The organism is Promicromonospora panici (genome assembly GCF_900608595.1).
Lineage (GTDB): Bacteria > Actinomycetota > Actinomycetes > Actinomycetales > Cellulomonadaceae > Promicromonospora > Promicromonospora panici.
In genome coordinates, this window is sequence record NZ_UWYY01000014.1 from 57,021 (window position 1) to 172,363 (window position 115,343).

At 70.8% G+C, this 115,343-nt stretch carries 94 protein-coding genes, 2 tRNA genes, 2 pseudogenes and 1 riboswitch (2 of these 99 cut by a window edge); of the genes and pseudogenes, 41 read left to right on the plus strand and 57 right to left on the minus strand.

Annotation, left to right across the window (positions count from 1 at the left end; all coding sequences use genetic code 11):
* The 5 genes from EW117_RS30530 to EW117_RS17290 form a co-directional block, all read left to right on the plus strand.
* Positions 1-611 carry the end of an AAA family ATPase gene (locus EW117_RS30530; RefSeq protein ID WP_207211911.1) on the plus strand. 997 nt of this gene lie to the left of the window's left edge, so the window shows 611 of its 1,608 coding nt (coding positions 998-1,608); the start codon falls outside the window, past its left edge; the stop codon is at positions 609-611.
* Positions 527-1,780: a helix-turn-helix transcriptional regulator gene (locus EW117_RS29800; protein ID WP_207211912.1), complete on the plus strand. Its 1,254-nt coding sequence runs from the start codon at positions 527-529 to the stop codon at positions 1,778-1,780. The genes EW117_RS30530 and EW117_RS29800 overlap by 85 nt, the downstream gene beginning before the upstream one ends.
* Positions 1,781-1,864: 84 nt before the next feature.
* The gene (locus EW117_RS17280; protein WP_129787953.1) at positions 1,865-2,779 is read left to right on the plus strand and encodes a metal ABC transporter substrate-binding protein; all 915 of its coding nucleotides are present in this window, start codon (positions 1,865-1,867) and stop codon (positions 2,777-2,779) included.
* Between the two features lie 53 nt (positions 2,780-2,832).
* Entirely contained in the window at positions 2,833-3,123 is a 291-nt protein-coding gene (locus EW117_RS17285) for a Type 1 glutamine amidotransferase-like domain-containing protein (RefSeq protein WP_129787954.1), read from the plus strand.
* Between the two features lie 167 nt (positions 3,124-3,290).
* Positions 3,291-4,307, plus strand: a complete 1,017-nt coding sequence (locus EW117_RS17290; RefSeq protein ID WP_129787955.1) for a sodium:calcium antiporter — start codon at positions 3,291-3,293, stop codon at positions 4,305-4,307.
* Between the two features lie 66 nt (positions 4,308-4,373).
* Here the strand turns inward: EW117_RS17290 and EW117_RS17295 are convergent, their stop codons facing one another.
* The gene (locus EW117_RS17295) at positions 4,374-5,090 is read right to left on the minus strand and encodes a haloacid dehalogenase type II (RefSeq protein WP_129787956.1); all 717 of its coding nucleotides are present in this window, start codon (positions 5,088-5,090) and stop codon (positions 4,374-4,376) included.
* A gap of 101 nt (positions 5,091-5,191) precedes the next feature.
* Positions 5,192-6,211: an NmrA/HSCARG family protein gene (locus EW117_RS17300; RefSeq protein WP_129787957.1), complete on the minus strand. Its 1,020-nt coding sequence runs from the start codon at positions 6,209-6,211 to the stop codon at positions 5,192-5,194.
* A gap of 49 nt (positions 6,212-6,260) precedes the next feature.
* On the opposite strand from EW117_RS17300, the gene EW117_RS17305 reads away from it, so the two are divergent.
* Complete coding sequence (locus tag EW117_RS17305; RefSeq protein ID WP_242504351.1) at positions 6,261-6,884, plus strand: TetR/AcrR family transcriptional regulator; 624 nt, start codon at positions 6,261-6,263, stop codon at positions 6,882-6,884.
* 43 nt (positions 6,885-6,927) lie between these two features.
* Here EW117_RS17305 and EW117_RS17310 read toward each other — a convergent pair whose 3' ends face one another.
* Entirely contained in the window at positions 6,928-7,842 is a 915-nt protein-coding gene (locus EW117_RS17310; protein WP_129787959.1) for an alpha/beta hydrolase, read from the minus strand.
* Between the two features lie 108 nt (positions 7,843-7,950).
* Between EW117_RS17310 and EW117_RS17315 the strand changes: the two genes are divergently transcribed.
* Positions 7,951-8,379, plus strand: a complete 429-nt coding sequence (locus EW117_RS17315; RefSeq protein ID WP_129787960.1) for a MarR family winged helix-turn-helix transcriptional regulator — start codon at positions 7,951-7,953, stop codon at positions 8,377-8,379.
* A 108-nt stretch (positions 8,380-8,487) separates the two neighbouring features.
* Positions 8,488-8,621: pseudogene (locus EW117_RS30235) on the plus strand (MmyB family transcriptional regulator); the annotation flags it as partial.
* Here EW117_RS30235 and EW117_RS17325 read toward each other — a convergent pair.
* On the minus strand, positions 8,612-9,478 hold the full coding sequence (locus EW117_RS17325) for a hypothetical protein (protein WP_129787961.1): 867 nt from the start codon (positions 9,476-9,478) through the stop codon (positions 8,612-8,614). The pseudogene EW117_RS30235 and the gene EW117_RS17325 overlap by 10 nt on opposite strands.
* Positions 9,475-11,148 (minus strand): bifunctional lysylphosphatidylglycerol flippase/synthetase MprF, encoded by a 1,674-nt coding sequence (locus tag EW117_RS17330; RefSeq protein ID WP_129787962.1) that lies wholly within the window; start codon positions 11,146-11,148, stop codon positions 9,475-9,477. The genes EW117_RS17325 and EW117_RS17330 overlap by 4 nt, the downstream gene beginning before the upstream one ends.
* Positions 11,149-11,295: 147 nt before the next feature.
* On the opposite strand from EW117_RS17330, the gene EW117_RS17335 reads away from it, so the two are divergent.
* Positions 11,296-11,808: a DUF2127 domain-containing protein gene (locus EW117_RS17335; protein WP_129787963.1), complete on the plus strand. Its 513-nt coding sequence runs from the start codon at positions 11,296-11,298 to the stop codon at positions 11,806-11,808.
* A gap of 378 nt (positions 11,809-12,186) precedes the next feature.
* Here the strand turns inward: EW117_RS17335 and EW117_RS17340 are convergent, their stop codons facing one another.
* From EW117_RS17340 to EW117_RS17350, 3 genes are all read right to left on the minus strand, one after another.
* A complete protein-coding gene (locus EW117_RS17340) occupies positions 12,187-12,408 on the minus strand; it encodes a hypothetical protein (RefSeq protein ID WP_129787964.1) in 222 nt (73 codons plus the stop codon).
* Positions 12,409-12,909: 501 nt separating this feature from the next.
* The gene (locus tag EW117_RS17345) at positions 12,910-13,557 is read right to left on the minus strand and encodes a response regulator (protein WP_129787965.1); all 648 of its coding nucleotides are present in this window, start codon (positions 13,555-13,557) and stop codon (positions 12,910-12,912) included.
* Positions 13,548-14,801, minus strand: coding sequence for a sensor histidine kinase (locus EW117_RS17350; protein WP_129787966.1), 1,254 nt, complete (start codon positions 14,799-14,801; stop codon positions 13,548-13,550). The genes EW117_RS17345 and EW117_RS17350 overlap by 10 nt, the downstream gene beginning before the upstream one ends.
* Before the next feature lie 286 nt (positions 14,802-15,087).
* Here EW117_RS17350 and EW117_RS17355 point away from each other — a divergent pair, with 286 nt between their 5' ends.
* Both EW117_RS17355 and EW117_RS17360 read left to right on the plus strand, forming a co-directional pair.
* A complete protein-coding gene (locus EW117_RS17355; protein WP_129787967.1) occupies positions 15,088-16,047 on the plus strand; it encodes an ATP-binding cassette domain-containing protein in 960 nt (319 codons plus the stop codon).
* Complete coding sequence (locus EW117_RS17360; RefSeq protein WP_129787968.1) at positions 16,040-16,825, plus strand: hypothetical protein; 786 nt, start codon at positions 16,040-16,042, stop codon at positions 16,823-16,825. Before EW117_RS17355 ends, EW117_RS17360 begins: the two co-directional genes overlap by 8 nt.
* Before the next feature lie 384 nt (positions 16,826-17,209).
* Here EW117_RS17360 and EW117_RS17365 read toward each other — a convergent pair.
* From EW117_RS17365 to EW117_RS17375, 3 genes are all read right to left on the minus strand, one after another.
* Positions 17,210-17,282 (minus strand) — tRNA-Ala (locus EW117_RS17365).
* 134 nt (positions 17,283-17,416) lie between these two features.
* Complete coding sequence (locus tag EW117_RS17370; RefSeq protein WP_129787969.1) at positions 17,417-18,523, minus strand: hypothetical protein; 1,107 nt, start codon at positions 18,521-18,523, stop codon at positions 17,417-17,419.
* A gap of 60 nt (positions 18,524-18,583) precedes the next feature.
* Positions 18,584-19,195 carry a GNAT family N-acetyltransferase gene (locus EW117_RS17375; RefSeq protein ID WP_129787970.1) on the minus strand — a complete coding sequence of 204 codons (612 nt, stop codon included), beginning with the start codon at positions 19,193-19,195 and terminating at the stop codon, positions 18,584-18,586.
* Positions 19,196-19,419: 224 nt separating this feature from the next.
* Between EW117_RS17375 and EW117_RS17380 the strand changes: the two genes are divergently transcribed.
* The gene (locus tag EW117_RS17380) at positions 19,420-20,064 is read left to right on the plus strand and encodes a 5-formyltetrahydrofolate cyclo-ligase (RefSeq protein ID WP_242504352.1); all 645 of its coding nucleotides are present in this window, start codon (positions 19,420-19,422) and stop codon (positions 20,062-20,064) included.
* Positions 20,065-20,072: 8 nt separating this feature from the next.
* Here the strand turns inward: EW117_RS17380 and EW117_RS17385 are convergent, their stop codons facing one another.
* A complete protein-coding gene (locus EW117_RS17385; RefSeq protein ID WP_165362736.1) occupies positions 20,073-22,661 on the minus strand; it encodes a penicillin acylase family protein in 2,589 nt (862 codons plus the stop codon).
* Positions 22,662-22,942: 281 nt separating this feature from the next.
* Between EW117_RS17385 and EW117_RS30650 the strand changes: the two are divergent.
* A pseudogene (locus EW117_RS30650) lies at positions 22,943-23,083 on the plus strand (FmdB family zinc ribbon protein); the annotation flags it as partial.
* A gap of 14 nt (positions 23,084-23,097) precedes the next feature.
* On the opposite strand, the gene EW117_RS30655 reads toward EW117_RS30650, so the two are convergent.
* Positions 23,098-23,301: a hypothetical protein gene (locus tag EW117_RS30655; RefSeq protein ID WP_340641097.1), complete on the minus strand. Its 204-nt coding sequence runs from the start codon at positions 23,299-23,301 to the stop codon at positions 23,098-23,100.
* A gap of 392 nt (positions 23,302-23,693) precedes the next feature.
* Between EW117_RS30655 and cpaB the strand changes: the two genes are divergently transcribed.
* A complete protein-coding gene (gene cpaB / locus EW117_RS17395) occupies positions 23,694-24,497 on the plus strand; it encodes a Flp pilus assembly protein CpaB (RefSeq protein ID WP_129787972.1) in 804 nt (267 codons plus the stop codon).
* Between the two features lie 161 nt (positions 24,498-24,658).
* Positions 24,659-25,084 (plus strand): large conductance mechanosensitive channel protein MscL, encoded by a 426-nt coding sequence (gene mscL, locus EW117_RS17400; RefSeq protein ID WP_129787973.1) that lies wholly within the window; start codon positions 24,659-24,661, stop codon positions 25,082-25,084.
* A 122-nt stretch (positions 25,085-25,206) separates the two neighbouring features.
* Here the strand turns inward: mscL and EW117_RS17405 are convergent, their stop codons facing one another.
* The gene (locus EW117_RS17405) at positions 25,207-25,443 is read right to left on the minus strand and encodes a hypothetical protein (RefSeq protein ID WP_129787974.1); all 237 of its coding nucleotides are present in this window, start codon (positions 25,441-25,443) and stop codon (positions 25,207-25,209) included.
* A gap of 147 nt (positions 25,444-25,590) precedes the next feature.
* Positions 25,591-29,628 carry a hypothetical protein gene (locus EW117_RS17410; protein WP_129787975.1) on the minus strand — a complete coding sequence of 1,346 codons (4,038 nt, stop codon included), beginning with the start codon at positions 29,626-29,628 and terminating at the stop codon, positions 25,591-25,593.
* 498 nt (positions 29,629-30,126) lie between these two features.
* On the opposite strand from EW117_RS17410, the gene EW117_RS17415 reads away from it, so the two are divergent.
* Positions 30,127-31,368 (plus strand): MFS transporter, encoded by a 1,242-nt coding sequence (locus EW117_RS17415; protein WP_129787976.1) that lies wholly within the window; start codon positions 30,127-30,129, stop codon positions 31,366-31,368.
* Between the two features lie 14 nt (positions 31,369-31,382).
* Here EW117_RS17415 and EW117_RS17420 read toward each other — a convergent pair whose 3' ends face one another.
* Entirely contained in the window at positions 31,383-32,753 is a 1,371-nt protein-coding gene (locus EW117_RS17420) for an Lrp/AsnC family transcriptional regulator (protein WP_129787977.1), read from the minus strand.
* 219 nt (positions 32,754-32,972) lie between these two features.
* Here EW117_RS17420 and EW117_RS17425 point away from each other — a divergent pair, with 219 nt between their 5' ends.
* Entirely contained in the window at positions 32,973-33,917 is a 945-nt protein-coding gene (locus tag EW117_RS17425; RefSeq protein WP_165362737.1) for a L,D-transpeptidase, read from the plus strand.
* 77 nt (positions 33,918-33,994) lie between these two features.
* Here EW117_RS17425 and EW117_RS17430 read toward each other — a convergent pair whose 3' ends face one another.
* From EW117_RS17430 to EW117_RS17450, 5 genes are read right to left on the minus strand one after another with little or no spacing between them, the layout of a single operon-like run.
* The gene (locus EW117_RS17430) at positions 33,995-34,999 is read right to left on the minus strand and encodes an ABC transporter ATP-binding protein (protein WP_129787979.1); all 1,005 of its coding nucleotides are present in this window, start codon (positions 34,997-34,999) and stop codon (positions 33,995-33,997) included.
* Positions 34,999-35,949, minus strand: coding sequence for an ABC transporter ATP-binding protein (locus EW117_RS17435; RefSeq protein WP_129787980.1), 951 nt, complete (start codon positions 35,947-35,949; stop codon positions 34,999-35,001). Before EW117_RS17435 ends, EW117_RS17430 begins: the two co-directional genes overlap by 1 nt.
* Entirely contained in the window at positions 35,949-36,887 is a 939-nt protein-coding gene (locus EW117_RS17440) for an ABC transporter permease (RefSeq protein WP_129787981.1), read from the minus strand. Before EW117_RS17440 ends, EW117_RS17435 begins: the two co-directional genes overlap by 1 nt.
* 10 nt (positions 36,888-36,897) lie before the next feature.
* Positions 36,898-37,893 carry an ABC transporter permease gene (locus tag EW117_RS17445; RefSeq protein ID WP_129787982.1) on the minus strand — a complete coding sequence of 332 codons (996 nt, stop codon included), beginning with the start codon at positions 37,891-37,893 and terminating at the stop codon, positions 36,898-36,900.
* Positions 37,894-37,896: 3 nt separating this feature from the next.
* On the minus strand, positions 37,897-39,669 hold the full coding sequence (locus tag EW117_RS17450) for an ABC transporter substrate-binding protein (RefSeq protein WP_129787983.1): 1,773 nt from the start codon (positions 39,667-39,669) through the stop codon (positions 37,897-37,899).
* A 268-nt stretch (positions 39,670-39,937) separates the two neighbouring features.
* On the opposite strand from EW117_RS17450, the gene EW117_RS17455 reads away from it, so the two are divergent.
* Positions 39,938-40,010 (plus strand) — tRNA-Arg (locus EW117_RS17455).
* Between the two features lie 196 nt (positions 40,011-40,206).
* On the opposite strand, the gene EW117_RS17460 is transcribed toward EW117_RS17455, so the two are convergent.
* Genes EW117_RS17460 through EW117_RS17475 form a run of 4 tightly spaced genes read right to left on the minus strand, consistent with a single transcriptional unit; the run spans position 40,207 to position 43,343 of the window.
* Entirely contained in the window at positions 40,207-40,986 is a 780-nt protein-coding gene (locus tag EW117_RS17460; protein WP_129787984.1) for an amino acid ABC transporter ATP-binding protein, read from the minus strand.
* The gene (ehuD, locus tag EW117_RS17465) at positions 40,979-41,623 is read right to left on the minus strand and encodes an ectoine/hydroxyectoine ABC transporter permease subunit EhuD (protein WP_129787985.1); all 645 of its coding nucleotides are present in this window, start codon (positions 41,621-41,623) and stop codon (positions 40,979-40,981) included. Before ehuD ends, EW117_RS17460 begins: the two co-directional genes overlap by 8 nt.
* The gene (gene ehuC / locus EW117_RS17470) at positions 41,620-42,393 is read right to left on the minus strand and encodes an ectoine/hydroxyectoine ABC transporter permease subunit EhuC (protein ID WP_129787986.1); all 774 of its coding nucleotides are present in this window, start codon (positions 42,391-42,393) and stop codon (positions 41,620-41,622) included. The genes ehuD and ehuC overlap by 4 nt, the downstream gene beginning before the upstream one ends.
* 8 nt (positions 42,394-42,401) lie before the next feature.
* Positions 42,402-43,343 (minus strand): transporter substrate-binding domain-containing protein, encoded by a 942-nt coding sequence (locus tag EW117_RS17475; protein WP_129787987.1) that lies wholly within the window; start codon positions 43,341-43,343, stop codon positions 42,402-42,404.
* Between the two features lie 237 nt (positions 43,344-43,580).
* Here EW117_RS17475 and EW117_RS17480 point away from each other — a divergent pair, with 237 nt between their 5' ends.
* Positions 43,581-44,348, plus strand: a complete 768-nt coding sequence (locus EW117_RS17480) for a GntR family transcriptional regulator (protein ID WP_129787988.1) — start codon at positions 43,581-43,583, stop codon at positions 44,346-44,348.
* A gap of 468 nt (positions 44,349-44,816) precedes the next feature.
* Here the strand turns inward: EW117_RS17480 and EW117_RS17485 are convergent, their stop codons facing one another.
* On the minus strand, positions 44,817-46,019 hold the full coding sequence (locus EW117_RS17485; protein ID WP_129787989.1) for an ROK family transcriptional regulator: 1,203 nt from the start codon (positions 46,017-46,019) through the stop codon (positions 44,817-44,819).
* A 90-nt stretch (positions 46,020-46,109) separates the two neighbouring features.
* On the opposite strand from EW117_RS17485, the gene xylA reads away from it, so the two are divergent.
* The 3 genes from xylA to EW117_RS17500 all read left to right on the plus strand — a co-directional run bounded on the left by xylA (position 46,110) and on the right by EW117_RS17500 (position 50,350).
* Complete coding sequence (xylA, locus tag EW117_RS17490; protein ID WP_129787990.1) at positions 46,110-47,264, plus strand: xylose isomerase; 1,155 nt, start codon at positions 46,110-46,112, stop codon at positions 47,262-47,264.
* Positions 47,265-47,376: 112 nt separating this feature from the next.
* The gene (gene xylB, locus EW117_RS17495) at positions 47,377-48,864 is read left to right on the plus strand and encodes a xylulokinase (protein ID WP_129787991.1); all 1,488 of its coding nucleotides are present in this window, start codon (positions 47,377-47,379) and stop codon (positions 48,862-48,864) included.
* Positions 48,865-48,922: 58 nt separating this feature from the next.
* The gene (locus EW117_RS17500; RefSeq protein WP_165362738.1) at positions 48,923-50,350 is read left to right on the plus strand and encodes a serine hydrolase domain-containing protein; all 1,428 of its coding nucleotides are present in this window, start codon (positions 48,923-48,925) and stop codon (positions 50,348-50,350) included.
* A gap of 162 nt (positions 50,351-50,512) precedes the next feature.
* Here the strand turns inward: EW117_RS17500 and EW117_RS17505 are convergent, their stop codons facing one another.
* The 6 genes from EW117_RS17505 to EW117_RS17530 form a co-directional block, all read right to left on the minus strand.
* A complete protein-coding gene (locus EW117_RS17505; protein ID WP_129787993.1) occupies positions 50,513-51,445 on the minus strand; it encodes a carbohydrate ABC transporter permease in 933 nt (310 codons plus the stop codon).
* Complete coding sequence (locus EW117_RS17510) at positions 51,442-51,939, minus strand: hypothetical protein (protein ID WP_129787994.1); 498 nt, start codon at positions 51,937-51,939, stop codon at positions 51,442-51,444. Before EW117_RS17510 ends, EW117_RS17505 begins: the two co-directional genes overlap by 4 nt.
* Positions 51,920-53,290, minus strand: a complete 1,371-nt coding sequence (locus EW117_RS17515) for a glycoside hydrolase family 28 protein (RefSeq protein ID WP_129787995.1) — start codon at positions 53,288-53,290, stop codon at positions 51,920-51,922. The genes EW117_RS17510 and EW117_RS17515 overlap by 20 nt, the downstream gene beginning before the upstream one ends.
* Positions 53,290-54,804, minus strand: a complete 1,515-nt coding sequence (locus EW117_RS17520) for an extracellular solute-binding protein (RefSeq protein WP_129787996.1) — start codon at positions 54,802-54,804, stop codon at positions 53,290-53,292. Before EW117_RS17520 ends, EW117_RS17515 begins: the two co-directional genes overlap by 1 nt.
* A 65-nt stretch (positions 54,805-54,869) precedes the next feature.
* The gene (locus tag EW117_RS17525; protein ID WP_129787997.1) at positions 54,870-55,517 is read right to left on the minus strand and encodes a YesL family protein; all 648 of its coding nucleotides are present in this window, start codon (positions 55,515-55,517) and stop codon (positions 54,870-54,872) included.
* Between the two features lie 43 nt (positions 55,518-55,560).
* Positions 55,561-56,538 carry an ABC transporter permease gene (locus EW117_RS17530; RefSeq protein WP_129787998.1) on the minus strand — a complete coding sequence of 326 codons (978 nt, stop codon included), beginning with the start codon at positions 56,536-56,538 and terminating at the stop codon, positions 55,561-55,563.
* A 278-nt stretch (positions 56,539-56,816) separates the two neighbouring features.
* On the opposite strand from EW117_RS17530, the gene EW117_RS17535 reads away from it, so the two are divergent.
* From EW117_RS17535 to EW117_RS17545, 3 genes are all read left to right on the plus strand, one after another.
* Positions 56,817-58,343 carry a glycoside hydrolase family 43 protein gene (locus tag EW117_RS17535; RefSeq protein ID WP_129787999.1) on the plus strand — a complete coding sequence of 509 codons (1,527 nt, stop codon included), beginning with the start codon at positions 56,817-56,819 and terminating at the stop codon, positions 58,341-58,343.
* Positions 58,343-60,334: a DUF6807 family protein gene (locus EW117_RS17540; protein ID WP_129788000.1), complete on the plus strand. Its 1,992-nt coding sequence runs from the start codon at positions 58,343-58,345 to the stop codon at positions 60,332-60,334. Before EW117_RS17535 ends, EW117_RS17540 begins: the two co-directional genes overlap by 1 nt.
* A gap of 176 nt (positions 60,335-60,510) precedes the next feature.
* Positions 60,511-63,852 (plus strand): pectinesterase family protein, encoded by a 3,342-nt coding sequence (locus tag EW117_RS17545; RefSeq protein ID WP_129788001.1) that lies wholly within the window; start codon positions 60,511-60,513, stop codon positions 63,850-63,852.
* Positions 63,853-63,940: 88 nt separating this feature from the next.
* Here the strand turns inward: EW117_RS17545 and EW117_RS17550 are convergent, their stop codons facing one another.
* Genes EW117_RS17550 through EW117_RS17560 form a run of 3 tightly spaced genes read right to left on the minus strand, consistent with a single transcriptional unit; the run spans position 63,941 to position 65,919 of the window.
* On the minus strand, positions 63,941-64,453 hold the full coding sequence (locus EW117_RS17550; protein WP_129788002.1) for a dihydrofolate reductase: 513 nt from the start codon (positions 64,451-64,453) through the stop codon (positions 63,941-63,943).
* Positions 64,453-65,256, minus strand: coding sequence for a thymidylate synthase (locus tag EW117_RS17555; RefSeq protein WP_129788003.1), 804 nt, complete (start codon positions 65,254-65,256; stop codon positions 64,453-64,455). The genes EW117_RS17550 and EW117_RS17555 overlap by 1 nt, the downstream gene beginning before the upstream one ends.
* Positions 65,257-65,298: 42 nt before the next feature.
* Positions 65,299-65,919: a DUF6480 family protein gene (locus EW117_RS17560; protein WP_129788004.1), complete on the minus strand. Its 621-nt coding sequence runs from the start codon at positions 65,917-65,919 to the stop codon at positions 65,299-65,301.
* Between the two features lie 147 nt (positions 65,920-66,066).
* Between EW117_RS17560 and EW117_RS17565 the strand changes: the two genes are divergently transcribed.
* From EW117_RS17565 to EW117_RS17580, 4 genes are read left to right on the plus strand one after another with little or no spacing between them, the layout of a single operon-like run.
* A complete protein-coding gene (locus EW117_RS17565) occupies positions 66,067-66,549 on the plus strand; it encodes an OsmC family protein (protein WP_129788005.1) in 483 nt (160 codons plus the stop codon).
* A 1-nt stretch (position 66,550) separates the two neighbouring features.
* The gene (locus tag EW117_RS17570) at positions 66,551-67,330 is read left to right on the plus strand and encodes a hypothetical protein (RefSeq protein ID WP_129788006.1); all 780 of its coding nucleotides are present in this window, start codon (positions 66,551-66,553) and stop codon (positions 67,328-67,330) included.
* Between the two features lie 55 nt (positions 67,331-67,385).
* On the plus strand, positions 67,386-68,897 hold the full coding sequence (gene rocD, locus EW117_RS17575) for an ornithine--oxo-acid transaminase (RefSeq protein WP_340641096.1): 1,512 nt from the start codon (positions 67,386-67,388) through the stop codon (positions 68,895-68,897).
* 49 nt (positions 68,898-68,946) lie between these two features.
* Positions 68,947-70,188 carry an aspartate aminotransferase type Ic gene (locus EW117_RS17580; RefSeq protein WP_129788073.1) on the plus strand — a complete coding sequence of 414 codons (1,242 nt, stop codon included), beginning with the start codon at positions 68,947-68,949 and terminating at the stop codon, positions 70,186-70,188.
* A gap of 71 nt (positions 70,189-70,259) precedes the next feature.
* On the opposite strand, the gene EW117_RS17585 is transcribed toward EW117_RS17580, so the two are convergent.
* The 3 genes from EW117_RS17585 to EW117_RS17595 all read right to left on the minus strand — a co-directional run bounded on the left by EW117_RS17585 (position 70,260) and on the right by EW117_RS17595 (position 73,282).
* Positions 70,260-71,240 carry a universal stress protein gene (locus EW117_RS17585; RefSeq protein WP_129788008.1) on the minus strand — a complete coding sequence of 327 codons (981 nt, stop codon included), beginning with the start codon at positions 71,238-71,240 and terminating at the stop codon, positions 70,260-70,262.
* 194 nt (positions 71,241-71,434) lie between these two features.
* Positions 71,435-72,220: a C40 family peptidase gene (locus tag EW117_RS17590; RefSeq protein WP_242504353.1), complete on the minus strand. Its 786-nt coding sequence runs from the start codon at positions 72,218-72,220 to the stop codon at positions 71,435-71,437.
* A gap of 2 nt (positions 72,221-72,222) precedes the next feature.
* Positions 72,223-72,378, minus strand: a riboswitch (cyclic di-AMP (ydaO/yuaA leader).
* 187 nt (positions 72,379-72,565) lie between these two features.
* Complete coding sequence (locus EW117_RS17595; RefSeq protein ID WP_129788009.1) at positions 72,566-73,282, minus strand: iron-dependent transcriptional repressor DtxR; 717 nt, start codon at positions 73,280-73,282, stop codon at positions 72,566-72,568.
* A gap of 89 nt (positions 73,283-73,371) precedes the next feature.
* On the opposite strand from EW117_RS17595, the gene serC reads away from it, so the two are divergent.
* The 5 genes from serC to EW117_RS17620 all read left to right on the plus strand — a co-directional run bounded on the left by serC (position 73,372) and on the right by EW117_RS17620 (position 78,731).
* Positions 73,372-74,475, plus strand: coding sequence for a phosphoserine transaminase (gene serC, locus EW117_RS17600; protein ID WP_422891127.1), 1,104 nt, complete (start codon positions 73,372-73,374; stop codon positions 74,473-74,475).
* Between the two features lie 119 nt (positions 74,476-74,594).
* A complete protein-coding gene (locus EW117_RS17605) occupies positions 74,595-75,446 on the plus strand; it encodes an MHYT domain-containing protein (protein ID WP_242504354.1) in 852 nt (283 codons plus the stop codon).
* Positions 75,447-75,596: 150 nt separating this feature from the next.
* Entirely contained in the window at positions 75,597-76,040 is a 444-nt protein-coding gene (locus tag EW117_RS17610; RefSeq protein ID WP_129788011.1) for a MarR family winged helix-turn-helix transcriptional regulator, read from the plus strand.
* On the plus strand, positions 76,037-77,341 hold the full coding sequence (locus EW117_RS17615; protein WP_129788012.1) for an MFS transporter: 1,305 nt from the start codon (positions 76,037-76,039) through the stop codon (positions 77,339-77,341). Before EW117_RS17610 ends, EW117_RS17615 begins: the two co-directional genes overlap by 4 nt.
* A gap of 796 nt (positions 77,342-78,137) precedes the next feature.
* The gene (locus EW117_RS17620) at positions 78,138-78,731 is read left to right on the plus strand and encodes a hypothetical protein (RefSeq protein ID WP_129788013.1); all 594 of its coding nucleotides are present in this window, start codon (positions 78,138-78,140) and stop codon (positions 78,729-78,731) included.
* Between the two features lie 170 nt (positions 78,732-78,901).
* Here EW117_RS17620 and EW117_RS17625 read toward each other — a convergent pair whose 3' ends face one another.
* The 4 genes from EW117_RS17625 to EW117_RS17640 all read right to left on the minus strand — a co-directional run bounded on the left by EW117_RS17625 (position 78,902) and on the right by EW117_RS17640 (position 83,929).
* Entirely contained in the window at positions 78,902-80,365 is a 1,464-nt protein-coding gene (locus EW117_RS17625; protein WP_129788014.1) for an NCS2 family permease, read from the minus strand.
* Between the two features lie 19 nt (positions 80,366-80,384).
* Positions 80,385-82,466, minus strand: a complete 2,082-nt coding sequence (locus tag EW117_RS17630) for an acyltransferase family protein (RefSeq protein ID WP_129788015.1) — start codon at positions 82,464-82,466, stop codon at positions 80,385-80,387.
* Between the two features lie 97 nt (positions 82,467-82,563).
* A complete protein-coding gene (locus EW117_RS17635) occupies positions 82,564-83,103 on the minus strand; it encodes a CAP domain-containing protein (protein WP_165362739.1) in 540 nt (179 codons plus the stop codon).
* Between the two features lie 46 nt (positions 83,104-83,149).
* Positions 83,150-83,929, minus strand: a complete 780-nt coding sequence (locus EW117_RS17640) for a CAP domain-containing protein (RefSeq protein ID WP_165362740.1) — start codon at positions 83,927-83,929, stop codon at positions 83,150-83,152.
* On the opposite strand from EW117_RS17640, the gene EW117_RS17645 reads away from it, so the two are divergent.
* Positions 83,907-86,597, plus strand: a complete 2,691-nt coding sequence (locus tag EW117_RS17645) for a polysaccharide lyase 8 family protein (protein WP_165362741.1) — start codon at positions 83,907-83,909, stop codon at positions 86,595-86,597. The two genes, EW117_RS17640 and EW117_RS17645, sit on opposite strands and share 23 nt — an antisense overlap.
* A gap of 102 nt (positions 86,598-86,699) precedes the next feature.
* Here EW117_RS17645 and EW117_RS17650 read toward each other — a convergent pair whose 3' ends face one another.
* Entirely contained in the window at positions 86,700-88,793 is a 2,094-nt protein-coding gene (locus EW117_RS17650; protein WP_165362742.1) for an acyltransferase family protein, read from the minus strand.
* 181 nt (positions 88,794-88,974) lie between these two features.
* Between EW117_RS17650 and EW117_RS17655 the strand changes: the two genes are divergently transcribed.
* Positions 88,975-89,931, plus strand: a complete 957-nt coding sequence (locus EW117_RS17655) for a sulfotransferase family protein (protein ID WP_129788020.1) — start codon at positions 88,975-88,977, stop codon at positions 89,929-89,931.
* The gene (locus EW117_RS17660; protein ID WP_129788021.1) at positions 89,928-90,887 is read left to right on the plus strand and encodes a sulfotransferase family protein; all 960 of its coding nucleotides are present in this window, start codon (positions 89,928-89,930) and stop codon (positions 90,885-90,887) included. Before EW117_RS17655 ends, EW117_RS17660 begins: the two co-directional genes overlap by 4 nt.
* Before the next feature lie 21 nt (positions 90,888-90,908).
* Here EW117_RS17660 and EW117_RS17665 read toward each other — a convergent pair whose 3' ends face one another.
* The 6 genes from EW117_RS17665 to EW117_RS17690 form a co-directional block, all read right to left on the minus strand.
* Positions 90,909-93,998 (minus strand): AfsR/SARP family transcriptional regulator, encoded by a 3,090-nt coding sequence (locus EW117_RS17665; protein WP_129788022.1) that lies wholly within the window; start codon positions 93,996-93,998, stop codon positions 90,909-90,911.
* Positions 93,999-94,213: 215 nt separating this feature from the next.
* Positions 94,214-94,681 (minus strand): hypothetical protein, encoded by a 468-nt coding sequence (locus EW117_RS17670; RefSeq protein WP_129788023.1) that lies wholly within the window; start codon positions 94,679-94,681, stop codon positions 94,214-94,216.
* 41 nt (positions 94,682-94,722) lie between these two features.
* On the minus strand, positions 94,723-95,652 hold the full coding sequence (locus tag EW117_RS17675; protein WP_129788024.1) for a hypothetical protein: 930 nt from the start codon (positions 95,650-95,652) through the stop codon (positions 94,723-94,725).
* A gap of 183 nt (positions 95,653-95,835) precedes the next feature.
* Positions 95,836-96,687, minus strand: a complete 852-nt coding sequence (locus tag EW117_RS17680) for a glycosyltransferase family 2 protein (protein ID WP_129788025.1) — start codon at positions 96,685-96,687, stop codon at positions 95,836-95,838.
* Positions 96,684-97,847, minus strand: coding sequence for a hypothetical protein (locus EW117_RS17685; protein ID WP_129788026.1), 1,164 nt, complete (start codon positions 97,845-97,847; stop codon positions 96,684-96,686). Before EW117_RS17685 ends, EW117_RS17680 begins: the two co-directional genes overlap by 4 nt.
* The gene (locus EW117_RS17690) at positions 97,844-98,884 is read right to left on the minus strand and encodes a glycosyltransferase (RefSeq protein WP_165362743.1); all 1,041 of its coding nucleotides are present in this window, start codon (positions 98,882-98,884) and stop codon (positions 97,844-97,846) included. Before EW117_RS17690 ends, EW117_RS17685 begins: the two co-directional genes overlap by 4 nt.
* 90 nt (positions 98,885-98,974) lie before the next feature.
* Here EW117_RS17690 and EW117_RS17695 point away from each other — a divergent pair, with 90 nt between their 5' ends.
* Positions 98,975-100,864 (plus strand): tyrosine-protein kinase domain-containing protein, encoded by a 1,890-nt coding sequence (locus EW117_RS17695; protein WP_277986475.1) that lies wholly within the window; start codon positions 98,975-98,977, stop codon positions 100,862-100,864.
* A gap of 34 nt (positions 100,865-100,898) precedes the next feature.
* Here EW117_RS17695 and EW117_RS30535 read toward each other — a convergent pair whose 3' ends face one another.
* The 8 genes from EW117_RS30535 to rfbA form a co-directional block, all read right to left on the minus strand.
* Positions 100,899-101,465, minus strand: a complete 567-nt coding sequence (locus EW117_RS30535; RefSeq protein ID WP_277986476.1) for a serine O-acetyltransferase — start codon at positions 101,463-101,465, stop codon at positions 100,899-100,901.
* Positions 101,462-102,652, minus strand: coding sequence for a glycosyltransferase family 4 protein (locus EW117_RS17705; RefSeq protein WP_165362745.1), 1,191 nt, complete (start codon positions 102,650-102,652; stop codon positions 101,462-101,464). Before EW117_RS17705 ends, EW117_RS30535 begins: the two co-directional genes overlap by 4 nt.
* Before the next feature lie 32 nt (positions 102,653-102,684).
* Entirely contained in the window at positions 102,685-104,175 is a 1,491-nt protein-coding gene (locus EW117_RS17710; protein ID WP_129788030.1) for a lipopolysaccharide biosynthesis protein, read from the minus strand.
* Positions 104,172-105,248, minus strand: a complete 1,077-nt coding sequence (locus EW117_RS17715) for a glycosyltransferase family protein (RefSeq protein WP_129788031.1) — start codon at positions 105,246-105,248, stop codon at positions 104,172-104,174. The genes EW117_RS17710 and EW117_RS17715 overlap by 4 nt, the downstream gene beginning before the upstream one ends.
* A gap of 131 nt (positions 105,249-105,379) precedes the next feature.
* Complete coding sequence (locus EW117_RS17720; RefSeq protein ID WP_129788032.1) at positions 105,380-106,912, minus strand: sugar transferase; 1,533 nt, start codon at positions 106,910-106,912, stop codon at positions 105,380-105,382.
* Between the two features lie 136 nt (positions 106,913-107,048).
* Positions 107,049-107,642, minus strand: a complete 594-nt coding sequence (locus EW117_RS17725; RefSeq protein ID WP_129788033.1) for an LPXTG cell wall anchor domain-containing protein — start codon at positions 107,640-107,642, stop codon at positions 107,049-107,051.
* 126 nt (positions 107,643-107,768) lie between these two features.
* Positions 107,769-109,475, minus strand: a complete 1,707-nt coding sequence (locus EW117_RS17730) for a DUF4012 domain-containing protein (RefSeq protein WP_129788034.1) — start codon at positions 109,473-109,475, stop codon at positions 107,769-107,771.
* 517 nt (positions 109,476-109,992) lie between these two features.
* A complete protein-coding gene (rfbA, locus tag EW117_RS17735) occupies positions 109,993-110,856 on the minus strand; it encodes a glucose-1-phosphate thymidylyltransferase RfbA (RefSeq protein WP_129788035.1) in 864 nt (287 codons plus the stop codon).
* A 420-nt stretch (positions 110,857-111,276) separates the two neighbouring features.
* On the opposite strand from rfbA, the gene EW117_RS17740 reads away from it, so the two are divergent.
* The 3 genes in view from EW117_RS17740 to EW117_RS17750 are tightly spaced (at most 7 nt apart) and all read left to right on the plus strand, a layout consistent with a single transcriptional unit that may run on beyond the window.
* On the plus strand, positions 111,277-113,040 hold the full coding sequence (locus tag EW117_RS17740) for a glycosyltransferase family protein (RefSeq protein WP_129788036.1): 1,764 nt from the start codon (positions 111,277-111,279) through the stop codon (positions 113,038-113,040).
* 7 nt (positions 113,041-113,047) lie between these two features.
* Complete coding sequence (gene wecC / locus EW117_RS17745) at positions 113,048-114,298, plus strand: UDP-N-acetyl-D-mannosamine dehydrogenase (RefSeq protein ID WP_129788037.1); 1,251 nt, start codon at positions 113,048-113,050, stop codon at positions 114,296-114,298.
* On the plus strand, positions 114,295-115,343 hold the 5' portion of the coding sequence (locus EW117_RS17750) for a glycosyltransferase (RefSeq protein WP_129788038.1). 2,662 nt of this gene lie beyond the right edge of the window; the window shows 1,049 of its 3,711 coding nt (coding positions 1-1,049); it begins with the start codon at positions 114,295-114,297; the stop codon falls past the right edge of the window. Before wecC ends, EW117_RS17750 begins: the two co-directional genes overlap by 4 nt.

A 115,343-nucleotide genomic window follows, 5' to 3' on the forward strand; every position in this document is an offset into this window, starting at 1 on the left:
CGAGCCCGGAGCAGCGGCGAGCGGCGCATGCGGCGCTCGCGGACGCCGTCGACGCCGCCGACCCGGAACGCCGCGCCTGGCACAGGGCGCACGCTGCCGCCGGCCCCGACGAGGAGGTCGCGGCAGAGCTGGAACGGTGCGCGTCCCGTGCCGAGGGCCGGGGCGGCGCGGCGGCCGGGGCCGCCTTCCGGGAGAAGGCGGCCGAGCTCACCCCCGACGCCGCCCTCCGCGTCGCTCGGGCGCTGCACGCTGCCCAGGTCAAGCTCCACGCGCGTGCCCCGCGGGGGCACTGCGACTGCTGGCCGTGGCGGACGCCGGCCCGGGCGACGAGCTCACGCGGGCCACCGCACAGCTCCTGCGGGCGCAGGTCGCCGTCGCCGTGCACGAGGGGCAGGACGGGCCGTTGCTGCCGGCCGCCCGCCGCCTGGAGCCGCTCGACCCGCGGCTGGCCTGGGAGACGTACCGGGACGCGCTCGAGGCGGCACGCACCACGTCCGACCTGGCGCGCTCCGGCAGCCTGCGGGACGTGGCCGCCGCGGTGCTGCGCGCGCCGGCTCCCCCGGAGCCCGGCCCCGGCCACGTCGACCTGCTCACGGGCCTGGCCCTCGTGACGACGTCCGGCTACCCGGCCGGCGCGCCGCCGCTGCGGCGGGCCGTGGAGGCCTTCGTGTCCGACGACGGCGCGGACGTGCGCTGGCTGCCCCTGGCGGCGCGGGCGGCGGTCGACGTGTGGGACGACGACGCGTGGGCGGTCCTGGCGCGCCGGGCGACCGCCCTGGCCCGGCGGCGGGGCGAGCTGCGGATCCTGCCCGACGCGCTGCTCGCGCAGCTGGCTCTGCGCCTGCTGTCCGGCGACCTGGAAGGCACGGCGGCCGCCGGCGGTGAGGTCGCGATGATCGCGGAGACGGTGGGCGACACCGGAATGCTCCCGTACGGCCCCGCGACGGTCGCCGCGTGGCGGGGGCGCCGCGAGGACTTCGAGGAGCTCCTGGCTGATGCCGACGCCGAGGCGGCCGCACGCGGCGAGGGCCGGTGGTTCGCGGTGACGGGGTGGCTGGGTGCGGTGCTGGCCAACGGCGTCGGCCGATACGAGGATGCGCTGGTGGCCGCGGAGGCGGGCATCCGGGACCCGGATCTCCTCGGCACGTCGGGCTGGTCGCTGGTGGAGCTCGTCGAGGCGGCGGCGCGAGCCGGGCGACCGGAGCGGGCCACGGCAGCGGCGCGGCGGTTGGCGGAGATCGCGGACGCGTGCGGCACCGACTGGGCGGGCGGCGTCGCGGCCCGCTCCAGGGCCCTGCTGTCCGACGGCGACCGCGCCGAGGCCGCCTACGAGGAGGCGACCGCGCGGTTGAGCCGCACCCGGCTGACCGTGCTGACGGCACGCACCCGACTGGTCCACGGCGAGTGGCTACGGCGCGCGGGACGCCGGGCGGACGCCCGCGAGCAGCTCCGCGCCGCCCACGAGATGCTGGCGGAGGCCGGGGTGGCCGCATTCGCCGACCGCGCCCGCCGTGAGCTGGAGGCCACCGGCGAGACCGCCCGGCGTCGCGACCAGGACGCGGAGACGGCGCTGACCAGGCAGGAGCTGCAGATCGCGCGGCTCGCCGTCGACGGCGGTACCAACGCCGGAATCGCCGGGCAGCTCTTCCTGAGCCCGCGGACGGTGGAATGGCACCTGCGGAAGATCTTCACCAAGCTCGGCATCGCGCGCCGTACCGAGCTACGGGATGCGCTCGGCCGGATCCCGGGAGCGCACGCCGTGGTGACCAGAGCTTACTGAGAATCATTCTCAGTTCTGGTAGCGTCGGCACCGCGGCCAAAGCCGCCCCGTGCGCCCTGCCGCTCGACACCGCCGAGGAGTCCCATGGCCCCTGCCCGTTCCCGATCGCTGTCCGCGACTGCCGCACTGCTGGTTCTCTGCACTACCACCGCGTGCTCCCCCGGCGCCCAGGACGACGGCGTCGACGTCCTCGTATCGTTCTACCCGCTGCAGTACGTCGCCGAGCAGGTCGGCGGCGAGCACGTGAACGTCACGAACCTCACGCCCGCCGCGGCCGACCCGCACAGCATCGAGCTCTCACCGGTCCGGGTGCGCGAGATGGGTGAGGCCGATCTCGTCGTATACCTCTCCGGTATGCAGCCCGCCACGGACGAGGCCGTGGCGGCGAGCCGGCCCGAGCGCCTGCTCGACACCGCCGAAGCAGCGGGACTTGAGGCCGGGCCCAACGGGGCCGGTGCGGAGACGTCGGACGCCCACGGTGCGCTCGACCCCCATTTCTGGCAGGACCCCGTTCGGCTCTCGGACGTCGCGCGGGACGTCGCGGCCGAGCTCTCCGACGCCGATCCTGATCATGCCGCCGACTACGCCGCCAACGCCGAGGCACTCGTGACCGAGCTCCGTGCACTGGACGAGGACTATCGCGAGGCTCTCGCGCAGTGTGCGGGGGCAACCCTCGTCGTGTCGCACGAGGCCTTCGGGTACCTGGCCGAGCGGTACGACCTCGTCCAGGTCGGCATCTCCGGCATCGACCCCGAGGCAGAGCCCTCACCCGCCCGGCTGCGGGCCGTGCGCTCCGTGGCCCGGGCCGACGACGTGCAGACCGTCTTCTTCGAGGTGATCACCAGCCCGAAGGTCACGAAGATCCTCGCCGAGGACCTCGGCATCGACTCCGCCAAGCTGGACCCGATCGAGGGCCAGTCCGATCCGGACTCCGACTACCTGGACATGATGCGGGAGAACCTGGCGGCACTCGAGGACGGGCTCGTGTGCGAAGGCTGACCTGACCGCCCCGGCCCGACCGCCAGAAGCCCGACAGCCAACAGGTAGGCACGATGCGACTGCTGCTCCTGTCCAACTCCACCAACCACGCAGGCGGCTACCTCGAGCACGCTCTGGACACCGTGCTCGGTTTCCTCGACGGCGCGGCCGTCACGTTCGTCCCCTACGCACTGGCCGACCACGACGCCTACACCGCGAAGATCGCCGGAGTGCTCGTGCCCCTGGGCATCCGGGTGGCCGGGCTGCACGCCACGGCGCCGCGCACATCGGCGGAACCGCCGTGGGCCGGACGGCGCCGGGACCGGCCGTCGTGTTCGTCCGGGGTGCCGCTCCCTACGAGGTGAGCGGTGAGGTCAGCGACCTGCTGAGGGAGCCGGAATGAGCGACGACGACGCCGGTCTGGCGACCGATTGGCCCATGTGTTGCCATGGGAGTGTGGACGGCGGTCCCTGACCTGACCGACCTGCCCGCCGCACACCCGGCCCACTACGTCGAGCACTGAGCAGACCGGATGACCCCACTGCTGGCCGCGATCCTCGTCTTCGCCGGAGCCTCCGCCGTCACCGTGCTGGGCAGCGTCCGCCTCGCAGGGCTCGGCGACGCCCTCGCCGATCGCACCGGATGGGGCGAGGCGATCTTCGGCGCCGTGTTCTTCGGCGTCTTCACCTCGCTCAGCGGGATCGTGATGACCGCCGTCGCCGCTGCGGACAACAGCGCCGAGCTCGCCTACTCGAACGCCATCGGGGGTGTGGCCGCGCAGACGTTCGCCATCGCGGTCGCCGATCTCTTCTACCGCCGTTCCAATCTCGAGCACGCCGCCGCTTCCCTCGCGAACATGCTGTTCGGTTGCCTGCTCATCGCCCTGCTCGCCATCACCCTCATGGGCAGCTTTCTGCCCGCGGTCCTCCTCGGGCCGGTGCATCCGACCACCCTCGTGATAGTTGCCGTCTACGGCCTCGGTCTCGTCCTCATCCGCCGTTCGGCTGCGCGGCCGATGTGGCGTGCGGTCAGGACCGAACAGACACGCGTGGACACACCGGACGAGAACAGCGCACCCCGAAGGCGCCTACGTGGCCTGTGGGCCGAGTTCGCCGCGATCGGCCTCGTCGTCGGCGCCGGTGGTGCCGCCGTCACCCGGGCCGCCGAGCAGATAGTCGCCGAGACCACCCTGAGCGAAGGCTTTGTCGGCGCCGTCCTCATGGGCCTCGTCAACGCCCTGCCCGAGACCGTCATCGCTATCGCCGCCGTCCGCCGTAAGGCCCTGACGCTGGCCATCGCCGCGATCCTGGGCGGCAACACGCTCGACGTGCTCAACGTCGCCGTCGGCGACCTCTTCTACGCGGGCGGCTCGATCTACCACGCGGCGACACCGGATTCACTCTTCCTCACCGTCGCGAGCATCCTGATGACGGTCATCGTCGTAGCGGGGCTCCTCGTACGCCAGAACCGCGGCCCCGCCAGGGTCGGGTTCGAAGGCGTCGGCCTGGGCATCGCCTACGGCGCGACCGTGCTGGTGCTCGCCCTCTGATCAACGGCGTCGTCAGACAGCCGTCGTCAGACAGCCAGGAGGCGCCCGGCCCACCACGTTCGGCGGCTACCGGAGCTGTTCCGCCAGGTGGAGCAGTGAAGTAGCCGTCAGGTCCGGCGTCCGGAAGTACTCCGGGTAGGGTCCGCCGGCCCGGTTGATCCAGGCGGCGGCCAGGCCGGCCCGGTGCGCCCCGTCGGTGTCCCATGGATGCGCGGCCACCAGCATCGCGTCCAGGGCGTCCACCCCGCAGGACTCCAGCGCGAAGGCATAGGCGCCGGGCGCCGGTTTCCAGACGCCGGCCTGCTCCACGGACAGGAAGGCCTCGAAGGCGTCGTCCAGTCCCGCATCGGACAACAGCCGCTGCGCGATCGACGCCGATCCGTTGCTCAGCGTGACCAGTCGGATGCCCAGCTCCGCCAGCGCCCGCACACCACCGGGCACGTCCGGGTGGACCGCCAGCCCCGCGAACCCGGCCATGATGTGGTCCACCGCCTCCTCGACCGGGCGGTTCAACGGCGTCCCCGGCAGGACCGACCGGAGCCCCTCAGCGCCCAACCGCGCGAAGGACGGGTTCTCCCGGGCCACTGCGAGCGCGAACCCGTCACGCAGCAGGCCCGCGAACCATGCCTTGGCCAGGTGCGCCGGGGCGCCGACCGCCTCGAACCTCCCGGCGATCGGCGCCATGTCCGACAGGGTCTCGTTGACGTCGAAGATCAGGACCCGCGGCCTGCGCGGACCATCGGGGCTCACCGGGTGGTCAGAGCTGGGGATCGCGACGTTCATACGGCTCCTCCTACCCGCCCGTCCTGGGCGCCTCAGTGTGCGTGTGAAAGCGCACCTCCGAAGGTACGCCGGTATTCGAGGGCGCTGAACGTCGCGCTGCTCTACCTCACGTTCGTGGGGTAGGCCGGGTTACTGATCGAGGACGTCGCCGTTCGGAGAGCGCCCGCGAGGAGCGCCTCGCCGGGGCCTTGCAGCCATCGGTCGAACCGCAGGAGGGAGGGGAACATCGCACGCAGCGCGATGAGGTCGGCTTGGCCCGCGAGCCTGCCGTCGTCGACCAGTGCTGCCGACCTGGCGAGAACCTCGTCCTGCTCCAGCACCGCCTGCGGCAAACGGCGGTATCCGATCGGCCGCCCGGCGGCCTGTGTCAGCTGTTCGGCGATGGCGTTGCCGGTCACGGCGTCACCGGCGATCTCGATGGTGCGGTCGGTGAACCGCTCGGGCGCGCCGAAGACCGCGGCCACGACCCGGCCGATATCGCGCACCGCGATGAACTGCATCGCCTGGTCCGGGCGCATCAGGAACGCCAGCTCTCCCCGGTCGAGTCCCATCCCCGGCGTCAGCAGGAGTTCCATGAAGGTCGCCGGCCGGATGATGGTGCTGACGATGTCCAGGCTCCGGACACGGTCCTCGATACGGCTCTTGACGTCGAAGTGGCTGACGCCCGTCGGCGTCGGCCCGGCAGCGATCATCGAGCTGTAGACGAGGTGAGACACACCGCTGTGCTGGGCCGCCTCGGCCACGGCCGTGCCGTAGCGGAACTCGGCCTGGTGGCTCAGCCCGGTCCCCGCCTGACCCGAGCTCGGCTGAACGCTGAAGACACCGTGAACGCCGGCGAACGCCGCGCGCAAGGACTCCGGGTCGGCGAGGTCTCCACGCACGATCTCGACGCCCGCGGCGGCGAGCGACCGGGCACGATCGGCGGGCGGATCCCGCACGACAGCACGAACGGTCCAGTCGGCGGCGAGCAACGCCGCAACGACGGAACCTCCTTGCTGCCCGGTGGCCCCCAGTACGGCGATGGTCCGCCCGGTGCCGACGTGCTCCGTCGCGGTGGCGCCTGCCGCGCTGTCGTCGCACTGCACAGGAACCGCCCTGTGGTGGATCGAGGTGTCGCTCATGCCCCGGACCGTAACGGAGCGCCCCGTCCGCTTGACTAATGTGAGAGCAGTGACGACCGAAGTGAGAGCACGGCTGCGTTCGGACGCGCGCGACAACCGCGAACGCATCCTCGCCGTCGCCCGTGCCGCGTTCGCCATCGACGGCCTGGATGTGCCGATCCGCGAGATCGCCCGGCGGGCAGAGGTCGGGGCGGCCACCGTCTACCGGCACTTCGCCACCAAGGAAGCGCTGCTGGCCGAGGTGTTCGCCGATCAGATGGCCTCGTGCGCCGAGATCGTCCGTCGAGGGCTGGCCGCGGACGACCCCTGGCGTGGCCTGTGCCTCATCGTCGAGCAGCTGATGGCGGTGCACGCTCTGGACCGGGGCTTCGCTCGCGCCTTCACCTCGCGGATGCCCGAACCGGCCGAGTTCGCCGCCGAACGTGACCGCACGCTCGCGTCGCTGCTCACCCTGGTACGGCAGGCGAAGGATGCCGGTTCGCTGCGCGAGGACTTCGTGCTCGAGGACATCAACCTCATGCTGTTGGCCAACGAGGGCATCCGCGCGGACACACCCGAGATGCGGCTGGCCGCATCACGTCGGTTCGCCGCGCTGATGCTGCAGTCGTTCCAGGCCCGGCCGATCCCGGTACCGCTGCCCCCGGCGGTTCGGCTGCCACCCGCCCAGGGTTAGGTCCGGGATCGCAGCGTGGGAGACAGCCTGAGCGGCCCTCGACCTACAGGTGGTCCGAGTAGAAGTCGGCGAGCCGGTCAACCGCGGCGTCGACGTATTCAGGCACGTCGTACATCTCGTAGTGTCCGGCGCCGTCGATCACCATGAGGTCGACGGGGTTGGGCGCCATCTTCCACAGCCGCATGCCGGACTCGTAGGAGCCCGTGTTGCCGATGCGTCCGGCGAGGATGACCTGGAGCGGCTGGGTCATGAGCTGATCGACCAGGTGGTACGCGTCGTAGCCAAGGAGCAGCGCGTCGCCACGGGAGAGGCGACGGTTCGTCGAGTGTTCGTTGCGACCCCGCTCGGTGCGGTAGTACGTGATCGCCTGGGTGGTGTCGATGTCGGTCAGGCCGGCCGCTGCGGCGTCCTCCAGGGTGTCGGGCAGCCAGTTCGCGCGGGTCAGCTCGCCGGTGCGAGCCTCCTCGGTGCGCGCGTCGGCCATGTCGTCGAGCGCGGCTGCCGGGCCGTCCGGCTGGAAGCCGCGGAACGACGTGCCCATGTTGCCCGGGACGACCGTGCCGACCGCCTTGATGCGGTGGTCGGTGCGGGCGGTGTGTACCGCGTAGCCGCCGCCGGCGCAGATGCCGAGGACGCCGATCCGGCCGGGGTCGATGCCGGGGATCGTGCTGAGGGTGTCGATCGCGTAGGAGATGTCCTCGCCGCGGCGGTACGGGTCCTCGAGATCGCGCGGCTCGCCCCCGCTCTGGCCCTGGTGAGCAGGATCGAAGGCGAGCGCCGCGATACCCCGGACGGCGAGGCGGGAGGCGTAGTTCGCGCCGATCTGCTCCTTGACGCTGCTGCCCGGCGTGGAGAGCACGACGGCGCGCCGTGGTACGGCCTCGCCGAAGTCGTCCGGCAGGTACAGGTCGGCTGCGAGCTCGATCGGCCCGCGCTGGATCGTGATGTGCTGCAGCATCTGACGACACCCTTCACGTAGTGTTGGTTCTATATCCGGTCAGTTCGAAACGGCCGTTAGTACAGTTACGAACTAGTTCAATACCGTACCATCTGAGGGAGGGCTCGCGTGTCCGTTGATGCCGCACAGCTGTGGACGCTGAACCATCGCCTGCTGACCGTCGTGCTGGACGCCTGTAGCGCCGAGCTGGCCGACCTCGGCCTGGAGACGAAGGAGTTCTTCGTGCTCGCCGAGGTCGCCACGTCGCCATACCCAGCAGAGCTGGCGACGGCGCTGGTGATCCCCAAGGCGAGCGTGACGGTCTACGTGCGCAACCTCGTCGCCAAGGGGTTCATGCGGCGCGAGATCGACGACGCCGACCTGCGGCGGCATCGGCTCGTGCTGACCGACGAGGGCGAGGTGGCGCGGGACCGCGCGCTCGGCGCGCTCGCCAAGGAGTTCGACCGCAGGCTGGCGACGATCGTGCCTCGCGACCGCACTGAGCTGCAGCGGATCCTGCTGGCGCTGCTCGAACCCGCACCGCAGGCGACGTCGTGAGCGACCGTCGGAGACGGTCTGGCGATCTCGAGGGACTGTGAGCGCGCTTACGGAACCAGGCGGGCCGGGTTTCTAGGTTCAGAAGCACGTCGACCACGGACCGTGATCGGTCCGGCGCCGTACGACCGCAGCCTCAGCGATCTGGTCGGCGAGCTTTCTACCCGCAGTGAGTCTTCCGCACCCTGTGGGCCTCACACGACGTGTGCGAGCACCGAACCGGTATCAAGACCCCTCACCCACCCTGTTGTCCGTAGCCCGGTTCTGATGTTCGGGTGGCGTCGCCAGTAGCTGCAGGCAGTTGCTCCTCGGCCGTGGTGTTGGCTGGGCTGGTTGCCAGCGCGATGCACCCGGTCACCGCGACGAGGACAGCGATCGCGGCAGGCGCCGCCCAGCCGTCGCGAACCGTGTCATCCAGGACGATGAGCCCGACGGTGCCCGGCACGAGCACCTCGACGACGGAGACCGTCGCGGCGACCGAGCCGACGTTGCCCTTCTCAAGGGCGCGCAGGTAGGCGAGGACAGCAGCCACACCGGCGGCCACGACGGCGAGGGCGAGCGGCTGCAGGACCGTGTCGAGAAGGTCGCCCGACGCGTGCGCGCCGCGGGCGGCGATCGCCGCGACCGAGTACCCCAGACCAGCGAGGAGCGCCAGGACGATGGGGTGCCCGCGGCGCAGGGACGCGGCGACACCGAGAAGGAGGGCGAACGCGACGGCCACGGTGGCGATCGTGAAGCCGGCGGGCGGTTCGCTCGCTGGTTGTTCCCCCGCGGCGACGGCGAGCACGACTAGTGCGGTGACCACCCCGCCGATCGCCACGAGGTCGGCGTGCCGCAATGTCGCGCGAAGTACGACGCGCGCCAGGACGACGACGGCGACGAGCGAGGACGCGACGATGGCCTGCACGACGAACAGGGGGAGGCGGTCGAGCGCGAGCAGCGACAGCACCCAGGCGGCGCCGTCGAGCGCGAGTCCGCCGATCACCAGCGGGTGGTGGACGGCCCCGAGGCCGTGGCTGCGCCTGGTCGCGATCGCCTGCATGATCGTGCTGACCGCATAGGCGACCGCGGCGCCGACAGCCGCAGCGACCGCCAGGATCACGGTGTCGCCCCGACGCCGTGCAGGAACCGCCCGATCACCGGAATCTCGCTGATCCCTTCGGCTCCCGCGAGCACGAGCGCCTGGGTCGCCGCGAGCTCGCTGGAGTCGAGGACCACGTACCGCGGGGTCCAGACGGGGTCGAACTTCTCGTTGAAGACGCTGAGAGTCGCCATCTGTGTCACCTCCGAGAGCCGGCGCAGCACCGGCCGGACGAGCTGGTCACCGCGTCCGTCCCGCTCGCCCTCGAGAACTTGCCGCATCACGGCGAAATTCAGACCCAGTCTTCGCATCCCGCGCGCGGCAACCTCGTGGATCGACGCCGCGATCGTCGCGTCGATCAGACCGTTCGGCACGTCGTCGGCGACGGCACGACGACGCATGACATCGAGGGACCACCCGTCGATCGCGGCGGCAGGCACCCACTGGCAAAAGGCATCGACCCGACCCGTGGAGGTGCGGGTCACTGCCAGCACGAGTCCCGTGTCGTCGGGGTCGAAGAGGCGCGAGAGCGTCATGGAGAAGCCGCGCTCGTCCTCGCCCCGGCGGGATTCGTCGCTCATCGCGAGGATCTGGTCACGCAGGTCGGGGGCGATCGTGGCGGGATCGTGGAAGGTCGTCGTGTATCCGGCCCGCGTCACCCGGTTGACCGCCTGCCGCAGCGACTTGTGGGCGTGCCCAGCGAGGGTGAAGGACTGGCAGTCCACGATGGCCTCGTCCCCGAGGTAGACATTGTGCAACCCCGACCGCTCGTAGACCGGCAACCAGTCCCTCGCGGCCGCGACGACCGCGATCGACCACCCGGACACGGACGCATGAGCGACGAACTCCGCCCATACCATCTCGCGTTCGTCGGCGGGGCCGACCGGGTCGGGAGAGACGAGGCACACACCGCCTCGCACCGAGTGAGCGACGACGGAGCGCCCGACGAAGAACCAGTCCTTGTCGTCACGCAGTGCGAAGTAGTCGAGCGTGCCGCCGCCGTACCGCTCCACGACCGCACGCGCGTGTTCACGCTCCTCCAGGTGCTCCTCCGGACGAAGCCGGTTCGCGCGCCGGGGAGACAGAAGCCACCACATCGCGAGAGCGACCACCACAAGATCGAGGAGGGAGGAGACGGTCGCCGCGACGGTGACGACCGCCCCGCCGGGCGGGTCCTCGAAACGCATCTCCAGGACGATGATCGCGGCCAGCGCGAGGAGCCACGAGACGACCAGAAGCCCTACGAGGAGCAGGGCGCGGCGTACCGCCCACCGCGTGGGGAGCACCGGGAACGCGTGCCAGCTCGCTGCGAGCCATACCGTTGCGGCGAGCACCACTACGGACGGTATGACGTCGAACCCGCGCGCCACGTGCAGGCCCGCTGACAGCCCGAGCGCCACCACCGCCATGGCCCATGCCAGCCGGTGACCATGGCGGAGTCCCCGCGCCAGGAGGAAGAGGACGAGGGACGTCGAGAGGAGCGTCGATGCGCCGCTACCCGGCGCGAGACCGGGCACGATGTCGCCGAAGATCGTGAGGTGGCTCCACAGGCCACGGATCAGCACCGCGAGAACACCGAGGACGCCGAGGGAAAGAGCGACGCGCGCGGAGATCACCCGCATCTGAGCACGCCGACGCTGCTCGTCGATCGCCGACGAGGGGGTGGTCGGCGGTACTGAAGACCGGGGCATGCCCTGATGATGACGGCGACGGTCACACACGTCCAGCGGGTGCTGCTCCGACCTGCTCAGGCTGACGGATCGAGGCCAGCGCCGGCACCCAGCCAATAGCCTTTGGTGCAGAGGGGACCGTACCGTCAGCGACGTGAAAGGAGGATCATGCCCGTTCCAAATCGGCCCCGGACGCTGCTTGACCGGGCGTTCTTCATCGGCCTGATCCTCAAAGGCCTCGACGGTGTGCTCGAACTGGTCGGTGGCGTGCTGCTGCTGGTCGTGACACCGGCACAGATCGGCGCCTTCGCCCAGCTTTTGACTCAGCACGAACTCTCGGAAGATCCGCATGACTTCATCGCGAACAGCCTGCTGCGTCTGACCGGCAGTCTCGATGTTTCGGCCACCCTGTTCGGCGCGGTCTATCTGCTCGTGCACGGTGTGGTGAAGGTGATCCTGGTGTGGGCGGTGCTCCGCGATCGCCTCTGGGCCTACCCGTGGCTGATCGGTTTCCTCCTGGTGTTCATCGCCTACCAAGGCTACAAACTTGTGGTGGCGTTCTCCTGGGGGCTGCTGCTCCTGACCGCGTTTGACGTCTTCATCGTCTACCTCACCTGGCGCGAGTACGGCATCCACCGCGCCCGCCGCGGGCACACAGCGAGCGAACCCGCAGGCGTATAGGCGGTCGGCTGCGTCGAGCATAGATCCGCAGTCAGGACCAGAAGGTCGCTTGTCCTCCGCCCACGCACCACGTGGCGATGTGTCCCTGGCGGCGCCGGCGGGCCGCCAGTGACGCGCTTGACCCTAGTCCTGGTGCCTCTTCGTCACGACGAAACCCGTACCCTCCAAGGCCTGTCCGACAGCGGTATCGGCCCAGTTCTTCAGTTGTCCTCGGCTGATGACCTGTCCGCGCGAGCAGGGAGCGACGCAGGGGCGAGCGCTCATGTCTCCGAGGCACGCGCTCGTCCGGGCTCACCGGCACACGAACAAGCCGCTCGCGCGGTTCAACGCCTGGATCGGCGCAGGCGGCTGACCTGTCCTCAGCAGCAGGGCGACGTCCTACGTGCGGTCAGGTAGCGAGTACCCGACGGTGGTGTGGAAGTCCGTCCGCAGCGGACGACCCAGGACTTCTGCGATCTGTGCCATCGTCTGGGGAAAGCTGCGCACCGCCTGATCGGTGGCGAGAACATGCACGTCCCAGCCTCGCTCGACGGCCAGCGGCAGCAGCTGTGTAGGCACCTGCCGAGTTGCTCCGGCGGCGGTCACCACGACGTACAGCACACCCAAGCTCGTGGTCCCGAGGCTAGTGGGTCCTGCCTCGTTGCCCGGCTCGGGTTCGTCTCTGGTGTCGAATCTGCAGGCAACAGGTGGCGAGATGGTTGGAATGCGCGGCACAGCGGTAAAACCGTCCGAGCAACGAAGAAACCCCGCTTGACCGGAGCGTTTGCCCTGGTCAAGCTGGGTTTCCGTCTGTGGAGCTAGGGGATTCGAACCCCCGACCTTCTCCCGGTGAAGCGAAACTCTTCGACGTCCGCAGGGCTGTCTGACGTAGCGACGCCGATCGCCCTGGTGAGCGTCAGAAACGGCGGAATCTCGCCGTTTCTGTGCGACGTGAGCCCAGCCTCACATGGATGGGCAATCATCGGCAAGCGCGGGCGCTCGTGGGCACGCGACCCGTGTCACCTTGCGTGTCACGAGCGCAATCGTGTCAGGAACCGTGTCAGGCTCGGCCTGTGCGGGAACGATCACTCCAATCTGTCACCCGGCTCGATGGTCTGGCGCTCAGGAACGCAGGTACGTAAGCACCGCACGCACCCGGCGGTGGTGGTCGGTGTCCTCGACGTACAGGCCCAACTTGGCAAAGATGCTGCGGACATGCTTTTCCACCGCGCCGCCACTCACCACGAGCTTGCGCGCGATGGCCTGGTTGGAGTGGCCTTCGGCCATGAGCCCGAGCACCTCCCGCTCCCGCGCGGTCAGCGTCGCCAGGGGGTCGTTGCCACGGCGCCGAACCATCAGCTGGGCCACCACCTGAGGATCGAACACCGTCCCCCCGGCGGCGACCCGTCGCAGCCCGTCGATGAACTGGTCGACGTCCACCACGCGGTCCTTCAGCAGGTAGCCCACGGCTCCCCTGGCGTCGGCCAGCAGGTCCTCGGCGTAGGAGACCTCCACGTACTGCGACAGGATCAGCACCGGCGACCCGGGAACCCGCTCGCGGGCCGCGACCGCGGCCTTCAGGCCCTCGTCGGTGAACGACGGGGGCATCCGCACATCCACCACCGAGACGTCCGGGCGGTGGTCGACCATGGCCGAGACCAGGCTGTCGCCGTCACCCACCTCGGCGACAACCTCGAAATCGAACTCTTCCAGCAGCCGGATCAGTCCGGAACGGATCAGCACGGCGTCGTCGGCGACTACTACCCGCATGGGACCTCCATCACTACCACCGTTGGGCCTCCCTCGGGAGAGTGCACCACGAGATCGCCCTCGACCGACCTGGCGCGGTCGGCAAGCCCCGCGAGGCCGTGCCCCTTGGCCAGATGGGCACCGCCGATGCCATCGTCGGACAGTGTCAGGATCAGCCGGTTCGCAGTGCGGGACAGGGTGAGGCGCGCGGAGTCGGCGCGGCTGTGCTTGGCGACGTTGGTCAAGGCTTCGGCGGCCACGAAGTACACGGTGTTCTCGACCGCTGCGGAGAAGCGGTCCGGTACCGGGGCGTCCAGCTCCACCGGCACCGGGCTCCGGGCGGCCAGGGCCGCCAGTGCCTGGGCCAACCCGCGGTCGGTGAGTACCGGGGGCGCGATCCCGCGCGACAGCGTGCGTAGCTCCTCCAGGGTCTCCCGGGTCTCGGAGATTGCGCCGGCGATGGTGGCCCGTGCCGTGTTCGGGTCCTTGTCGAGCTGGCGCTGCGCCCGCGACAGCTCCATGGCCAGGTATACGAGCCGCTGCTGGGGCCCGTCGTGGATATCGCGCTCCAGGCGCCGCATCGTGTCCGCCTCGGCGGCGACGGCGGCGGCCCGCCCCTCGGACAGGTCGGCGATACGTTCGTGCAGCTCGCCGACCGCGGTCAGCAGGACGCGCCCCAGGTTCGCCCTTGCCAGGGCGGCGGCGCGCACGACGAACGGCAGGGCGAAGGCGAACAGCGCGCCCATCGTCACGTAGAACACGGACGCGAACAGGTAGTTCTCCACCCCGACCAGCCTGGGAAGCTTCTGCAGGTTCTCGAGGCCCACCGCCTCGTGGACGATCCATCCGTACAGCGGCCAGATGAGCATGGCCAGCGTCATGAACCACCACCCCACAGTGATGGCGAACGCGATCACGGATACGGGAAAGATCAGGATCTCGTACAGGAGGTCCAGCCAGTACTGGCCACCGCCGAGCGGGGTGATGCTTCGCCGTAGGACGCCAGATCCCGCGGCAGGCTCGTTGTACACCGGCCGAGCCACTGAATGGCCCAGGACCTCCGGCAAGGCGTGGCGCTCGACCTCGGCGAATCCACGTGCCATCCGCAGTGCGAGTGCCAGGATCGGCAGCCCGATACCGACGGCCAGCGTTGCCACGCCCAGTCCCAGGACGGGGACGATCAGGATCACGCCGCTCAAGGACAAGGGGAAGCTGGACAGCGAGTAGAGGGTGGATACGCCGGCTTGGCGCAGCTTCGGGGACACGTCCGCATCGTAGGCGGCGAGATCGTCGGCACCCGATCCGGCAAGCATGCCGGATCGGGGTGGGGCTGGCACTACCTCTGACGTCGCCACGGTCCGGACCGTGTCGCGGGTCGTCGGTAGTGCCCACACCACCCCGAACTGGCGTGCGCACGGGATGTCTGCCCCCTGGGCGCAGTTCCTAGGTTGTTGCTGCCAGCCACGGACTGGGCGGCGAGCTGACCGCCAGCCGGGCCGGACACCTGACGACGAACACCTTCACTCGTTCAATCCACCAGACGGGAACCCCATGATCGCTGCGAAAGGCCTGCACAAGAGATACGGCAAGACGGTCGCGGTGGACGATCTGTCCTTCGAGGTCCGCCCAGGGGTGGTCACCGGCTTCCTCGGCCCCAACGGGTCGGGGAAGTCCACCACCATGCGGCTGATGCTCGGCCTCGACCACGGCGAGGGCGAGGGCGAGACCTTGTTCAACGGTGAGCGGTTCACCTCGATCCGTCGACCGATGAACCAGGTCGGCACCCTGCTGGAGGCCAAGAGCCTCCACCCCACCCGCTCTGCCCGCAACCACCTGGCGATGCTCGCCTCCGCCAACGGCATCGCCGACGCCAGGATTGACCGGGTCCTGGACATGGTCGGTCTCGGCCCCGCCAAGCGCAAGATGCCCAAGGGCTACTCGCTGGGCATGTCACAGCGCCTCGGCCTGGCGCAGGCGCTGCTGGGCGACCCGCACACGCTGATGCTGGACGAGCCGACCAACGGCCTCGACCCGCACGGCATCCACTGGATGCGCGATCTGCTCAAGAGTCTGGCCGCCGAGGGTCGCACCATCTTCGTCTCCAGCCACCTGCTCTCGGAGATGCAGCTGATGGCCGACGAGCTGGTCGTCGTCGGCCGCGGCCACATGATCTTCAACGGCGACGTCGACCAGTTCGTCCGCGAGTTCACCACGTCCACGGTGGTCGTGCGCAGCCCCTTCGCCGACGCCTTCGTCTCCGTCCTTGAAGCCAAGGGCGCGAGCATCACCGAGGGCGACGACGGCGAACTGGTCGTCTCGGACATGGAGATCGACCATGTCGGGCACCTGGCCTTCACCGAGGGCATCGAGCTTGCGGAGCTCTCCCGCCGCTCGGCCTCGCTCGAAGAGGCCTTCATGTCCGCCACCGGCGCCGCGGAGCAATTCGTCGCCGAGATGCCGATCCAGACCGCTCAGACCGCTCAGACCCCCGAAGGAGCCCAGCATGCTTGATGCACTCAGATACGAATGGACACGGCTGCGCACGCTTCGCTCGACCTACTGGATGGCCGGCTCCGGCCTGGTGGCCTCCGCCGCGATTCCGGTGGTCCTCGGCCTCGGCGCCAACGACGAGCCGCTCCATGCCGACGCCGTGAACCTCAGCGTCAACGGCGGGGCGAGTTTCGTGATCCCGTTCCTGGCGGTGTTCATGGCCGTGGTCGGTATCTTCGCGACCGGCCACGAGTACCGGCACGGCACGATCCAGCCGACCCTGACCGCGCTTCCGCAGCGCTCGCGCCTGATCCTGGCGAAGATCCTGACCGTCACCGCGCTGACGTCCGTGGTCACTCTGGCGTCGATCGCGATCAACGCGGCCCTTGTACTCGTGTTCTGGGGCGAGGTCCCAGGCCTGTTCGATGACCCCGTACGCTCGGCACTGCTGGGATACGTGGCCCACAACGTGATCTACGCACTGGTCGGGCTCGGCCTGGGGCTGCTGTTCCGCGGCGTGCCCTCGGCGCTGGTGGTCATCTTCCTGATGCCGCTGATTGTCGAGACCCTGATCGTCGGGCTCACCATGGTCCCGGCCCTGGCATGGCTGGTACCGGCCGTGAAGTTCCTGCCGTTCACCGCCGGTGCGGAACTGATGCTGACCAGCCCGGCGAACTTCGGGCCCGCGGCTCCGGACTTCGGCTTCTTCGACCGCTGGGCCTCGGGCGGCGTGTTCGCGCTCTTCGCGGCCCTGATCATCGGTGCCGCCTGGATCCTGTTCAAGAAGCGCGACGCGTAGTTCCACGACGACGAACGGCCCGGAGCATCGCTCCGGGCCCGACGTCGGTGGTGGTTTCGGCGGCGCGAGGGCGACGCAGACGTTCGCATCGTCGTCGGCGTCGGATACGACCCCCTGCATGGCTCTGGCTCTTTCGCTCAGCGGCCTGACCCGGTGTGACTGCCGGGGGGCTCCGAGCGAGCGCCGGTCGGTACCAGGTCCACGAGTCGACTCACGTAGTTGCGTCCTACGGGCTGGTCGCGTTGCACGATGCGCAGGTGGACAGGGCCGGCCAGCGCTTCGACCACCCCCGGACGTCAGCCTCATTACTTCTCCAGGTGCCCTGCGAGGAACGTCGAAGGCCGCTGACCTGCACTTTCGTGCGGTTCAGCGGCCTTCACCGGGTGGAGCTAGGGGGATTCGAACCCCCGACCTTCTCATTGCGAACGAGACGCGCTACCAACTGCGCCATAGCCCCTCGGACTGCAGAAGAGTAGCACTTCACCTCAGGTGATCCGCAACTTGATCCGGTGTCGCGCGGGTCACGAACCCATGACCCGCGCGACCTCGACCAGCAACATCACACTCGGCGACGGCACCCAGCGACCAACCTCACCCAGCCGCCCGACGTCGCGCCAGGATCTCCTCCAGCGGCGTGGCCAGCGTCTCGGACTTCATGCGCGGCGGCTCGCCCCGCAGGAGCTCGTCCTCGGCGACCGGGTCGGCGTCGGCCGGCTTGGCCCCGGACACCGGCACCGACGGAGGCATCCCGGCCGTAGCCGCGACGACCTCACGCCCGGACGTATTCGGCCCCGCCGTCGGCCCCTGCGACGTCCCCGAAGGCAGCGCCGCCGGCTGGCGCTGCGGCGCGGCCGGCTTGGTCACGTACGTGGGCAGCGGAACGGGGACGGGGTCCCAGGCTCGTCCGCTGGGCACCTCGTCCCGCTTCGCCGGCTCCTCCGAGTCGGCGTCAGAAGGCGCATCAGGCTCGACCGGAACCTCGATGACCTTGGGCTTCGCCGGGCCGTCGAGGATCTCGTCGAGCACGTCCTTGCGGGCGACCCGTGGGATCGCCTGCGTCACGGTGCTCGAGCCGTGGGTCGCCAGACCGGTCACCTGCGCCCGGTTGCGCGGCGCGTACGGGCCACCGTTGGCGAGGGCTCGAGCCTGCGTGGCGCGCTGCCGCGCGGCCCGCACGGTCTCCTGCCATCGGGCGTCCGCCCGCCGGGCGGCACGGGCCGCGCGCCGCCCCAGGAACAGCACGAACAGCAGCATGGCCGACGACGTAACAGCGAACCCCCAGTGCAGCCGGTCGAACCCGACGAGCGTCCAGGTGGTGATGCTGCACACCAGCAGGAAGATCGACACGATGAACCGACGACGCGCCCGCGCCGCCCGCCGTGCGCGTCGCTCCAGCCGGCGGATGCGCTCCGCCGTCAGCGGACGACCGCGGACCATGATCTGGAGCGGGTGCCCCTTCGGGGTCGGGTGGGCGACGCGCGGCACACCCTGGCCGGTACCCCGCGGCTTGCCGTCAGTAGCCATCGCCCCTCCTTTCCTGCCCGAGCCACTCATCGCGACGATGCGCAGCCCTACCGAGAATCTGTCCGTGACCCGCGCGTCGGCGAGCTCCGACCGCTGGCGCACCAGACTGGGGAGCCAGTAGCCCAGCCACAGGACGAACAGCGCTACGGCTGTGAGCCCTGCAGTCGATTCCACGACACGACGTTAGGCGAGCATCGCCAAGGGCTGCCGCACCGCGCACGGCGTGTCCCGCCGTCAGAGCGCTTCCCGCAGGCGCTGCCAGCGCGCCAGCAGCCCCTCGGGGACCTCCTCGGTGGTGATCGCGAAGGTGCGATGGTCGCGCCACTGGCCCTGGATGTGCAGGAAGCGCTCGCGGACGCCCTCGTCCCGCAGGCCGAGCTTCTCGACGACCCGCAGGCTCGGCTTGTTCTCGGGCCGGATGTTGATCTCGACGCGGTGCAGGCCAAGGAAGAACGCGTAGTCCGTGGCCATCGCCACGGCCGTCGGGATCACGCCCCGCCCGGCCACGCTCTGGCTGACCCAGTACCCGATGCTCGCGGAGCACATCGAGCCCCACGTGATGGAGGAGACCGTCAGCTGGCCCACGAGGGCGCCGTCGAGCTCCACGCCGAACGGGAGCGACGTCCCGGCGCGCGCCTGCGCGGAGAGCGAGCGCACGTACTCACCGAACGTCGAGGCGATGTACCGGTTCGCACCGGGCGCCGTCGCCTCCCAGCGCTCGAGCCAGGCTGCGTTCTCCGCCCGCAGGCGTGCCCAGTCACTCGCGTCCCGCCGCCGGAGCGGGCGCAGTACGACGACACCGGCCGGCGTGTCCTCGCGTAGCGTCACCGGCCATGGCTTAGCCACCGTCCACCCCTTCAGCTTTCCCGTTGCGCCTTCCGGCGCGTCCGACTTGCTCGACGGCATCATCCTTCGCCCCTTGCCACGTCCCATGACGTATCCCCCACTGGAGGAGGGTCTACCACGCTCGGTGGTCTGAGACCCGTCGAGCAACCGCTCGGACATGTTCTCGCCTTCTTCGTACGCTGTTCGTAACAATCTTGTCTCGGAGTCTTGGCACAATAGCGGTCATGAGCGGCATCTCTGTCCCGACGCCACAGCCGTACCCCGTGCTACCCGGGATGGAGACTGCTGACGCGAAGGAAGAGCTCCGCCGCGCGATCCGGGCCCAGCGCGGGCATCGATCGGCCCGGCAGAGGGCGCACGCCGCCGAGTCCTTCGCCGACATCATCGAGTCGATTCCCGACGTTCGCGACGCGGGATGCGTAGCCGCGTACGCGGCACGCAGCGCCGAGCCCGGCATGCTTCCGCTCCTCGACCGCCTCACGGGCCGCGGCGTCCGCGTGCTGCTCCCCGTGCTCGGCGCGGGCCTGGCGCGCGACTGGGCCGACTACACCGGCCCGGACGACCTCCTGGAGCGCGCGCCCGGCCGCCCGCCCGAACCGGGCGGTCCCACGCTGGGCACGGACGCCACCAAGCTGGCCGACGTCGTCCTCGCGCCGGCTCTCGCCGTCGACACCCGCGGGGTGCGCCTCGGCCAGGGCGGCGGCTGGTACGACCGCGCCCTCACCCACCTGCGGCCGGGCGCGAAGGTGGTCGCCGTCGTCTTCCCCGAAGAGGTCTACGACGCCGCGCACCAGCCGCTGCCGCGCGAGGAGCACGACATCCTGGTGCACGCCGTCGCGACGACCACCGACTGGCGCTGGCTCGGCTGACCCCTACCTCAGGGGGTGAGGGTCAGCTCGTCCACCTCCGCGGCGTCGACCGCCTCGGCGCTGAACGGCCACGGGAAGGTCTCCCCGGTCGCCCACGCGTCGAGCTGGTCCTGGTAGTGCTCGGACGCCGGATGCGCCGACGTCCCCGTCACGACCACCCAGGTGGAGGCATCGAGGTCCGCCATGTCGACGACCATGCGCATCGACGGGCCGCTCTTCACGCCGAAGCTGCCGCTGGCGGCGTCCCAGGCCGTGGCGTTCACTATCGAGGAGCCGCCGCCGACCTTGACCGGTGCGGGGTTCATGTACGCCGCGACCGGGGCCGGGACGCCCGGCCCGCCGAGGACCAGGTGCTGCAGCTTCAGTTGGTGCAGCGTGCCCCACTCCCAGTCGCTGGTGTCCTTGCCGATCTCGACCGTGAGGTCCTGGCGTGCGCTGACCAGGGCTTCCGTGAGGACCTGGTCACGGCTCTCGACGACCGCCACCGTGGACTTGTCGTCCCAGAACTCGTCGTTCGGGTTGTCGAGCATGCCCTGGATCACGGCGAGCCAGCGGCTGTCGCCCTCGGGCCACATGGATTCCGGCAGCTCGTCGTTGAAGGTGATCGCCAGGAGGTTGCGCCACACCGCCGCGAAGTACGCGGCGGCTGCGGAGTCCGCGTCCATGGACCTGTCCCAGTCGGCCAGGAGCGCCTGGCCGTCCGAGTCGTAGCCGGCGGGGAGCGGCACCTTGGTCAGCACCGGCACCAGCGTGTCGGCGAAGACGCTCCACTGGTCCAGCTGGATCTCGGACATGTCGTCGGCGGTCAGCTTGCGGCCCTCCGAGATCCGCTGGGTGAGCAGCGTGCGGATCCGTTCCGACCGGTAGCCGTAGTCCCAGTCCCGGGTGATGAACGGCCCGCTACCGCCGGGCAGGACCGCCTGGTTGGCCGCGACCACGAAGCCCTCCTTCGGGTCGATCACGCCCGGCATCTGCTCCTGGGGCACGAAGCCGGTCCAGTCGTAGCGGGCGTCCCAGCCCGGGCGCGGCCAGGTGCCGTCCGACTCCACGGCGCCCGGGACGTTGGCGCGCACCGGGATCTTGCCCGGCGCCTGGTAGCCGATGTGCCCGTCGGTGGTGGCGAAGACGATGTTCTGCGCCGGGACCTCGAACTTCGCGGCCGCCGCCTTCAGGTCCGCGGGGGTCTTCGCGCGGTTCATGTCGAACACGGCGTCGGCGGTGCGGCCGGGCTCGAGCGCCGTCCACGACAGCGAGATCTCGTACTGGCCCAGCTCGGTGCCGGTCTCCGTGGGCGACTGGCGTAGCGCGTCGGTGACCTCCTCGCCCATGACGGACGAGACGATCGGGCCGTGCACGGTTCGCCGGACCTCCAGGTCGATCGGACTGCCGCCGTCGACCCGGATCACCTCGGTCTCCTTCTCCATCTGGACCCAGTCGTCCGCGCCACGCAGGTACGTGTCGTTGCGGACCCGCTCGATGAAGAAGTCGGTGACGTCGGCGCCCATGTTCGTCAGGCCCCAGGAGATGTCGGCGTTGTGCCCGATGATGACGCCGGGGAAACCGGAGAACGAGAACCCGGACACATCGAAGGGACACTCCGCGCTCACCTGGTTGCAGTGCAGGCCCACCTGCGCCCAGACACCGGGGGCGGCGAGGTCGAGGTGCGGGTCGTTCGCCAGGAGCGGCTGGCCCGACTCCGTGTACTGGCCCGACACGGCCCACGAGTTCGAGCCCGTGCCCTCACCCCGCGCGATCTGCACCGGCACCGCGTCCAGCGCCTGTTGCGCCGATTCCAGCGCCTCGGCGAGGTCAGGGCTCTGGTACGCGCCACCGGTGCCCGACGACATCTGGGTCGCCTCGGTCTGCTGCGTCGCCTGGGTCGCCGGAGGCGCGCCCGCCTCCGCGGGGTCCAGAATCGGCGCGTTGCCCGTGCCCGAGAAAGCCGGGAACAGCTCGGAGACGCGTGACGCGTCTCCGATCGTGCTGTAGGCGAGGGCCCGGTCGATCTCGTCGTCGTAGTTGCCGCGCAGGTCCCACGCCATGGCCTTGAGCCAGGCGAGCGAGTCGATCGGGTCCCACGGCTCCGGCTCGTTCACCTCGACGCTGACGTCGAGCACGGTGTACTCGACGGCCGTCTCGGCAGGGCTGCGGTCGGCGAGGTAGGCGTTCACGCCGTCGGCGTAGGCCTGCAGGTACTGCCGGGTGGTGTCGTCGAGGATGTTGAACTCCTCCTCCGCGACGTGCCGCCAGCCGAACGTGCGGATCACCTTGTCAGCTTGGATCGCGTCGGCGTTGTTGCCCACGAGCTCGGCCAGGCGTCCCGCGGTCACGTGCCGGCGGTAGTCCATCTCGAAGAAGCGGTCCTGCGCGTGGACGTAGCCCTGCGCGCGGAACAGGTCGTCGGCCGAGTCCGCGTAGATCTGCGGCACGCCCTGGGCGTCGCGGCTGACACGCACGTCCGAGCTGAGCCCCTCGACCTGCACCTCCCCGGTGTGCTCCGGAAGAGGACGACGTGCGGTGAGCCAGGCGAAAGTCGTCACGGCGACCAGCACGAGCACCAGGACGACAGCGGTACCGACGATGAACTGGCGAACCATGGAGGTACGGGTCCGACGGCGCCTGGGGGGTCGCGGACCGTCGGAGGTGGCTGTTTCGGCGGGCTCTAGGGGCTCGGCGGAAGTGGTCGCGGACACGCAGTGGAGACTACCGCCCGCCCCTGTGCTTGAGTGAACGCGCACGAGTGAACACACGTGGGAGATCCTGGGACTATCCCCCGCCGCCGGGCCGTTACTATTGGCACTCGGAAACCCCGAGTGCCAGGCCCGGTACCGGTGAGCGCGCGACGCCCCGGGCGGTCTGACGTCCCAGAGGAGTGCACGTGCCCACCTACGCGTACCGGTGTGCCGACTGCGGCCACGCGTTCGACATCCACCAGGAGTTCAGCGACTCGTCGCTGACCATCTGCCCCGAGTGCCAGGGCAAGCTGCGAAAGGTCTTCAGCTCCGTCGGGGTCACCTTCAAGGGCTCCGGTTTCTACCGCACCGACTCGCGCAGCACGTCGACGACCAGCACCGTCAAGACCGGCAAGGCCGAGTCCTCCTCGGACTCCTCCTCGGGTTCGTCGAACGGGTCTTCGGATGGGTCCTCGTCGTCGGGGTCCACGTCTTCCGGGTCATCGTCGTCTTCCGCGTCCTCGACGTCGGGGTCCTCAAGCTCCTCGTCGGGCGGGTCCGGCACGTCGAAGGCCGCCTCCGCCTGACCTCTGGTTTGGCCTCTTGCTGGTCCTCGCGTCCTGACTTCGGTCCGTTGCTGGCTTCGCACGCTGACTTCGGTCGGTTGCTCTGAGATCGGTCGGTTGATTGACCGATGTCAGAGCAACCGACCGAAGTCACAAACCGCGCGCAGCAAGGGACCGAAGTCGCACGTGCCGAGATCGCCATCCTGCTGACGCTCGTCGCAGAGGTCGGCGCCGACGGAACTGATCCCAGATCCCCTCGGCCGGTTCACCGACCCGATCGACGAGCCCCCAACGGTGCGAGCCCGACCACAGGCGGCGTTTTCCCGACGTCGTGCACAGGCTGCCCGACGGCGGCCCCGCGACCCCACCTCGCCTGCATAACGTCGTCGGCATGGGACTTCTCGACACGATCGCCGAACCGGCCGCACGCCACGGCTCGCCGCCCGGCTCCAGCTCGCGCACACCCTGGAGCCAGGGCACGCCACGCCGCCAGCCGCGCACCGGTCTCGGCGCGCTGCTGTCCCACCCGGGCCGACCCCGTTCGGCGAAGCTCCGCCGCGCGCGACGCGTCCTGTGGCGCTGGCGCTTCGCACTCGCGGCGGCGCTGATCGGCCTGGCCGCTGCACTGGCGATGCACATCCTGCGCCCGCCGCCACCCACTACCGTCGACGTCGCGATCACGGCCCGGCCCGTCGCCGCCGGCACAGAGCTCACCGGTGACGACGTCGTCGTGCGCGCCATCGCCGCCGACGTCGCCCCGCCCGGCGCCGTTCACTCCGTTGACGAACTGCTGGACCGCGCGACCGTCGTCGGGCTGCCGGCCGGGGCGCCGCTGCATGCCACCCTCGTGTCCGACGACGGTGTCTCCGCCGCCGCGCCGCACGGCACCGTCGTGGTCCCGGTCCGCCTGTCCGACGACGCCGTCGCCGGCCTGCTGCGCCCCGGCGACCGGGTGGACCTGCTGGCCGGGACGACGTCGGGCAGCGAACCGGCGGACGCTCCCCAGTACCTCGCCCGCGGCGCGCTGGTGCTGCCCGTCCCCGTCGGGCGCGAACCGGAGGGCGCCGGCGGGCTGCTCGGCCCGGCGTCGGGCGGCGAGCGTCCCGTCACCCTCGTCGCCGTGAGTCCGGAGGACGCCCCGGAGCTGTCGGCGGTCTCGGGCTGGGGCTCGGTGACGGCGGTGCTGGTGCCGTAGAGCGATTCGGACGCACCGTCGGGCATAGTGTGACAAACGGCGCCTCAATTCTGCCGAATGTCCCGTTCGAGGTGCGGACTCTCTGAGCAAACCGCAGAATCCTTGACCGGGCCGATCACGGCGGCCCCGCCACCATTCATGAACAACAGCAGGGACACAGGATGCTTCAGGGTTTCAAGGAATTCATCACGCGCGGAAATGTGCTCGATCTCGCGGTAGCCGTCGTGATCGGCGCAGCCTTCTCGGGCGTCATCAACGGCCTCGTCGACGGCTTCATCATGCCGCTCATCGGCTGGCTCGTCGGCGCGCCGGACTTCACGGCGATCGCATTCAGCATCCCGAACTGGCAGGGTGGGTCCACCAGATTCCCGATCGGTGAGTTCATCCAGGGTCTGGTCATGTTCCTGCTGATCGCGGCCGCGATCTACTTCTTCGTGATAGTCCCGATCAACAAGCTGAAGGCCCTGCGCAAGTCCTCGGAAGAGGTCGTCGAAGAGGCCGCGGCCGAGGAGGTCGTGCTGCTCACCGAGATCCGCGACCTGCTGCGCGCCCAGTCCGGCGCACCGTCACCGTCGCAGTCGAACTGAGCCTGTCGTCGCGCTCCCGCGAGCCGAGCAAGCCCGAGCAAGCGGTGACAACGGGGTTGTGTTCCGGACAGGGTCCGCTCGGAACATAACCCCGTTCTCGACCGGTCGGGATGTCTGACGAGTCAGCCCCAGTGCGGTGGGACGTCCCGGCGGAGCTGCTCGTCGTTCGAGCCGTGACCGGCGTCCGGCGCGGCACCCCCGTCGGACCCCTCGCCCCACCCGGCCGGGCGCTCGTCGGAGCTCACGCCGAGCACGGTCTCGCGCTCGGTCCCCCGGCGCACGGCCCTCCGCGGGCCACGGCGTCGGGGCGCGGCGCCGTCCTGGGCGGGGTCGGCGGACTGCTTCTCGGACTCGCTCACCCCACCATTGTCGCCCCGCGCGCGGGGGCCCGGCACCGGCCCACGGGATCGGCAAGAAGTCAGGTGGTCGGCTCCCCGGAATGCCGATGACCTGACATATTGCCGACCACCCGAGAGCCACGGGCCACCCGGGCAGCAGCAGGAAACTCAGTCGTCCAGCACCTGCGGCACCACCAGGTCGGCCGCCGGAGCCACTCCCCCAGCGAGCCCTACCCGCGCGTCCCGGACGGAGAGCACCACGCGCCGCACCCGCTCGGCTTCTGCGTCCGGGTCCAGGAACGCGGCGGCGGACCACACCTGCGCCACCACCCACCCGAGCCGTTCGAGCCGCTCGGCGAGCTGCCGGTCGCGCACGCGGATGGACGGCTCGGCCACATAGGCCGCGTCGTCGGTCAGGACCGCCACCAGGAGCTCGCCCGGCAGGTCGGGGTGACCGACCGCCAGCGGGATCCGGTCGCCGCCGGGCAGGCCGTAGTCGGTCTCGACCACGAGGCCCGAGCGCCACAGCCGCTCCCCCAGGTCCACGACCAGGCGGTCGACGGACCGTGCGACGTCCACGCCGTTGCCGATCTCGACCTGGTCGGCGAGGCCCGAGCGCTCTTCGGCGAACGCGAGCACCCGCGCGAGCATCTGCGGCCCGGGGCCGCGCAGGCGCTCGGGGTCCAGGTCTGACGCCGGGAAGCAGGAGACGACGTGCAGCCGCTTGCGCGCCGCGCCGAGCGAGCCGAGCAGCATCGCGTCACCGCCGCCGTCGCCGAGCACGCCGAACCGGTGCAGCACGCGGCCGTGCGGCGTCCGCCCGAAACCGAGGGTGAGCACGATCGTGTCGCGGGCCAGCCCGGCCACGCCCGTCACGTCGGCGACCACTACCGGCTCGGGCCGCGAGCCCGCGAAGAACGGCGCCAGCGCGGGGTTGCCCCGCACCTCGGCGAGCAGCCGCTCGCGGATCCGGTCGGCGTGCGCGGCGGTGACCGTGACGATGCCGAAGGTCTCCTCGGGCCGGGTCATCGCGTGCTCGATGGCGAGGTCGACCACCCGATCCACCTCGGCACGCGTCGACTCGACGGTGCCGGAGACGGGGTCGGGCATGCCGGCCCCGTCCACGAGCGCGAAGTGCACCAGCGCCTCGGTGCGCGGCAGCGGCGCGGGCCGCATGATCCCCTCGTAGCCGTGCTCGGCCAGCAGAGCCGTCAGCCGCGGGTCCCGCCGCGCGGGCTCCGGCTGCAGCGGGACCCGCGGCAGCAGCCGCGCCAGGTCCCGCACCGCGGTGCCCGACGCCGACCGCGGGTCGCCCACCACGACGATCTGCCGACCGCGGGCCAGCGCGGGCACGACGACCTCGACCGGGACGTGCTGCACCGCGTCGAGGATCACCAGGTCGGCGCTGCGCTCGGCGGGCAGCAGGTGCGGCACCATCGTCGGCGTCGACACCCAGGTGGGCCGCAGTCGGCGCACGGTCGAGCGGTGCGCGGTCACGAGGTCGCGCATCGAGGTGAGTCCGCCCTCGACCAGCTTCGCGTACAGCGCCTCGGCGTCCTCCCGCTCGTCGCGCATCGCGGCGCCGAGGTGAGCCCGCACCGCGGCCCGCACGGGGGCGGACAGCGAGGCGACGTGCCTGCGGTCCAGCTCGCGGAAGCGTCCGGCGAGGGCGTCCAGCCCCGCGCCGTCCTGCCCGGCGAGATCGGGTTCGGTGGACAGGATCTGCTCGAACACCGACGACCACCACGCCAGCTCCAGCTCGGGGCCGACGAGGTCGGTCTCCACACGGCGGTCGCCGAGGTCGTCGACCAGCTCGCCGAGCCCCGCCCTGCGCAGCCGCCGCAGCACGGCGGTCCGCTCGGGCAGCGGGGCCAGGGCCTCCTGCGTCTCGGAGAGGGACGCGAGCCGCTGGACCAGCCCGAACAGGTCGAGGTCGAGCAGGCCGCCGCCCGCCTGCGCGGACCGCAGCACCGGCTCCAGCGCCTCGAGGTCGATGCGCACCGCCTCGTAGGTCTCCTCGACGCCCGCCAGCCCCTCGGGGAGCGTGGGCCAGCCGCCGCGCGGGCACTGCGCCTGCCAGACCTCGCGCTGGCGCTGCACCTCGACGAGGGCCGCGTGCATGTCCGGCACGCGGACGCCCGGGCGCACCATCTCGCGTGCCCGCCGCTTCAGCCGGCGCCGCGCCACCCAGCCCATCTCGATGCCCTGATCGGCGCGCTGCCGCCGGGACGCCGTAGCCTGCACCATGTCGGCGGCCGTGCGCTCGAAGACCATCGGCTGGAACACGTCGAGCGTGCCCCGCATGCCGCCGAGCATGGCGAGCTGCTCGCCCCACTGCCGCGCCGTCGAGGCCGTGACCAGGCCGGTGATCCGCGCGACGTACTCGATCTGCTTGCGCATCTCGGGCAGCGTCTGCTCGGCCAGGCGGGTGACGCGGGCGAGGGCCGAGCGGGCGTCGTCGTCGGTCAGGATGTGCGCGCCGAACCACGGGCTCGACGACGACTTCAGCGTGAACGCGCCCAGCTCGGCTGCTCGCTCCAGGTCCGTGACGAGCTCGGCACGGCGCTCCGTGCCCAGCGCGAGCACCGACTCGGGGTCGAGCCGCACCCGGGTGGCCGGCGCCGGCCGCTCGGACGTGAGCCGGGCGAGCGCCTGCAGGGCGTCGTACGCGGAGACCCGCCACGGGTCGCGCACCCGGTGCAGCGCCTCGATGTAGCCCGCGAGCTGCGCCCGCGACCCGATCAGCGCGTCCCGGACGCGCGCCACCTCCTCGACGTCGATCCGCTCCTGCGCGGGCGCCATCGCCTCCAGGAGGCGGCGCGACGTCGAGGTGCGCCAGGTCGGGACGGGCGCGATGTCGAGCAGCAGCCCGCTCAGGCCCAGCGTCTCCAGCCGCGCGGCCAGTGCGTCGGCGGCCCGCCGGTGCCCCGGCACGTACAGCACGGACCGTCCGCTCGCGTTCGCCTCGGCGACGACGGCGGCCAGCGTGCCCGCGACGTCCGACCCGACGGGCGCGTCCACGAACAGGTGGCTGCCGCTCGCGAGAGCATCCACGACGTGCCGCTGGTGCGGGTCCAGGTCACCGACGCCGCGCTCGTGCGCCGGGTCGGCATCGCCCACCCGGGACTCCGGGAGCTCCACCTTGCCGAGCTTCGTCACCGAGCCGTCCACACCGCCGAGCGCCGAGACCACCTCGTGCTCGCCCAGGGTCGGGGCCAGCTCGTCGAGGTCGTCGACGAGCACCTGCCCCGGATGCACGAACGTGCCCACCAGCACCCGGCGGTCCAGCTGGAACTCGCCCAGCACCGCCGACCCGAGGCTCGCGACCCGGTCCAGCACGTCGGTCGGGTTGAAGCCGGCGATCGTGAACGTCGCCTTCGCCAGCGCGGCCGGGTCCAGCAGGGCGCCGTGGGCGCGCAGCGTGCGCGCCACCACCGGGTTGATCTCGGCGGTGGCATCGAGCGTGATGTCGAAGTCGCCCTCGCCGTCGCTGCGCGGCGTGAGCATGACGGGCCGCAGGATGACGGGCGCGCGCACCACGCGCGGCTCCTGCTTCCCCTCGTCGTCCGACGGCGCGACGGGCCGGCCGGTGGGCATCGCCAGCGTCACGATGGGGACCGAACCCGTGAGGGCCGGGGCGTCGGCGGGGCTGTCGGCGGAGTCCGGCTCCGGCGGGACGACGCTCGCCGGGCTGAGCGCCCGGGTGATCGCCTCCATGTCGTTCGCGTCCGCGCCGGGAGCCGGGCGCTCGGTCCAGGTGGCGACGCCGATCGCCAGGTAGGTGGGTGACACCCCGTAGCGCTGCGCGTGCTCGGCGGAGCGCGCCGCGACGGCCCGTGCCCGACGGCGGGCGGCCGGGAGCGCACCCGGCTCGCGCACGAGGTTGGACAGGCGAGTGGGACGGCCGGCGAAGAGCTGAGCGACGCCCGACGGGTGCGCCGCCGAGAGGTCGATGACGGCCTCGCCCAGCAGTCCGACGTCGGCCAAGGAGGATCCTCCCGCCAGCCGGACGAGCCCGGCGCGCCAGCGCGCGACCGACTCGGTCATGGGGTCACGGGCACCGTCCGACGTGGACCCCGGTGCCGCCGGCGCGGCCAGCTCGGCGGCCGGGTCCTCTGTCTCGTCCCGCAGCGCGGCCGAGAGCTCCTCGGACAGGTCGGCCGAGTTCTCGGAGGCGGCTGCGGTCTGGCGGCGTGCAGCGTTCACACCAGCACGCTAACCGCGCGCCGTCCGCAAGGGTCGGACGCCACGCCGCGCGACACGCCGGGGCAGCAGGCCCCCGGCGTGTCGGGGGCATGCAAGAGCCCCTCCGGCAGGGGGTCCGAAGGGGCTTCGCAGACGGGCCAAACAGCCCGACGGGGTATGACGGTGCGCACCGCGCAGGGGGCGGGCGATGCGCACCGTCTTGTGAGAGTCTGCACCTGTTCCCGGCGGACGTCAACACCGACTCGGACGATCGTCCAAGTACTCGGACGTGCCGAAGTAAAACGTTATTGAAGTTTCGCGCCACGCCCCGTCCAGGGCCCTTTTTTCCGCAGCATTCCGCCACTCCCGCGCCCCGCGACCGCCGAGCGGCCGACGACGCCCCGACGCGCCTCCCGGCGGCCCGAAAACGACTTCCGGCGTCGACGATCTCACCCGCTCAAGGCGGCCCGATCCCGTCGTGGAAAAAAGCCTGGACACCAGATCTAGACTCGAACGTTTGTGAGCGCACTCGTCGAGGCTGTCTTCCCCCGCCGGCTGGGCCGGCCGTTCCGCTGGCTCGTCTCCGCCTCCTGGACCAGCAACATCGGCGACGGCATAGCACTCGCCGCCGGGCCCCTGCTCGTCGCGTCGCAGACCGATAGCGCCTTCCTCGTCGCGCTCGCCGCGATGCTCCAGCGGCTGCCGTGGCTCGTGTTCGGGCTCTGGGCGGGTGCGCTGGCCGACCGCCTGGACCGCCGCGTCGTCGTCATGGCGGCGAACACCATCCGGGCCGTGGTCATCGCCGTACTGTGCGTCTTCATCGCCACCGGAACCGTGAGCATCGGCATGGTGCTCACCGCGATGTTCCTCTACGGCGTCGCGGAGGTCTTCGCCGACACCACGCAGCAGACCCTCCTGCCCACCCTGGTGCCGTCCGCCGACCTCGGCACCGGCAACCAGCGCCTGCAGGCCGGATTCCTCACGGCCAACATGCTCGTCGGCCCGCCGCTCGGCGCCTTCCTGTTCGCGGCCGGCATGGTGTGGCCGTTCGCGGCGCAGGTGGTCTGCGTGGCGTTGGCGGTCATGCTGGTCTCGCGCATCGCCGCCCCGCCCGGTACCTCGTTCACCACCGTGCGCGACGCCGACAGCCACATCCGCAAGGACATCGCCGAGGGCCTGCGCTGGGTGTGGCAGCACCCGCCCGTGCGAACGCTGAGCGTCGTGATCCTCGTCTTCAACATCACGTGGGCCGCACCGTGGGGCGTGCTGGTCAAGTACTCGCTGGACCACCTGCACATGAGCGAGGTCGGCTACGGCCTGCTCACCACGGCGAGCGCGGTGGGCGGCATCGTGGGCATATTCGTGTACGGCTGGCTGGAGCGGCACGTGAACCTCGCGACGCTCATCCGCGTCTGCCTCACGCTGGAGGTGCTCACGCACGGGGCGTTCGCGCTGACCACGACGGGCTGGGTGGCGATCGCCATCATGTTCGAGTTCGGCGTCTACGCGTTCGTCTGGGGCACGGTGTCGACGACGGTCCGGCAGCGCGCGGTGCCCAAGGAGTTCCAGGGCCGGGTGGCGTCGATCAACATGATCTGCGTGTTCGGCGGCCTCGTCCTGGGGCAGGGCATCGGCGGCGTCATCGCGGAGAACTGGGGCCTCGTGGCCCCGTGGTGGTTCGCCTGCGCGGGCGCCGGCGTCACGCTCGTGCTGGTGTGGAAGTCCCTGTCCCACGTAGCCCACGCAGGCTCCGCGAGGTAGAAAGGACTGGCTGGTCAGCGGGTTTTGACGATCGGGATCGAGCCCGTCTCCGTGTACTCGCGCATGCGCTTGCCCACCGTCGACTGGCTGACGCCGACCTCCTCGGCGATCTCCCGGTACGTCCGACCCTTGGTCCGCAGGTCGAGCATGCGTTCGGCGTCCTGCGTGCCGAGCTGTGTGTTCCGCCGGGGCGCGCGTCGTCGGGGAATCGCATCCCGGACCTTCGCCGTGGCGTGGGCCGCCGCCTCGGCGGGCTCCGCGGGCACGCCGGCGGGCTCCGCGACCGGCACGTCGGCAGCGGGCGCCCGGTCAGCAGACGCCTCCGCCGGGTCGGCCTCGGGACCCGGTGCCCGCTCGGTCACGCCCTGGCGCGGCATGTCGAGGGCGGCACTGCGCCGCGCGGGGCGACTCCCCGCGCCCTCCGCGAACCCGTCGAACACTCCACCGTCGTCGTACGAGTCGGCACCGTACGAGTCGGCACCGGACCCGGCCCGTCCGGCGAGCTCCGCTTCGCCCGCACGGGCCCGTCCGCCGAACTCCGCGGCCACCGCATCGGCCGCGCGCCTCTCGTAGTCGGGAACGCCGAACCCGGCGTCGGCCCGAGAGTCGGCCCGCGCATCGCCCCGCGTGTCCGTCGCCCGGCCGTCCACCGGCGAGTCGGTCAGGATTCCCGTCAGCCGCTGGCGGTCGGCGAGGTGCAGGCGGGCGACGTCGGCGGTGCCGTCCCCGACAGCGGCCAGCGCCTCGCACCAGGCGGCGACCTGCGCGCGCATCTCCGTGGGCGGCACGGTGCGCAGCGCCACGGAGCGGGCCCGGCGTCGTCCGGCCTCGGCCCGCGCGAGCCGGCGACGGGCGAGCCGCGACCCGTCGTTCAGGCTCTGCGCCCGGAACAGGTCCTCCGTCGTGAGGAACAGCGCGTGCATCCGCGCTGACTGCCGCATCGCCGACCAGGACGTGCCGGTGGCGAGGTGCCGGTCGCCGATCAGCGCCAGGTGCCACATGAGTGCGGCGAGCAGGGGCACGATGAACCGGAACAGGACGGCGCCTACCGGGTGGCCGATGTACGCCTCGTGCCACGCGGCGAACACACCCGAGGCGGACGAGAGTGCCCAGGTCAGCGCCAGCAGGGTCCCGCCCGGCCGGTTGTCCCGCGCGGCCTCGCGGGCCAGCAGGGCGACCGTGACGAGGGACAGCTCGAAGACACCGGCGGTCGCATAGGCGGTGCCCTGGTTCATCGCGAGGACGTCGATGCCGAACTGGACCATCGCCAGGTACGCGGACCCGGTCGAGATGAGGGCGACGGATATCGCGCCGGTGAGGACCAGACTGCGGGAACGGCGCGTCGGGACGGTCGTGACGGGGAACGTCCGGTCGGCGGGGGCCACGGGGATCTCTCCTTGGTCGAGGACTGTCGGGCGAGGATATCGAACAACAGTTCGGATGCCCAGGGATGGGCGAACACTAAGATATCGGACATGTGTGACGGCCCGGTATCGTCCGTGGCTCGACTGCGCCCGGCGTCCGCCCCAGGGGACGATCAACGGGGGACGATGGACTCGGCAACGTCACCGGTGACGGCGACACAGGTTCACGGAGGGGAAGACATGTCACACATGCAGGACGGGTTCGCGACCGGCCCGGAGCCGCGCCGTCGGCCCGCCGCGTGGGCCTGGTGGCTGGCGGGCCTCCTCGCACTCGCGCTTGCCGCGACGGGCCTGTGGATCGGCCTGCGGCCCGACACCGGTAACAGCGCGACCCCGCTCACGGTCACGTCGCCGAGCCCGACGCCGTCGGTGAGCCCGTCGCGATCGGCCAGCCCTACCCCGCCGCCGCCTGAGCCGAAGCCCGCCGCCTACGAGCTGGCCGCCCTGCCTCGGCCGGCTATCGACGGAATCCTCCCGCGCGAGCTGCCGCACGCCAAGATCGACACCCTGCGCGGCCTGCCGGGTTCGGTGGCGGCGCCGCGGTCACTCCGCATCCCGGTCTGGCCCCGCCCTGACGTGACCAAGAAGCCCGTCCTCGCCCTCGAGTCCGTCTATTACGACGCCGATGCCCGGTGGCTCGTGCTGGAACGCCGGCCCGGCTGGGTCAAGGTGCTCGTCCCGTACGGACGCGGCGCCCTGCCGTCGCACGATCCCGAGCAGGTCAACGGCTCGGCGGGCTGGCTGCGCGCGAGCGACGTCGTACTGCGGAAGGAGAACCGGTCGGTGGTGGTCGACCTGTCAGACCGGACGTTGACGATCAAGCACGCCGACGGCACGACCGCCCGGATGGCCGCCGCCGTCGGCGCTCCCGCCACGCCGACGCCGCGCGGCCTCACCCAGGTCTTCACCGTCACCGAGGCGGTGAACACGGGGCTGTCCGTGTTCCTGTCCATGCAGAGCGAGTCTCTCGACGGCTTCTACGGCACCAACTACGCCGCCACCGCCATCCACGTGGGCGTCGACCAGGGCCTGGCGGTGAGCAACGGCTGCGTCCGGCTCACGAGCGCGGACTTCGAGCAGCTCACCGGCCTGGACCCGGGCGTCCCGGTCCTGATCAGGGACTGACGGCTTTGTTGTGAGCGTGATCGTTGCGCCTAAACCGGGCATGAAGACGCAACGATCACGCCCACAACAAAAGGGGGTCAGGCTGCCGGGCAGGGGGCCTCCGCCGCCTTGCGGAAGCAGCCCACGAAGTGGCCGGGCGCGTACTCGACCAGACCGACGCCGTCCGGCACCTCGCCTGGTGCCGACCCTTCGGCCGAGGCCGCCTCCTCGCCGAGCGACCGGCCCTGCGCCGCGGCCGCCTCGTGGTACAGGCACCGCCCCGCCAGACGACGGGTGCGCTCCGCCTCCTCGGCCTCGACCTCCTCCCACGTCCGGTCCAGGTGCGGCACCGAGGCCAGGAGGTCGCGCGTGTAGGGGTGCAGCGGGTCGTCGAAGACGGCGCTCGTGTCGCCCCGCTCCACCACGCGCCCCTTGTAGAGGATGACCACCCGGTCGGACACGTAGTTGCCGAGCGAGAGGTCGTGCGTGACGAACAGGATCCCCAGGCCGCGACCCTTGAGCTCGCCCAGCAGGTTGAGCACGTCGATCCGGGTGGAGGCGTCGAGCATGGAGATGACCTCGTCCGCGACCAGCAGCTCGATGTCGAGCAGCAGGGCGCGCGCGATGAGCAGGCGTTGCAGCTGCCCGCCGGAGAGCTGGTGCGGATACTTGCCGAGGATGTCGTCCGGCTCGAGCGTCACAGCGGCCAGCGCGTCCTCCAGCCGCGAGCGCCACTCGCCGCCGGAAACCTTGGGGAAGTAGGACTGCCGCAGGGTCTCGAACGTGCGGTCCACCTTGTAGATGGGGTTGAACGACGAGAACGGGTCCTGGAAGACGCCCTGGACCTTGCGGTAGTAGTCGCGACGGGCGCGGAAGCCGAGCTTGGTGACGTCGCGCCCGTCGAACGTGATGGTGCCGCCCGTGGAGTCGAGCAGGTGGAGCACCATCTTGCCGATCGTCGACTTGCCGCTGCCGGACTCCCCGATGAGCGACACGACCTCGCCGCGCTGCACGTCGAGGCTGACCTGCCGCACGGCATGCAGATCGGAGGTGCCGAAGGTGCCGGTCTTGTAGACCTTGTCGAGCTGGTTGAGGGTCAGCATCAGCTCACCGCCCAGCACGCGACGTGGTGGCCCTCGGCCACCTCGCGGAAGGGCGGGGCCTCGGCGCACTTGTCGTGCGCCAAGGGGCAGCGGTCGCGGAAACGGCAGCCGGCGGGCGGCTCGAGGAGCGACGGCGGCCGCCCCTCGATCCCTTCGAGCTGCTGCTCCTCGTACCGGTCGCCGACCTTGGGCAGCGCCCCGATCAGCATCTTCGTGTACGGGTGCAGGGGTTCGCTGATGATCGTCCGGGCGGGGGCCTTCTCGGCGAGGTGGCCCGCGTACATGACGAGGATGGTGTCGGCGACCTGGAACAGCACGGAGATGTCGTGCGTGATGACGATCATCGACTTCACGAACCCGTGGTCCCGGAATTCGACGAGCGCGCGGGCGACCGCCTTCTGGGAGGACACGTCGAGCGCGGAGGTCACCTCGTCGCCGATCAGCAATGACGGGTTCAGCAGGGTGGACAGCACGAGCACCACGCGCTGCTTCATGCCCCCGGACAGCTCGATCGGGTAGCGCCCCAGCACGTCGGTCTCCAACCCGACGAGCTTGAGCCGCCGTTCGAGCTCGGGCAGCACCTCGGCGTACCGGACGCTGTGCGCCGAGAGCAGGTCGCGGATCATCCGGCCGATCTTGCGGGTCGGGTTCATGGCCGACATCGCGTACTGCGGGATGAGCGATACCTCGCGGTAGCGATGCCGGTTCATGGCGTTGTCGTCGGACAGCGGCAGCTCGTCGTCGTCCAGGACCACCGTGCCGCCCACGTGCTTCATGCGCGTGTCGAGGCGGATCAGGGCCTTGCCGAGCGTCGTCTTGCCGCAGCCGGACTCGCCGGCGATGCCCATGATCTCGCCGTCCGCCACCTCGAAGGTGACGCCGTCGAGGGCCTTCACGTCGCCGCGGCGGGTGCGGTAGTAGACCCGGAGGTCGGTCACGGAAAGGGCCATCACATCTCCCGCAGCTTGGGGTTGAAGACCTCGTCGAGGCCGACGTTCATGATGTAGAGGGAGCCCACGATGAGCGTGATCCCCAGCCCCGGCGGGATGAACCACCACCACAGACCCAGATGGAGCGCACTCCACTGCACGGCCTGGTTCATCATCAGGCCGAGCGACATGGCGTTGGTCGGCCCGAGCCCGATGAAGTCCAGCGACGCCGCCGTCAGGATGGACCCGCCGAACAGCAGCACGAACGTCATGAAGAGGTAGGAGTACATGTTGGGCGCGACCTCGCGCCGCAGGATCGTGCCCACTCCCACACCGGACAGCCGCGCCAGATCGATGAAGTCGCGCGAGCGCAGGGACAGCGTCTGCGACCGCACCGCGCGCGCCACCCAGGGCCAGCTGAACACGCCGATGTACAGCGCCTGCATCGGAACGCTCCGCACGCCGAGGTAGGCGTTGATGATGATGAGCACCACGAAGCCAGGGATCACGAGCACGACGTTCGTGAGCATGTTGAGCAGCTCGTCGATCAGCCCGCCGCGATAGCCCGCGACGAAACCGATGGTCATGCCGATGACGGCGGCGACACCACCGCCCAGCAGGCCCACGAGGAACGTGGACCGCAGGCCGGCGACGAACTGCGCGAAGACGTCCTGCCCGAACGTCGTCGTTCCGAACGGGAAGTCCGCCGACGGCGGCGCCATGGGCGGCCCCGCGTAGTCCATCGGTGCGTACCGCAGGAACGCCGGCCCGATCAGGCCCAGGAGCAGGAACCCGAGCACCACGACGGCGCCGATCAGGACCTTGGGGTTGCGCAGCGCGAAGTACAGCGTCTCGCGCACGTCTCCCCCGGGTTTGCGGCCCGACGTCGTCGGGCCGGCCACACCGGGCTGGTCGCTCGCCTCGGTCCCGGGTCCCGCTACCGGTTGTGTCGCCGTCATGTGGTTCTCCTCATGCGGTAGCCCCCGTCAGTCCGGTCCGCGTGCGGGGGTCGACCAGCACGTAGACGATGTCGATGATGAAGTTGGCCAGGAGCACGCCGATCACCACGAACAGCAGGGTGCCCTGCAGCAGGAAGAAGTCCTGGTTCTGGATGGCGGACAGCACGAGCTTGCCCAGGCCCGGGTACGCGAACACGATCTCGGTCACCAGGGCGCCGCCCAGGATCGTTCCCAGCTGCAGCGCCAGGCCCGTGATCTGCGGCAGCATCGCGTTGCGGAACGCGTACTGCCGAATGAGCCGCTTCGGCGCACCGAGCGCTGCGAGGTAGTTCGCGTAGTCCGACTCGAGCTCGTAGATGATCAGGTTCCGCATGCCGATCGCCCAGCCGCCGAGCGCGACGAGGAACAGCGACAGGAACGGCAGCACCCAGTGCTGCAGCAGGTCCCAGGCGAACGACCACGACCACTGCGGCACCAGGCCGAAGTCGTAGCCGCCCGCCACGGGGAACCAGCCGAGCGCCACGCCGAAGCCCCACGCGAGCAGGATCGCCAGCCACATGTACGGCATCGCCGTGACCAGGTAGCCGACGGGCAGGGCCACGTTGTCGAGCCAGCGGCTGCGCGCCGCCATCGCACCCACGCTGTTGCCGACCACCCAGCTGAGCAGGATGGCCGGGATCATGATGCCCAGCGTGTACGGGACGGCGTCGAGCACGACCTGGCTCACCGGCGCGGGGAACAGCCACACGCTGGTGCCCAGGTCACCGCGGAACAACGAGCCCCAGTAGTTCAGGTACTGCTGCCAGATCGGCAGGTCGAGCCCGAACATGCGCTCGTAGTACTGCGTCATCGACGCGATCGTCTCGGGGTGCTGCACGGCCGCGCGGGCGACCATCCGCTGCACCGGATCTCCCGGCATGAGCCGGGGGATCAGCCAGTTCAGCGTGACCGCGACGACGAACGTCAGGCCATAGACCAGCGTCTTGCGGGCGAGATAACCGCGCATACGTCAGGAGGCCGGCTCGAGGGCGAGGAGTGCGTTCAGGCCGCCCATCTGCACGTAGTTGTTCCACATCACCGGGAAGTACGCGTCCTCGCGTCCCTCCTTGGGCCAGTTGGTCCACTGCGACTCGTTGTACTGGGCCCAGGCGCCGTTGTACCAGAGCGGGATCGCCGGCAGGTCGGTCATGAACTTCTCCTGGACCTGCGACAGGGTCTCGGTGAACTCCGGCGTGCCGCTCTCGGTGCGTGACAGGTCCTCCACCAGGTTCCACGCCTCGTCGTTCTCGTACCGGCCGAAGTTTCCCGCCAGCATCTGCTCCTGGATGGGCTGGTAGAACGCGTAGTTGTAGTAGGTCCAGGGCGTGTTGCTGATGCCCGCGTTGCCGTTGATCAGCAGGTCGAAGTCACCGGTGGCCCGGGCGTCGTCCACGGCGCCCGCGTCCGGGAAGTCGGCGGTCACCTTGATGCCGACGGCGGAGGCGTCCTCCGCGATCACGCGCGCCGACTCCATCCAGTCCGTCCAGCCCGCGGGGACGATCAGCTTGAGGTCGATCGGCTCGCCGTCCGGCGTCTCGACGAACCCGTCGCCGTCGGTGTCCTCGTAGCCGCCGTCGGCCAGGATCGACTTGGCCTCCTCCGGGTCGAACGTGAAGCCGTGCTCGGCCGCGACGTCCTCGTCGTAGTACTCCTCGAACGCGGGCACCAGGCCGGAGGGGTGGGCCTTCGACACGAGGCCGCCGTACGCGTTCGCGACGATCTTGTCGACGTCGATCGACCGGGCCAGCGCCTGCCGGAAGTCGACGTCGTCCATCGGCGCGCGCGTCTGGTTCGGGATCAGGTTCGCCGACGCCGCCGCCAGCATGTACGGCTCACCGTCGTAGTAGGTGCTGACCGAGCCCTGGTCCACGAGCGTGTTGACGCCGGGCAGGAAGTTGTTGCTCAGGTCGAGGCTGCCGGACAGCATCAGGCCCAGCGCCACCTCGTTGGAGGTGTTCACGACGTCGACGATGTACTTCATCGGCATCTCGAGGCCGAGCTCGCTCTTGGCCCACCAGTCGTCGTTGCGCTCCCAGACCATCCGGTCCTGCCCGACGGCGGAGAACTTGAACGCGCCGGACCCGACCGGCTTCTCGTTCGGGTTGGACAGCAGCTCCTCGTCCGACCAGTCCCCCATGATGTGCTCCGGCAGCACCATGTTGCTGTAGAGCCAGTTGTCCCACTCCTGGTAACGGGGGTCGGAGAACGTGAACTCGACCGTCGTGTCGCTGGTGGCCTCGGCCTTGTCCAGCCACGTCCAGAGGTTGCTCCACGGCACGGACTCGACCTTGCCGAGCTCGGCGGTGAAGACGACGTCGTCGGCGTCGAGCGTCTCGCCGTCCTGCCAGGTGAGCCCCTCGCGGAGCGTGAGCTCGTAGGTGTCGTCGTCGGTCCATTCGCCGCCCTCGGCGAGCCAGGGCTTCAGCTCGAGGGTGATCGGGTCGAACTGGAACAAGGGCTCGTAGAGCAGGCCGCGAGCACCCGTCGCGTGCCCCGCCCCGGGAATCGGGTTCCAGGACGACGGCGGACCCCACTGGGTACCACTCGTGAAGACCGTCTCCTCGCGGGGGTACTCGCCCACGAGCTCGGTCGCCGCGTCCATACCTTCGGCGGACGCATAGGGGTTGGCCGCGGGCGTGGGCGCGCTCCCACCACCGCCGGAGCAGGCGGCGAGCAACAAGCCCGCGGCCGTGGCCGTCGCCAGGGCCAACGTGCCCCGAGACCTGGTCTGTCGAAGGAACATCGTCGATCCTCTCGTCCCGCCCACACGGTCGTTGTGCGGACCCGCGCACCGTTACGCCTGGTTGGTGAGCATCGTTCCCGCCCCGAGAGGAATTGGTCAAGGTTTGTGAGCTATGTTGCGCAATCGACACCTTCGCCCGGGTCGGCGCTTCGCGTGCAGCCTCTCCCGATCCGGGGCTTCGCGCGCAGGGCGGCGGGGACGTTAGGCTGTGTGCGCCGGTCCGGGTCCTGCCCGGCGCCGGTCTCGCTCCTCCCGCCAGGAGGCGCGAGCGCCTGTAGCTCAGTGGATAGAGCACCGCTCTCCTAAAGCGGGTGTCGGCAGTTCGAGTCTGCCCAGGCGCACTTCGTCGGCTGCCCCTCGTCCTGCCGAGGTAGAACCAGGGCGAGGTAGAACCAGGGCGAGGTAGAACCAGGGCGAAGTAGAACTGTGGCGAGATGGAACGGCAGCGTGGCTGCGGTTCCATCTCGCCACAGTTCTATCTCGCCCTGGTTCTACTTCGGCGGGACGGATGGGAGGGTCAGGGCGTTGGCGCGTCGGTCAGAGGATGGCGCGCAGGAACTCCTGGGTCCGCTCGTGGGACGGGGACGTGAAGATCGTCTCGGGGTCGGCCTCCTCGACGATCTTCCCGCCGTCGAACATCAGCACGCGGTTCGAGACCTCGCGGGCGAACTGCATCTCGTGCGTGACGATCAGCATCGTGATGTCCGTGGTCTCGGCGATGTTCCGGAGCACACCGAGCACATCGGCGACGAGCTCCGGGTCCAGCGCGGAGGTCACCTCGTCGAGCAGCAGGATGTCCGGCTCCATGGCCAGGGCCCGCGCGATCGCGACCCGCTGCTGCTGTCCGCCGGACAGCTTGGTGGGGCGCTCGTCGCGCTTCTCGGCCAGCCCGACCTTGTCGAGGAGCGCCTCGGCGTCGGTGATGGCCGCGGCCTTGGACTTGCCGAGCACGTGGATCGGCGCCTCGATGATGTTCTCCAGCACCGTCATGTTGGGGAACAGGTTGAACTGCTGGAACACCATCCCGACGCGACGCCGCACCAGGCTGCGTCGCTTCTCCGGGATGGCAACCCGCTTGTCGCCGCGCATCTCGTGCGTGTACGGGTCTCCGTCGACGAAGATCAGGCCGCCGTCCGCCTCCTCCAGCGTCATGAGCAGACGCAGGATGGTGGTCTTGCCGGAGCCCGACGGGCCGATCAGCGTGACGCGGTCACCCTGGGCCACCGAGAAGTCGAGGCCGTCGAGGACCGTGTTGTGCCCGAACTGCTTGACGACCCCGCGGAACTCGATGGCGGGGGTGGTGTCGTTCTCAGGCAAGGCGGTTCTCCAATCGGCGGACGAGCAGCGAGGTCGGGTAGCTCACCAGCAGGAACAACAGGCCGACCAGGGTGATCGCCTCGATGTAGCGGAAGTTGTTGGCGCCGTACTGCTGCGCGGCGGTGTACATCTCGACCACGGCGATGGCGAACAGGAACGGCGTCTCCTTGAACATGGAGATCGCGTAGTTCCCCAGTCCCGGCAGCGTGTTGCGGATCGCCTGCGGCAGGATGACGGCGCCCCAGGTGCGCGAGCGCGGCAGGTCGAGGGCGATGGCCGCCTCCCACTGCCCCTTCGGCACCGCATCGATACCGGCGCGGTACACCTCGGACATGTACGTCGCGTAGTGGATGCCGAGCACCACACACCCGACGGCCAGCGACGGGAACTGCGTGAACAGCAGGTTCGCGAAGACGAACTGTACCAGCAGCGGCGTCGACCGGATGAACTCGACCAGGAAGCCGATCGGCATGGTGACGACACGCAGGCCGGACCGACGGACCACTGCGACGATCAGGCCCAGTACGGAGGCGATGACCATGCCGACCACGGTCGCGAGGACAGTGATCCGCAGACCGTTGAGCAGCTCGGGGAGCACAGCCGCGGCGTGCTCCCAGCTCCAGGCTGCTTCGTTCATGCTCGGTCACCTCCCTTCGACGCGGTCGACGCCGGAGTTCCGGCACCGACATCGGCAGTGGTCTGCACGGGTGCCAGGCGCAAGACCTCACGCAGCGAAGGCCCCGCGCCCAGCCGGTTCTTCGCCCGCACCTCGAGAGCGTTCATGCCCAGCGTGAGCAGGTAGGCGACCGCGAAGTAGAGCAGCAGGCCGACGGTGTAAGAGAACACTGTCTCCGACGTCCGCTCGCGCAGCTCCTCGGTGAAGAAGTTGAGGTCATGCAGCGAGATGTACGCCGCCAGGGCGGAGCCCTTGACGAGCTGGATCAGCAGGTTGGTGAACATCGGGATCATCAGCGGCCACGCCTGCGGCATGATCACCCGGCGCATGCGGTGCACAGGGCCCAGGTCGAGCGCTACGGCCGCCTCCCACTGCCCCTTCGCGACCGAGTTGATCGAGCCGCGCACGACCTCGGAGGCGTACGCCCCGTAGTTGAGCCCGAGCGCGAGGATGCCGCACGCCAACGGGTCCAGCTCGACGTAGAACGGCGGAAGCGGCAGCACGTAGTACAGCCAGAAGATCTGCACCACCAGCGACGTGCCGCGGAAGAACTCCACGACCACCCGGGACGGCACGCGCGCCCACTTCGTGCGGGCACGCGAGCCGAAACCCAGGGTGAACGCGATGAGCAGCGCGAGCACCGCACCGCCGAGCGTCAGCTCGAGCGTGACGAGAATTCCCTCACCGAGCTGCGGCAGCAGTTCAACGAGCTGTTGAAGGTTGTCCGACACGAGCTCGGTCAGCCGTCCAGGCCGAGCTCCGGAGCCAGCTCCTCGGCCACCGCGTCGAGGTCACCCTCACAGAGCTTCTCGGTGGTCAGGCCCTCCACGGGGTACTCGGCCTCCGTGAAGCCGAACGGCTCCACGATCTCCAGCCAGCGCTCCTTGTCGGAGACGATCTCCGCGAGCTTCTCGTTGTAGGCGTCGCGCAGCTCCTCCTCACCCTGCGGGAAGACCTCTGCGCCGGCACCGATCTGCGGCACGCCGTCGATCTCGGCCACGAACGAGTCGGTGACCTCGACCGGGGCATCGGTCTTCTCCGCAAGAGTCCTCAGCGAGATACCCGTCAGGGCCAGCGCGTCGGCACGACCGGACGTGACGGCATCCAGGCCGTCCTGGGCGGCGCCGACCTCGATCTTCTCGATGTCGAGCTTGTCCGCGTAGCCGGACTCGACTGCCCCGCTCAGCACGGCGAGTGTGACGCCCGCCTCCTGAGCGGACTGCATGTCGGTCAGGTTGTCGGGGTTGCCCTCCGGCACCATGAACGCGGTGGTGTACATGATCTCGGGCTCGGAGAACAGGGCCTCGCTGCAGCGCTCGGGCAGGATGGACATGCCGGCGCTGACGGTGTCGTAACGGCCGGCGGCCAGACCCGGGATGAGGGAGTTCCACTCGGTCTGGACGCCCTCGACGTTCTCGACGCCGAGCTCGCCGAAGATCTCGCGGTCCAGGGCGATGGTGGCGCCGGTCAGGTCGCCGCCGTCCTCATAGCTGTAGGGCTCCTCGCCGTTGAACGCGACGGTGACGGAGCCGTCCTCCTGAAGTTGCTCGAGCGTGCTGGCGCCATCTTCACCGCCGGCGTCGGGGGCCGTCGATGTGCACGCGGCCAGCGCTACCAGGGTGAGTACTGACCCTGCAGCAAATACGGCTCGGCGGAGCGGGCGGACGCTTGATGTAGACATGGTTCCCTTCACGCCACCCGGCGCGTAGTGCAAAGCCTGGGTGGGCTGGAGTTCACGGACGACTCGCAACCGTAGCGCGACTCGGACATTCAGACAATCTAGCGTTCGACATTAGGATTGTCTACAATCTGCAAGTTCACCCGGCCGGCTGGTCCCGCACCCAGCGGGACGCCACGAAGACGCCCGCGCACCGGGAGATGATGTCGTCATCGACGTGCGCTCACGGAAGGAGCACCGATGTCCCACCCGCCGCGGGCCACTCTGGCGACCGCCCCGTCCTTCTCGCGTGTGACGCGTCCCTCGACCGTCGACCTGATCCAGGCGGAGCTGCGGAACGCTGTCTACGCCGGGGTGCTCGCCGTCGGCTCGCCGATCCGGGAGGTCGAGGTGGCGGCCCAGCTCGGCGTGAGCCGCGGCCCGCTGCGCGAGGCCGCCCAGCGCCTGGTCCAGGAGGGGCTGCTCATCGCGACGCCGGGGCGCGGGATGCGGGTGGCGACCATCAGCCCGGAGCGGCTGCCGGCGCTGTACGAGGCGCGCAAGTCGGTGGAGACCACCGCGGCGCGCCTGCTCGTGCGGTCGGGGACGGACGTGGCGATCACCGGCGTCCGCCACGCGCACGACGAGCTCGTCGCCGCGAACCGCACGGGAGACGCGCGCCGGGTCGGCGGAGCCGACCTCAACCTGCACTGGGCGCTCGTCGCCGCTGCCGGCAACCCGTGGCTGACCCGGTGGATGACGACGCTGATCGTCGAGGTGCGGATGGCCACGTTCACCGTGAGCGACGAGTACGTGGTGCGCAAGGACACCGCCGAGGCGCACGCCGTCATCGTTGAACGCCTGGAGGCGCGCGACGAAAAGGGCCTGGTCAGGGCCATCACGACGATGCTCGACGGCGCCGTCGCGCGGCTGCTGGGCCAGGACCAGAAGCCCGTCGAGACCCTCGAGGAGCCGGCCGACGTGCCGGAGATCACGCTCGGTCCGATCGACGCCCCGGACGAGCCGTAGCGCTCCTCCGCCGGCGACGCTCGTCGAGCTTGTCGAGACCTGGCATCCACGCGCGCGAGGTCTCGACAAGCTCGACCACTCCGATCAGTGGCGTCAGGTATTGCCGCCGGTTGTGACCACGGGTTTCGGTTCCCCGTTCCCTCCGGGTGCGCCGTCTTCACCTTCGAGCCGGAGACCGGGACCCGGATGGTCACGAACCTCTCGGCGGCCAGACCGCGCCAGAGCGCGAGCATCGCCAGAACATCAGGGTGAGGATCGGCAGCCCGATCACCGTGATCACCTGCTGCGCCGCGACCAGACCGGCCCCCCGGCCAGCACGATCAGCGAGATGGCGACGACGCCCGAGTTTATTGGCCCGGGTATCGCCTCTCGTACCGGGCCAATGGGCACGCATGCTGCCAACGATCCGGTGGCACGTCTATCCCAGGAGGTACCTCCGGGCAACGATCGGGGCTCCGAGGACGCCGGTCAGACCCAGGCGGAGGGATCCGCGAGCACCCCTTGCAGCACCTCTCGCGCGCCGCCCGTGAGCGCCGCCTGCGGCCCGGCTTGCGCGGCCCTGACCTGCAGGTCCACGAACGGCGCGGCAAGCACGCGGTCGTCGAGCACGGCCTCGACGTCGGCCCGGAGCCACGGCAGCAGCTCGGTGTACGCGCCGCCCAGCACGATGGTGCCGACGTCGAGCAGGTTCACGAAGTCGGCCAGGGCCGAGCCGAGGGCGCGGCCGGCATCGGGCAGAGCAGCGCCCTCCGCGAGGTGGGCGACGAGCGAGTCCAGCGGCGCGTCCGCCGGCAGGCCCGCCGCGCGCATGATCGCCTCCTTGCCCGCGTACTGCTCCAGGCAGCCGAAGGCGCCGCACGAGCAGCGCGGGCCGGCCGGGTCGACGACGACGTGCCCGATCTCGCCGTTCCACCCGCGCTCCCCCAGGAACAGCTCGCGGTCGACGACGATCGCCGCGCCGATGCCGACGTCGCCCGAGACGAAGATGAAGGAGTCGGGCGCCGCGACGTCCGACCCTCCGGCCAGCTCCGCGAGCGCCGCGAGCTTGGCTTCGTTGGCGACCCGCACGTCGAGGTCGCCGAGCCCGAGCAGCGGTACCGGCTCGAGCGAGGACCACCCGAGGTTGGGCGCCACCTCGAGGAGGCCCGTGCGCGGGTCGACCAGGCCGGGCAGTGCCAGCCGGGCGCCGGCGACGGTCATGCCCTCGGCTGCGACGCCGTCCGATACCTCGCGGGCGAGCGCGCCGAGGCGGCCCAGCACCGCCGTCGGATCACTGTCGTGGAACGAGCCCGGGACCACCTGCTCGACCACGACGTCCCCCGTGAGATCGAGCACACGGGCACCCAGGTAGTCCACGTTCACCTCGAGCCCGAGGCCGACGACGGAGCGTGGGGCGGGGACGAGCGGGACCGCCGGCCGCCCGGCGCGTCCGCCGGTCACGGCGGGCAGCTCACGCACGAGCCCGGCGGCCACGAGCTGGTCCACCAGTGTCGACACGGTGGCCCGGGCCAGACCGGTCGCGGCGGCCACACCCGCGCGCGACAGTGGTTCGGGTACCTCGTACACCGCGCGCGCGACCAGCTCCAGGTTGCGTTCGCGCAGGGTGTGCTGACGGGCCGCACCTGGGCCCGTCCGCGTGGTGGTCTCGCGTGCGGTCCCGGCGGTGGTCACGCCTTGACTGTAGCCGAACCTCGCGTAATAGTTCAGTCGTACAACTAATGCGGCGCCGCATGCCGGGGCCGCCTCGATGAGGAGATCCCCGTGAGCGACATCAAGTACTCGTTCGGCCTGTGGACCGTCGGCTGGCCCGCCAACGACCCGTTCGGCACGGCGACCCGCCCCGACCTGGACCCCGCCGACTCGATCCGCAAGCTCGCGGATCTCGGCGCGGCCGGCTTCACGTTCCACGACAACGACGTCTTCCCGTTCGGGTCCGACGAAGGCACCCGCCAGAAGCACATCGACTCCGTCAAGAAGGCCGCCGCCGAGACCGGCATGGTCTGCACCACGGTGACGACCAACACCTTCACGCACCCCGTCTTCAAGGACGGTGCGCTCACCTCCAACAACCGTGAGGTGCGGCGCTTCGGCCTGCGCAAGGTGCTGCGCAACGTGGACCTGGCCGCCGACATGGGCGCCGAGACCTTCGTCATGTGGGGTGGCCGCGAGGGCGCCGAGTACGACAACTCGAAGGACCTCCACGCCGCGCACGCCCGCTACGCCGAGGGCATCGACACCGTCGCCTCCTATATCAAGGAGAAGGGCTACGGGCTCAAGATCGCCTTGGAGCCCAAGCCGAACGAGCCCCGTGGCGACATCTTCCTGCCGACGATCGGTCACGCCATCGCGCTGATCGAGTCGCTCGACAACGGCGACATCGTGGGCCTCAACCCGGAGACGGGCCACGAGCAGATGGCGGGCCTGAACTACACGCACGGCATCGCGCTGGCCCTGTACGTCGGCAAGCTGTTCCACATCGACCTGAACGGCCAGCACGGCCCGAAGTTCGACCAGGACCTCGTGTTCGGCCACGGCGACCTGCTGTCGGCGTTCTTCACGGTCGACCTGCTGGAGAACGGCTTCCCGAACGGCGGCCCGCGCTTCGACGGCTACCGCCACTTCGACTACAAGCCGTCGCGCACCGAGTACCTCGACGGCGTGTGGGAGTCGGCCAAGGCCAACATGGAGACCTACGACATGCTCGCGGCCAAGGCCGCGGCCTACCGGGCCGACTCCGAGGTGCAGGCAGCCTTCGAGCATGCCGGGATCTTCGAGCTGGGCCAGTCGACCCTCGCCGAGGGCGAGTCGTTCGACTCCTTCCTCGCCGAGGCCGACCCCGACGTCGACGCTCTCGCCGAGAAGGACTACGGCCTGGTCAAGCTGCACCAGCTCGCGCTGAAGCACCTGATCGGCTGACCACCCCACCCTCCACCCCATTCGTTGTGGGCGTGATCATTGCGCCTAAAGTGGACGCGCAGTCGCAAAGATCGCGCCCACAACGAACGCGCCTTACTCTCCTGGAGCATCGATGCCCCTCGTCGCCGGCGTGGACACGTCCACGCAGTCCTGCAAGATCGTCGTGCGCGACGCCGAGACCGGCACGCCGGTCCGCACCGGCTCCGCCAAGCACCCCGACGGCACGGAGGTGGACCCGCGGCACTGGTGGGACGCCTTCCAGGAGGCGGCCGCCGCTGCCGGCGGCTTGTCCGACGTCGCCGCGCTCGCCGTGGGTGGCCAGCAGCACGGCATGGTCGTGCTCGACGCCGACGGCAACGTCATCCGGCCCGCGCTGCTGTGGAACGACAACCGCTCCGCGCCGTCGGCCGAGGCCCTGATCGCCGAGCTGGGCGAGGGCAGCCGCGACGCGGGAGCCCAGGCCTGGGCCGACGCCGTCGGCTCCGTGCTCGTCGCCTCCCTCACGATCACCAAGCTGCGCTGGCTGCACGACAACGAGCCGGAGAACGCCGCCCGGGTGGCCGCCGTCGCGCTCCCCCACGACTGGCTGTCGTGGCGCATCGCGGGCTACGGGCCCGCGGGCGACCCGACAGCTCCGCTCGGGCCGCAGCTGGACAAGCTGTTCACCGACCGGTCGGACGCGTCCGGGACCGGGTACTACGACGCCGCAACCAGCCAGTACCGACCTGACCTGCTGGAACGCGCCCTGGGACGGGCAGACGTCGTGCTGCCGCGGGTGGTCGGCGTAGCCGAGGCGGGCGCCGTGGCGCACGCGAGCGTCGCGGGCTCGTCGGTGGACGGCGGCGCCCTCATCGGGCCCGGCGCCGGCGACAACGCCGGTGCCTCCCTCGGGCTCGGCATGACGCCGGGCGACATCGCCATCTCGATCGGCACCTCGGGCGTGGTCTCCGCCGTCGCGCCGAAGCGCACCGCCGACGGGTCCGGCGCGATCAACGGCTTCGCGGACGCGACCGGCAACGCGCTCATGCTCGCCGTCACGCTGAACGCCGCCCGGGTCCTGGACGCCGCCCGCGAGGTGCTCGACGTCGACTTCGACGGGCTGGCCGACCTGGCGCTGCAGGCCCCGCCCGGGTCCGACGGCCTCGTGCTCGTGCCGTACCTGGAGGGCGAGCGCACGCCCAACCGGCCCGACGCAACCGGCACCCTGCACGGGATCCGCCTCGCTACCTCGACCCGCCACCACCTGGCTCGCGCCTACATCGAAGGCATGCTGTGCGGGCTCGCGGACGGCCTCGACGCGCTGCGCGCGCAGGGCGTCTCGGTGGACCGCGTGATGCTGATCGGCGGTGCGGCGCAGTCTCCGGCCGTGCAGCAGATCGCCCCTCAGGTCTTCGGGCTGCCGATCGGCATCCCCGAGCCCGGCGAGTACGTGGCCGACGGCGCCGCACGCCAGGCCGCGTGGGTCCTCGCCTCCGCGGGCGACCCGGCGGCCGTGGCTCCGGCGTGGTCCACGACCATCGCCACGACCCTCGACGCCGACCCGAAGCCGGTGATCCGCGACCAGTACGCCGCGGTGCGTGACCTGACTGAAGCAAATTGACAAACTGACACTCACCCTCAGCCCTGATTTGTCTATTTGCCGCAGTGGAGGTGTCAGATTGACTGTAGAGGACAACGTCGCCACGGAGGCCATCAGCTCACTCGCCATCCGTGCGGCCGCGCTCGACATCGCCCTGCATACCGTCCAGGTGAGCGTCCGCGGCGAGCCCGTCGCGCGCGCCGTGAGCGAGCCGACCGGCCTCGACACGCCGCAGCGGATGTACTCGATCTCCAAGACGTTGACGGGCCTGGCGATCGGCCTCCTCGCGGACGAGGGCGCGCTGAGCCTCGACGACCCCGTCATGAAGCACTTCCCCGAGATGGGCCCTGTGCATCCGTGGCTCGAGGCCACGACGCTCCGGCACATGCTCGCCATGCGCGGACCGCACCGGTCCACCACATACAAGCGAACGGACGACAGCTGGCTGGAGTCCTACTTCCGCGTGCCGCCGACACACCCGCCGGGCACGGTCTTCACCTACGACACGAGCGCCTCGTACACGCTCGCCGCACTCGTGGAGCGACTGTCCGGCACCTCCCTCCCGGACTACCTGCGGCCGCGCCTGTTCGATCCGCTCGGCCTCAGCCCTGGCCTGCGGTTCCTCACCGGACCGGAGGGCATCGCCCACGGCGGCTCAGGGCTGATCTGCACCCCGCGCGACCTGCTGCGCCTGGCACACCTCCTGCTCGACGACGGCAACCACGACGGCGTCCGACTCCTGCCGACCGACTACCTCCGCGCCGCCACGAGCCCGCAGGCGGACACCGCCCTGCAGAACTCCGCCGCCGCGCTGCGTGGCGGCTACGGCTACCAGCTCTGGCTGCCCCGTCCGGGATGGTGGCTCATGTTCGGGCTCGGCGGCCAGCTCGTCTACGGCAACCCCGCCCGGGGGCTCGCGGTGACGGTCACCGCGGACTTCCAGGCTTGCCCGAGCGGCGACCGGTTCATCGACGACGTGATCGACCTGCTGATCGACCCGCTGGTCGAGGGGCTCGACGCCGGACGCGCCCTGAGCGGCGCGCACGACACCGCCGTCGAACTACCCTGGCCCGCGCCTCGTCACGTCGCCGCACACGCACGGCCCGTCGCCGAGCGCTACGCGAACGTCGTCGACGGCCGGGGCCCCGCCGAGCTCGTGCTCTCGCTGGACGACGGCGGCGGCCGACTGACCAGCGCCGGCGGCCCGGCCGGTGCCGACGGCCGTACCGCGGCCGGCTGGGACGTCGAGCTGCGGTTCGACCGTCCGGTACGGACCGTCGTCGACGACCAACCCGCCGTCGTCACCGCCGGTTGGACCAGTCCCGATATCTTGGACGTGCGCTGCTCGCTGCTCGGCGCCAACCTGACGACCTGGCGCACCCGCCTCGCCTGGGCACCGGACGACACCCTGTCCGTGCAGTCCCAGGTGTTCGGCGAAACCGCCGACCACGCTTGGAACTTCCACACGGCCTACCGCGCCGCGTCAGGTCCGGTTCTGCACGGGTAGCTCGAGTACCCGTCGGCCGAACCGAAGGTTGCACGGACGTCCAGATGCCGAACCGAAGCGACACGCCGGGGCATCACCGATACTCGGCGTGTCGTTTCGGTTCGGCGACGGTGCAGACGCGCAACTCTCGGTTCGGCGTCAGCCGCTCAGCCCGGGAAGGGCTCAGCCCTTGACCGAGCCGATCAGCGCACCCTTGACGAAATAGCGCTGGATGAACGGGTAGACAAGCAGCATCGGCAGCGTCGCCACGACGATCACCGCCATCTTCACGGACTGCGCCGGCGGCACGACGTCCACGACCGAGGCGTCCGCGTTCATCCCGCTCGCGACGATGACGATCTGGCGCAGCAACACCTGGATCGGCCACTTCGCGGAGTCGTTGATGTAGAGGATCGCGTTCTGGTAGGTGTTCCAGTAGCCGACGGCGTAGAACAGGCCGATGGTCGCGATCGAGGCGATCGACAGGGGCAGCACGATCCGCAGGAACACCCCGAGGTCGGAGCAGCCGTCGATGCGGGCCGCCTCCTCGAGGCTGTCGGGTATCGCCTGGAAGAAGCTGCGCATGATCACGAAGTTGAACGCGTTGATCGCCACGGGCAGGATCAGCGACCACAGCGAGTCGATGAGGCCCAGGTTCTGGACCACGATGAACGTCGGGATCATGCCGCCGCTGAACAGCATCGTGAAGATGACGAGAAAGTTGATCACCCGGCGCCCGCGCAGGTACGGCTTCGACAGCGCGTACGCCATGAACGAGGTGAGCAGCAGGCTCACGAAGGTCCCTACGGCCGTGACGAACACGGAGACGCCGAGCGCCCGGAAGATGGTCGGCGTCGACAGGATGTAGCGGTACGCGTCGAGCGTGAACGTCTCCGGGATGACGACGAAGGACCGCGTCGCGAGCTCGCCCGGCGTCGCGAGCGAGCTGCCCAGCACGTTGAGGAACGGCAGCACGCAGATCAGCGCGAACCCGCCGAGCACGAGGACGTTGACGACGCGGAAGACCCGCATCGCCGTCGTCGGCCGCCGGTAGCTGGCCTTGCGCTTGGCCAGCTGCTCCAGGGACACCCGGGGTGCCGCATCGGTAGTGCTCATCTCGTGCTCCCAAGGTCGGGTCGCTCGCCCGGCCGTCGTAGCGCGAACATCCCCGCGCTGACGAAGAACAGGAAGGCGACCGGGTAGAGGATCAGCTGGCTGCCCACCAGACAGACCAGCCCGGCGGCGGCGAAGAACCACCCGGTCGTGCGGCGTCCCGGCCGGCGTCGAGCCACGAAGACTCCCGTGGCCCCGAGCAGCAGCACGACCATGAGCGTGACGCCGAACCAGGCGGCGAGCGTCCGCGCGGCGTCGTACGCGTCGGCCGCCGCACCGCCCGCCGCCAGGTCCAGGCCGATCCGCTGCATCTCGGGGTACAGGTTCGCGGTGAACTCGCCCTCGTCGAGCCGGTTCACCACCAGGGTGAACGCCCCGAGGAACAGGGCGGACAGGACCATGCCCGCCCCGGCCAGCCAGACCTCGGCGGTGCGCCGCAGGGCCGGTGGCGGCGCGACTGGCGCGACGGGCATCAGGTCAGTCACCGTCGCGGACATCGGCCCGCACCTCCTCCGGGCGCAGTGCTTCCGGGCGCGACTCCAAGCGCAGCGTCGGGCTGGCGTCAACGTGGAACGCCGCGCCGTCGCTCCCCTCGACCCGGACCCGGGTGACGTCGGAGTCCGCCACGTACCCGAGGTGGAACCCTTGCCGCGCCATGAGGTCCACCCCGTCCGCCATGGCCGGCCGCCCCGGGACGGCGTCGTCGGCGAAGGAGACCGAGACGTCGTCGAGGGTGAGCTCGGTCAAGGGCTGCTCCGGTAGCCCATAGACATGGCCCGCGGCGGCGTGCACCCCGCGGGCCGTGATGTGCGCGAGATGGATGCGGCGAAAGACCGGCGTGGAGTCGTCGACCGGGTAAGGACGCCGGTCTCCGACGTACGGCGAGTCGCCGTCCGGGCCGCAGAAGTAGTAGGGATTGATGACGATCGGGCACATGACGTCGCTCATCACGACGTTCGTCACCCGGATGTCCTCGACGACCCCGCCGCGGCCCCGGCGAGACTTGATGCGGATGCCGCGGTCGGTGCCCTGGAAGACGCAGCCCGTGATGACGACGTTGCGCACCCCGCCGCTCATCTCGCTGCCGATGACCACGCCGCCGTGCCCGTGCACCATCGTGCAGCCGGTGATCGTGACGTTCTCGCACGGGACCCGTTCCGGCGAGCGCTCCGTGCCCGACTTGATGGTGATGCAGTCGTCGCCGACGTCGATGTGGCAGTCGCTGATCCGGACGTTCCGGCACGACTCCGGGTTGATGCCGTCGGTGTTGGGCGAGTCGGGCGGGTTGGTGATCCGCACGCCCGACACGCTGACGTCCTGGCAGAGCAGCGGGTGCACCGTCCAGGCCGGGGAATCACGCAACGACACGTCGCGGATCGTCACCCGCTCGCACTCGTGCAGCCCGATCAGGGTCGGCCGGGGGTACGCCAGGGACTCCGGGTCGTTGCGGAACGTGTCCCACCAGCGCCGCCCCTGGCCGTCGATGGTGCCGAGCCCGGTGATCGCGACGTCGGTCTCCCCGTGGGCATAGATGCACGGCGAGTGCACGGTGCTGGGAGCGCCCTCCCACCGTGCCTCGACCGGCGGGTAGAGGTCCGGGTCGGAGACGAACTCCAGCCGGGAACCCGCCTCCAGATGCAGCTCGACATAGCTGCGCAGGCGCAGTGCGCCGGTGCGGTGCACGCCGGCCCGGACGACCACCGTGCCGCCACCGGCCAGCGCCGCCGCGTCGATCTCGGCCTGGAGCGTCGCGGTCTCGAGGCCCGTCTCCGGGCCCGTCGCCGGGCCTGCCTCGGAGCCCGTATCGAGGGTGGCCTTCGGAGCGCCAGGGCCGGCGTGCACGGCCATCAGCCGTTCACCTCGGCATAGGCCGCCGTGAACTCTTCGCTGATCTGGTCGAGACCCTGCCCGCGCAGGCTCTCGATCTTCGCCTCGAAGTCGGCCATCTCGATGGCCCCGGTGATGTACTGGTTGTAGGCGTCGTTGACCTGCTGCTCGATGACCGACCACCGGGTGTCGTACGTCTTGGAGGTGAGCGACTGGGCCGGGTTGGTGATGACGTTGGCCTCGTTCTCGGCCATCAGCTCGTTCGCCTCGTTCACGTACGGGTCCGAGCTCTCGTAGGTGACGACCTTCTCGGACGGACGCGACGAGGAGAACGGCTGGACCTCCTGCTCCCACTCGGTCTGGTCCGTGACCGTGACGACGCCGTCGGCGTCCGTCTCGTAGTGCTCGCCCTCGATGCCGTTGGTCATGAGGCCGTACGCCTCCTCGTCCAGCAGCTTGTCGATGAAGCCCAGCACCTTGCGCAGCTCGTCCTCCGTGGGGGCGTACTCCTTGGGGATCGCGAGCCAGCCACCCATCCCGCCGTTGGTGTCGGACAAGATACGGCGCGGCACGTCCTCGTACGTCAGGTCGTTGATCAGTGCCCACTCCATCGGGGTCTCCGGGTCGGCGCTCTTCGCCAGGGCGTTGTAGTTCTTGGCCTCGAACAGGCCCGTCACGACGATCCCGCCCTTGCCCTGGGCGATACCGTCCTGCTGGTTCGTCTTCTGGACGGTGACGAACTCCTGGTTCACCCACCCGTTCTCGTACACGCCGCGGTACCACTCCATCGCCTCCTTGAAGGCGTCGGTGGTGAAGGCCGGGACGACCTGACCGTCGGTGGTGACCTCGAACCCGGAGCCTGCCCCGAAGTAGCCGCTGAGAGACTCGAACCCGACGAGGAAGCTCTCCTCGCGGTCGTAGAAGCCCACGGTGTCGTCCTTGCCGTTGCCGTCCGGGTCGTCCTCGGTGAACGCCTGGGCGACCTTCGTGAGCTCCTCGATGGTGTGCGGAACCTCGAGACCGAGGTTGTCCAGCCAGTCCTGCCGCACCACGACGCCGTAGCGAGCCTTGACCTTCTGGTACGGCACGCCGTACAGCTCGCCGTCGATGCGCGCGGAATCGAGGGTGCCCTGGTCGATCTTCGCCAGGTTCGGGAACTCGCCGAGGTAGTCCTCGACGTCCCAGAACATGCCCGAGGCGAGCGCCGACCGCACGGTCGTGCTCTCGACCGGCCCGAGGGTGACCAGGTCGGCGAGCTGCCCCGAGGACAGCGCCGCGTTGAGCTTCTCCTCCGTCGAGGCGGCAGGCACCCATTGCAGCTCGAACTCGGTCCCCGTGTACTCCTCGAGCGCGGTCTCGATGGGCCCGTCCGGCGTCGGGGTCGTCGGTGTGTGGATCACCGTCATCCACGTCATCGGGCCGTCGGCGTCGCCTCCTTCGCCCGACCCGCCGCACGCGGCGAGCGTGAGCGCCAGCGCCGTCGCCGACGCGATGGCTGTCCCGGTCCTTCTGGAGATGGTTCTTCTGGAGATCATGCGCGGTCCCTTCCGTGATGTGAGGTCATCGCACCGCCCACGACGTCGTGGGTGGCGGGGTGGAGCTATCGAGCCGCCATGGCTCGTGGTCTCGTCCGCGCCTCCTCGTCCGTGTCTGTCGCCAGGCCGCGGAACACGGCGCGGGTGACGAGGCCGACGGCGAACGCGGGGATACCCACGCCGAACACGACGAGCAGGGGCAGCGCGAGCTGCCACGTCAGCCACCAGATCGCGCAGACCGCCGTCGCGCCGAGGATCGTCCAGTGCAGCGAGCCGAACCCGATCAGCAGCGCCCCGCCGAGCTGCCGGGGAATCGTGGCGAGGTCGGTCGCCGCCAGGACCGGGTACACGTAGGCCCAGACGACCGCGAGCACACCGAGCGCGCCGACATTGAGGACCTGGACGTACCAGCTCGCCGCGAGGAACACGTTGGTGACGATCACCGCCCCGGCCGCCAGCAGGATCCAGGAGACGACCATGGAGCGCCCGGCCCGCTCCCGGGCGTACCGCCAGAAGACGCGGGCGGGCGGCGGCGTCTCGCCGGCGCGCAGCCATCGGTCGATGTACTTCGCCAGCGCGTACGACGCCGGCCCGATGCCGACCACGACGAGGCCGCCCGCCGTCGTCGCGATCCAGAGCACGTTGAGGAACGCGAGGCGGTACACGCCGGTCAGGAACGTGTTGATCCGTACGAAGCCTTCGAACGAGAACACGGTGCACCACCCTTCACGGCGGGGGACGGCCTGGACGAGCGCATCAGTAGACGCCTTCTTCGCCGAAGCGCTTGGCCAGCCGGTTGGCCATGATCACGAGCAGGAGGCCGACCAGGCCCTTGAAGAGGCCGACGGCGGCCGCGTAGCTGAGCTGCCCGTTCTGGATGCCCGCCGTGTACACGTAGGTGTCGAAGATCTCGCCTACCTCACGGTTCAGCGAGTTCATCACCAGGAACATGTGCTCGAAGCCCAGCTCCAGGAAGTCGCCGATGGCCAGGATGAACATGACGATGATCGTCGGCCGGATCGCAGGCAGCGTGATGTGCCAGGACTGCCGCAGCCGGCCGGCGCCGTCGAGCTCCGCGGCCTCGTAGAGCTGGGTGTCCACCGCCGTCATCGCGGCGAGGTAGACGATGGTGCCCCAGCCCGCTCCCTTCCAGATCTCCTGGCCGATGTACAGCGGCCGCAGCCAGTCGGGATCGGTGAGGAACGGGACGGGATCGCCGCCGGCGTCGACGATGAGGTTGTTGATGCTGCCGCCGTCGGTGGAGAGCAGCACGTAGAAGATCGAGGCGACGATCACCCACGACAGGAAGTGGGGCAGGTAGATGACCGACTGCACGCCGCGCTTGAAGTACTTGCCCCGCAGCTCGTTGAGCAGCAGCGCCAGGATGATCGGCACCGGGAAGGCGAAGACCAGCAGCATGAACGAGATCGTCAGCGTGTTGCGCAGCAGCAGCAGGAACGTGTCCTCGGTGAACAGCCGCACGAAGTGGTCGAAGCCCACCCACGGGCTGCCGCCGATGCCGAGGAACGGCATGTAGTCCTGGAAGGCGATGACGAGCCCGCCCATGGGGGCGTACTTGAACACCAGGAAGTACGCGATGCCCGGCACCGCCATGAGGTAGAGGGTCCGGTGCCGCCAGAACGCCGGGCGCTGTGGACGGCGACGGCCCTGCGGCCGCTCGGTGCGCGTGCTCGCCTCGGGAACACCCGGCGCCGCTGTCGTCGCCGCGTTCATCGCCGAGACCTCACGGTCGTCGCCACTACCACCATTGGTGTGCCCCTCTGCTCGCCCTTGAGCCCTGCGCTGGTCGCTGTTTCAGCAACCGGTTTCTCGGACGCTACCCGAACTCCCGGCGGGGCCGCAAGGGTCTCTTTGGCAATGGACACGTCACCCTGTGTTCTCTACGTTTCAACAGGAAACCGGTTGCTAGAGTGGAGATCGCCATCGCGGGAGCAGCCCGGCACGGAACCGGTTTCCCCTGTGTTGCACAACGACGTCACGAAAGGTGGGCAATGGCGCTCTACTTGAACCCCGTCCTCGACGCGGACTGGCCGGACCCGGACGCGATCCGGGTCGGTGACGACTTCTGGCTGATCGCGTCGAGCTTCAACCGAGCGCCCGGGCTCCCGGTCCTGCACTCACGCGACCTGGTCACCTGGGAGCACGTGGCGAACGCGCTGCCGGCCGTTCCTCCCCTGGATCACTACGCGCTCCCCCGGCACGGCTCGGGCGTGTGGGCTCCGAGCCTGCGGCACCACGACGGGGCCTTCGTCATCGTGTACCCCGATCCCGACCATGGGATCTACGTGCTCACCGCGACCGATCCGCGCGGCCCGTGGTCCGAGCCCGTGTGCCTGATACCCGGCCGAGGGCTGATCGACCCGTGCCCGTTGTGGGACGACGACGGCCGGGCCTACCTCGTGCACGGCTGGGCCGGCAGCCGCGCCGGCATCAAGAACCGGCTGACCGTCGTCGAGGTCGACCCCGGGCTGCGACACGTCGTCGGCAGCCCGCGCACCGTCGTCGACGGCGACGAGCTGCCCGGCTTCCGCACTCTCGAGGGTCCCAAGCTGTACAAGCGGGACGGCTGGTACTGGATCTTCGCCCCCGCCGGCGGTGTGGCGACCGGGTGGCAGACCGTCTTCCGGTCCCGTTCCGTCTGGGGGCCGTACGAGCACCGGATCGTGCTCGAGCAGGACACGACGCCGATCAACGGGCCGCACCAGGGCGCCTGGGTCGACACCCCGCAGGGCGACCACTGGTTCCTGCACTTCCAGGATCGCGGCGCCTTCGGGCGCGTCGTGCACCTGCAGCCGATGCGTTGGGCAGACGGATGGCCACAGATCGGCGAGCCCTTGCCGGACGGGCGCGGCCGGCCCGTCCTGAAGCACCCGCTGCCGCTGCCGGAGCGCGGCGACGGGCAGGGGGAGCCCGCCCGCGGCGACGCCTTCGCGACTCCCGGGCCGGCAGCGCGCTGGCACTGGCAGGCGAACCCCCGTCCCGACTGGTTCGAGGCGCCGGGCGACGGCGCGATCCGCCTCCGGGCGCAGGTCTCGCCCCGCGCCGACCTGCGCGACCACGGCGCGGTGCTGTGCCAGCAGCTACCTGGGCAGCCGAGCACGTGGGCGACGCGCGCGACCCTCCAGGCGGACACCCCCGGAACACGGTGCGGGCTCGTGCTCCTCGGGCGTGAGTACACGTGGGTGGGCCTCGTCCGGACGCCGACCGGAGTCGACGTCGTCGCCAAGCGAAGCGTGTCCAGCGGCATCGAGGAGGAGCTCGCGCAGCTCCCCGCGCCCGACGCCACCCTGGACCTGCGGCTCGCCGTCGACGCCGACGGCACAGCGACCTTCTCCTGGCGCGCGACCGATACCGCGCCGTGGCAGGAGCTGCCCGCGGCGTGGGCCGCGGTGGAGGGACGCTGGATCGGCGCGGAGGTCGGGCTCTTCGCCACCGCCCCGCTCGGCACCCCGGTCGGCGAGCGCGGCGACGCCGTGTTCGGCCCCGTCCGGGTCACCGTCGCAGGAAAGGACGCCTGATGGCGCGGTACGCCAAGAGCGGCGCGACGATCGGGCAGGTGGCCGCTGCCGCCGGGGTGTCGCGGGCGACCGTCTCGCGCGTCATGAACGGCCTGTCGACCGTCGCCGAGGACACCGCCGAGCGAGTGCGCGCGGCGGCCGCGGAGCTGCAGTATCACCCCAGCACGATGGCGCGCGGCCTCTCCCTCGGCCGGACGAACTCCGTGGCGCTCGTGGTCCCCGACCTCGCGAACCCGGTGTTCCAGCAGGTCCTGCGGGGCGCGGTGGCCGCGGCCGAGCCCTTCGGCTTCCGGTTCCTGGTCACCGAGACCGTGGAGCACGCCGACGCCGAGGTCGAGATCGCTCTCGAGGCGCGGCTGCGGTGCGACGCGCTGGTCCTCGCCGCGCCCCGCAGCTCGGAGGCCGCACTGAGAGAGCTGCTACCGCAGGTCGAGCCGGTAGTCCTCATCAATCGCGTAGTACCAGGACTCGACGTCCCGTCGGTCGGCGTCGACTACGGCGCCGGTGTGCACAGCGTCGTCGACCACCTCGTCGCGCTGGGGCACCGCGAGCTCGCCTACGTCGCCGGACCGCGGGCCAGCGCGTCCCACGCGCTGCGCGTGCGCGCGCTGGAGGAGGCCCGCGAGCGCCACCCCGGCCTCCGGGTCACCGCGGTGCCGTGCGGCTCGAGCGTCGACGACGGGTACCGGGTAGCCGACGAGGTGCTCGCGTCGGGGGCGACAGGTGTCGTGGCGTACAACGACCTCGTCGCATTCGGGCTGCTCGCGCGCCTCGGCGAGACCGGCGTCGACGTCCCCGGCGACATCTCGATCGCGGGCTTCGACGACATCGAGCTCGCCCGCTACGCGACGCCGTCCCTGACGACGGCGGCCGTACCCCAGGCCGAGCTGGGCCGGCGCGCGTGGAGCCTCCTGCACCGGCTCGTCTCCTCCCGTGGCACACCACCGACCACGGGCGGGCCGACCTATGCGGGGTCCCGGCTCGTCATGCCGGGGCTCGTGGTGCGGTCCAGCACCGGGCCTGTCCCTCCGGCGCGGCGCCTCTCCACGACGTCCTCCGACCGGGCAGGCCGGGCACGGTCCGCCACACCGGAGGCGCCTGCGACGTGGGCCGCTTCGAGCGACGGCTGGGAGCTCACCACCGACGACCAGCCGCTGACCCGCTACGTGAACGGTGAGTCCATGCCCGGGGTGCACAGCCCGCGACCGCACCTGCACCCCCTGCACTCGCTCGGCGGCGTCGCGATGACCTTGACGACGCCGGCGGACCACCGGCACCACTACGGCGTCTCGATGGCGGTGCCCGACGTCGACGGCACCACCTACTGGGGCGGTCGGATGTTCGTCCGCGGCCAGGGCCCGACACTGCTCTCCAACCACGGGCGCCAGCGCACGATCTCGGCCGAGGTGGTTGACGACGGAGCGACGCTTTCGACTGACGTGCGGTGGACGGACGAGCGCGGTCGGGACCAGCTCGTGGAGGACCGCCGGCTCACCGGTCTTCTGCTGCCCGAGGTCGAGGGCTGGGCGCTCGGCTGGTCCGGCCGCCTGCGTGCGGGCGGCTCGGACGTGGTGGTGGGAAGCCCTGCGACGAACGGTCGACCGGGGGCCGGCTACGGCGGCCTCTTCTGGCGCCTCCCCTTCGCCGACGAGACCACCGTGCTCACCGCCGACGCCGACGGGGAGGCCCAGGCGCACGGCTCACGCTCGCCATGGATCGCGATCAGACGACGCAGCGGCGAGGCGTGGACGACGCTCGTGCTCGTGCAGCCGGCCGATGTGGACCCCTGGTTCGTGCGGGTCACCGACTACGTCGGGGCAGGCCCGGCACTCGCCTGGGACGAGACGCGGCGCATCGACGCCGGAGCGTCCCTTTCCGTCGAGCTGGTCGCCGTCGTTGTCGACCGGCGACTCGGCGCCGACGACGCCGCGGACCTGGCCGAGTTCGCCGTCGCCCGGATGCGGACCACCGGCTCGGCACCACCGAAATAACGCACATTCGCTGAACTATTGACGCGCTCGTCGCACCGGGATAAGTTTCAGCAACCGGTTTCTTGAGACGCCCGGTTCGCACGGCGCGACAGGGCATGGAGTCCCGACGACGGAGTCGGGAATGTGCTTGAGCTGCCCTGAGGGCCACGTGCCCGAGTCTCACGAGAGGCGCAACGATGCCCCTGTCGACACCACCTGCCCGTGGGATCGCCCCCGACCGACCAACGCCCAGACGCAGCACCATCGCCGCGCTCGCAGCGCCCGTCCTCGCCCTCGCGCTGGCCACGCCCGGTGCGCACGCCGCACCGCCCGCGAGCGGCGCCGACGAGCCCGCGCCGGCTACCACGGCCACCACGGCAACCCGTGGCGCCGATCCCCTGTCGACCCCGGTCGAGCGACAGGCCCTGCCGCCGGGCGACGGGTGGGCCTCGCTCGACGGCGGCACGACCGGTGGGGCCGACGCCGCCGACGTGATCGACGTCCGCACGCGCGACGAGCTCGTCGCCGCCGTGCAGGGCGACCACTCCAAGATCGTCCGCGTCGTCGGCGACATCGACGCGAACACGGCGGCTGACGGGTCGCCGTTGACGTGCGAGGACTACGCCCGCGACGGTTACACGCTCCAGGGTTACCTCGATGCGTTCGACCCGGCGCACTGGGACGGCCCGGCGAAGGGCCCGCTCGAGGACGCGCGCAAGGCGTCCCAGCGCGCGCAGGGCGAGCAGATCCGGGTCCGCGTCGGATCCAACACCACGCTCATCGGCGCCGGCGACGTCACGCTCTCCGGCTTCGTCGTCGAGGTGGGAGGCGTCGACAACGTCATCGTGCGCAACGTGCGCATCTCCGACGCGTATGACTGCTTCCCGGGGTGGAACGGCGGCACCTGGAAGACCGAGTGGGACAACCTCGTCGTCTCCGGAGCCACTCATGTCTGGCTCGACCACCTCACGCTCGACGACGGCAGGACCGTCGACACCGAGCAGCCCAGGCACTTCGGCGAGCCGTTCCTGCGTCACGACGGGCTTCTCGACGTCGTGCGCGGCGCCGACCTGGTGACGATCTCGTGGAGCGAGCTTCGCGGGCACGACAAGTCGATGCTGTTCGGCAACGGCGACGACCGCACGAGCGACCGCGGCAAGCTTCGCGTGACGATGCACCACAACGAGCTGGCAGACCTCGTGCAGCGGGCGCCGCGAGTGCGGTTCGGCCAGGTCCACGTGTACAACAACGTCTACCGGGTCACCGACGCCGCGCGGTACGGGTACTCGTGGGGCGTCGGCGTCGAGTCGAGCATCACGGCCCGCGAGAACACGTTCGAGCTCGCCGGCGCCGTGGACGCGAGCCGGATCATCCGTGGCTGGGGCGGCACCGGGATCGACGTCGACGGCACCTGGGTCGACGGCAAGGAGGTGGACGCGCTGGCCGCGTACAACGCCGCACACCCTGACGGTCCTCTCGCCGGTGAGGTCGCCGGTGCTGCTGGCTTGCACGGCGTGATCCAGCCGGCGGAGCTCGCCGTCCCGGCCGTCGCCCGCGGCGCCGGGTCCGGAAAGCTCGAGCGCTGGCAGGACCCGACGGACCCTGCGGTCGCCGGCGCGGCGCTGCTGCGCCGGATCGACGCCCCGCGCACTGCCTCCGCCGACGGCCCGGTGTGGTCGCCCGTCGCGACCGGCTTCGCGGGCACCGCCTCGGAGGACCGCCCCCGTGGCACGACAGGCGGCACTGGCGGCCGCATGGTGGTCGCCTCGGACGCCGGCGAGCTGGCGGCCTACGCGGCGATGCCGGAACCGCTGACGATCCTCGTCGACGGGTCGCTGCGGCTCGATCCCTTCGGTTCGATGATCAGGGTCGCCGGAGACAAGACCATCGCCGGCGTCGGCCCGGAGGCGGAGCTCGTGGGAGGCGGACTGTTCCTCGACCGGGTCCAGAACGTCATCGTCCGCAACCTCAGGTTCCGGGACTCGTACGTACCCGGAGACTGGGACGGCAAGGCCGCCGACAACGACAACGACGGCATCCGGATGGACACCTCGTCGCACGTCTGGATCGACCACAACGAGTTCACTCGCCTCGGCGACGGGCTGGTCGACGTCCGCAAGGACTCCACGGCCGTGACCCTGTCGTGGAACGTGTTCCGCGACCACAACAAGACGGTGGGCGTGGGCTGGACGCCCAACGTGGTGACCACGCTGACCATGCACCACAACTGGTTCTCGAACACGTACCAGCGCAACGCCAGCATCGACAACGTCGCCGCCGGGCACCTCTACAACAACTATCTCGAGGGCCAGGCCCAGTACGGCACGATGTCACGCGGGGCCTCGCAGCTCGTCGTCGAGCACAGCGTGTACGCACACGGTGAGGACGCGATCGTCGCCAAGGACCCGGAATCCCGGGTCGACTCGCGTGCCAACCGGTTCGTGTCGATCCGAGGGCGCAAGGACAACACGGGCCCCACGTTCGACCCGACGACGCACTACTCCTACACCGCCGACCGGACCGACGACGTGGTGGAGCTGGTCACGGCCGACGCCGGGCCGCTGGCCGCCGACGAGACGGTCGGTCGCCAGGTCACCGTGGCCCTCGACGGGACGGGTGACTACGGGTCGGTCGGCGCCGCCGTCGGCGCCGCACGGCGAGCCGACCATCCGGTCGAGATCGTCGTCGAACCGGGCGTCTACCGCGAGGTGGTGCGTGTCTGGCCCGGCGCCGAGGGGCTGACGATCCGCGGGGCGACAGGCAACCCGGAGGACGTCGTGCTCACCTACGACCTCGCGTCCGGGCAGCAGAAGTTCTACGGCGGGGTCTTCGGAGGCACGGGCGCGGCGACCCTCGCAATCCTGGCCGACGACGTGACGGTGCAGGAGATCACCGTGGAGAACGCTTACGACGAGGCGGCGAACGGAAACAGCCAGGCGCAGGCCCTGCGCACGGTCGGGGACCGGATCGTGCTCGACGGCGTGCGGCTGATCGGCAACCAGGACACCTTCCTGGCCGAGACCCCGTCGCTCGGCGTGGTCTCGCGGGTCTACGTCACCGACTCGTACATCGAGGGTGACGTCGACTTCATCTACGCTCGCGCCACCATGGTGATCGAGGACTCCCAGATCCACTCGCTCGACCGTGGATCGTCGGTCAACGGGTACGTCGCCGCTCCCGCGACCGCCCCGGACACCTACGGGTTCCTGTTCACGGACTGCCGGTTCACGTCCGACGCCGCGCCGGGGACCGTGTTCCTCGGGCGCCCGTGGCACCCGAGCAGCAACCCGGACGTGGAGCCGTCGGTCATCGTCCGCGACTCGTGGCTCGGCGAGCACGTCCGCACACCCGCGTGGTCGGACATGGGCGGCTGGCCGTGGCAGGAGGACTTCTTGCGCGAGTACGAGAACACGGGTCCGGGCGCCGCGCCGACGGGTGAGGAGGTCGAGGGCCGACCGCAGCTCACGGACGACGAGGCGCACCTGCACACGCGCCAGGCGTACCTGACGGGCGCCGACGGCTGGACGCCCTGGGCCTGACTCCGCGGCGTTACGCAGTGGCTGCGGGTATGAAACGGCGTGCACCCGGACCTTGGGTGCCCGCCGTTTCATACCCACAGCAAACGAGTCAGGAACGGCGGTAGGTGAGGTGGCGGTAGCGGAGGCCCGACGTCGACGTCGTCCACTCGGTCGACGAGGCGACCGTCCACTCCTGCCCGATCTCGGGGGCGAACACGTCGCCCTCGATCTCGGCGTTGATCTCGCTGACCTCCAGCACGTCGGCGACGGGGAGCGCCTCGCTGTACAGCTGGGAGCCGCCGATGATCCAGATCTCGTCCCCGCCGGGCGCGTCCGCCGCTACATCGAGCGCCTCCCCGATGGACCCGGCCGGCACGGCGTCGTCGCCCGCGTCGGGCACGCCGTGCGGGCCGCGTGACGAGACCACGATGTTGGTGCGGCCGGGCAGTGGGCGCTTCGGCAGCGACTCCCAGGTGAGCCGTCCCATCACAACCGGGTGGCCCGCCGTCGTCCGCTTGAAATGGGCGAAGTCCTCGGGCACGCGCCACGGGATGTCGCCGCCGGCGCCGATCACCGGCCGGCCGGCGGCGTCGCGTGCCTGCCCCCAGATGAGTCCGATCATCAGACTGCGATCGGCGCCTTGATGGTGGGGTGCGAGGCGTAGCCGAGCACCTCGACGTCCTCGAACTCGTAGTCGAAGATCGAGTCCCGCGGGGCGAGCCGCAGCGACGGGTACGGGTACGGGTCGCGCGCGAGCTGAGTCTCGACCTGCTCCACGTGGTTGTCGTAGATGTGCACGTCGCCGCCGGTCCAGACGAACTCGCCGACCTCGAGCCCCGTCTGCGCCGCGACCATGTGCGTGAGCAGCGCGTACGAGGCGATGTTGAACGGCACGCCGAGGAACAGGTCCGCCGACCGCTGGTAGAGCTGGCAGCTGAGCTTGCCGTCCGAGACGTAGAACTGGAACAGGGCGTGACAGGGCGGCAGCGCCATGTCGTCGACCTCGGCCGGGTTCCACGCGGTCACTATGTGCCGGCGCGAGTCCGGGTTGGTCCGGATCTGCTCGATCACCTTCGCTATCTGGTCCACGTGACCGCCGTCGGGCGTGGGCCAGGATCGCCACTGGACGCCGTAGACCGGGCCCAGCTCGCCCGACTCGTCGGCCCAGTCGTCCCAGATCTTCACGCCGCGCTCCTGCAGCCAGCGCACGTTGGAGTCGCCGCGCAGGAACCACAACAACTCGTACACGACCGACTTGAGGTGCACACGCTTGGTGGTGATCAGGGGGAAGCCCTTGGACAGGTCGTACCGGATCTGACGCCCGAACACGCTGCGCGTCCCCGTGCCGGTCCGGTCACCCTTGCGGGTTCCCTCCGCGAGCACGTCGCGCAGCAGGTCCTCGTACGGGGTGTCGATCTGGCTCATGCGGCAAGCCTATGCCGGACGGCGGGTTGCGCCGAGTGCGACTCACGGCTGGCCGCGACCGCGATCCTGATCGCTCTGGCTCGACCTCAGCTCCTTGAGCCGGACCCCGCGACGGCGGTAGAGCACGCCCATCGTCACGAGCGTCAGTGCCACGACGCCGCCGAGCACCGCGCCCCACGCCGAGCCGCCGCGGAAGGCGGGCCCGTCGACGTCGAGGATACGCTCACCGGCGTGCGAGGCCGCAGAGGTGCCGAGCACGATGCCAAGCGTCAGCAGGTTCGGCACCGCGAACAGCGCGGCCAGCGCCACGAACGCGCCGCGGAGCGGCCAGGACCGCCGCGGCAGCACGGCCTGTGCCAGGAACAGCACCGGCACGGCGGTGAACACGGCGCCGACCACCAGGCCCCACCAGGCGCCCGCGGAGAACGAGCCGTCCACGGCGTTGCCGATCACCTGGGCCCACCAGCGCGGCAGGAAGGCCGAGAGGAACAGGTACAGCAGCCATACGACGACGATCACGGCGACCACGCCGACCAGCCGCTGCACGAGGTCCCGCCAGTTCGGCCGCCACCGCGCGCCCGCCGACGTATTGCCCGAGGTCTCGCCTGGCGTATCGCCCGGCGGGCCGGTCCCGCCGGGCTTGTCGCTCGCGTTCTGCGCCATGCGCACGATCGTCGCAGCGCCGGGCGCACTCTGCGCGGCGAACGGGAACGTCAGGGGCTTCTTTCGCGTTGACGACTAGTCCCACCGATCGGGATGCGCGGTACCCGCTTCGCGACCGTGTCGGTGACCAGTGGAAGGATGGTCCTCATGACGGAGCAGATCACCACCTCGGACGCGACGAGCATGGAAGACGCCGTGACCCCCTCGCCCACCGACCCGCTCTGGGTAGAGCGCAACGGCATCCGCACGTACACGGGCTTCTCGGCCCGCGGCGCCCGCGTAGAAATCGGGCCGGTGAGCGCCGGTGCCGTGTTCACGCCGGGTGAGCTGCTGAAGATCGCGCTCGCGGCGTGCGCGGGGATGAGCAGCGACCGCGCGTTCGCGCGCCGCCTGGGTGACGACTACCGGACCACCATCCGGGTCGAGGACCCGAAGGACATGGCGGACGACCGCTACCCGGTGCTCACGGAGAAGTTCGAGATCGACCTCTCCACGCTCGACGACGAGGACCGGGCGAAGCTCCTCACGATCGCGCAGCGGTCGATCGACAAGACCTGCACCGTGGGCCGCACGCTCAAGGCCGGTGCGGAGATCCCGGACGCGCAGTTCGAGCAGCCGGCGGAGGGCTGAGATGGCCGACGACAAGAAACTGACCGCACCAGGGGCCAACGGCCGGGCTGCGCCGGGGGACGCGGTCCTCAAGCCGGACGACTCGCTCGAGGTCACACCGGCGGACTGGGTCAACTACAAGCCGGAAAGCCCGCTGGACCACCTGGTCAACCGGGCGGTGACCATCCCGTCGGCGAGTATCCACAAGCATGTGGACAAGGTCCGGGCGCGGAACCCTGACGCCGGCCCGGCGGAGATCGTCAGGCTGCTGGAGAAGGAGTACCTGCGGGTCATCCAGACCACGGGTGGCGCCGTCGGCGCGGCGGCGGCGATCCCGGCGGTCGGCACGGCCGCGAGCGTCGCGCTGTCCACGAGCGACGTGGCGACGTTCTTCGCCTCGTCGGCCGCGTTCTCCCTCGCCGTGGCGGACGTGCACGGCATCGACGTCCAGGACGTCCCCCGCCGTCGCGCGCTGCTGCTCGCCACGGTGCTGGGTGACCAGGGCGCGCAAGACGTCGAGAACGCCATCGGCGGGTCAGGCGTCGCGTGGGGCAAGGTGCTGCTCACGAGCATGCCGCGCACCACTTTGCACCGTGTGAACAAGGCGCTGACGCACCGGTTCATCCAGAAGCAGATCGCCAAGCAGGGCAGCCTGCTGCTCGGCCGCATCCTGCCGTTCGGCATCGGCGCGGCGGTGGGCTTCTTCGGCGCGCGCGCCCTCGGTCACACCGTGATCGGCCAGTCTCGCGTCGCGTTCGGCGCTCCGCCGGAGCATTTTCCCCGCGTCATCGAGCAGAAGTAAACAAATATCACAACCGCTGGGCGGGATGACGGCACCCTGTCTAGGCTTGCGATCCATGGCGGACACGACTCATAGCGCACTCGCCCCGACGTACCATCCACTGCCGATCACCATCGCGCGGGCGCACGGTACACATGTGTGGGACACGGACGGCAACGAGTTCCTCGACTTCCTGTCGGGGTACTCGGCCCTGAACTTCGGGCACCTGCATCAGGGCCTGGTCGCAGCGGCGATGACGCAGCTGCGCCAGGTCACGCTCACGTCCCGTGCGTTCAACCATGACCGGCTGGAGGAGTTCGCGCAGCGGCTGGTCGAGGTGGTGGGTCCGCTGACGACCGGCGGTGAGGGCAGCCTCGTGGTGCCGATGAACACCGGCGCCGAAGCCGTGGAGACGGCGATCAAGGCGGTCCGCAAGTGGGGTTACGACGTGCGCGGAGTGCCAGAGGACCAGGCGACGATAGTGGTCGCCGGGGGTAACTTCCACGGCCGCACCACCACGCTCGTCGGCTTCTCCGACAACCCGACGGCCCGCGAGGGATTCGGGCCCTTCGCCCCTGGCTTCCGCCAGGTCCCGTTCGGCGACCTGGCCGCCGTCGCCGATGCCGTGGACGACACGACGGTGGCCGTTCTCATGGAGCCGGTGCAGGGCGAGGCCGGTGTCATGGTGCCGCCCGACGACTTCTGGCCGGGCCTGCGCGAGCTCACCACCCAGCAGGACATCGCCCTGGTCGCTGACGAGATCCAGTCGGGCCTCGGCCGCACCGGCACGACGCTCGCATGCGAGCTCTGGGACGTGCAGCCTGACGTGGTCTGCCTCGGCAAAGCGCTCGGCGGCGGGATCGTCCCGGTCTCGGCCGTGGTCGGCAAGCCGGAGATCCTCGGCGTCCTGACCCCGGGCACGCACGGCTCGACCTTCGGCGGCAACCCGCTGGCCTGCGCCGTCGGCGTCGCGGCGCTCGATCTGCTCTCGACGGGGCAGTACCAGGCGAGGGCAGCGGCATCGGGCAAGGTGCTCGAGGAGCGCCTCGACGCGCTCGTGGAGCGCGGCCTGCTCACCGAGGCGCGCACGATGGGGCTGTGGGCCGGCGTCGACCTGGACCCGGCGTTCGGCACGGGACGGGATTTGTGCGAGGCGCTCCTGGAGCGCGGCGTGCTCGCGAAGGACACCCGCGAGGCGACCATCCGCCTCTCGCCGCCCCTGTCGATAGTGCAGCCCGAGCTGGAGATGGCGCTGGACATCCTCGAGGAGTCGCTGGTCGCCCTGCGCGGCGAGCACTCCGCCGCCGCCTCGAACGAGGCGGCGAGCGACGCCGTCGGCGAAGACCTGGGCGAGGGAGCCGGCGCCGACCCTGGTGAGGAGCCCGGCGCAGAACCCGCCGCGGAGCCGGGCGACACGGACGAGGCGCCTGAGGCGACCGGGGAGGCCGAGGAAGCCCCTGAGGGCGAGAAGGCTGAAGAAGGCGACGGTGATGCGAGCGACCGCGACGCCGACAGCGACGTCACCGACGGTAACGCCGCCGCCGAGGGCACGGACGAGCGCTCCGAACTGTCACCTACCGCCGGCTGAGCGTAGGCTCCCGGGGGTGACCACTACGACGTCGTCCCACACCACCGTTATGCTCCCGGCGCTCTCCGAGCTACAGCAGGCCTACGCCGAGCTTCAGGCCAAGGGCCTGAAGCTGGACCTCACGCGCGGCAAGCCGTCGGCCGAGCAGCTCGACCTCGCCGAGCCCATGCTGGCCCTGCCCGGGATCGGCGTGCACGCCGACGACACGGGCACCGATGTGCGCAACTACGGCGGGCTGGACGGCGGCCTCGCGATCCGGCGCATCTTCGCCGAGCTCCTGGACGTGCCGGTGGAGCAGCTCCTCGCGGGGGGCAACGCCTCGCTCACCACCATGCACGACGTCGTCACCTTCGCCGAGCTGTTCGGCTTCCCCGAGTCGCCCAAGCCGTGGGCGCGCGAGGACAAGGTGCGCTGGATCTGCCCGGTGCCGGGCTACGACCGCCACTTCACGATCTGCGAGGCGCTGGGCATCGAGATGATCCCGGTCCCGATGACGCCGGACGGACCGGACGCCGAGGCCGTGGCCGCGCTCGTCGCGGAGGACCCCACCATCAAGGGCATGTGGGCGGTCCCGACCTACTCGAACCCGGACGGTGCCGTCATCACGGAGGACGTCGCCCGCGCGCTCGTCTCGATGCCCGCCGCCGCACCGGACTTCCGCATCCTGTGGGACAACGCCTACGCCGTGCACCACCTGACCGACGACGAGGTGACCAGCCCGAACGCCATCGCACTGGCCGCCGAGGCCGGCCACCCGGACCGCGTGATCCTGTTCGCGTCCACGTCCAAGGTCACGTTCGCGGGCGCGGGCGTCGCGTTCCTCGGCAGCTCGGCGGCCAACATCGCCTGGTACAAGAAGCACCTGTCGGCGGCGTCGATCGGCCCGGACAAGCTCAACCACCTGCGGCACTCGATGTTCTTCGGCTCGGCCGACGGCGTGCGCGAGCACATGCGCAAGCACCGCGAGATTCTGGCGCCCAAGTTCGAGGCGGTAGCGCAGATCCTGACCGAGCGCCTGGGCGGGTACGGCATCGCGTCGTGGACGGAGCCGAAGGGCGGCTACTTCGTGTCGCTCGACGTCGCGCCGGGCACCGCGTCCCGCGTGGTGCAGCTGGCCAAGGAGGCCGGGATCGCTCTCACGCCGGCAGGCGCTACCCACCCGTACGGCAAGGACCCGGAGAACAAGAACGTGCGCCTCGCACCGTCGATGCCTCCGCTCGACGAGGTCCGCACGGCGATGGACGGCGTAGCGACCTGCGTCCTGCTAGCGGCAGCCGAAACTGCGAAGTAGCTGTTGTGGGCGTGATCGTTGCGCCTAGAACGGCCACGTAGTCGCAACGATCACGCCCACAACAAACTGCGTCAGTCCGGGCAGTGTTTGTTGACCACCAGGACCGGGCACGCCGAGTGGTGCAGCACCGCCTGGCTCGTCGAACCGAGCAGCAGCCCCCGGAACCCGCCCCGGCCGCGTGAGCCCACCACCAGCAGGTCCGACGCCGTGGAGAACTCCGTGAGCAGCTCCGCACCCGTGCCGTCCAGCACGATCCGCCGGATCCGCAGCCCGGGGTTCTCGGCCTCGTACCGGTCGATCAGGACGTCCATGCCGGCCCCGATGTCGGCCAGGACCTGCTCGCGGTCGATGGCGGAAGGCAGCCACGCCAGCATCCCGGCGTTGCCCACGGGAACTCCGGTGACGGCGGTCAGCTCGGCGCCCCACGCGTTGGCCTGCTCTATCGCGTGCTGCAGCGCTCGCTCGGCCTGCGGGGACCCGTCCACACCCACGACTATGCGGCGCACCTCGCGGATCTCGGCGGCCCCGGGTGCCACGGCCACCGGCTCGGTGCCGGACGCCGCCGGGCCGCCGGTGCCGCCGTCGGGCACGCTCCAGGAGACGCCGCGGTTGGCCTCGGCGCGCAACGGCACCACGACCACGGGGCAGCGCGCGTGCGCGGGCAGCGCGGAGGACACCGTACCCAGCAGGCGTTCCGTGAACCCACCCTTGCCGCGCGTGCCGACGACGGCCAGGCCGTAGTCGGCGGACAGCTCGACGAGCACGCCTGCCGCATCACCGGTGGCGACCTCCGTCGTGGCGCGCACCCCGGCGTCCGCGACGCGGGCCTCAGCCTCGACGAGGACCGACTTGGCGCCCTCCTGGATGGTCGTGTCGTCGAGAGCGGCATACCCGCCGTCGAGCGACGCCGCCGTGAACGACGGCAAGGAATAGCTGCACACGATGTGCAGTGACCAGCCCACACGGTGTGCGTACGCGGTGGCCCAGTCCAACGCGTGGAGACTCGCGGCCGATCCGTCCACCCCGACCAGTACGACCTCGGATCGTGTCATCGCCAGCCCTTTCTTCGGCAGTGCACCATTGCACTCCAACGCTACCGGCGGCGCGCTGGTTATGGGTGTCCGGTGGCAAAAAGACTGCAGGAAAATGGCAAAGCAGAGATCGACGAAGTAGAGCGCCTGTCCAAGTCTTTCCGGACAAGCGCTCTACTTCGTCGATCTCTGCTGTGCAGTTCTGCGCGGCTGGATCAGCCCATGCGGACGAACGTCGGGTTCGACTGCCAGATGGGGCGGAAGTCGACCACGGTGCCCGGCTTGGAGGCGTCGATCATGGTGTTGCCGCCGGCGTAGATCGAGACGTGCCCGGGCGTCCACATGAGGTCGCCAGGCTGCGCCTCCGAGGCCGGCACGGTGGTGCCGTAGCCCGGCTGCGCGGACGACGAGTGCGGCAGGCTGATACCGAGCTGGCCGTAGACGTAGGCGGTGAACCCTGAGCAGTCGAAGCCGCTCGGCGAGGATCCGCCGGAGACGTAGGGCACACCGACGTAGCGGCTCGCGATCGAGATCACGGAGTTGCCGATCGCCGATGCGGGAACGTCGACCGAGGTCGAGACGGTGCTCGCGGCGGCCTCAGCGGCCTCTGCGGCGGCAGCATCGGCGGCCTCAGCGGCTTCCTCGGCGGCGAGCTCTGCCTGGTAGTCCTCGTTCTCGGCCGCCGAGACCACGGAGACCGCGGTCTTCTCGACGTTGAGCTCGGCATCGGCGGCGACGCTCACCACGGGAGCGTTGGCCAGCGCCTCCCGGGCCTGCGACGTCAGCGCGTTGAGGTCCACCGAGTTCATCTTGGCGTGGCCGGTCTCCACCGGAGCCGCCTGGGCGGCCATCGCGCCACCGAAGGTCGAGACGAGAAGCGCACCACCGGCAGCTGCGACAGCGGTACGGCGACCGACTGCGGCGTTCTGGGCAAACTCGGTGAGCGGAGTCACGGGTCGGCGCGCAGCCCGATGGCGCGCGCTGGTCGTACGTGCAGTCACGTAGTACCTCTCCTTGAACGCCTTCGAGGTCAGCTGTCGGGTTCGGGTGGGAGAAATCACCCGGCCGTGCGATCCCGAAGGATTGCCCGGCTTCACCCCTAGGACGCGCCCTGGCGCCCGATGGTGGGTCCCCCGCCTCTGTCATGCGGTCGTTTTGGGGCCCCGGCCGGTGACAGAGTTCGGCGTCCGTCCGAGGACTCCCACGAATAGCTCCGCGGGAGCGATCCGAACGTACCGGACCTCACCCGCAATGTCACGTTCCGGCAACGAATGCCATGACGTGTCGGAACTGCGGCGTCACCTTTCCGGCAAAGCGGACGGTTCGGACGAGGCTCCGACAGCCTCTCAGGCGGTCGCGACGAAGAGGTGGCGGGCCAGGTCCTCACCGAGCTCGAGCGCCGTCGTGGCGCCGTCGACGGTCACCGTGTAGGTCCCGTCGGTGTGCTCGGCGGTGATCCGGGAGCCGGGCACCAGGCCGGCGTCGGACAGGCGGGCGAGCAGCTCGACGTCGGTCTGCAGCGGCTCCGCGATGCGGGTGAGCGACGCCGCCAGCGGCTCGCCCTTGATGCCCTTCTTGGCCGCGGCCTCGAACGCCGACGGCAGCGAGATGACGCCGGTCAGGAACGGCACGTCGGTGTAGGCCTCGCCGAGCTCGGACAGGCCGGGGATCGGGTTGCCGTACGGGTCGTGGTGCGGGTGGTCGAGCAGCCCCACCAGGCGCTTCTCCACGAGGTCGCTCATCACGTGCTCCCAGCGGCAGGCCTCGACGTGCACGTGCTCCCAGTCGAGCTTGATGACGTCGGTGAGCAGGCGCTCCGCAAGACGGTGCTTGCGCATCACGCGCATCGCCTTCTCGTGGCCCAGCTCGGTCAGCTCGAGGTGGCGGTCGCCGGTCACGATCACGAGACCGTCGCGTTCCATGCGCGCGACGGTCTGCGACACCGTCGGACCGGAGTGCCCCAGACGCTCCGCGATGCGCGCGCGCAGGGGCGTGATGCCCTCCTCGTCGAGCTCGTAGATCGTCTTGAGGTACATCTCGGTGGTGTCGATCAGATCCGTCACGTCAGCTCCCGTCATGCGCGCAGCCGCCCAGTCGCCCTGGACTCGTGCGGCCCGGGCGTCGGCCCAGGTCCTAGTCTAGTTCTGTGCCACTGACAATCCCGACACACCTGCTGCCCGCCGACGGCCGATTCGGCTCCGGCCCTTCCAAGGTGCGCCCCGGCCAGGTCGATCATCTCGTGGCGAACGCGCACGTGCTCGGTACGTCACACCGGCGTCCGCCGGTGAAGGACCTGGTACGCCGCATTCGTGAGGGTGTCACGGAGCTGCTCGGCGCGCCCGACGGGTACGAGGTGGTGCTCGGCAACGGTGGCTCCACCGCCTTCTGGGACGTCGCGACGCTCTGCCTCGTGGAGCGCAAGGCGCAGCACGCGGCCTTCGGCGAGTTCGGCGGCAAGTTCGCCACAGCGACGTCGCGCGCGCCGTTTCTCAAGCCCTCCCAGGTGATCTCCGCGGAGCCGGGCTCGGTCGCCTACCTCGCGGCGTCCGACGACGTCGACACCTACGCGACCCCGCACAACGAGACCTCGACGGGGGCGATGGCGCCGGTGCTGCGGCCCGCCGGGCCCGACGGCGCCATCCTGCTCACGGACGCGACGTCCGGTGCCGGTGCACTACCCGTGGACCTGAACCAGACCGACGCCTACTACTTCGCCCCGCAGAAGGCGTTCGCGGCCGACGGCGGCCTCTGGCTCGCCGTCCTGTCCCCCGCTGCGGTCGAGCGCGCCGCGCGCATCGAGGCCTCGGGACGCTGGGTGCCGGAGTTCCTGTCCCTGACGACGGCGATCGAGAACTCGCGGCAGGACCAGACCCTCAACACACCCGCCGTCGCGACCCTGCTGCTCCTGGCCGACCAGGTGGAATGGCTGATCGCCCAGGGCGGGCTCGAGTGGTCGACGAAGCGCTGCGCGACATCCGCCGAGATCCTCTACTCGTGGGCCGAGGCCCGCGAGTGGGCGACGCCGTTCGTAACACGCCCCGAGGAGCGGTCCACGGTGGTCGGCACCATCGATCTGGCCGACGAGGTCGACGCCGGCCGGGTGATCGCCGAGCTGAGCGCGAACGGCGTCCAGGACGTGTTCGCGTACCGGAAGCTGGGGCGCAACCAGCTGCGGGTCGGGATGTTCCCCGCAGTCGACCCGGAAGACGTCGCGGCACTCACTGCCTGCGTCGACTACCTCGTCGAAACCTTCTGACCAGCGCGATCACGTCCGCAATATCCCTCGCATGGGTAGTTCTGCCTATTGTCCGGGGTACAGGGACTCTGTAACGTTTCCGCAACAGTGGGAACCATTTCGAGGGGCTGTTCAACACCATGCCAGTGATCGACCACTTCACATTCGGGATCATCACGCCGCTCCTGGCGTACGCGATCTCGTGCACCGGCGCAGCGACGGGCCTCGCGTGCACGTCTCGTGCCCGAGCAGCGTCGGGCGGCACGCGCGCGGCATGGCTCGTGTTCGGCGCCATCGCCCTCGGAGGCACAGGCATCTGGGTGATGCACTTCGTCGCCATGCTGGGTTTTTCCGCCTCCGGCGTGACCATCAGGTACAACATCCCCGAGACCCTCCTGAGCGCGGCGATCGCCATCGTCGTGGTCGGTGCGGGCCTCTTCATCACGGAGCTCGGCAAGCGCAAGCTCCCGGCGATGCTCGTCGGCGGTGCCCTCGCGGGTGCCGGCGTCGCGGCCATGCACTACATGGGCATGGAAGCGATGGAGATGTCGGCGGACGTCGTCTACGACCCGACCTATGTGATCGCCTCGGTGGTCATCGCCATCGTCGCGGCCACCGCCGCGCTGTGGTGCACCGTGCACATCCGGGGCACGCTCGCCACGATCGTGGCCACTCTGGTCATGGGGATCGCCGTCACCGGCATGCACTACACCGGGATGGCCGGCGTCTCCGTGATCAACCCCGTGGAAAGCGTGCCGGCCGGCGCTTCCACCATGCAGCTGCTCGTGCCGCTCGTGATGGCGGTGAGCGTCGTGACGTTCCTGCTGATCCTCGGGATCGGCCTGTGGCCGACCGAGGACGAGCTGCGCACCCAGGCCGAGTTCGAGAACCGCCTCAAGGCGCACAGTGAGCAGGCCAAGCGGTTCGAGAACGTCCAGCAGGAGGTCCAGCCCGGACCCGGGCAGTTCGCGCAGACGCATCGCGCGCACTGAGGTAGGTCCGCGAAGTAGAGCGCCTGTCCGAGTCTCGCCCGTCACCGGGGGCAGACTCGGACAGGCGCTCTACTTCGCGGACCTACTTCGCGGACCGGGTGTGACCGCACCCACGTACCGTTAGCAAGGCTAATGACCTAGAATGGGTCGGTGTCGAGCTCCCGCAGATCCAGCCGAAGCCCGGCCACCGTCGGCGGCGACCTTCGTGTCGCCCTGACCCGCATCTCCCGCCGGCTGCGCGCCGAACGCGGCGAGGCCGACCTCCCCGAGGGCCAGTTCGGGATCCTGACGGTGCTGCACAAGCACGGCGAGATGTCCCCTGGTTCCCTCGCCGAGCACGAGCGGGTCCGGCCGCCGTCCATGACGCGGGCCGTGAACACGCTGGCCGAGCTCGGGCTCGTCGAGAAGGTGGAGCACGCGACGGACCGCCGCCAGGTCGTCGTCCGGCTCACCGCCGCCGGAGTGCGCGAGGTGGCCGAGACGCGCCGTCGTCGGGATGCGTGGCTCACCAAACAACTGTCCACCCTGACCGAAGAGGAGAGAGAGATCCTTGCGGGAGCCAGTGAGCTCCTCATCCGGATCGCCGCTCGATGAGCGCAACTTTTGCCAGCCTGAAATATCGCAACTACCGCCTCTGGTTCGCCAGCGCTCTCGTCGCCAACATCGGCACCTGGATGCAGCGCGTGGCGCAGGACTGGGTCGTACTGACCCTCCTCACCAACAACTCCGGCGTCGCCGTCGGCATCGTCACCGCACTGCAGTTCGTCCCCCACATCTTCCTGTCCGCGTGGGCGGGGCTCCTCGCTGACCGCGTCGACCGCCGCAAGCTCCTGATGCTGACGCAGGGCGGCATGGGCGTACTGGGCCTCGGGCTCGGTGCGCTGGTGCTGTCCGGCGCGGCCGAGCTGTGGCACGTGTACGTGTTCGCGACCCTGCTGGGCGTGGTGAGCGCCGTCGACGGACCCGTGCGCCAGACCTTCGTCGCCCAGCTCGTGCCGACCACGCGGCTCGCGAACGCCGTCGGGCTCAACTCGACGAACTTCAACGCCGCGCGACTCATCGGGCCCGGCGTGGCGGGTCTGCTCATCGCCGCCGTCGGCAGCGGATGGGTGTTCATCATCAACGGCATCGCCTTCGGCGCCGTCATCATCTCGCTCACCCGGATGCGCGACCTGCACGCCCTGCCGGTCGCGTCGCGCGCCAAGGGCCAGATCCGCGAGGGCCTCGCCTACATCCGCGGCCGCAGCGACATCGTGGTGATCATGGTCGTGATGGGCGTGGTCTCGACGTTCGGCCTGAACTTCCAGCTCACGTCAGCCATGATGGCGCGCGTCGAGTTCGGCCGGGGCGCCGGCGAGTACGGCATCCTCGGGTCGGTCCTGGCGATCGGCTCGCTGGCCGGGGCGCTCCTGGCCGCCCGGCGCGAGCGGCCCCGCGTGCGGCTCGTGCTCGGCGCCGCGTTCGCGTTCGCGATCGCGATGGGGATCCAGGCGGTCATGCCGACGTACCTCGGGTACCTGCTGATGTGCATCCCGGTCGGCTTCGCGTCCCTGACCATGCTGACGTCGGCCAACGCGGCGATCCAGCTGTCCGTAGCGCCGGAGCTGCGCGGCCGCGTGATGTCGATCTACGTGCTGGTGGTGCTCGGCACCACGCCCCTCGGTTCCCCGGTGGTGGGCTGGGTCGGCGAGACGTTCGGGCCGCGGTACGCGGTGCTGATCGGCGCAGTGGCGACCCTGCTGGTGGCCCTGGCCGCGTCCGTGTGGGCGTACCGGACGTGGCACGTGCGCGTGCGCGCCCGGCTCTCGCGCTCGCACCGCATCCCGCGCCCGTACCTCCAGGTGACGTACCCGGACGCGACCCCGGAGCCGGCGTCCCAGGCCCTGGCGGCGTAGCTGGGTGTCGCCGGACGCAGGGCGTCCCGCGCGTTGGCACCGAGCGACGCGCTCGCACCGAGCGACGCGCTCGCACCGAGCGATTGTGCCCGGAACTCCTGCCGATTCCGGGCACAATCGCTACACGCCACATCACGTGCGCTCGCACCGAGCGATTGTGCCCGGGATCGGCCGGCGTTTCGGGGACAACCGCTCAGTCTGGGATCGGACGGCTCCGGGCGGGCGGCGCGGTGGTTCCCGGCGGAGATCAGTGGGGTCGGGTACAAGGCCTCGTGACGGCGGCGCAACGTTCCGTGGTCGTCCACAGGGGCCGTTCTCAGCGTGTTGTGCACAGGAGGGTGCTCGGGCTCGAACCTGACCGGCCTGGCGCTGCTGTGGTGGACGTATGACAAAGATCTTCCAGATCCCGAGCAGCGCATTGCCACTGATCCGCCGGCAGTCCGGTCTCCTTTCCACCGACCAGTGCGAGGAGTTCGGCATTGGGCGAGAGATCCGACGCCGGATGATCAAGCAGCAACGTTGGAGCAGTCCAGCGCGTGCTGTGCTCGACACCAACCCCGTACCTCTCCGCAGCAGGACGAGAGACGACTGGTTCGAGCATGCCGCCCGATGGCGAACCTGGCTCGCCTTGCTCGTCCACTGCTCGGACGCCATCGCGACGGGGTGCTGTGCGTTGGTACTGCACGGCGTGTCCGGGCTCCCTCGCGATTTCCCTCTCGAGGTCGCACGCCCCGACCGATCGCCGCGGCGCACCCGCTACGGCGTCGTCGTCGTGAGGTACCCACCGTTTCCCACGGTGACGATCAGCGGCCGCACAGTGGCCGAGATCGACCACGCGGCGGCGCAGGCCCTGCCGAAGCTCCCGCGCCACAACGCCCTCGCCGTGCTCGACGACCTCGTGAGGCGCCACGGGTTCGACACGGCCCGCCTGGCGGAACTGCGAGAGCTAGTGGTGCGGCGTCGCCGTGGCTCCGCCTGGCTTAACGCTCTGTTCGAGCTGGTCAACGGACGCTCGGAGTCTCCAGCGGAGTCGTTCGCACGGCTCTCGTGCCACGACAACGGCGTGCCGCCCGACGACCTCCAGGTCCGCTTCACCAGGGACAGTGTCGTCGTCGCACGCGTCGACATGGGCTGGCGTCTGCCCGACGGACGTTGGCTCGTGGTCGAGATCGACGGCGTCGGTCCCCACAGCACTCCGCAGGCCCTGGTTCAGGACGCTCCACGACAGAACCAGCTGCTGGCGTCCGGGCAGGTGATCATGCTGCGTTTCAAGCCGAACGACAACGAGCAACCCGGCGGCATCGGCGCGAAGGTCGCGACGGTCCTGACCAGCCACGGCTGGCGCCCCGGCCGATACACAGCCGTCGGAGCACGCGTCGACCTGTCGTGACGCTGGACGTCGCACCACCGAGCCATTGTGCCCGGATCCCGCCCCCCGTCCGGGCACAATGACTCAGCCTCACGACACGGGCGCGGTACTGCGCCATTGTGCCGGGACGGGGGGCGGGATCCGGGCGTAATCGCTCGGTCCGGCGCTGGCCGCGACGCAACCCGACCACGCTAGATGCCGAAGGCGCTCCGGATCGGGCCCAGGAGGAAGTAGACGACGAACAGTGCCGCCGCCACCCACAGCAGCGGGTGCACCTTGCGGGCCTTGCCGACCGCGATCTTGAGCAGCACGAACGAGATCACGCCGGCCCCGATACCAACCGTGATCGAGTACGCGAACGGCATGAGCACCATCGTGAGGAACGCGGGGATGGCGACCTCGAGGTCGGTCCAGTCGATGCCCGTCACCTGGACGACCATGAGGAACCCGACGATCACGAGCGCGGGGGTGGCGGCCTCGTGCGGCACCACCTCGACGAGCGGCGACAGGAACGTGGTCAGCAGGAACGCCACGCCGGTGGTCACGGCGGCGAGCCCGGTCCGGGCGCCGTCGCCCACACCGGACGCCGACTCGACGTACGCCGTGTTGGACGAGACCGATCCGGCGCCGCCCCCGACCGCGGCCAGCGAGTCGACGATCAGGATCTGGGTCGTCCGGGGAGGGTTCCCGCGCGAGTCGAGCAGCCCGGCCTCGCCGCCGATGGCGACCATCGTGCCCATCGTGTCGAAGAAGTCGGCGATGAGGAGCGTGAACACCAGCAGGATCACCGCCACGATGCCGATCTTGTCGATCGAGCCGAACAGCGAGAACTGGCCGATCAGCGAGAAGTCGGGCAGCTTGACCACGGAGTCCGGCAGCGCGGGGACGTTGAGTGCCCAGCCGCCCGGGTTGTCCTCCGTGCGCATGCCGATGCCCCCGACGGCTTCGACGACCATCGCGAGCACGGTGGACGCGATGATCGCGATGAGGATGCCACCGCGCACCTTGCGCACGACGAGGACGGCGGCCAGCAGCACCCCGAACGCGAACACGAACAGCGGCCAGGCGCCGAGCGAGCCGCCCATGCCGAGCTCCGTGGGCGTCGACAACGACGCCGGGATACGCACGAAGCCGGCGTCGTACACGCCGATGAACGTGATGAACAGGCCGATGCCCACGCTGATCGCGATCTTGAGCTCGCGCGGCACCGCTCGGAACACGGCCTCGCGGAAGCCCGTGACCACCAGGACCAGGATGACCAGACCCTCCAGCACCACGATGCCCATGGCGTCCGCCCAGGTCATGCGCGGCAGGGCCGCTACGGAGAAGGCGACGACGGCGTTCAGGCCGAGCCCCGCCGCGAGCGCCAGCGGGAAGTTCGCGACGAGTCCCATGAGGATCGACATGACGCCCGCCACCAGCGCCGTGGCCGCGGCGATGGCCGTGATGTCGCCGATCGAGGTACCGCCGCCGAGGTACTGCCCGGTGCCGTCGGGCACGTTGCCCAGGATCAGCGGGTTCAGCACGACGATGTAGCTCATCGTGAAGAAGGTGACGAGCCCGCCGCGTACCTCCGTCCACACCGTGGAACCGCGTTCGCTGATCTTGAAGAACCGGTCGACGGCGCCCTGCGCCTGGGCCTGGTCGTGAGCCATGGTCCGATGTTCCCCTTCGTTACCCGATGCTGCTTGACGACGTGCCGCGGACGGCGGCCAGGAGCATCTGCTCCACGGCCGGTACCCGGGTCAGCACGTAGTCCACGCTGAGGTGGTGGAAGTCGCGGTAGACGGGGTGGCTCGTGTCGCCGACGCCGCAGCGGGTGTCGTCGCACGTCTCGGACCAGACGCCGTCCCAGGTGGTCACACCGTACTTCGTCCAGATGCCGGCGCTGATGTCGGGCAGGTCGCCGTTGGACTCCTCGGCCTCGGCGCGTGTCATGCTGCAGTCGCCGAGCCCGGGCCAGGGCCGGGTGAGGCATTCGAGGGGGTCGACGTCGAGCTTGGGGTTGTCCTTGACGGCTACGACGGCGGGGATCGTGGCGGTGAGGTGGGCGAACAGGGCGTCGTTGGCGCTCGTCCAGGCGTCGCGGACCTCGTTCTCGGTCATCAGGGTGCCGTCGGCGTGCTGCATGCGGTCGGCGTAGATCTGGGCCTGGCCGACGACGACGGCGTCGGGCCGCAGGTCGTCGACGACGCGCAGGGACTCGGCCTGGAAGTCGCCGCAGGGGCCGCGTTCGGCGGGCTGCTGCACGTTGATCTCGGCGGCGGGGCAGCCGTGCCGCCAGCGGACGGCGAGGCGCAGGCCGGCGTCGCGCGCCGCGACGTCGAACGCGGGGATCCAGTGCATGGCGTGGGAGTCGCCGAGGAGCAGCACCGTGGTGTCGGCCTCGACGTCGCCGAGCATGCAGACGTCGGTGCCCGACGTCGTCGGGGTGATCTCGGTGCAGCCGTAGGGCTTGGGCTCGGCGCCTGCCTCGACGGCGGTGGCGTACGGCTCTCGTTCCAGCACCGCCCCGGTCGCGACGCGGGTGCCGACGGTGAGGCCGCCCACGGCTAGCCCCATCACCAGCGTGACGGCGGCGGTGGCCCGCCACGACTTCAGGGCCCGGCTGAACCGGATGGGGTTCTCTACCCAGCGGTAGGTCATGACGGCGGCGCCGAGCGCGCCGAGGGAGGCGAGCACCTTGATCCAGATCGCGTCGTCCTGGACGGCCGCGGTGGTGAGCACCACGAACGGCCAGTGCCAGAGGTACCAGGAGTAGGAGACGTCGCCGAGCCGCTGCAGCATGGGCAGGTCGAGCACGCGGTCCACCCAGGTGCCGGACGCCGGGACGCTGCCCGCGGCGAGCACCAGGAGCGCGCCGCCCACGGGCAGCAGGGCGATGGTGCCGGGGAACGGGTCGGTCTCGTGCACGAACGCGAAGGAGAGCGCCAGCAGTGCGAACCCGGCGGTGCCGAGCAGCGCCCGGAGCAGCCTGGGGCGCAGGCGGGTGCGTGGGGCGAGCCGGTCCCACGGCAATGTCGCGACGAGCGCGGCGCCGGCGAACTCCCAGGCGCGGGTCGGCAGGATGTAGAACGCCCAGTCCGGCGCGGCTGTCGTCAGCCAGACCGAGGCCGCCAGCGACACGACGAACGTCCCGCCGAACAGGACCTGCAGCATGCGGCGCGCCGGGACGCGGGTGCGCCGGGCGATCGCGAGGGCCAGCAGGATGAGCAGCGGCCAGAAGATGTAGAACTGCTCCTCGATGCCGAGCGACCACGTGTGCAGGTAGGGGCTCGGGGTGACGGAGTCGGAGAAGTAGTTCTGCCCCTGATAGGGAAACAGGAGGTTGGAGACGAACAGCATGGAGGCCGCGCCGTGCCACGCGAGGCGCCCCCAGACCAGCGGCGACAGGAGCAGCAGGCACACGATCAGCGTGACGCTCACGACCAGCGCGAGCGCCGGCACGAGGCGCCGCATGCGGCGGGTCCAGAACTGGACCAGGTCGACGGTCCCGCTGCGGCCGACCTCGCGCAGCAGCAGCGAGCTGATGAGGTACCCGGAGATGACGTAGAAGACGTCGACGCCGGTGAACCCGCCGGGGATCGCGATCCCCGCGTGGTAGACGACGACGGCGAGCACGGCGACGGCCCGGAGCCCGTTGATGTCCGTGCGGAACCCGTGGCCGGCGCCGGACGCCGGGTCCGAGCCTGGACCACGGGGTTCCGGGGATCGTCCGGTGGGTCGGTCGACGGCGGTGGTCGTCGCCTGCGCCAATTTTTCTCCTGCGGTCGTTCCGGACGGGTGCGCGGCTCACACCATAACGGGCACATCGGGTCGGCTTGCCCCGGTAACGAGGAGGGTGTGAGGAGAGTCAACCGAGGAACACGTGGGAGCAGATCAGCACCGGCGCGTCGGCGGTGCCGCCGTCGCGCACGCATCCGATGGCGCCCCGCACGAGGTCGGCGCTCACCAGGTTGTCGCGGTGCGTCGGTGAGTCCAGCCAGGCCAGCACCACGTCCTGCGGCGGACGGTCGGTGCGGCTGAGGTTCTCCGCGGCGAGCGTGCCGCCCGGGCAGCTCTTCTGCACCGGCAGCAACGGCGCGTGCGCCAGCTCGGGCGCCCCGATCAGCGCGGCGGCCCGGTCCGTGGCGGCGCCCTCGAGGCACTCGTCGTGCTGCAGCGTGGGCAGGTCGAGCTGCGCGCGGACCGCGTTCACGCCGTCCTCCAGGGCCGCCGCGTACTGCTCGCGGTCGGCCAGGTCCACCTCGTCGGACGGCGTCCAGGTCGGCTCGGGCACGGCGGTCGCCTGCTCGGACCGGCGCGGGCCGGCGTCGTCGCCCGTCGAGCAGGCGGTGAGCAGCACGGCGGCCGTGAGGAGCGTGGCGGCGAGGCGGGTCGGGGTGCGGAGCACGACGTCGATTCGACACCGCGCACCCGCCGTCCACAACCGGAACGGTCTATCCGAGGAACACGTGGGCGCAGATCATGACGGGCGCGGCAGGATCCCCGCCGTCCGGCACGCAGGCGATGGCGCCGCGGGTCAGGTCGCCGTTCAGGATGTTGGCGCGGTGTCCCTCGGAGTCCATCCAGCCCTGGGCCGCCTCGGCCGGTGACCATCCGCCCTTGGCCAGGTTCTCGGCCACGGCCATGGTGGGGCAGGTTTCGAAGATCGGCTCCAGCGGCGCGTGCGCCAGCTCCTGGCCGATCAGCGCCTGGGCCCGTTCCAGCGCCACGTCGTACGCGCAGTCGTCGTGGGTCAGGGCCGACAGGCCGTTCGCGGTGCGATGCCCGTTGACGGCGTCCTCCAGGGCCGCCGCGTACTGCACGGCGTCGGTCAGGTCGGGCTCCGCGCCGGTATCGCCTCCCGAACCGGAGTCGCCGCCGGTTCCCCCGCCAGAGCCGCCGTCCGAACCACCAGTGCCGTCGCCCCCTGAGCCGCCTCCCGAGCCCTCACCGCCCGATCCGCCGCCCCCGGGACCGGGCGCGGGATCACGGTCGGCGCCGCGCGACGCCGCCCCGCTGGGCGCGGGCTGGACGTCCACCGCCGCGGACTCCTGGGTGTGCTCCCCCGTGATGGACCCCACCGACGTGGGGCGCGACGCGGGCTCCGGCGACGGTGCCACCTCGACGGGCGCGGCCGCGCTCACGACGCCGGGGGCTATCCCCGGTGCGGGCCTCGGCTCGGCGCCGGGGTCGAGGAGACCGGCGCACGCCGTGAGGCATACGCCCACCGCCACGGCGAGCGCCGCGCGGGCGACGGCCCTGCCCTGGGCGCGCCCCGGCCGGGCCGCGGACGACGTCGTACAGCGTGCTGGGGACACAAGTGCGGACAATACCGGCGATTGCGGCGGTACGGAATGCCCGGAACGTCGCCCGGCGCGCACGACCACCCGGCTCCGGACACCATGGTCCAGACCTCGCGCACACGATGCGCCGCCGCACGACGTCGACCAACCGGACGGCGGCCGACAAGGAGAGACGGATCTGACCACGCGACGCGCCCCACGACACGCCGAGCACGCCGAGCAGAGCGGGCAGAGCGGGCAGAGCGGGCAGAGCGGGCAGGACGTCCGGGCCGTCACCCGGCGGCAGGCCCTGCGGATCGGCGGGATCGCGCTGGGCGCCTCGGCGCTCGTGGTGGGCGGGCTGGTGGCGTGGGACGCGATCCGCGACCGGGCCGAGCCGTTCGCCGCGGTCCGCGCGCGGTGGCGGGATCAGCTGACCGGCCCCTCGCCGGACGACGCCGACGCGGTCGCCGGACGGCTGCTCGGCGAGATCACCCCGGACGGCCGGTGGTCCGACCTGGCTCTGACGAGCCGGGAGCGGACGATCGGCCTGCGGATCGACTACGAGCGGCTCCGGTCGATAGCCCGCGCCTACGCCACCCCGGGCTCCCGCTACGAGCACGACGACAGCGTGCGGGACCTCCTCCTGAGCAACCTCGACCAGCTCCACGAGACGTACCGCGGGAACATCCGGCGGTCCGGGAACTGGTGGGACCGGGAGGTCGGCATCCCGCTGCAGCTCACCGCCATCTCCATGCTGCTGTACGACGACCTCGACGCCGATCGGCTCGAGCGCTGGATGGCGGCCGTGCGCGCGCACACCCCGGCGCCGAAGTACACGGCGGCGAACCGCGCCTGGACCGGGCGGGTGGTGGTCGAACGCGCGCTCCTGCTGGACGACGAGGAGGCCCTCGCCGCAGGGCTGCGGGGCATGACGCCGGCGTTCCGGCCCACCACCTCCGGCGACGGGATCTACGCCGACGGCTCGTTCCTGCAGCACGCCGTCCACCCCTACTCCGGCGGCTACGGGCTCTCCCTGCTGACGTCGGCCGCGTCCGTGCTCGCGCTCCTGCACGACACGCCGTGGCAGCTCTCGGGTGAACCTGTGGACAACCTCCTGAGCTGGGTCGACGACGGCCTGGTCCCGTGGCTGCACGCCGGGGCGGTGCTCGCCCCGGTGCGGGGCCGCAACATCGCGCGCGCTTCGGTCCGGGACCACGACGCCGGTCAGACCGCGGCGTCCGCCCTGCGCCTGCTGGCCCGCGCCGCGGACGACGACCGCGCGCGGCGCTGGACCGGGCTGGCGGCCTACGCCTCCGGGGCCGCGGGCGACGGCGTCGAGCCGCTGGCGCCGCCCCAGGGCACCAGGATCTTTCCCGCGATGGACCGGGTGGTGCACCGGCGGCCGGCGTTCACGATCGCGCTGGCGATGTCGTCCGCGCGGATCGCCGGCTACGAGTCGATCGGCGCGGAGAACCTGCGCGGCTGGTACACCGGCAGCGGGGCGTACTACCTCTACGACGCGAACGGCTCCCCGTACGACGACCACTTCTGGCCGACGGTCGACGCCGCGCGCATCCCCGGGACCACGGTCGCCGCCGGCGCCCCGGCCGACTCCGCCGGGGCGGGCTTCCGCGGCGACAAGCGCTGGGTGGGCGGCGTCGCCCTCGGCAGCCGCGCGGCCGTCGGGATGGCGTTCCGGCACCCGGCGGACAAGGGGATGCGCGAGGTATCGGGCAAGAAGTCGTGGTTCCTGCTCGACGACGAGATCGTCGCGCTCGGCACGGGCATCGGGTCGGCGTCGGGCCGAGTCGTGGAGACAGTGGTCGACAACCGGAGGCTCCAGGACCCGGCCGGCCAGCGGCTGGTCGTCGACGGGCGGCCGGTGGTCCCGGCGGGCGGCGCGCCCGTGGACGGCAGGCCCACGGGCGGCGGCTCCGTCGACGGCGTCGGCGCAGACGGCGGCTCTGCAGGCAGCGAAGCCGCGGTGCTCGCCGACGACGCCGGGTGGGCCCACCTCTCCGGCCCCACGGAGGACACCGGCATCGGGTACGTGTTCCGCCCGGGCCAGCGCCTGCGCCTGCTCCGCGAGCGCCGCACGGGCCGCTGGGCGGACATCAACCGGAGTGCGGCGCACCGCGACCCGGCGGTGCGGTCGAACGACTTCGCGACGCTCTGGCTGGAGCACGGGGTGAACCCGGTCGACGCCCGGTACGGGTACGCGATACTGCCCGGCGCGACGCCGGCTGAGGTGGCCGCCTATGCCGCAGCCCCGCGTACGGAGGTGCTCGCGAACGGGCCGGACGTCCAGGCCGTGCGCCGCGACGGAACACTGGCGATGAACGTCTGGACGGCGACGGCGCCCGAGACGGCGGGGGTGTCGTGCGACCGGCCCGCGTCGATCCTGCTGGTCCGGGACGGTACGCGGCTGACCGTCGCGGTCGCCGACCCGACGCAGCGGCTGGAGCACGGCCTCCGGATCACGGTCGCGCAGCCGGCGAAGCGCCTGGTCGAGGGCGACGGGCGAGTCACGGTCGACCGCTTGGGGCCGGGCATCTCGCTCACGGTGGACGCCAACGGGGCCCGGGGCGAGACGATCACGGCAACCTTCGAGGTGTGACGGCTGCGGAGCCACAAAGGTCCGCTTCGACAACACGATCTGGCATGGATCTCGCGTCAGAACCATGCCAGATCGTGTTCTCGAAGCGGACCCTTTCTGCGACTACCTGGCGAGCGCCGCCCGGATCCGCTCGACGGCATACGACCCGAGCGTCCTGGCCCAGGTAGCCGTGATGTGGCCGCCGGTGTCGCGGTACACCACCACGTTGCCGATCACCGACGGGCACCGGCCGCCGGCGCAGTACCGGTCGGTCAGGTCGACCACGTGGGCGCCCGGCACGTCGCGCGCCGCGGCGACCAGCGGGTCCGGCTCGGCGAGCGCGCGGGCGGCTGGCGTCCCGCAGCCGTCGTCGACCGAGAAGGTCACCGCGGCCACGCACCGCACCGACTCCGCGTCGGCGTCCGGGTTGTCCGCCAGGACCACCACCTTCGTCACGCTGTCGGCGACCGGCCGCATGGCATCGACGTAGTCGTCGTGGGCCAGCGCGTGCCGCGCGCGATCGCCGGGGGCGCGCGAGGCCGTCGTGAGGACGACGTCGTACCCGCCCGACTCCAGCGACTCCTGGATCTCCGGCAGCCCTCGGCACGTCCCGTCGCGCTCCGCGAGGTGCCACCGGCACCCGTTGCCGACGTAGGTGTCGAGCCGCCAGCCGGCGGCGTCGAGCTGCGGCTCCAGCATGGGCACGAGCTGTGCGGCGTGGCTGTCGCCGACCAGGGCGACCCGAGTCGCCGTCGGCCGGTCGCTGCCGAACGTGCAGGTCTTCGCGGGCTCGCCCTGGTAGGCGTAGCAGTCGTAGGCGCCGCCGTCGTCGTAGGACGCGCTCGCCGGGTCGGGGGCCGCGGCGGGCCCGGCGTTCAGCGCGCAGTCGTGGCGCGGGTCGAGCGCGGCGGCGCCCACGCAGTCGGCCGGGTCGGCGGCGGTGCCGCCGGCCAGGACGGCGTCGGGCGCCGCGAGCCGGGGCGGGGCCGCGACCCGGGCCGCCGCATGACCAGCCACCCCGAGCAGCACGACGACGGCGCACGCGGCCGCGAACCGGTACCACCCCGCCGGCGGCCCGAGCCCGGTCCGCACGCCCCGCCGGAACCACACCGCATGCCGCGCGGGCGCCTCCAGCCAGCGGTACGACGCCGCGGACAGCACGAACGTGAGAGCGAGGCCGAGCACGACGTAGATCGCCGACCCCTGCGGCACGAAGGCCAGGAGCAGCACGGCCACCGGGAAGTGCCAGAGGTACAGGCTGTACGAGATCTCGCCGACGTACTGGCCGGCGCGGTGGGTGAGCGGCCACAGGGCGACCGGGCCGCCCACGCCCGCCGCGATGACGACCGCGGCGGACAGCACCGGAAGGAGCGCCCACGGCACAGGGAAGCCCGCCCCCTCGGGGGTCACCGCTATCGCGACGGCGATGCCGGCCAGCCCCAGCCAGGCGAGCACCGAACGCACGGGTTCCGAGGTGATGCGCAGGTGGTTCGACAGGACGGCGACGAGCGCCCCGACGCCCAGCTCCCAGGCCCGCGACGAGGTCGTGAAGTACGCCCAGGTGGGCTGCGCCGTCGTCTCGAGAAGACCCCAGGCCAGGGACGTCACGGTGAGGACGGCGACCGCCACCCCGGCAACGAGGCGAGCGTGCGAACGCCGCCAGCCGAGGTGCCGCATGCCGACGATCAGCAGGCCGAGCAGCAACCACGGCCAGACCAGGTAGAACTGCTCCTCGACCGCGAGCGACCAGTAGTGCTGGAGCGGGGACGGCGGCTGCGACTCCTGGAAGTAGTCGACGCCCTGGCGCGCGAAGTGCCAGTTGCCGACGAAGAGGAACGAGAGAACGGCGTCGCCCACCACGCTCCGGAACCGCTCGGCGCCGAGCAGGGCGAAGGACGCGCCGACCGTCACCAGCAGGACGAACGCCGCCGCGGGCAGGATCCGCTTGGCGCGGCGCGCGTAGAAGGTGGAGAACGAGATGGTCCCGGTCCGCTCGTACTTCCGCAGCAGGAGCCCGGTGATGAGGAAGCCGGAGATCACGAAGAACACGTCCACGCCCACGAACCCGCCCCGCGGCCAGCCGAGCAGATGGTCCGCGATGACCGCGAGGACCGCCACCGCCCGGAGCCCCTGGACGTCCGGGCGGAAGCCGGCGGGCCGCCGTCCGAACCTGCCTGCCGGTGCCGGTGGAGCCGACCGGACTGCGCTCACTGCCATGCGTATTCCCCCCGTGACGTCGCGTGTGGCGGTGCGCCACCATCCTGGGGTGGCGGACTTCGGCCCGCAGTTCAGAAAAGGTCGGGCGATCGGACGATTCGGGTCGCACGCGGAACATTCATCGCATATTTTTGCGGGGCGCCAGCGATCACATTTCCAGCCGACCAGCTGAGGTTTCCCGATGTCCGGAACGAGCACGAGCAGCACGCCCTGGAACGACCGTCGCATCGCCTTTGTCGGCGGCCTTCATCGCAGCGGAACCACCCTGATCGCCCGAATTATTGGTTCGAGCCCGAATGCTTGCGGATTGACCGGAACGGGCGCCGTCATGGACGAGGGTCAGCACATTCAGGACACTTATGTGGGCGGTCTAGGCAATACGTCCGAATGGTCGTTTCACCCACAGGCGCACCTCACCGAGGAGGACGCGAGGCGCTTGCCCGACGCCGGTACGCGGCTCTGGGCGAGCTGGTCGCCCTACTGGGACCTCGACCGCACGGTGCTCGTCGAGAAGTCGCCGCCCAACCTGACGAAGATGCGCTTCTTCCAGGAGATCTTCCCGAGGTCCCGCTTCATCGTCGTCACGAGGCATCCCGTGGTACAGGCGCTGGCCGTGCGCAAGTGGGCGACGCGCACCCGCGGGCGGTTCACGTACGGGTTCCCACGGCTGGTCGAGCACTGGGTGCACGCGCACGACGTGTTCGCCGAGGACGCCCTGCACATCGAGAACCTGCTGGTGCTGCGGTACGAGCACCTGATGCGCGACCCCGCGAACGAGCTCGGCCGCGTCGCGCGGTTCCTCGACATCGAGCTCGGCGACGACGCGGTGGACGCCGTCGACGCCGGGCGGAGCAACCGGTACGCCGAGCTGTGGCGGACCGGCGGCCGGGGTGAGCTGGCCGGCCGGGTCCGGCGCCACGTCGCGCACCTCGGGTCACGCCGGGGCACGCCCCGGGCCGACCTGCTGCGCGACGTGACCGACGCCGCGCTGCTCCCCCGCTACCGGAACGTCGTCAGCGAGCACCTCGGAGACCGGATCCGCGCCCACGGCTACGACCTGGACGCACTGGACGAGGCAGCCCCGTGGGCCCCAATGGTGCACGGCGCTCCGGCGCCCCTGGCGGCGGACGTCCGATGAGAGCCCCGACCCGCATCGTCTACGTCACGGGCTCCGGCCGCAGCGGCACGAGCACGCTCGCCGGAGTGCTGCGCGAGTTCGGCCTGCAGGTGCCGGGGCCTGAGGTCGACGCCGACGCGTCCAACCCGCGTGGCTTCTCCGAGCCGCAGTGGGTGGTGGACTTCCACAACTTCATGCTGAAGGCGGCGGGCGTGCAGACGTCGGACCCGCGCCCCATCGCCTGGCACCTCGTCGACCGGGCGGGCGCCGAGGGGAACGCGCTCGGCCAGATCCGGGCGTGGCTCGACGACCAGATCGCGCGGTACGGCGACCTCGTCATCAAGGACCCGCGGCTGCTCTGGTTCCTCGAGCTCTGGCAGGAGGCCGCGACGGGCACCGGGGCCAAGGCGTCGTGCATCACGATGCTGCGCCCGCCGGCCGAGGTCGTCGGGTCCAAGGCCGCCTACTACAAGGGCCGCGGAGTGGTGGACCGCGTGGCGGGGTGGATCAACCTGATGCTCGGCACCGAGCTCGCCACGCGGGCGACGCCGCGGGCGTTCGTCCGTTACGGCGACCTGATCCATGACTGGGACGAGCCGGTGTTCGGGGCTGCCGCCGCGCTCGACCTGCCCATGGTCGACCCCCGCAACACGGACGCGGTCCACCGGGTGGATGCGTTCATCGACCCCGCGCTGCGCCGCGTCGGTGCCACGTGGAACGACGTGCCCGTCCCGGCGCCGCTGCGCGCGCTGGCCGACGACACGTGGGCCGCGCTCGACGCCCTCCCCGGGCACGACGACGCCGGGACCCGCGCCGAGTTCGATCGGCTCCGCGCGCTCTACCCGTACGTGCACCGCAAGGTCGCGTCGTCGCCGGCCCGGCGGATCGCCCGCATGGTGCCGACAGAGGTGGTGCCGCCCGCGGTCCGCCAGAGCGTCGCGGGCATGCTCTGGCGCTCCCCGGACGCCGCAAACTGACCCCGCACGGCGGCGAGGTAGTCACGCGGCCGGTACCTCACCCAGCCGGGCCCGCACCTCCTCGGCCTCGGGCATGCCGAGCTCGGTGTAGATCGTGCAGGCCTGCTCGTAGTGCGTCCGCGCCAGGTCCGGGTCGCCCAGGGCGCGGTGCGCGTGGCCGACGCCGGCATGGGCACGTGCCTGCTGATCGCGGGAACCCACCTGGACGGCGATACCGAGCGCCTCGGTGTGCGACCGCAGCGCCTCGGCCGCGTCGCCCGCGAGCCGGGCCGCCTCGCCCAGCCCGTTGAACGACCAGGCCTGGCCGCTGACGTCGGCGGTCTCGCGGCACACGACGAGCGCCTGCCCGAAGTACGACGCGGCGTCGTCCGGCTCCTCCAGGTAGAGGTGGAGCATGCCGAGCGAGTCCAGCACGTACGCCCGCATGGTCACGATGCCCAGGGCCTCGGCAGTCGCCAAGGACCGCCGCAGCCGCCCTGCCGCGGTCGTGTAGTCGCCCCGCTCCAGCTCGGTGTTGGCGAGGTTGTTGAGCGCGATGGCCGCGCAGTACCGCGCACCGATCTCCTGGAAGATCGCGAGCGCCTCCTGGCACGCCTCGTAGGCCGCGGTGATGTTCCCCAGCCCGGCCTCGACGCCGGCGACGTTGTTGCGCACCGACGCCTCCACGAAACGGTCGCCGGACCGCCGTGCCACGGCCAGCGCCCGGTAGTGGCCCTCCCGGGCGGCCTTGTGGTTACCGCGCCGATGGTCGATCGAGGCCAGGTTGGTCAGCGTGTACGCCTCGCCCACCAGGTCCCCGGCCTGCCGGAACAGCACGAGCGCCCGGTGGAAGTGTTCGAGGGCGGTCTCGTACCGGCTGGAGCGTGAGTGCCCGACACCGAGCTGGCGCAGGACCTGAGCCTGACCGGTTAGGTCACCTGCTTTCTCGGCGGCGCGCAGGGCGTGCGCGTTGACGACGAAGAGGTCGACCGGATGCGCGCTGTTCACGTAGCGGTGCAGGATCACGGCGAGATCGACGACGTACCGGTTGTCGCGGCGGTCCGCGGCATGTTCGGCGACCGCGGCGAGGCAGCTCCGCTCGGCCTGGAGCCAGTCGCGCGCCGACGTCGGCTCCGACAGGTCGGGAAGCGGGGCGTCCGGCGCCTTGTCGGGCTGGTACTGCACCTCTGCCGGGTACAGGGTGCTCACCGCGGTGTAGGCGGCACCCTGGTAGTAGTCCAGGAGCCGTCGCTCCGCTGTCTGCCGGTCCTCCTCGGACTCCTCGGCGGACGCCAGGTGGGTGGCGTAGGCGCGCAGGAGGTCGTGCATGCCGTAGCGGCCGGGTCCGGTCCGGTGCAGCAGATGGGCGCGGACGAGCGTCTCCAGGACCCGGCGGGCCGCGGTCGGCGCCAGGCCGGTCAGGGCCGCGGCCACGTACTGGTCCAGATCCGGCCCGGGGTGCAGGCCCAGCCGCCGGAAGGTGCGGGCCGCTTGCTCCGGCAGGTGCTGGACCGACCACGAGAAGACGGCGTGGACCGCCGCGTAGGGGTCGTCGCCGGGGTCCAGGAGCTCGAGCCGCTCCTGCCGGTCGGCCAGCTCCGCCACGACGTCGGCCAGGGGTCGGTCCGGCTGGGACGTCGCCAGCACGGCGGCGACCCGCAGCGCCAGCGGAAGCCGGGCGCACTGCTCGGCGAGCGTCGCGGCGGCGCCCGGTTCGGCAACCACCCGCTCGCCGATCAGCCGGTGCAGCAGGTCGACCGCCTCGGCGTCCGGCAGCAGGTCGAGACCCACCTGATGGGCACCGTGGACGGCGACCAGCCCGGCCAGGCTGTCCCGGCTGGTCACCACGACCGCCGAGCCACCGCTCCCGGGCAGCAGCGGCCGCACCTGGGCGACGCTGCCGGCGTTGTCCAGCACGATCAGCATCCTGCGTTCGGCCAGCTCGCTGCGGTATCTGGCGGCTCGTTCGTCGTCGTCCAGGGGGACATCGTGCTCCGGGACGCCGAGCGCGGTCAGGAACCGGGCGAGTGCGTCGGCGGGCCGCACGGGCTGCTCCGGGTCGTAGCCGCGCAGGTTCACGTAGAGCTGCCCGTCGGGGAACCGGTCGGCGACCCGGTGCGCCCAGTGCACGGCGAGCGCCGTCTTGCCGACCCCGGCGGTCCCGCCGATCGCGGTGATCACCACGGCGCGCGCCGACCCGTCCTCGGCCGGGGCGGACAACAGCTCGTCCAGGCGCCGCAGGTCGGCGTCGCGCCCGGTGAACCCGGACACGTCGAGCGGCAGCTGGGCGGGACGAGGCGCCCGGCTGACGCCGGCGGTGTCGGTCGGGTCGGCAGAGTGAGCGGTGTCGGCGGCCCGGCCGCCCGCATCCGGATCCGGTGCCTCGAGCCGCCGTACGGCCAGCTCCGGATCATGCCGCAAGATCCGCTGGTGCAGCTCGCACAGCGCCGCCCCGGGGTCGCTGCCGAGCTCGTCGGCCAGCCGCTCCTGGACCAGCCGGAAGTGCGCCAGGGCATCGGCCTGCCTGTCGCACCGGTACAGCGCGAGCATCAGCTGCCCGGCCAGACGCTCGTCGAGCGGGTATGTCTCCGCTGCGGCGGCCACCTCGGGCAGGAGCTGCGCGTGCTCGCCACGCCGCAGCAGCAGGTCGTAGTGATCCAGGCAGGCGGCCAGCCGCTCGGCCGTGAGCGTCAGGGCGAGGGACCGCAGCCAGTCGCTGTCCAGGTCTGCGAACGGTACGCCCTGCCAGAGTGCCATGGCGTCCTGCCACAGGGCGTCGGCGCGGCCGTCGTCGGCGCACCTGGCCTGCGCGACCAGCGCGCGGAACTGGTGCAGGTCCACCGCGGCCCGTTCGACGTCGAGCACGTAGCCGCCCGACCGGCGTGTCGGCGCCGGGCAAGCTTCGGCGTCGAGCACGGACCGCAGCCGCGAGATGTAGCTGTGCAGCGTCTGCCGCGCGCTGCGCGGCGGCGTCGTGCCCCAGACCCGCTCGACCAGCTGGTCGAGCGAGACCGGTACGCCCGGCTCGACCAGCAGTGCCGCCAGGACGGCCCGCTGACGTGCCGTGCCGAGCGGGACGGGCCCACGGTCGCCCAGGGCAGACACGTGACCGAGCACCTGAAACCGGACCATCGTCTCCCCTGCCTCGGCGTAGAGCACCCGGAGGCAGAGAGTAATCGGCGGCGGACCAGGCGCTACAGCAAATGCAGCGTCGCGCAAAGGGTTGCGGTCGCACGCCCTCAGGCGGTAGGCCCCGCCAACCCCGTGTCAGACGTGCAGGTCACTCCAGTGACCTGTACGTCTGACACGGGGATCAGCGTGGATCAGCGTGGATCAGCGAGGATCGGTCAGTGCAGGAACGACCCGCCACAGGCCGTGTTGTTCACCCACTTGTGGGAGCTGATCGTGTTCTGTGCCGTGACCCGGCCGGTCCCCGGGCCGCCACCGGTCAGGTAGTCGTCGGACAGGGCACTGACGTAGTACTCGGACTTCTTGATGCACGAGTACGCGCCGGTGTAGCCCGTCTTGTCGTACACCTTGACGGCCATGCCCGACGTGCCCTTGTGCAGGATCGAGCTCGCCTTGTTCGTGTCGCCGCTACGGAAACCGCCGGCCGAGTCGCCCCAGTTCGAGTCGTTCCCGTTGGCTCGACCCAGGTAGACGTAACAGTTGCCGCCGTCGTACGCGTAGAAGTAGCCCGACGTCGCGTTGTGCCACGCGCGGTCGCAGTTGGCCGAGGCCTGCGCGGTCGCAGGGAACAGTGTTCCCGCGGCCAGGAGGCCCAGTGTCGCCAGCAGGACAGAGATCTTGCGCATCATGTTCTCCTTCATCGATTGATTCATGGGTAGGTGCGGGCTCAGCCGGCCAGCACCCGTTCGGCGTTCCCCAGCGCCAGGATTTGCATCCGCCGGTAGTCGGCGACCGCGTCGTCGTACCGGTCCAGGCGCCCGCGGTACTCGTTCTCCAGGTCGAGCGCCGTGCTGACCAGCGCTGTCTCCCGAGTGGCGCACGTGGCCTCGGCCACCGCGAGCTCCTTCTCGACGGCGCGCGCCCGCACGTCGCCCAGTCCCTGCAGGAGGCGGTACAGGTCGTCCCGGATCGCGGGCGGGTCGGGGTAGTCGTAGCCGCGCCGGCTCATGCAGTCCGACCAGTCGGCGAGCTCGGCCACGAAGCGCCTGTCCGTGACGATGTCCTCCGCGTAGAGGCCCACGAGGTTGGTGGCCACCTTCTCGGCCTGGAACCATGCCGCGAAGTCCCCGTAGAGCTCGTCCTTCGCCCGCGCGAAGCAGCTGTCGTCCGGGGTCTGGACCGTGCCACCCATCGGCAGCTCGGCAGACAGCATGCCGTCCGACGGGTCTCCGTCGAGTGCGGTGGACCAGCGCAGCCGCTCCGCCTCCGGCAGGGCGTTGGCGTAGGCGTGGTTCGGGTCGCTCTGCTGGATCTCTACGACCCGGTCCTCCAGCTCGAGCCCGTAGCCGTACTCGCGCGCCCAGCCGACGTCGTCGAGCACGTAGCCGGAACCCTGTCGTTCCTCGACGCTCGCCACCGGTACCGGCACGTACCGGAAGCCCTCCGCCGCCATGCAGTCCCGGACCAGGAGCTCCAGTGCCTGGTCCACCTGCACCTGCTCGGCGTCGGTCAGCTCACGGCCCGGCGCGACGGCATCGACGTTCACGGCGTCGGCCTGCGCGGCGTCTCCGGACACCTCCGAACCTGCTGCGGTGCAACCCACCACGGCCACCGCGACGGCTGCCGCCGCACAGGCGGCGAAGAGAGCTCGCCGCATACCGGATCACCTCCTCCACGGACCGGGTTCTGACGTTCGCCCCCGGAGGGCACGGGGGCGAACGTCAAGGCTCACCACCCGGGGGGCGGGCGTGAACGCGGCACCAGCGGCGCCGAGAACCAACGTAGGAAGGCGACCTTGCAGGAAACATGCAGGCGCCTTGCATGCCTGCCAGGGCGGACGTCAGACGAAGAGGGTGCGGTCCGCCAGGCTTCCCGCGATCCGGCCCGCCGTCACGGCCAGCCGCTTGACCCCGCGCCGGCGCACCAGCGGGTCGCGCGAGAGCGTCCTGGCGAGGCCGCCGGCCACCGTGACCGGTACGCGCCACACCGGCAGGCGCGGCAGGCCCGCCGCGCGGAAGCGCTGGAAGACGCGCACCGACTGGCGGCCGTACCGGTACTGCTGGCGGGCCAGGTCGCGCAGGCGCTCCCGCTCGTAGTAGACGACGACGGCGTCGGGCACGGCCCGGGTGGTGAACCCGGCGAGGTGCGCCCGGTAGAAGAAGTCGGACTCGTCGCCGCCGCCGAGCAGCGACTCGTCGAACCCGCCGACGGCGTCGTGCACCGCCCGGGCGAAGCCGCAGTTGGCCCCGATCGGCCGCGGGACATGCCAGAGCTGCGTGTAGGTGCCGGGGTCCGTGCCGAGCACGGTCTCGTCGGGCAGCCGCCGCTCGACGGCGCCCCCGACGCAGTCGGCCCCCGCGCGGCGGGCGCGGTCCATCGCCGAGATCCAGCCCGGGGTGACGACGTCGTCGGCGTCGCACAGCAGCACGAAGTCGCCCTTGGCGTGCGCCACCCCGACGTTGCGCGCATGGTTGATACCCGGGATCGCGCCCGCCCCGACGCCGCGGAAGCGCCGGTCGTTCCGGGCCGCGGCCGAGACGACGTCGCGGCTGTCGTCGCGCGAGCCGTTGTCCGCGACGAGCACCTCGAAGTCGCCGGCGAAGTCCTGGCCGGCGAGGGCTCGCAGCTGCCGGCCGAGCGTCGCCGCCCCGTCCCGGCAGGGAATGACCACGGAGTACGACGGCGACCTCATCGCGTCGCCACCGGAGCACCGGCGGATGTGTCAGACCCTGAGGTCACCCCGGTGTCCTGGGTGTCTGACACGGCGGCGGGATCGGCGTCCGGCGCGGAGGACGGCGGCGGGCGCCACAGGATGACCGCCAGCATCAGGGGCAGCAGCGGCGTCAGATGCCGGACGTACGACCCGTAGTCGGGCTCGAAGACGCTCTGCACGACGGTCAGCCCGAGGACGAGCGCGACGAGCCGCGCCCAGCGTGGGTCGGTCCGCGACTCGTCGGTCGACAGGTGCACCGCCCGGCCGAACATGAACCAGAGCACGAGCAGGAAGGCCGCGACCACCAGGTAGTACGGCGAGAGCCGGACGATCAGCGGCAGCGGCACGGCGAACGTCAGGAGCACCAGCGCCGAGTTGAGGAAGCTCCCGACCGGCCCCTCCAGGTCGAAGAACGGCTCGATCAGGGTGCGCGTGTCCACGTCGCCGATCCGCATCTCGTTGACCTTGGTCCGGTAGAAGTCCAGCTCCACGCCGAGATAGTTCTGAAAGACGACGGACAGGACGACGAGGGCGGCCAGCGCCGCGCCGATCATCCGGCGCACCGAGAACCGCCGCGCCATGACCAGCCGGAACCCGATGTAGCCGCCGATGACGAGGTACCAGTAGTCGCGGAACTCGTGCGCGTAGTACGCCATGGCCGCGATGAGCGCGAGCTCCGGCCACAGCCCACGCCGTGTCCACAGGGCGATCAGCGCGATCGGGAGCACGAACACGTCCTTCGAGTACGTGCCCACGTAGACGACGGCCAGGACCGTCGAGCCCGCGATGAGCGCCAGCCCCATGAGCCCGGCGTTGTCGATCCGCCCGCGCAGGGAGACGAGCACCACGGCGACGAACAGCAGGTAGCCGACCATCGCAGCCCACGTCGGCTGGTCCGCGAGGCGGAGCTCGCGATAGATCATGCCGACCGTGCTGAAGGACTTGTCCGAGTCGTAGCCCTGGTAGCCGCCGGCGATCGTCGCGATCTTCTTGCTGTCGTACAGGAAGCGTGCCGGGACGAACGGGCTGCCGAGCAGCACGAAGCACGCGCTCCCCACCAGGAACAGTCCGACGAAGAGCTGCTTGATCGTCCGGTCCCCGTCGATCTCGCGCCGTTCCCGGTGCGGCGTGCTCGTCACGACACCAGCGCCCCGCCGGTGGCCGTCGCGTACGCCATGACGACGCCGTCGTGCAGGGCCTCCTCGTCCATCTCGCCGACGAGGTGGTCTCCCGACTCGATCATGTGCAGCCGCTGCTCCGCGTCCTCGATGGCGGCGCGGGCGGCGATCGCCGCCTCCGCCGGTGACTCGACGGCGGTGAGGCGCGAACCCTCGAACGCCGGGATCTCGCGCACGATGGTCGGCAGGCCGACGCGGGCGGCGTCCAGCACGCTGATCGGGAACCCCTCGTACGAGGCGCAGTGCAGGTAGACGTCGGAGGCGGCCATCTGCCGCATGACGTCGTCTGCGGCGAGCCACCCGGTGACCTCGACGCCGACGTCGGTCAGCTCGCGCACGAGGACCGGGTCACCGTCGCCCAGCCAGCGGAAGGACAGCCCCAGGCCGAACCGGTCAGCGAGCCGCGCGGTCTCCGCGAAGAACCGCGGGTCCTTCTGGGCGACCACGCGGCCGACCATCGTGACGGTCGGCCGGTCGCTGACCACCGCCCCCGAGCGCGCGCCGGCCTCCCGGACCGCCGCCGACGACGGGGCGTTCGGGATGCGCACGATGTCCCGCACGCCCATGGACCGGGCGAGGCTCTCTTCGCGCGGGCTCACGGCCGCGACCACCGTCCCGTTCGCCGCGAGGGCCTGCTCCAGTGCGCGGACCACCCGGCGCACGGGCCCCGGCAGGTTCGGCCGCTCGAAGTAGTAGCAGTGCGGCTGGTAGACGACGGGGACCGGCAGCTTCCTGACCCGCGTGTACACCCCGGCCCAGCTCGAGTGCGCGTGCACGACGTCGGGCGCCACGTCGTCGACGACGCACCGGACCGCCCGCACCCGGGCCGCGATCCCGTCCGGAAGGTGTGCGGTGCTCTTGTACTCGCCGCGCCCTTGCGTGCTCTCGATCCCGGTGGACAACAGGTGGTGTTCGGCCTCTGGAACCAGTTCCGTGATGCGGTCGATCGCGCGCCCGACGCCCCCGGAATAGCGATCCGTGACATGCAGAATTCGCAACTGCGCCCCTCCGTCGCGTGCCCCATTTCGCCCCGAAAAGGACATAAATCCCAGCGGGCGCGCTTCTACCGAACGTCGGTTAGATTACCAATGGAAGCGCAGGTAGGCGCGGCAACGGGACCCACTGGACGACTCTGTACGACGCAGATCGGCGCGCTTCTATCGGCCGACCGAAACCGAACGATCGTGCATCATCAGGGGAACGCGTTGAACGTTACCGAATACCTCAGGATCATCCGTAAGCACTGGGTTCCCGTCACCGCTCTGGCGCTTGTCGGAATCGTGTTCGCCAGTATCTTCGCGTTCACCAGGACGCCCACTTATACGACGACCTCGCAGGTATTCGTGTCGTTCCACGGCGCGGAGTCCACCTCCGAGCTGGCCACCGGCACCACCTACGTCCAGCGCCGCGTCGTGTCGTACGCGAACCTGGTGCGCAGCGCCCAGGTGCTCGAGCCGGTCGTCGAGGAGCTGGGCCTCGACACGAACGCCGGCGAGCTGGGCACGCGGGTCCAGGCGGCACCGGTCACCGACACGGTGCTCATCGACATCACGGCGACGGACGCGGACCCGACGCTGGCCGCGCGGATCGCGAACACCGTCGCCGAGAGCCTCGCCGGGCGCGTCGACGAGCTGGAGACACCGCAGCGGACCGGCGACTCCCCCGTCCAGCTGCAGCTGGTGCGCGAGGCCGTCCCGCCGGGCTCGGCGAGCTATCCGAACATCCCCGTCATGGTCCTCGTGGGATTCCTCCTGGGCGCGGCCCTGGGTATCGCCGTCGCCGTCCTGCGCGAGATCGTCGACACCCGGGTGCGGTCGGAGCAGGACCTGCGCGCCATCACCGACTCGGCGGTCATCGGGACCATCACCATGGACGACGAGGCGAAGAGCAACCCGCTCGTCGTGCAGACGAGCCCCTACCACACGCGGTCCGAGGCGTTCCGGCGGCTGAGGACGAACCTGCAGTTCCTCGACCTGGACGGCGGCCCGCAGGCCCTCGTCGTCACGTCGTCGGTGCCGAACGAGGGCAAGTCGACGTCGGCCATCAACCTCGCCATCACGCTCGCCGACGCCGACGCGAAGGTCCTCCTGATCGACGCCGACCTGCGCAGGCCGTCGGTCGCCGGGTACCTCGGCATCGAGGGGTCCGTGGGGCTCACGACCCTCCTGATCCAGCGGGCGACGATCGACGACGTCATCCAGCCGTGGGGCTCCGCGGGCCTGTACGTCATCCCGTCGGGTGCCGTGCCCCCGAACCCCGCCGAGCTCGTCGGGTCCAAGACGATGGCCCGGCTGATCAAGCAGATGAGCGAGCAGTTCGACTACGTCATCATCGACACGCCGCCGCTGCTGCCCGTCACCGACGCCGCGCTCATCGCCAAGATGACCAGCGGCGTCCTCATGGTGGCCGGCGCCGGGCAGATCCGCCGCGAGCAGCTGCGCCAGTCGCTCGCGAACCTGTCCGCGGTCAGTGCGCGGGTGCTCGGGATCGTCCTGAACAAGGTCAGCCGGGGCGCCGACACGTACGGCGCCGGTTACGGCTACTACGAGTATCGGCCGCACCACGAGGGCACCGACGGCAAGCCCGACACCAATGGCAAGCCCGGCAAGAAGACCCGCGGCCCGGGCAAGAAGAAGCCGGCCCGGCCGGCGCCCGCCCAGGAGCACACGACGGGCATCCGGGCGGAATCGGCACCCACAAAGCGCATCGCGGAGCCCGTGTCGATCGCCCACCCGGTGGAGCCCGTGCAGCCCGCCCGGTCCGGGCCGACCGCCCAGCCCGCCGACCAGCGCACCCGGCTCGCCGCCCCCGCACCCGGGAATGCCCGGCCGAGCGACGTCCCCGCACACCGGAACACAGTGACCCAGCAGCAGCCGATCGCGCCGGTCTGGGCGCCGGTCCGCGGCCTCGCCCCGACCAGCGAGCTCCAGACGATCCGTGTCTCGGACCACACGATGACCGCCCGCAACAACCGCTAGTGTCCGGGCTGGACCCGCGGTCCTCACCAGTTCTTCAGGGGATGATCCGGGCCGGCACGCCGACGGCGGACGCGTCGTCCGGGACGTCGGTGAGCACGACGGCGTTGGCCCCGATCCGGGCCCTGTCGCCGATCCGGACCGGGCCGAGCACACGGGCGCCGGCGCCGACGTAGACGTCGTCGCCGAGCACGGGGTCGCCGTCCTGCCCCGTGCGTGACCGGGCCGCGCCCAGCGTGATGCCCTGCTGCACGCGGGCGTCGCGGCCGATGACCACCCCGGAGCCGATGACGACCCCGGTGGGGTGCCACAGGACCAGCCCGGGCCCGATCCGCGCCGACCAGGCGATGTCCGCGCCGGTGATCGCGTGGTTGACCTGCTTGAGCACGGAGCCCAGCACGGGTACGGAGCTACCCGCGCGCGCCGAGACGCGGTACAGGAACGCCGCGAGGAACCGCATCGTGAGGACCGTCGGCAGCACCCCGGCGGTGCCAGGACGGCGCGGGTCGTCGCTGCGCCGGTTGGCTGCGAGGTCGGCGAACGGACCCAGGGGCTCCGGCCCGGCGGCGCCCTGCGTCATGTCGTCCCTCGTGTCGTGTGTCATCGGGTGTCCACCAGACCTTCGTTCGTCGAGTCGGCGGGGCGCCCGCGGCCCGAGGCCCCACCGGCCGAGGCCACGCCGTCCGAGCCCACCGGCCCTCGCAGGCTCCAGCGCGCCCGGCCGACGGCGCGGGCCGCAGCGCCGATCGCCGCGCCGAGCCGGTCGCTCCCGGCGGTCCAGTCGTAAGCGGTCACGCGTTCGACGGCGTTCCGGCGCAACCGGTCGCGGAAGGCGGCGTCCGCCATGATCCGCGCCGCTGTCCCAGCGATCGCGGCCGGGTCGCCCGGCGGCACGACCACGCCGTTGCCGAGCTCGCGCACCACCTCGGCCTGCCCCGGCACGTCGGTCGCCACGACGGGGAGGCCCGCGGCCGCCGCCTCGATCACCTTGAACGGCGAGGTGCCCCGCGCGCTCGCCGCGACGGCGCCGCGGGTCGCGAACGCGAGCGTCGCCTCGCCCAGCACGCGCGCGACGTCGGCCCGGCCGAGTGTCCCCCGCCACTCGATGCCGGCGGAGCGCCCGGCCAGGACCTTCTCGCGCTCGACACCGTCGCCGACCACGACCAGCCGCAGCCCGTCCGGCCAGTCCGGGCGCCGTACGGCGTCCACCAGGTCGCCGATACCCTGCCACGGCGCGAGGTTGCCCACGAAGACGCCGTACGGCGGCTGCTCGGGCGTGCGCCGGGCGGCGGCGAACAGGCTGACGTCCGCCCCGTTCTCCAGGACGGTCACCTCGTGGGCGGGCCGCCCGGTCACCTCGACCACCCAGCGCGCGATGCCCGCCGACGGCGCGAGGACCCGGTCCGCGATCACCAGCGGACGCAGGGCGATCCACCGCAGCAGGCGCGAGCGGCCGATCCACGGGTGCACGGCCTCGACCTCGGCCAGTACGCCCTGGGCGCAGACGACCGCGGCCCCACCGCGCAGGCGGGCCGCGACCAGCGCGGGCAGCGCGAACGGATGCCACCGCACGACGACGACGCCGCGGGCGGGCTGCCGGACCGAGTCCAGCATCAGCCGGGCGAGACGTGCGACCCGGCCGCCGGACCCTCCGCGCTGGGCGACCACCCGGTCCGGCTCGACCCCGAGCGCGGTGAGGCGCCCGATCGTCCCGTCCAGGTGCACGCCCGCGGCGGCCGACTCGGCGGCCCCCTCCAGCCATACCAGGGTCAGCCTGGTCCCTGCGTCCACGCGTTCTCCTTCTGTGTTCACGAGCCCCGAGCTCATGCGGCGGCACCCCTGCGCAAGAGCAGCCGCGCGCCGCGCCGCAGCACGCCGAGGTCGGCCCGGAGCCTGCGCCACAGCAGTGCCTGCAGCGCGAGCACGGCGGCCCAGACGAGGAGCCCGACACCGATCGTCAGCCAGGGGCTCATGCCGGGCAGGCGGCTCGCGACGAGCCCGCCCGCCGCGGCGGCGACACCGTGGCTCACGAAGGCCCGGGCTCCGTTCCAGAACAGCGCCCGCGCGGGCGCGTCGGTCACCCGGCTGACCCACCACAGGCCCAGCGGCCAGACGACGGCGGTCGACGCCGCGTATCCGAGCGCGGCGCCGGTCATCCCGAAGAAGCTGCCGCCGCCGATCGCCAGCAGCACCACCGGACGGGTCACGAGCGTGAAGCGCAGCAGCGCCCCGGTGCGCCCCGACGACTGGAACACCCAGTTCGGCGCGAAGTTGGCGGCCTCGAAGACCCCGCCGACCGCCAGGATCGCGAAGGCCGGGGCGGCCTGCGACCAGCGCGGGCCCAGCACCACCTCGACCACCGGGCCGGCGAGCGCGGACGCCAGCATCAGCGCCGGAACTATCGCATGCAGCAGGATCGTCTGGCCGAACAGCAGGAACTCGCGGTAGCGGGCGGCGTCGTCGTGCACCCGCGAGAGCACCGGGAGCGCCACGCGGCTGGCCGGCCAGGTGGCCTGCCGGATCGGGAGCGCCATCAGCTGGTACACGCGGCTGTAGAGGCCGGCGACGCCCGCGCCGAAGCGGACGCCGAGAATCGCGGTGTCGATGTTCCGGGTCGCGTAACCGAGCAGCTGGGCGCCCAGCAGGTTCGCCCCGTACCGGACGAAGGGGCGCACGGAGACGTCCCGCCGCGGCCACCCGGGAACCCAGCGGCCGGCCGCGATCACCCCCACCGACATCACGAACGCCGCGACGAGCTGCTGCGCCACGAGCGCCCAGTAGCCGCCGTCCGCCAGAGCGATCAGGATCGCCGCGCACAGTCCCGCCACCGGTCCGGCCACGTCGGCGACAGCGGCGGCGCCCAGCCGCATCCCCCGCACGAGGCTCGCCCGGTGCTGGGTGGCCACGCTGTTCAGCACGAAGCTCAGGGACACCCATCGGGTCACGTCCGTGAGCTCCGGCTGCCCGTAGAAGGCGGCGACCAGCGGCGCGCACGCGATGCCGATCCCCGTGAGGACGGCGCCGATGAGGGTGTTCAGCCAGAACAGGTTGTCCCGTTCGGCGTCGGACAGGGTCCTCGCCTGGATGGCGGCGTTGGCCAGGCCGAAGTCGCGCACGGTCTCGGCGACGCCGACGAGGGCGAGCACCATCGCGAGGTAGCCGAAGGCCTCCGGGGCCAGCAGCCGGGCCAGGACGACTATCGACACCGCCTGGACGCCGACCTTGAGCAGCTGGCCGCCCATGGTCACGGCGCCCCCGCGGGCCGCTTGCCGGCCGAGCGGCGCCGGGTCCGTCCCGACGGACGTTCCGCTCACTGTCGCCGACCGACGTCGGGCACTACCTTGTGATACGCCTCGGCGTGCCGCCGTCCGACCAGCTCCCAGTCGCGGTCCGCCAGGTGGGGACGCGTCCCGCGCTCGAGGGTCAGCCGCGCGACGGCCATCGCCCGCAGCAGGTCGCCGCGCTGCAGATCGCCGTCGAACATGATCACCCAGCCTTCGCCCACCTCGCGGGCGAGCGCGTCGGTGGCGGTGGTGCGGGGCACGAGCACGGGCCGGTCCAAGGACAGGGCGAGCAGCGCCGCCCCGGAGTTGTGCATCTGGGTGTACGGCAGCACGACGAGCTCGGCGCGCCGCACCTCGTGCGCGAGCACCTCGTCGGACACGAACTCCAGCCGCGCCTCGACCCGGTCGTCGGCCGCGGCGACCGCGGCGATGTGGGCGGCGAGGGCGGCGTCCTGCGACTTGCCCGCGATGGTCAGGCGCATCGCCGGGTCGTCGGAGGCGCGGAACACCTCGAGCAGCCGCTCGATGCCCTTGTACCTGCGGATCAGGCCGAACTGGAAGAGGCGCCCGAGCTCCGGCGTCGTGCGGGGATCGGGCGGGAACACCGACCGGTAGTGGCCATGCGGGATCGTCGCGTTCCGCACGCCGGACGGCAGCGGCGTCGTCGGGTTGAGCCGGATCCACAGGGCGGTCCGGCGGTCGAGGGCGTCCAGGAACCGGCGCTCCAGCCGGCCCCCCGACTCGTGGGGCACGATGTTGTGCGCGGTGCGCACCACCGGCGTCTCGGTCAGCTCCAGCCGCAGGAGCAGGGCGTAGGAGAGCACCTGCTTGACGAACCGGCCCACCGGAGTCCGCTGCCGGACGAGGAATTCCGGCCAGTGCACGTGCAGGACGTCGTAGACGCCGAAGATCGCGCGGAACCACGAGAAGGTGAGGATCTGGATCTCCGGCGGCGCCCCGCCGATCATGTGGTCGACGTATTGCGTCGTGCCGTTCGGCGCCGGAAGCACGTGGAGCACACGGATCCGCCGGCTCGTGGCGACGTCGCCTGCCGGCTCCGTGGGGCCCTCCGCCGTGCCTGCGCGGTTCTTCAGACGCACCATGCCCCCTTCACGCACCATGCCCTTTCACACGCAACGGACCTCTACCCGAACCGCGGATAATTCGGTGAGCTCGACATCCGGCAATGGCTGCAAATCGTATTCCTGCGGCTAATGTGGCGCATCCGGGACGATCAATAGGCTCCGCTCGGCGCGAAGACCTCCCGGGCGGTGCGCAGCATGATCCCGATATCACCGAGCAGGCTCCAGTTCTCCACGTAATAGAGGTCCAGTCGCGTGCCCTGGTCGATCGACAGGTCGTTGCGGCCGCTCACCTGCCAGAGTCCGGTCAGCCCGGGCTTCACGAACAGGCGGCGGCGCAGCGCGTCGTCGTACTGCGCCACCTCGAGCGCCACCTGCGGCCGCGGGCCGACCAGGCTCATGTCGCCCTTGATGACGTTGAGCAGCTGGGGGAACTCGTCGAGGGAGTACTTGCGCAGGAACCTGCCGAGCCGGGTGACCCGCGGGTCGTCCTTGCGCTTGTAGAACACGCCGACGTCGCCGTCGAGCAACTCGACGAGGCTCGCCTCGGCGTCGGGCCGCATCGAGCGCAGCTTGTAGAGCGTGAACGGCCTGCCGTTCAGCCCGATCCGCTGCTGCCGGAACATGGCCGGCCCGGGGCTGGTGAGCCGCACGCAGAGCGCGAGAACGAGCAGAGGGACCGCCACGACCACGCCGATCAGGGCCGCCACGACGATGTCGAAGACTCGCTTGATCGCGTGCTGGAGGCCGGTGTAACCAGGCGGCGCGACCTGGACCACGGGCACGCCGTCCACCGGCGTGATGAGCAGCCGCGGGCTGGCGACGTCGGCCAGCGCCGGGACGACGACGAGCTCCGCCCCCGTGGCCTCGAGGTCCCAGGCGAGCTGCTTGAGCGCCTCGGGGGTGGCACTGTCGGACGCCGTCACCGCCACGACGTCGACGTCGATCGCGCGGGCGGCCTCCGCCGCGTCCTCCATCCGCCCGAGCACGGGGACTTCGTCCACCGGCGAGGGGATGTTCGTCCCGCCCGGCAGGCAGACGCCCACGACCAGGAAGCCCGCCTCGTGCGCGCGCTCCACGCGGCGGCACAGGTCGAGGACGGCGTCCCGCGCGCCGACGATCAGCGTGCGGCGCTGGAACCGCCCGTGCGCGCGCTCCGCGTGCAGCCGCACCGCCAGGATCCGCCGTCCGACGACGAGGAACACCAGGCCGAGCGGCAGGGTCACCGCCACGTAGGAGCGGGCGAGGTCGAACTTCACGAGGTAGCAGACGATCGCGGTCAGACCGAAGAGCGCGAGCGTGCCGCGGGCGACGCGGATGTACTCGTCGCGGCCCGAGCCCAGGATGCGCGGGCTGCGCGCCCCGGCGAGGCCGAGCGCGATCACCCAGGCCTCGGCGAGCACCACCGAGATGAGGACGTACTGGCCGCCACGCGGTTCGAAGAGCTCCACCTGGACCTGCCGGTCGAAGCGGAGCACGTATCCCAGCGCCACGGCCGCGACCACCGCGGCGATGTCGACGAAGAGGGCCCTGCCGTAGACGATCTCCTGCCAGGGGCCGGCCGGTCCCCGGCGCGGTGGAGGAGCGGTCATCGACGCCGCGAGCCGGTCGGCCTCGCGGTCCAGCTGCGCCTTGAGCTCGGCGGCTTCTCGATCGACGTCGGCGGCGTTCGGGTCGATGGTCATGGCCACTCCTGGACAGGTACATCGAGGCTGGTGCGAGAACGACCGCGCGCTGCCCCTCACCTCGACGGTGAGGTGCAGCGCGCGGTCGATCAGGGAACCGCGTGAGGGCGGTCCCGGATGGATCAGTACTGCTGGATCAGTTCCGGCGGGTCGCCCGGACGCGGCTCACGACGATCGCGGCCACTCCGGCGAGCAGGAGGCCGCCGGCGATGGCGAGGTACGGCAGGCTCGTGGACCCGGTCGAGGCGAGGCTCACACCGCCCCCCGCACTGCCCGCGCCTGCACTGCCTGCACCTGCACTGCCTGCCCCCATGGGGGATCCCGCCTCGACGGCGGTGATCGTGTAGGTCTCCGAGAGCGCCTGACCGTCCGCGTCGAGGGCCTGGACCATGTAGTCGCCGGCCGCCGAGAGGCTGGCCGTGTCGGTCGCCGTGCCGTCACCGCCGACAAGGAGCTGGGCAGAGTCGGCGCCGGCCACGTCCACGGCGTCGTCGGCGGCGGCCGCCTGGCCCGCGAAGGAGACCTGCACGGTGACCGTCCCGACCGGCGTGTCCGCGCACTCGACCGTGAAGCCGACGGGCTCCCCTACCCTGACCGACTGACTGTCGAAGGTGATCACACACGGGTATTCGCTGTAGTCGGTGTCCGCCTGATCCGCATGCGCGGCCCCGGCCGGTGCCAGCGCGGCCGCCGTGGCGATCACAATGGCGCTGATAACGCGTCGAAGCATTACTCTGTTCCCCTGGATAGTGACTATCTGCTGCACGTGATAGATGCCAAGCACCGGCCTGCGTGCCCCGCATATCCAGCTCGGTAACACGCGCGCCCCGAAACCGGACCGATCAGTCGGTCGGAGTCATTTCCCGAACGTCACCTTGACCGGCCTGGGCCCTGGTGTCGTACGAAGAATAACGTCCCCGTCCTGGTGCTTCCCAGAGATAATGGCATAGGACACAGAGGCTGTCTCGCCAGGGTGAAGTTTTATGTCTTCAAATACTCGCGACAGCCCATCGTGCTTTTGCGGAGAAACACCGATCTTCTCGGAGTTTTCGGACGCCTGGACGATCCAGCCGCCGGCTGGCGCATAGACGACGGAACGCATGCGGATCAGGCCCGGATCGCTCTCGTCGTTGCCGACTATGTACTCCGGCAGGCTGCCCGTCTCGGCCTCGTCGACGCGTGACGTATAGGTCACGGTCACCTGCAGCTCCCGCGATCCGTCGGGCCGGCTCCCACGCCCGACGACATTCACGGCGGTGTCGAGGTAGTAGCCGATCTTGGCCATCTGCAGACCGTGGGTGAAGACGCCGACCACCGGCCGAGAGCCGTCTACGCCGCGCAGCCCGCCGTCGAGCACCGTGCCCTCGAGCAGGTCCGCCTCCGACTGCTCGGCCGACCACACGAGCAGCCGCCCCTGGCGCGCGGCGACCGCCAGGGCCTCCACCATCCCGCCGGGCTCGCCCGACCCCGTGGACAACGACGCGAACGCCGTCTCCGCGATGTCGGCGAAGATCAGGTCGGCACTGTCGGGCGTCTCCGTGAGATATATGCCGTTGATCAGGTAGCTCACCAGGTCGGAGCCCAGCAGGCGCGGACCGGAGCCAGCCTGGACCGGCCCGTTGGACTTGAGGACCTCGGCCAGCGCCGCCGGGTCGGTGGCCAGCACGCCGTCCACCGTCTGCCCCGTCTCGGCGGCCCACATCGCCCGCGCGATCTCCGCGGTACGCGGGAAGTCCGGCGTCGACGTCACGTTCTGCATCCAGCGTCCGAGCTTGTCGCCGAACACCGCCTGCTCGTCCTCCGTCAGGTCTGCGGCAGGCGCCCTGAACGGACCGACCTCGCTGGCGGGAAGCTGGTCGGTGAGCTCGATCCGGCCCTGGTCCGCATGCAGCACCAGCACGGTTCCGACGATCCCGCCCAGCGCCCGCGGCTCCGCGTTGTTCTGCACCAGCACCAGGTAGTCGCGGGGCCCGTCGGCGCCCAGCATCGGCGGGATCAGCTGTGCCGCGCGCGCCGCCGTCGCCGTCGACATCCGCAGGTCCGCGAGCTGTCCTTCCAGGTCAGCGAGGGCAGCAGACACCTGCGGCAGCACGGACGCGCGGTCGACGCCGGCCACGCGGTGCAGCGCGTCACCGACCGACTCGTCCGCTCGTTCGACGTCGGGCGCGGCGTCCTGAAGGGGTGCGAGATCCACGTGTCCGCCCTTCGGGGCGAACGACGCCGGGTCGGCCACCTCGATGACCTCGGCGAGCCGCGGCAACGGCCCGTGCGCGAGCCCGTCGACCACTGTAGCCATGGTCGCCAAGGCCCCCGCCGTCGGCCCGACGCCGGGCAGCCTGCTCACGAACGACCAGTGCGGTCCGTCCGTCGCGTCCCGGGCGTCGGCGGCGTGCTTCTGCAGGTCAGCCACTGTCACGTCGAGCTGCTCGGTACGGCCGGCGACCGCGTCTGCCTGCAGCGTGGCGACGCCCTTCGCGGCCTGTTCCAGGGAGTCGCGGGCCCTGGCGGCGTCGACCGCCACCCAGACGATGAGGAGCGTGAGGACCAGGAGCAGCACGGCCACGCCCAGCGCCGCCACCTTCAGGTCCCGAAGCCGCCGGTGCGTCCAGAACACCGGCTTGGGCAGCGGCGGCTTCGTCCACGGCGCCGGCGCGGGACGCTCCCGTGGAACGGCGACGAGACGGCTGGGGACCGGCCATACCGGGTCGGGCGACCCGGGTTTTCGCAGTGGCAGGACTTTCGCATTCTCCCCGGTATTCTTTCCGGATTGCGTACTTCTAGACGGGCTGCCGGTAGGCGGGAACACCGGCGCGTCCGCCCACTTGTCGCCCCATCCAGGATGTGTCACGAGACCTCCTGATGGCTCTGTCCGCGCGGTACGCGTTACGTTACCTGCGACCCGCCGGACGGGCGCGGCGGAATTCAGCAATTTGCATTTACCCGCCGCCATGGCGGGCCCATTCCCGTCTACACCCAGAGGGCGCTTGGTCAAGGCAAAGTAATATCTGGTAGAACGACGCCGCACCTACCACAGATTATGAGAGGGGCATCTTTTATAGCGCTCACGGTGCGGTACCGGGTCAGGCCTCCAGCAAGCCGAGCAGGTACGCGCCGTAACCGGACTTCATCAGCTTCGCCGCACTGGCGCGCAGCTCATCATCGGACAGGAAGCCGCGACGCCAGGCGACCTCCTCCGGCGCGCCGACCTTCATGCCCTGCCGGCTCTCGATCGTGCGCACATAGTCCGAGGCCTCCAGCAGTGAGTCGAACGTCCCGGTATCCAGCCATGCAGTGCCCCGGGGAAGGACCTCGACCTGAAGCTTTCCGCGGTCCAGATAACACCGGTTGACATCGGTGATCTCGTACTCGCCTCGCGCCGACGGTTCCAGACCCTTGGCGATCTCGACCACGTCGTTGTCGTAGAAGTACAGCCCCGGCACCGCATAGGGCGACCTGGGACGCTTCGGCTTCTCCTCCAGGGAAACGGCCCGGAAGTCCCGGTCGAACTCGACGACGCCGTACGCCGTGGGGTCGGCCACCCGGTAGGCGAACACCGCGCCCCCGTCGATCCCGTCGAACCGCGTCAGCTGTGTGCCGAGGCCGGGGCCGTAGAAGATGTTGTCGCCCAGGACCAGCGCCACCGAATTTGCCCCGAGGAACTCCTCACCCAGCACGAGCGCCTGCGCCAGCCCGTCGGGCGACGGCTGTCTCGTGTAGCTGATCGAGATACCGAACTGCGACCCGTCACCCAGCAGCCGCTGGAACTGGTCGGCGTCGTGCGGGGTCGTGATGATCAGGATGTCCCGGATGCCCGCGAGGATCAGTGTCGACAGCGGGTAGTAGATCATCGGCTTGTCGTAGACGGGCACGAGCTGTTTGCTGACGCCCTGCGTGATCGGGTGGAGTCGGGTGCCAGAACCTCCAGCGAGAATAATTCCGCGCATATGGGGATCCTCTCGATATTCGAGTAATGAGGTCCAATGCCACGCGGCCAGCGTACGTGGCAGGGCTTGAGAGGTCCCGCCGAATCCAGGATTCTCCCTCGCCGTCCGCTCCTCCTCGCCCCTACCGCCAGGTTCACGACAAATGTCGGCGCAATTCACCGAGAACCTTTCAGAGTGCTTGAATCGGCCCAGTGGTATTTACTGTTGCGCAGGTAAGCGCGTCCCGAACGCTGGGCAGCCCCCCGGGGTCGGGGTGCCCGTTTCCGAACGTACGGGGGCGTCGTGAACCACCAGCGTGCGACCGGTTTCGCAGCATTGCGTCGTTCCCTGTGGCATGTTCGCCGCGGCGGTCTCGCCCAGCTCCGCACTCACCTCCGTCGGCAGCGTGTCCCGCTGGCCGGGCACTCGAGCGGCGCGCACATGACCCGGAAGGGCCTCACCTTCGACCCGTGGCCGACTGCGCGCGGCGGGTCCGGGCAGTCGGCGTCCGGTCTCCGTGTGGGCGTCATCCTGGACGATTTCTCCCGGCTGGCGTTCGCACCCGAGTGGGACCAGGTCGCGGTGACGCCCGCCTCGTGGCGCGGCGACCTGGACGCAGGGCTGGACCTGCTGTTCGTCGAGTCCGCGTGGCACGGCAACGGCGACGCGTGGCAGTACCACCTCACCGGCCCGACGGCGCCGCGGCCCGCCCTGCTGGAGCTCGTCGAGGCGTGCCGTGCCGCGGGAGTGCCCGCGGTCTTCTGGAACAAGGAAGACCCGGTCCACTTCGCTGACTTCCTCGACTCGGCAAAGTTGTTCGACCGTGTGTACACGACCGATGTGGGCCGGGTGCCGGCCTACGTCGAGGCGCTCGGCCACGACCGCGTCGGTGTGCTCGAGTTCGCGGCGCAACCCGCGATCCACAACCCGGTACGGCTCCACGGCGAGGGCCCGCAGCGCGACGTGGCATTCGCCGGGACGTACTTCGCGCACAAGTATCCCGAGCGGCGCGAGCAGATGGACCTGCTGCTCGGGGGCGCGCTCGACGCGTCGCCGAAGATGGCGCACGGCCTCGAGATCTTCTCCCGCTTCCGGGGCAGGGACGAGACCTACCAGTTCCCGCCGCCGCTGGACCGGCGGGTGGTCGGCTCGCTCGACTACGACCGGATGCTCACCGCGTACCGGGACTACAAGGTCTTCCTGAACGTGAACTCGGTGGTGGACTCCCCGAGCATGTGCGCGCGGCGGATCTTCGAGATCACCGCGAGCGGGACGCCGGTCGTGTCGACGCCGAGCGCCGCGGTCGGAGAGTACTTCCCGGGCGACGAGGTGTTCGTGGTCCCGGACCGGAACTCGGCCGCGTCGACGGTGCGGGCGCTGGTCCGGTCCCCGGAGCTGCGTGATCGCGCGGTACACAAGGGGCAGCGCCGGATCTGGCGGGAGCACACCTACTCGGCTCGCGCAAAGAAGGTGCTCCACGCGGTGGGTCTTGCCGATTCCCCGGCGGTCCCGCGACCGACCGTGACGGCCCTGGTCTCGACGAACCGTCCGCATCAGCTCGACCATGTGCTCGAGCAGCTCGGCGCGCAGGAAGACGTGAACCTGCAGGTCGCGCTGCTGACGCACGGGTTCGAGATCGAGGAGGCCGATGTCGGGGCACGCGCCAAGGATGCGGGTGTGCAGGAGCTGGTCCTGCTGTCCGCGGGCGCCGAGGTGCACCTGGGCGAGTGCCTCAATCTCCTCCTCGATGCCGCTGACGGTGACGTGATCGCCAAGATCGACGACGACGACCTGTACGGCCCGCAGTACCTGTCCGATCAGCTCTACGCGATGGCCTACTCGGGTGCGGACGTGGTGGGCAAGCAGGCGCACTACATGTATCTCGCGGGCCACGACCTGACGATGCTGAGGTTCGCCGACCGCGAGCACCGGTACACGGACAGAGTCATGGGCCCGACGATCGTCGCGCGCCGGGCGCTGGCCGCGCAGGTGCGGTTCGCCGCACTCCCGCGCGGCGAGGACACGACGTTCCTGCAGGACGTCGTGTCGGCCGGGGGCAGGGTGTACTCCGCCGACCGGTTCAACTTCGTCCAGGTGCGCGGCGCCTCCGGCGCTGGACACTCCTGGGACGCGTCAGACATCGAGCTGCTCGCGAGCGGCTCGGCCACCTTCTACGGACGTGCGACTGCGCACGTCATGTTCTGAGGTTCGCATGGGAATCAACAAGGTCGGCGTCATCGGCCTGGGCTACATCGGGCTCCCCACTGCCGCGATCCTCGCGGACAGCGGTCTCAGCGTGACAGGCATCGACGTCGACCTCGACACCGTGGATGCCGTGAACCGCGGCGAGGTGCCCTTCGTGGAGCCGGACCTCGCGGGGTATGTCAAGGGCGCCGTCGCCGCCGGGAGACTCCGCGCTGCGCACGCGCCCGAACCGGCCGACGCGTTCATCGTCGCCGTGCCGACGCCGATGATGGGTGAGCACGAGCCCGACCTGAGCTACGTCCGGGCCGCGGCCAAGGTGCTCGCGCCGACGCTGACCGGCGGGGAGCTCGTCATTCTCGAGTCGACGTCGCCGCCCGGCGCGACCCGGCAGATGGCTGGCTGGATCCTCGACGAACGTCCCGACCTGAGCCTGGATGCTGCCGACGACAAGCCGATGATCCACGTGGCGTACTGCCCCGAACGCGTGCTGCCCGGACGGGTCATGGTCGAGCTGGTGACCAACGACCGGATCATGGGTGGCCTGACGCCGGAGGCGGCCGAGCGGGCGCGCGACCTGTATCAGGTGTTCTGCCAGGGCGAGATCCTGCTGACGGACTCTGTCACCGCCGAGATGACGAAGCTCGTGGAGAACTCGTTCCGCGATGTCAACATCGCGTTCGCCAACGAGCTGTCCGTGATCGCAGACCGGATCGGCGTCGACGTGTGGGAGCTCATCCGCCTCGCGAACCGCCACCCGCGCGTGAACATCCTGCAGCCCGGACCGGGCGTGGGTGGGCACTGCATAGCGGTGGACCCATGGTTCATCGTCGACGTCGCGCCCGAGAAGGCGCGCCTCATCCGGACGGCGCGCGAGGTGAACGACGCCAAGCCCCGCTGGGTGCTGCACAAGGTGCTGGACGCCGTGGCCGGATCCGCGTCGCCGGTGATCGCCGCCTACGGCCTGGCGTTCAAGCCGAACATCGATGATCTGCGCGAGTCGCCGGCGGTCGAGATCGTGCGCGAGATGGCAGCGACGTTCCCGAATGCGGAAGTGCTCGTGGTGGAGCCGCACGTGGACGCAGTGCCGGTCCAGCTCGCGGAGTTCGGCAACGTGCGGCTGGTCGATGCCTCCGAGGCACTGGCGAGGGGCGATGTCCAGGTACTGCTGGTGGACCACGCAGCCTTCCGTGGCCTGGCGGAGGACCTCGCGCGGCGGCGGCTGATCGACACGCGCGGGATGACGGCGGCACCGCGGTGAGCTCGACACGCCGTCGTGCCCTGCTCGCGAGCATGCTCCTGTCGGCATGCATCGTCCTTGTCGTCGTGGCAGTGGCCGCTCAGGGTGACTTGCGCCGGGTCGCGGCGGCACTGCTGGTAGCTGTGGGGGCGAGCACGACTGCGGCGCTGATCATCGTCCGCTCCGCGAGGCGGATCCTCGCGGCGCAAGGGCGGACCGAGCGCCGGGCGGCCGAGCACCACAAGCGCGCCTCGGTCTGGAACTTCCGGCTGACGCGAGCTCTCGGTCTCGGATCGGCGCCCGCGCGCGACGCAGACTCACCCGCAGGCAACGAGGCAACGCGGCACCAGAGTCTCCTGGCGACGGCACTTCCGGAACGGGGATGGCTCGCGGCCTACGCACTGGTCATAACAGTTCTCGCGGCCTCCGCACCGGCTACGGCAGGCGATCTGCGCCGGCTCGTCATCACGCTGCTGTGCGCGGTCCTGGCTGTCGGCGCCGTGGGTGCGGTAGTGCGGGTTGCCGAACGCCGCGTTCTGGACAGGCAAGAACGCGTCGAGCGGACGCTCGCCGGATATCACAAACGCGCCTCGGTCTGGAACTACCACCTGTCGCAGGCACTGGGCATCGCACAGGACGGCCCTGCGACCCCAGCGAAGCTGGTTGACGTCGTCGGCCTCGACGGTGCCGGACCATTACATGTGAAGCGGCACGCAGGTGCGCGCAGCCTCCTCGACGGGGGTGTGTTCGACGCCGAGTACTACTCGGCGCTGGTGGACGCCGAGTTCGCGTCGTCTCTGGACGCGGCGTCGCACTATCTCGCCGTCAACGCTCGGTACGGACTCGAGCCGACGCCGTTCCTGGACCGGTCGAGCATGCCGACCGAGGTACGGCGGGCACTCGCCAAGGGCGATCCGGAGCCGCTCCTGTCGTTCCTGCGCTCGGCCGAGGTCTTTGACGGACCGCTGAGCCAGTTGTTCGACGCACGTCAAAGCGCCGTCACGCCGGGCGAGGCCGCCACGCACCCCGGCGGCGCGCTCGGAGCCTTTCTTGCTCGGGCTGGAGC

Bases quoted from the DNA above. Each gene is read 5' to 3' on its own strand.
- EW117_RS17550 (WP_129788002.1), bottom strand. From the start codon at position 64,453: ATGATCGGACTCATCTGGGGGCAGGCACGCGACGCCGCCGGCCGGCCG.
- EW117_RS17425 (WP_165362737.1), top strand. From the start codon at position 32,973: ATGTCACACATGCAGGACGGGTTCGCGACCGGCCCGGAGCCGCGCCGT.
- EW117_RS17665 (WP_129788022.1), bottom strand. From the start codon at position 93,998: ATGGTCCGGTTTCAGGTGCTCGGTCACGTGTCTGCCCTGGGCGACCGT.
- EW117_RS17450 (WP_129787983.1), bottom strand. From the start codon at position 39,669: ATGTTCCTTCGACAGACCAGGTCTCGGGGCACGTTGGCCCTGGCGACG.
- EW117_RS17440 (WP_129787981.1), bottom strand. From the start codon at position 36,887: ATGACGGCGACACAACCGGTAGCGGGACCCGGGACCGAGGCGAGCGAC.
- EW117_RS17380 (WP_242504352.1), top strand. From the start codon at position 19,420: ATGAGCGGCATCTCTGTCCCGACGCCACAGCCGTACCCCGTGCTACCC.
- cpaB (WP_129787972.1), top strand. From the start codon at position 23,694: ATGGGACTTCTCGACACGATCGCCGAACCGGCCGCACGCCACGGCTCG.
- EW117_RS30535 (WP_277986476.1), bottom strand. From the start codon at position 101,465: ATGACACACGACACGAGGGACGACATGACGCAGGGCGCCGCCGGGCCG.
- EW117_RS17675 (WP_129788024.1), bottom strand. From the start codon at position 95,652: ATGCGGCGAGCTCTCTTCGCCGCCTGTGCGGCGGCAGCCGTCGCGGTG.
- EW117_RS17475 (WP_129787987.1), bottom strand. From the start codon at position 43,343: ATGTCTACATCAAGCGTCCGCCCGCTCCGCCGAGCCGTATTTGCTGCA.
- EW117_RS17310 (WP_129787959.1), bottom strand. From the start codon at position 7,842: ATGCTGCAGCACATCACGATCCAGCGCGGGCCGATCGAGCTCGCAGCC.
- EW117_RS17335 (WP_129787963.1), top strand. From the start codon at position 11,296: ATGCCCGTTCCAAATCGGCCCCGGACGCTGCTTGACCGGGCGTTCTTC.
- EW117_RS17725 (WP_129788033.1), bottom strand. From the start codon at position 107,642: ATGCTTCGACGCGTTATCAGCGCCATTGTGATCGCCACGGCGGCCGCG.
- EW117_RS17280 (WP_129787953.1), top strand. From the start codon at position 1,865: ATGGCCCCTGCCCGTTCCCGATCGCTGTCCGCGACTGCCGCACTGCTG.
- wecC (WP_129788037.1), top strand. From the start codon at position 113,048: ATGGGAATCAACAAGGTCGGCGTCATCGGCCTGGGCTACATCGGGCTC.
- EW117_RS17605 (WP_242504354.1), top strand. From the start codon at position 74,595: ATGCCAGTGATCGACCACTTCACATTCGGGATCATCACGCCGCTCCTG.
- EW117_RS17695 (WP_277986475.1), top strand. From the start codon at position 98,975: ATGGAAGCGCAGGTAGGCGCGGCAACGGGACCCACTGGACGACTCTGT.
- xylB (WP_129787991.1), top strand. From the start codon at position 47,377: ATGCCCCTCGTCGCCGGCGTGGACACGTCCACGCAGTCCTGCAAGATC.
- EW117_RS17330 (WP_129787962.1), bottom strand. From the start codon at position 11,148: ATGCCCCGGTCTTCAGTACCGCCGACCACCCCCTCGTCGGCGATCGAC.
- rfbA (WP_129788035.1), bottom strand. From the start codon at position 110,856: ATGCGCGGAATTATTCTCGCTGGAGGTTCTGGCACCCGACTCCACCCG.
- EW117_RS17680 (WP_129788025.1), bottom strand. From the start codon at position 96,687: ATGAGGTCGCCGTCGTACTCCGTGGTCATTCCCTGCCGGGACGGGGCG.
- EW117_RS17570 (WP_129788006.1), top strand. From the start codon at position 66,551: ATGGCCGACGACAAGAAACTGACCGCACCAGGGGCCAACGGCCGGGCT.
- EW117_RS17295 (WP_129787956.1), bottom strand. From the start codon at position 5,090: ATGAACGTCGCGATCCCCAGCTCTGACCACCCGGTGAGCCCCGATGGT.
- rocD (WP_340641096.1), top strand. From the start codon at position 67,386: ATGGCGGACACGACTCATAGCGCACTCGCCCCGACGTACCATCCACTG.
- EW117_RS17285 (WP_129787954.1), top strand. From the start codon at position 2,833: ATGCGACTGCTGCTCCTGTCCAACTCCACCAACCACGCAGGCGGCTAC.
- EW117_RS17300 (WP_129787957.1), bottom strand. From the start codon at position 6,211: ATGAGCGACACCTCGATCCACCACAGGGCGGTTCCTGTGCAGTGCGAC.
- EW117_RS17520 (WP_129787996.1), bottom strand. From the start codon at position 54,804: ATGATCTCCAGAAGAACCATCTCCAGAAGGACCGGGACAGCCATCGCG.
- EW117_RS17430 (WP_129787979.1), bottom strand. From the start codon at position 34,999: ATGCTGACCCTCAACCAGCTCGACAAGGTCTACAAGACCGGCACCTTC.
- EW117_RS17580 (WP_129788073.1), top strand. From the start codon at position 68,947: ATGCTCCCGGCGCTCTCCGAGCTACAGCAGGCCTACGCCGAGCTTCAG.
- EW117_RS17535 (WP_129787999.1), top strand. From the start codon at position 56,817: ATGGCGCTCTACTTGAACCCCGTCCTCGACGCGGACTGGCCGGACCCG.
- EW117_RS17290 (WP_129787955.1), top strand. From the start codon at position 3,291: ATGACCCCACTGCTGGCCGCGATCCTCGTCTTCGCCGGAGCCTCCGCC.
- EW117_RS17355 (WP_129787967.1), top strand. From the start codon at position 15,088: ATGATCGCTGCGAAAGGCCTGCACAAGAGATACGGCAAGACGGTCGCG.
- EW117_RS17480 (WP_129787988.1), top strand. From the start codon at position 43,581: ATGTCCCACCCGCCGCGGGCCACTCTGGCGACCGCCCCGTCCTTCTCG.
- EW117_RS17655 (WP_129788020.1), top strand. From the start codon at position 88,975: ATGTCCGGAACGAGCACGAGCAGCACGCCCTGGAACGACCGTCGCATC.
- EW117_RS17545 (WP_129788001.1), top strand. From the start codon at position 60,511: ATGCCCCTGTCGACACCACCTGCCCGTGGGATCGCCCCCGACCGACCA.
- EW117_RS17585 (WP_129788008.1), bottom strand. From the start codon at position 71,240: ATGACACGATCCGAGGTCGTACTGGTCGGGGTGGACGGATCGGCCGCG.
- EW117_RS17660 (WP_129788021.1), top strand. From the start codon at position 89,928: ATGAGAGCCCCGACCCGCATCGTCTACGTCACGGGCTCCGGCCGCAGC.
- EW117_RS17615 (WP_129788012.1), top strand. From the start codon at position 76,037: ATGAGCGCAACTTTTGCCAGCCTGAAATATCGCAACTACCGCCTCTGG.
- EW117_RS17435 (WP_129787980.1), bottom strand. From the start codon at position 35,949: ATGGCCCTTTCCGTGACCGACCTCCGGGTCTACTACCGCACCCGCCGC.
- mscL (WP_129787973.1), top strand. From the start codon at position 24,659: ATGCTTCAGGGTTTCAAGGAATTCATCACGCGCGGAAATGTGCTCGAT.
- EW117_RS17670 (WP_129788023.1), bottom strand. From the start codon at position 94,681: ATGCGCAAGATCTCTGTCCTGCTGGCGACACTGGGCCTCCTGGCCGCG.
- EW117_RS17360 (WP_129787968.1), top strand. From the start codon at position 16,040: ATGCTTGATGCACTCAGATACGAATGGACACGGCTGCGCACGCTTCGC.
- EW117_RS17540 (WP_129788000.1), top strand. From the start codon at position 58,343: ATGGCGCGGTACGCCAAGAGCGGCGCGACGATCGGGCAGGTGGCCGCT.
- EW117_RS17515 (WP_129787995.1), bottom strand. From the start codon at position 53,290: ATGGCCGTGCACGCCGGCCCTGGCGCTCCGAAGGCCACCCTCGATACG.
- EW117_RS17345 (WP_129787965.1), bottom strand. From the start codon at position 13,557: ATGCGGGTAGTAGTCGCCGACGACGCCGTGCTGATCCGTTCCGGACTG.
- EW117_RS17385 (WP_165362736.1), bottom strand. From the start codon at position 22,661: ATGGTTCGCCAGTTCATCGTCGGTACCGCTGTCGTCCTGGTGCTCGTG.
- EW117_RS17720 (WP_129788032.1), bottom strand. From the start codon at position 106,912: ATGACCATCGACCCGAACGCCGCCGACGTCGATCGAGAAGCCGCCGAG.
- EW117_RS17555 (WP_129788003.1), bottom strand. From the start codon at position 65,256: ATGAGCCAGATCGACACCCCGTACGAGGACCTGCTGCGCGACGTGCTC.
- EW117_RS17445 (WP_129787982.1), bottom strand. From the start codon at position 37,893: ATGCGCGGTTATCTCGCCCGCAAGACGCTGGTCTATGGCCTGACGTTC.
- EW117_RS17740 (WP_129788036.1), top strand. From the start codon at position 111,277: ATGACCCGGAAGGGCCTCACCTTCGACCCGTGGCCGACTGCGCGCGGC.
- EW117_RS17650 (WP_165362742.1), bottom strand. From the start codon at position 88,793: ATGGCAGTGAGCGCAGTCCGGTCGGCTCCACCGGCACCGGCAGGCAGG.
- EW117_RS17625 (WP_129788014.1), bottom strand. From the start codon at position 80,365: ATGGCTCACGACCAGGCCCAGGCGCAGGGCGCCGTCGACCGGTTCTTC.
- EW117_RS17565 (WP_129788005.1), top strand. From the start codon at position 66,067: ATGACGGAGCAGATCACCACCTCGGACGCGACGAGCATGGAAGACGCC.
- EW117_RS17715 (WP_129788031.1), bottom strand. From the start codon at position 105,248: ATGGTGCGTCTGAAGAACCGCGCAGGCACGGCGGAGGGCCCCACGGAG.
- EW117_RS17530 (WP_129787998.1), bottom strand. From the start codon at position 56,538: ATGAACGCGGCGACGACAGCGGCGCCGGGTGTTCCCGAGGCGAGCACG.
- EW117_RS17505 (WP_129787993.1), bottom strand. From the start codon at position 51,445: ATGAGCACTACCGATGCGGCACCCCGGGTGTCCCTGGAGCAGCTGGCC.
- EW117_RS17510 (WP_129787994.1), bottom strand. From the start codon at position 51,939: ATGTCCGCGACGGTGACTGACCTGATGCCCGTCGCGCCAGTCGCGCCG.
- ehuD (WP_129787985.1), bottom strand. From the start codon at position 41,623: ATGAACGAAGCAGCCTGGAGCTGGGAGCACGCCGCGGCTGTGCTCCCC.
- EW117_RS17560 (WP_129788004.1), bottom strand. From the start codon at position 65,919: ATGGCGCAGAACGCGAGCGACAAGCCCGGCGGGACCGGCCCGCCGGGC.